The organism is Staphylococcus sp. 231237_7MaSpsaltlick, assembly GCF_043107035.1.
The window spans coordinates 517,480-632,822 of sequence record NZ_JBICNX010000001.1; the positions used below are offsets into that span (position 1 = coordinate 517,480).

Here is a 115,343-nt window from a genome sequence, read left to right on the forward strand (position 1 = left end):
TTATCTACAGCTATTGCTTTTATCACCACTGATACTCCTTTCTCTTTTTGAGGATATAATAATAGTCATACTCTTACTCTAACTACATTACAATAATATTAAAAAGGTGACCATCGATATCTTTGAATAAACCACCATAATAACCCTCATGTTTAGTTCCGCTTTGTAGAACTTGACCACCTGATGCTTCAACTTGTTCTAACAAGCGATTTACCTCTTCTGGCTCAGATACAGAAATAGAAACCAACGTACCATTACTCTCGATATTTGAAACTTGTGCAACTTTCTCAAATTGATTACGTTCAATAAGCATGATAATTTTATTGTCTAATGTTTCAATTCCTCTCATTTTATCTAAAACTGCTTCGTTTCTTTTGATGGTAAAACCTATTTCACTATAAAATGTTTCACTTGCCACTAAATCTTCTACCGGTAAATTAAGCCAAGATGATTTTATATTCATTTTAGTCCCCCTATTTTTAATCACCATAACACATTCCACTTTTAAACTGCTATAAAGAACCTATACCGCGTCTCCTCATTCGCTTTTAAACGGTTATTTTTGAATGAAATGATGATATTGAATCATTATTTATTTGACACATTATCTCTATATGAGTTAAAGTTTTCAACATCTTATTTGCTTATTTTCAACATTTTAAAGCATCTAAAGATAGTTATAACCAAATTATGATGAAATTAAGCTATATCATTAATCATCAATATTTTGTGGCACTTGAATAATCAAATTTCATATATATATGATTATTCGTTTTATTGTGGCCATATTGTTTTAACTAAAAGGAGTAAAATAAATGACTAGTACAATCAATGTGCACGTCTTACACACTGGTTCAGTGATTGTAGACGAAGCATTACCATTCAACTATAAATATAATCCACCTTTAGCATGGACCGGATTGTTTAGATCTAAAAAGAAACAATTGCGTCTGCCTGTATCTGTTTACCTTATAGAACATCCACAAGGACTTGTTCTAATTGATACGGGTTGGCATGATATCAATCGCACAAACCCAATTAAAAATTTAGCTTTTCAATATCCAATAAATAAGGCAGTTTTACCTAAAGGTTCTGCCGTACATGAACAAATAGAAGCATTAGGTTATCAACCTTCAGATATAGATTATGTGATGTTGAGTCATTTACACTGTGATCATGCTGATGGTTTAGCACATGTAGCTGACGCTAAAAACATCTTAGTTAGTGAAGTGGAATGGAATGCTGCAAATAATGATAAAATGCGTTATCTTCCACACCAATGGAGCAATATTGATATTAAAACTTATCCCTTAAAAAATAATGGTATCGGGCCTACAGGTAAATCTTTTGATTTATTTGGAGACGGCACACTCGAATTCATTCATACACCAGGGCATAGTGCTGGGCTATGTACTACACGTGTTAAAGCACATAAAGATGATGCATCATACTTATTGTTGGCCTCAGATGTGGGTTATGCTGAAAAATCATGGAAAAACGGTATTTTACCTGGTCTCGTAGTTGATAAAGATGATGCTATCAAATCATTAAATTGGGTAAAAGCCCAAGCTATAGACAAAGATTGTGTCAAAACGATTGCTAATCATGATCCAGCAGTTCAACCACAAGTCATCTCTTTATAGTGAAATACTAGTTAAGTAGTATCGCGCTAGATATCTAGTAAAGTTTAGTAATTGTTATACTACTATTTTGATTTAAAAAATTATAAATATAAATTTAATATCAATAGATAAGCTTGTATGGGTGAGCGTATGTAAGTATAACTGAACTATGACTTATATCTCGTCCTTTTTATATACTTCTGAAAATGAATAGCTTACAAAAACCGCCATCACCTATAGAGTAAAACAACTACTTAAAATAACTAATAATACTAAAACAAACTATAATACGTTACTCGCTATATAAGTTTTATAAATTTTCACAAAATTTTCTGAATATTTAGAGATATTTATGCTATGATATAAATTATCATAATTTAGTTATAAAGTTTTACGATATAGTATTCATTAGGAGAGGTTTATTATGAAAGATTTTTTTAACAAAATTTTTAAAAAGGCCGAACCATCCGTTTATCAAGTGAAGGATGCTCATTTAAATAGAACATTACGAGTTAAAGACTTTTTAGCTTTAGGTGTCGGTACCATTGTTTCTACTTCCATCTTCACGTTGCCCGGAGTCGTTGCAGCGCAACACACAGGACCTGCAGTTGCACTTTCATTCTTACTAGCAGCAGTAGTGGCTGGGCTTGTTTCTTTTGCATATGCTGAAATGTCGTCTGCAATGCCTTTTGCTGGCTCAGCTTATTCCTGGATTAATGTAGTATTTGGTGAAGTATTTGGATGGGTGGCAGGCTGGGCTTTACTTGCAGAATATTTTATTGCCGTCGCTTTTGTGGCATCAGGCTTTTCAGCAAACTTACGGGGACTGGTATCACCATTAGGTCTCGAATTACCAAAAGCACTTTCTAACACACTAGGCAATGATGGCGGCGTTATTGATATTGTTGCAGCTATCGTGATTATCCTTACAACTTGTTTATTAGCATACGGGGTATCAGCAGCTGCACGTATCGAAAATATCCTTGTCGTCATTAAAGTATTAGCCGTATTATTATTTATTGTCGTAGGTTTAACAGCTATTGATTTCAGTAATTATGTGCCATTTATTCCTGAACATAAAGTTACTGAAACTGGGTCTTTCGGAGGTTGGCAAGGTATCTATGCAGGTGTATCTATGATTTTTCTAGCATATATCGGCTTTGACTCAATTGCTGCCAATTCAGCCGAAGCAATAAATCCACAAAAAACAATGCCTAGAGGGATATTAGGATCACTACTAATCGCAGTAGTGCTATTTGTTGCAGTTTCACTTGTCCTTGTTGGTATGTTTACATATTCAGCATACGCTGGTAATGCAGAACCTGTCGGTTGGGCTTTACGACAAAGTGGATTTGGTTTAGTAGCAGCAGTAGTTCAAGCAATTTCTGTAATTGGTATGTTCACAGCACTTATTGGCATGATGTTAGCAGGTTCGCGCTTATTATATTCTTTTGGTCGAGATGGCCTCTTACCTTCATGGTTAGGAAAATTAAATAATAAAAACTTACCTAACCGCGCTTTGATAATACTTACTATCATTGCTGTTATTATAGGATCAATGTTCCCATTTGCGTTCTTAGCTCAATTAATTTCTGCAGGAACACTCGTCGCATTTATGTTTGTCTCTATAGGAATATTTGGTTTACGTCCAAGAGAAGGTAAAGATATTCCAGTACCAGCATTCAAAATGCCTTTTTATCCTATAATGCCAGTTATAACATTTGTAAGTGTAGTCATCGTATTCTGGGGCTTAGGTTCAGAAGCAAAATTATATACACTTGCTTGGTTTATCATAGGGATACTTATTTATCTCTTTTATGGTGTGAGACATTCTAAAAAAGATAAAACTTCTTAATTAAAAGAAAAGCAGGGTTCGATACATATACTAATGTTCCGAATCCTGCTTTTTTAAATTGGAAGAAAATATTAATCTTCTTGCTCATCTATTTGGGATAACTTACGAATATTAGAAAAATCTACTTTTTTAATTAATTTTTCATAGGTATTTAGTGCCGCTTCCGTAATTTTAAGCCCTTCTTCTGTCAGATAAATATACATAGCACGTTGATCTTCAACACATTCTTGTCTTACAACTAATGCTTTTTCTGGCTTTTCTATTCGTACAATCAACCTAGACATTGCGCTTTGGCTTAAATCAACAATTTTTATCAAATCATTAATTTTGTATTTTTTTCCTTTAGCTTTATAAATTTCATATAATACATAAAATTCTTTCAAGCTTAAATTGTATGATTGCTTCATTTTTTTCTCAATTAACATTTCTATATAATGAACGTATTTGGTTAATTGTACCCAATTATCGATTTTTTGTTGTTTTTCCATAATATCCTCCCAAAGATATATGTGTATGATTAACTACCATAGCTTATCTTTTACTCATAAATACTCTTTATATTCTAGTGAGCCACTATATTATATATCTTCTATATATAATCTCTACGACTCAATTTATTAATTGTTATTAATATCTTACATCATCATAACGGATAATGAAATATTTGCTTGCAACCTTTGTCTATTACCATTTAAAGTCAATGCATTTTATTAAAACGTCTAAAATCCCTCAATGTCATAAAGTATTATAATTTCGTTTAATTAGCAATAGCGCTTTGTTACCCCGAAAATTTCAAATGCCTTTTCAGAGCCTCTTCAAGTTAATGTGATATTTCTAAATGCTATGATTAAATGGTAAAATCAATTACTTCCAACATGCTCGTATAATCACTTTATGTCGAATAATAATTCCCTTAAAAATTGTTCAATAAAAAACATCAATCTATTAAATAAAATAGATTGATGCTTTATTTGAGCATAGTGACATAATTAGGTTAATGTTGTAATAATTTTTCTTTTAAATCTTTACGTTCATAATCTAATGAATAAGGATCATTCAACCAGTAAATGCCTTCATCTACTTTAAATGTTTGGCCGTTTTTAACTGCGTCTGTATTCTTCCAAACATCTTTATTTTCGAATGATAGATCACTGCCTTTAGCAACTGGTGTAACCACATAGTCGCCTGACATTTCAGGGATTTGTTCTTCAGAGATATCTGCTAGGTCATTTTTTTCTGTTGCTTTTTCTACTTTTTCAGGCATTTTCAATCCAAAGGAATCATATAGAATTTCACTCCCATGACCGTATGTTTTTCCTAAAGCATAGATTTTTTTATCAAAATCTTTAATGATAGATACTGTCGTATCTGCACCAATAGCATCTTTAATTTCTTTTCCATCGTCTTTTGTTTTTTCGTCCCATTGCTTAACCCATGCGTCTGCTTTATCTTCTTTACCTACAATTTTACCTAATTCTTTATGTTGCTCTTTATAATCATGTTTCATATAGTCAAAAGCTATTGTGGGCGCAACTTTATTTAATTTCTTGATATTTTTATCTGTATTATAAGTAATTATTAAATCTGGTTTAAGTTTCGCAACACTTTCAACATTTTCAGCATCTACTTTATCTACATCTTTAAATTTATCTTTTAAAACTTTACTATCATTTACAATATTAGCTACGCCAACAATATTAGCGTCAAGTTGTTTTAACCCTCCAGCATATGTAGCGCCTAAGACTACAATACGTTTAGGGTTTTTTGGTATTTCAACTTTTTCTCCTGAATCTTGTTTATAAGTTGTCTTTTCACTATTTTCCTTTGACGACTTATCATTTGAACTATTGCCACATGCTGCTAGCACAAGTATTAAAGCTAACAATGGTAATAATAATTTTTTCATGCGTAAAATATCCCCTTTTCTCATATTGTATTTAATTATACATGAACTTATATGATTCTCAATAATATGATGTACATTATTTTTAAAATTAAAACGTATATTTTTTCTATCATTAAAACGAAAAACAGCTACTTAGTAAATTGCTAGTAGCTGTTTTGTGTATTCATGACGTTGTTTGTCGAATAAAAATTTAATATTAAAATCATCTACGATTTCGCCATTTTTCATAACAATTAATCGTTCAACGATTTGATTTAAAAAAGCTAAATCATGAGATATTAATAGCATGCCTTTATGTGTATCTGTGTAGTACCTTTTTAACACATCTATCATACTTTGCTCAGCAATGACATCTAAACTAGCTGTAATCTCATCACAAATTAACATATCAGGTGCTAACATCAATGTACGTATCGTATTAAAACGTTGCAATTGACCACCGCTTAATTGGTCAGGGAAACTATCTAACAGCTTTTCATCAAGATGCATTTGTTGCATTAATGTATGCATTCGCTGATGAACTTCATTTGAGTTTGTCTCTTGATGATACTTTATCGGTTCTTCTAGAGATGTACTCATTTTGAATTTTGGATTAAAGCTATCATACGCATGTTGAAATATAGGTAATAATTTTAAATTACAATTTGTATATTGCGTTTGAGATACTGGCAACAGACCTAACATAATTTGTGCTAATGTCGTTTTACCTGAGCCACTCTCACCTACAATCCCTACGATTTCATCTGGTTGTATCGTAAGATTTATATTTTTCAAAACAGGAGTTTCTCTATATTTAAAGTTTAAGTTATTTAAGTTAATCATTATTTCTCCCCTCCTTTAGTTGGCTACGGGAGTTAAATAATTTTAAACTATATGGTGCTATATCATGATTTTTAAATGCTTGTACATGATTTGAATCAACCAGTTTACCTTTTTGAATAACATGAATCCAATCACTAAAGTTTAAAACATGTGATAAATTATGCGTGATTAATAAAAGCGTAACTTTATGAACTTCTGCCAAATGTTTGATTAGGTTCATAATATTAGCCCCGGTTATTACATCTAATGATGCAGTGGGTTCATCGGCAATAATGAGCTTTGGGTTAAGCATCAATACACTTGCTATTTGAACTCTAGCAAGTTGTCCACCTGACAAGCTAAAACGATAACTATTCATAGTTTGATTCGGTGCTAAGTCAACCCACTCAAGCGCTTGTATTACAATTTTTTTGGCTTTTGCTTTATCTGTCTTATAATGTTGCCTATAAATTGCGATCAATTGTTTACCTAATTTCATATGCTCATTGAAACTATGCGTATAATCTTGAGAAATAAAACCAATCTCTTTCCCCAAAAGGCTGTGGATATTTGACAGTTTTTTATTTTCATAATTCAACTCATCATAAGTCATTACTAAATTATTAGGTAATTGTTGCACTAACGCTTTTGCAGTTAAACTTTTACCAGAACCGCTTTCTCCTACTAAAACATTAACTTTACTAGCTTTCAAACTGAAATTTATGTGATCTATTAGTTTAGTACCTGTTTCATCTTTAATTGTTAAGTTATTAATCTCAAGTAAATTAGTCATTCATATCACGCTTTCCTTTTAATAATTTATCTCTTAAAGCATCTCCAGCTAAATTAAACAAAAGAATAGTTACTGTGATTAAACATGCTGGAATAATCAAAAGTAATGGATACGAACTAATATAATCTCTACCTGTATTCAACATTGCTCCCCATTCAGGTGAAGGCGGTTGTGCACCGAGTCCAAGAAATGAAAGCGATGATATATATAATATAATTTTCCCAAAATCTACTGTCATCAATACAATAATAGATGGTAAGACTTGTGGAAAAAAATGTTTGAAAATAATAACATGTGTTGGGACGTTAAATAATTTAGCCATTTGTATATAAGGTTTCGTAATTTCACTACTTACGACAGATCGCGTTAATCTCGTGTAAGTCATCCATTTAATAATCGTAATTGCTATGACCAAATTCCAAATACTAGGTTTGAAGAAACTAGCAAATGCAATCATAAGGACAAATTCAGGAATACTTAATCCTATATCAATAATACGCATAATAATTGTATCCACAATGCCTTTTTTATAACCCGCAATTAACCCTAATGGTACACCAACAATGACCGTAATCAACAATGTAATCAAACTAATAATCAATGTATACCTTGCGCCAATAACAACTCTTGAAAGTAAATCTCTACCATAATCATCAGTACCTAGCCAGTGGTTAAAGCTTGGCATTTCAAGACTACTCCCTAGGTTTACCTCATAAGCATTTGTTGTCGACACAAAAAATTGTGCGATGATAAGAGCCAATAAATACAATGCAAACACATAAAATATAAGATGCTGTTTATTTAATTGTTTCATTATATTTCACCATCCTGTCGTTGCGGCTTCTTGGGAGGACGTGAGCTATTATATCGGCGTTTTGGTTCTAACCATAGTAATAATAAATCACTTACTGTATTAGCCAAAACAACAAAGAAACCAATCATAATTACCGCACCTTGTACTACAGGATAATCTCTAGCACGTATACTATCTACTAGGAAGTGGCCAATACCCGGTATGCCAAATAAATTTTCAATGACGACAGTTCCTCCGATAAGACTTCCTACAGACATACCTAATACCGTTATGACTGGTATAATCGCTGGTTTAAATAAATCACACCATAAAATATACCGTTCAGATACGCCTCTAAGACGTGAAGCCTCAACTTCTTTGGATTGGTATAATTCTAGTAAATTTGATCGCATTAATCTTACATAGTATGCACTCATACCTACACTTAATGCTATCACCGGCAATATATAACCAGCCATCGTATCCAAACCTGAAGATGGCAGAATATTAAATTTCTGTGCAAAAACATAAATTAAAATTGTACCTAAAAAGAATGAAGGCACACTAACTGTAAAGGATGTTACAGTTCTGATAAATGTATCAACCCACGTGTGATAATATTTCGCTGCTAAAATTCCCATTGGAAGTGCTGTTAGCAAGACAATTATTATAGTTAAAAATGCAATATTTAAAGTCGGCGGCGTGTAGTAGATTAATTCTTTTATTACTGGTTCACCTGTTTGGTAACTTGTACCAAAATTAAGTTGAACAATTTGGCCTAACCATTGAAAGTATTGCACGACCACTGGTTGATTTAACCCTAATTTTTCTTTTGTTGCTTCAACTTGGTCTGATGATACATTCGCTATATCTAAATGTAGAATCTTATCAACAGGATCTCCAGGCGTAAGTTTCATCAATATAAATGTGATACTAGAAAGGACAAACAATACAATGATCATTTGTCCGATTCTAGAGAGTATATTTTTAATTATCATTGTTTCTTATCTACCCTATAGTCAATTAGATAGATACCCTCGGGTGTTGCTTTTAAGTTCTTTACGTCTTTATTCATACCGACGATATTATCCATATATGAGATATAGCTATTTGCAAAGTCATTTTGTGTAATATCAATAATTTCATTTGTTAATCGATTACGTTCAGATTTATCTACTGTTCTATTAAACTGATCGATTAATGTTGTGACTTTCTTATTGTTATAGTTTCCAGAATTAATAGCACCTTCAGGTTTGTAAGCTTGATTAAAGAAGTAACCCGTATCTCCTCTAGGTATTGTACCAAAGCTATATAAAGAGGCATCCCATTGTTTTTTATCACTTAAATACCCTTCAATGTCATCTACATTTCGAATAGTGATATCAATATTGGCTTTTTTAGCATCTGATTGAATAACTTGTGCCATTTTAGGTAGTTCTGGTCTTCCATTATACGTAGATACGGTTAATTTTAATGGATTTGATTTAGAATACCCTTCTTCTTTCATAATTTGTTTGACTTCTTCTAAATCTTGTTTTTGTATAGGTTGTTTATCTATAAAATCTAATTTTGTATTAAATGGTCCGGTAGCTGGTTGAGCATGATTCTTAGAGATATTACGTGCGATACTTTCACGATTAATAACTTTATCCAAAGCTTTACGTACAGGTTTAGTCATTTTATCACTTGTATGATTGTACATAACCAATGACGTTCTAAATCCTGATACTGCAGATGTAGTTGTCTTATCTCCATTTTTCAACTCTTTTTCCTTTTCAACAGGAACATCTGTAATTACATCTGCTTTACCCGATGCTAAATCGCTTGTACGAGCATTACCATCTTCTTGATATGTAACATTAACGTGATCTAGTTTAGGTTTACCTTGCCAATAATCATCAAAACGATCTAACTTGATATTTTGAGATTGCTTATAGTTTTTTATTTGGTATGGTCCTGTACCAACAGGCGTTTTATTAATGTCATCTGCCTCTGTATCATAAATTGCAGAGAATGGACTCGCTAATTCTGACACTAATTCAGGATAAGCTTCTTTTGTAGTAATCGTAATGTTTTGACCATCTACGTTAATATCTTTTATTGGAAGTGAACCTTTAACGAGGTCACTTTTCTTAATACTTTTTTCCAAACTAGATTTTACCGCTTCGCCTGTCACTTTTTTACCATTTTGGAATTTAATGTCATCTTTTAATTTAATGTCTAATTGTGTTGGTGATTTTTGGTCGTATGAATCAACCAATAACTTTTCAACTTTACCATCTGCACCAGCTTTAAATAGGGCTTCGGCAGCACCTATCTTCACTGGTACATCTGTTTCATAAGGTGCAATAGAAGTTGTTTTTAATGGTAGTTCAACGTCTAAAGTTTTCCCTTTCGATTCATTTCCTGAACCACTACACCCCGCTAAGACTACAGCTGATATTGCAAGTAATGAAACAATTCTTTTCATTCTTATTCCTTCTTCCTAATAAATTTATAATCAATTAGAAAATCGTGCTACTCTCAAATGATGTTTATATTATAAAATATAATTTAGGGTATTTATCCAATAAAGTCATGCTATTCAATTTGTTGTACCTTCATTCGGTTACCTGCAAACAACATAATCCATGTTGCTATGATGAAAGGCAGCGTAAATACCGGTAAACCGAACGGCGTTAATAAAGTCGTCATGCCTGCGTGTAATACAACTGTCAAAAGGATTCCTAAAACAATGCTAATATATCGTTGAATCCTAGTACGGAAAGCAACACCTAAAGCGAGCACTGTTAGTATGACATTATAGCCAAACAATCCATCATTAATTTGGTCATGATTTGCACCAAGCACTAGTACAGCAGTAAAACCAATGAGATTGACTACTATAGCAAATACACCTGCTTTTCTTGAAGCAATAAAAATCCCTATAAGAATCAATAAGCCTGCCATAATGCTTTTCAATAAGAAGATTTCACTGAACCCTGATAAAAAAGCATTTATAAAATGGATACTATGTCCTGAAAATTGTATCTCTTGTACTGTGTCAGGCAGTATATTGACATCTGCATTCACAAACTTAAATTGAAATGACATTAATAAGATCACCCAGCTAACAAACACATATGGCATTGTTAACATAGGCACGCCAAAAGGCTTAAAAAATTCTCTAAATGCTGAGCCTATTGGCATTGTAATCACAATTGCTATAAAAGCAATTAATATACTATACCATTCTGGCACTAAAAATAGTGTCAATGCAATTGCCGTTAGCACTGGATTGAAACCTGCTAATCCCGTGTTAATCTCTTCATTCGAGTAATTTGTTCGTTTCGCTAATAATAATGCAATAACACTCGCAGCTAAGGCCATAATACCTACCTTCCAATTTCCTACGAATAAACCTAACAAAATAAATAAGCCTGTCCATGCATTATTTAATAGTAGTACTTGTGCGATGTTCTTTAATATAATTCGAACAGCATTCACATTGTCACCTAGTTTCTCTGCTTATTCCAACATACAACATAATATATTATAACGGATAAAATTTAAAGTAATACATATTTAATTTCAACGCGTTTTTTTTCGTCATTAATTTATTTCAGAGGGTTATTCTTGTAGTATACGTCTAATCGTCTTATTATTAGATTAGTCACATACTATATTTTTAATTTATAAAAACGTCGAAAGGTAGTGAGCATGTGCATTTTACACAACGTGAACAAGACAAACTAATGTTAGTTATTGCAGCAGATTTGGCTCGTAGACGTCAGCAAAGAGGTCTTAAGTTAAATTATCCCGAAGCAGTTGCCATTATAAGTTTTGAATTACTCGAAGGTGCAAGAGATGGGAAATCTGTTGCAGAACTTATGAGTTACGGCAAACAAATACTAGGTGAGGATGATGTAATGGAGGGTGTTGCAGATATGTTAACTGAAATGGAAATTGAAGCAACTTTCCCTGATGGTACTAAATTAATTACCGTTCATCACCCAATCGTGTAGAGGAGGAATTTAATTATGAAACCTGGTGAAATTATAGTTAAACGTACAGAAATTGAAGTCAATCAAGGGCATAACGCTACAATACTTGATATCAAAAACACAGGAGACCGCCCTATTCAAGTCGGTTCTCATTATCATTTTTTTGAAGCGAATCCTGCCCTTCAATTCGAACGAGAAAAAGCTTACGGCAAACGGTTAGATATCCCTGCTGGGGCAGCAGTCCGTTTTGAACCTGGTGACGAAAAAGAAGTTCAACTCGTTGAATTTAGCGGTAAAAGAAGAATTTTTGGTTTCCATGGTAATGTGAATGGGCCTATTGACGAGGCGCGTGTTTATAAGGCTGAAGATGACGACAGCGCTACAGAAATTATCGCTGAAGAAAATAAAGTCAGCGAAAATGCTAATAAAGAAAGTGGGTATAACAGATGAGTTTTAAAATGACGCAATCACAATATACAAGTCTATATGGCCCTACTGTCGGAGACTCTGTAAGATTAGGAGATACCAATTTATTTGCGCGTGTCGAAAAAGATTACGCGACGTATGGTGATGAAGCTGCATTTGGCGGTGGTAAATCAATCCGTGATGGTATGGCTCAAAACCCTAATGTGACACGTGATGATAAGCAAGTAGCAGATTTAGTAATTACAAACGCACTAATTCTTGATTACGATAAAATTGTTAAGGCAGATATCGGTGTTAAAAATGGCTATATTATGAAAATAGGCAAAGCCGGTAATCCAGATATTATGGATAACGTAGATATTATAATTGGTGCAACTACAGATATTATTTCTGCAGAAGGGAAAATAATAACAGCTGGTGGTATTGATACCCACGTCCATTTCATTAATCCTGAACAATCGCAAGTTGCCCTTGAAAGTGGTATTACAACACACATCGGTGGCGGAACAGGCGCATCTGAAGGCGCTAAAGCGACTACTGTTACACCAGGCCCTTGGCATTTACATCGTATGTTACTAGCGGCAGAATCGTTGCCTTTAAATATTGGTTTTACTGGTAAAGGACAAGCAGTTAATCATACAGCTTTAGTAGAACAGGTACACGCCGGCGCTATCGGTTTAAAAGTACACGAAGACTGGGGTGCAACACCTTCAGCATTAGACCATGCCCTTCAAGTTGCTGACGATTATGATGTTCAAATTGCATTACACGCTGATACATTAAATGAAGCCGGCTTTATGGAAGAAACAATGGCCGCCGTTAAAGACCGTGTGCTACATATGTATCATACAGAAGGCGCAGGTGGCGGACATGCACCTGATTTAATTAAATCTGCAGCTTATTCTAATATCCTACCATCTTCCACAAACCCTACCTTACCATACACAGTAAATACAATTGATGAGCACCTAGATATGGTTATGATTACTCACCATTTAAACGCTTCTATACCAGAAGATATTGCTTTTGCAGATTCACGTATCCGTAAAGAAACGATTGCTGCCGAGGACGTATTACAAGATATCGGTGTATTTAGTATGGTCAGCTCTGATTCGCAAGCCATGGGACGTGTCGGGGAAGTAATTACAAGAACTTGGCAAGTTGCACACCGTATGAAAGAGCAACGCGGTCCATTAGATGGTGATAGCGAATATAATGACAATAATAGAATCAAACGCTATATAGCGAAATATACAATTAACCCTGCTATTACGCATGGTATTTCAGATTACGTTGGTTCAATCGATGAAGGTAAACTCGCTGATATAATTATGTGGGAGCCCGCGTTCTTCGGCGTTAAACCTGATGTCATTGTTAAAGGCGGATTAATAAACACTGCAATTAACGGCGATGCTAACGGTTCTATCCCTACTTCAGAACCTTTAAAATACCGTAAGATGTATGGCCAACTTGGAGGCAATATGCAAGGTACTTCAATGACGTTCGTATCTACTACTGCTTATGAAAATGATATTGGTAAATTATTAGGTTTAAAACGTAAATTAAGACCTGTTCATAATATTCGCAAACTATCTAAAGCAGATATGAAAAATAATAACGCAACGCCAAAAATAGACGTTGATCCGCAGACATATGAAGTATTTGTAGATGGCGAAAAAATCACGAGTGAACCAGCTACGGAATTACCATTAACACAACGTTATTTCTTATTCTAGGAGGTTAAAAATGATCATCGAAGAAATCGTAGGCAATATTGCTAACATTTCAGATAGCGATAAAGGAAAACATATAGAAAAAGTATATTTAGAAAACTCTGATTTAGTTAAACGCATTCAACGTGTTAAAACAGATCACGGTAATGAACTTGGTATCCGTTTAAAACAACCAATCGACTTACAATATGGAGATATTTTGTATAAAGATGATACTAATATGATCATCGTAGATGTAAATTCTGAAGATTTGCTTGTAATTAAACCGCGCTCTTTACAAGAAATGGGAGATATCGCTCATCAACTTGGTAATAGACACTTACCTGCACAGTTCACAGAAACTGAAATGCTCGTTCAATATGATTATCTAGTAGAATCACTACTAAAAGATTTAGGGATACCGTATGAACACGAAGATCGTAAAGTTAATCAAGCATTTAGACATATAGGTCATTCACATGATTGATCACGCACATTTACGCCTGTTTCAATTTTGTGATTCACAATTTCCAACAGGTGCATTCAGTCATTCATTTGGACTTGAAACTTATATCCAACGCGATATCGTTCATGACGAAGAAAGTTTCCAACAATGGCTCATACTTTTTCTAAATGAACAATTAACATATGCTGATGGCTTAACAATGCGTCTTGTTTACGATGCGCTTGAACAAAATGATAAGCAAACTATTTTACGATTAGATCGTATCCTTTTTGTACAAAATTTACCAAAAGAAACACGACAAGGTTCTAAACAAATGGGTAATCGTATGGTAAAACTCGCTTCTGAGCTATATGACTGTGATTGGATAGACTGGTATCATGATCAAATGCGCAATAAAAAAGCGATATTACACCCTGCTATTTGTTTTACTATGCTTGGCCATCACCTTGGGGTCGATATAGAAACGATTATTGATTATTATTTATACCAAAACGTATCTAGCCTTACTCAAAATGCAGTACGTGCAATCCCCTTAGGTCAAACTGCTGGTCAACGTATCGTTCATCAAATGATACCTATCATGAAAGAGACTAGAGATTACATTATGACTTTAGAGGAATCGCAGCTTGGTATTACCGCACCAGGTTTAGAAATCAACCAGATGGAACATGAAAACGTAAACGTAAGAATTTTTATATCTTAGGAGGTCAATTTTTATGACAGATACAATCAAAATAGGTGTGGGCGGCCCTGTAGGTGCAGGGAAGACACAACTTATTGAAAAAATTGTAAAACGCTTAGCAAAAGATATGAGTATTGGTGTCATCACGAATGATATTTATACAAAAGAGGACGAAAAAATATTAGTTAATTCTGGCGTCTTACCTGAAGACAGAATTATTGGTGTAGAAACAGGTGGCTGCCCTCACACAGCTATACGTGAAGATGCCTCAATGAACTTTGCTGCAATTGATGAATTAAAAGAACGCAATGATGATATTGAACTTATTTTCATCGAATCTGGCGGCGACAATTTGGCTGCAACTTTTAGCCCAGAGTTAGTTGATTTTTCTATCTATATCATCGATGTTGCCCAAGGGGAAAAAATCCCTCGAAAAGGCGGACAAGGCATGATTAAATCCGATTTCTTTGTTATAAACAAAACCGATTTAGCACCTTATGTTGGTGCATCATTAGAACGCATGGCCGAAGATACAAAAGTATTCCGTGGTAACCGTCCTTTCACTTTTACAAACCTTAAAACAGATGAAGGTTTAGATGAAGTTATTGAGTGGATTGAACAAGACGTATTTCTTAAAGGGTTAGCTTAATGTCTAATGGACATAACGAATGGACTGGCCAATTAGATTTAACTGTTTTCAATAATGGTAAGAAATCGGTGGCGCGTGACGTTTTTTTCGAAAAAGCCTTAAAAGTCATGCGACCAGTTTATTTAAACAATTCTGATATCCCTACTTTTTATATTGTAAACGTAGGTGGCGGTTACTTAGATGGGGACCGTTACAAAATGGATTTTAATATAGAACCTAACGCAAAAGTGATTTTAACTTCACAAGGAGCCACAAAAATTTATAAAACACCAAATAACCATGTGGAACAGTACCAAAACTTTAGTATTCAAGATGATGGGTATGCTGAGTATGTAGGTGATCCAATTATCGCTTTTGAAAATGCAAAATTCTATCAACATAATACATTTCATTTGAAACCTACAGCTGCATTATTTTATACAGATATATTAACTCCAGGTTATTCTAAAGAAGATAAAAACTTTAGCTATACGTATATGCACTTGTTAAATGAAATTTATGTCGATGATGAATTGGTTGTATTTGACAATACTTTGCTTGACCCATCCAAAAATAAAGTTGATGGACTTGGTTACATGGAAGATTATACCCACTTAGGATCGTGTTATTTTATACATCCTACTGTAAATCAAAAATTAATCGATAATGTCTATGAACAAATCAAACACTATCAACAAAAATACGATTGTCGCTTCGGAATCACTAAACTACCAACACACGGCTTTAGTATTCGAATTTTATCCAACAAAACACAAATTATCGAAAAAATATTGGCTACTTTACAAGAATATGTAGTAAAAACAACATTTAATCGTGATATAGATTTTTTAAGAAAATATTAAAATATAAAGGAGGGCCCGAAACTTTACTTACGGGCTCTCCTTTTCGTATTAATTAAAATTAGACAACCTGACTGAAAATTAATCTTAATTAACACTTACTATGAATCTCACTCTATTATGCGAACTAAAAAGTTAAATTATATTCAAAAACCACACAAGACTAGATATCAATAATACAATCGTTGTAATGTAAATTGCTAGTTTGTGACTTTTTTTTAATTCATTTTCCTTTTCAGTAAACAAACTAAATAACGTTCCGTCTTTCCCCATTAATAAAGTAATAGAATAAATAAGTAAAACTAAAGATAAAATAAATAATATTAATGCAACGAACACCATAAAAATCTCCCTCCCATTTGAGTGACGTTTACTAAATTAATACATTGTCATACTATCTTACCTTAGTTTATTAATAAAGAATAATAAATGCTTTTTATAATAATTTAAACAAATTGTTAACTCTGTACTTCTATTATTGCTACAATGGTAAAGGTTAATAAATAATTTTTAATAGGAGTGATCTTGTGATAGATGAATATATTTATAAAAACAATGTACAACCATCTTGGATAGACAATAATAACCATATGCATGATGCACAATATTATTCTGTGTTCAGTGACGCAGTCGCTGGCTTTTTGGAACATGTTGACTTTTCAACTGATTATCGTCATAGCCAAGACGTTACGATTTTTAACGTTGAAGCGCACATTTCTTATTTAAAAGAATTATTACTTCACGATACGTTTTACATCAAAATACATATTTACAATTATGATTCTAAACGCATACATTTATTCTTAACTATGTACAATGCTAATAATGAACGTACCGCTACATATGAAGCGATGATGATGGGGGTTAGCAATCATACAAGAAGTAGTAAAGATTTCCCACTGCCTATTCAAGAAAAACTTAAGGATTATTTTGATAAACAACAATATTTTGACACGCCTAAACAATTAGGTCATGTTATCCGTATACCACAAAATAAATAGTACACTACGCCATACTTCAATTTTGACGTCATACAATTTCATTGATATCATGAGATAGAATGACCATTCTACTTTTGGAAGTGTGAGCTATTATGTCGCAAAAAAAACAAGATATACTAAGTGTTGCTGAGCGTTTATTTTATGAATATGGCTTTCGTGGCGTTGGTTTAAAGCAGATTATTCAAGAAGCAAATGTCGCGACCATGACATTATATAACCATTTTGAATCTAAAGATAATTTAGTAGCACAAGTATTGAAACAAAGAGAAGCACGCTATTGGCGTTATCTTGATAGTTACGTCGACAAACATCCAGACAAACCTTTTATTTCAGCCGTTAAAGCACATTGCCAATGGCTTAATGATTACTCTTACAAAGGTGATATGTTTATGCGCGCCATCGAAGATTATGCTGATACTGATAACGAAATTGAAAGCACTGCAAGAGGACACAAAGCGCGCCTATTGCACTATTTAGAAAAACTCGCTAACGATGCGGGCATTGATAACGGCTATGATCTCGCTGTACAATACACCTTATTATTAGAAGGCACAACCTCAATGACTGCATTATTGGGGTCTAAAGAAGCAACTGCACACGCTATTATTATGGCAAAATTATTACTACACGAAGCGCATAATCAATAATTTATCGACGAGTAGGTATTAATGTTCAAAAAAGAAACCATCCTACTCGTTGTTTAACAATTAAATAGAATGAACATTCTATATATTTTTAATTTTAACTAGAATGAACATTCTATATAGATTTGGAGGTAGTTTATGAAATTTTCAAGACTTGTATTACCAGGTATCGCTATGATTGCTACAACATATGGGCTGGGGAGATTTAGTTTTGGTCTCTTTCTCCCGGAAGTTTCAACAGATTTAAGTTTAACCGCTTCACAAGCAGGTATGATTTCGTCACTATTTTATTTGGCTTATTGTTTTACAATTATATATTCGACGTTAAAAACTGACAAAATTGGACCTAAAAGAATGATTATTTTTGCAGGTCTTTCTGTTTTAATTGGCTTGATTCTAATTGGGATTTCATCAAATGCCATAATATTATCCATAGGGGTAATATTCGCAGGGGCCAGTACAGGTTTAGTATCACCTCCTTATGGTTATACGATTTCCTTATGGATTAAACTGCAAGACCAAGGTAAAGCAAACACATGGATTAATTCAGGTACAAGTTTAGGTCTAATGTTCACCGGTATAACCGCCATGTTTGTGTTTCTTGATTGGCGTGATACCTATTTAATCTATGCGTTTATAGCATTATTGGTATTGACTTGGAATTATCTTATTATTCCAAGCCTGCAACGAGACATTAAAATCGATACTGGTAGTTTGAACATCAGAGATATTTCCGCCAGTAAACGTATTGTTATAGCCTCTACTTTACTCGGTGTTTCAACTGCACCGTTTTGGACTTTTTCAAAATCATTTGTTCAACTTACTGGCCATTACTCAGATATAGCACTATCTATATTTTGGATTTTAATCGGTCTTTTTGGAGTATTTGGCGGTATTTCTGGAGCGATTATCGATAAGAAAAGTCTTCACTTCGCATTTAATATCGGCGTAATTGCATTAGCATGTGCATCAATTTTACTAGCATTTACTCCAAATATCTGGCTACTTCCATTTATTTCTTCTTCAATATTTGGTTTAAGCTATATTTTCTTAACAGGTGTTTTACTTGTTTGGGGTATAAAATTATTTGTAAAAAACGCTTCTTTAGGCATAGGTATTCCCTTTTTACTACTAGCAGTAGGACAAGTCATTGGTTCTTCTTTCGCAGGTATATTCATAGATATACTAAACTACAAATACACCTTTTTAATTTATGGCATAATCGGTTTAATACCTTTATTAATTTATCCTAAGGTTGAAATTACTAAAAGTAAGATGCCTGAAGGAGACTACAGTAAATTGCAGCAAACCAATGCTGACATATTAAATTCAGAGCATTCTATTGAAATTGAGTCGCCTACTCAAACAGAATATAATAATTAATCCATTTCATTTTATATAAGATGAAAAATAACCCAGGTATCTTCTATAGTGATACGACTCTTAAAAGTTAGATTTTTAAATCTACTTCAGGGGCATATCAAATGAAGTATTTCCTGGGTTATTTTCATACTTTATTTAATTTAAAGTATTTAATGCTGCTTTCAAATCTTCTACTAAGTCTTCTGTACCTTCTATACCAACAGATAAACGAATCAAGCCATCTGCAATCCCTTCTTTCTCGCGAATGTCTTTTGGAATAGAAGCATGTGTCATTAAAGCAGGCACGGAAATTAAACTTTCTACCGCGCCTAAACTTTCAGCTAAAGTAAAATATTTAGATACTTTAATTACTTGTTTAGCACTTTCTATATCTGCAACTTCAAATGCAACCACACCTGTATGCCCTTCTGTTTGTCTTTGATGAATATCGTGATTTAAATGAGTGGCAATACTTGGATGGAACACTTGTCTAACAGCATTATGTTCTTGCAACATTGCTATAATTTCGAGCGTATTGCGTTGTACTTGTTCCATACGTATACCTAAGGTTTTAATACCTCGAATCAATAAATAACTATCTTGTGGTCCAAGTACGCCACCTGTTGAATTTTGAATAAATCCAATGCGTTCTGCTAACGTTTCGTCGTTTGTAGCAACTAAACCAGAAACAACATCACTATGGCCACCAAGATATTTTGTTGCAGAATGTAATACAATATCGATACCAAATTTTAATGGATTTTGGAAATAAGGTGTCATAAACGTATTATCTACGACAGAAATCAAATTATGACTCTTAGCTAACTCGGCAGATTTTTTGATATCTGTTACACGTAATAACGGATTAGACGGTGTCTCAATGTATAACATTTTCGTTTCAGGCTTAATATATTGTTCAATTTCTTCAATTTGTGTTGTATCAATAAAATCAGCTTCTATACCAAAACGGGTAAACACTTTAGATAATGCTCTATATGTGCCACCATAAACATCTGAATTAATCAATAAATGATCGCCTTTATCTAACAACATAATAACTGCTGAGATGGCTGCCATACCAGAACCAAATGCATAACCGAATTGTCCTTCTTCTAAATCTGCAATTAGTCCTTCCAATGCAGTTCTTGTAGGGTTTGCAGAACGTGAATATTCGTAACCTTGTCTCATATCTCCAATATCATCTTGAATATAAGTGCTCGTTTGATAAATTGGTGTCGTTACTGCCCCTGTATATGGGTCTGTTGTCACTCCGCCATGTATTAATTGTGTTTTTTTATTCATAATCTTTCTCCTTATAATTTAAGATTTGTTTTGACATATATCGGTCACTTCCGTCAGGAAAAACTGTAACAATAACACCTTTATTAATATGTTTTTTTATGTCTAACGCTCCCTGTAGTGCTGCTCCCGATGAACTGCCAACTAAGAGTCCTTCTTGTTGAGCAATTAATTTCACATTTTTAAACGCTTCTTCATCACTGACTTTTATAATATCTGCTACTAATGCTTCAGGTAAGAATGATGGCCATTGTTCAGATCCAATACCTTCTATATCATGTGCATGTGCTTGACCACCGCTTAATATTGATCCTTCTGGTTCTACTATGACACTTTCAATGTTAAATTGGGCTAAATATGCAGCAATACCAGTAAAGGTTCCACCAGATCCTACACCACCAACAAAATAATCAATGTCATCTAGTTTATTAGTAATTTCCTGTGCTATAGTATCTTTATATGCTTCAGGATTATGTTTAGATTCAAATTGGTTTAAATAAAAAGCGCCAGTCTGTGCTTCAAAATCTCGAGCTGCTACCTTTGCCCCTTCCATACCAAGGCTTCGTTCTGTTCTTATTACCTTCGCTCCTAAAGCTTTTATAATAGCAACTTTTTCTTCAGCGAACCCTAAAGGCGCAAAAATCACACTGTTGAGACCGTAATGATTAGCTGCAAGAGCAACACCGATACCCGTGTTACCAGCTGATGCTTCAACAACTGTATCCCCTTCATGAATTATGTTATCTTTCAATGCTATCTCAATTAGATATTTCCCTAATCTATCTTTAATGCTGCCACCAGGATTAAACTGTTCTAATTTTGCATAAATTTGAACGTCTTTGTTACTAAATGACTTTAAAAGTACAAGTGGTGTGTTTCCTATTAAGTCAAAACCAATCATTTCATTCCTCCGTGTATTCACCTTCTCCACTCCTCATTCCCTACTATAACGATAAGAATTATAAACAATACATATTCTCTTTGCAAGCACTTTAACTAAATACATTGCAAAAAACACAAATTAATTCTTACTTTTTTAGTCAGTATAGTTGAAAAGGTCAAAAAGCTCTTGTATAGTGAAAAATATCAGAAAATTCTAATTTTAGGAGGATTTATATTATGGCTCAACACCCTTGGCATTTAGACACGCTTTCCATACATGGTGGTCAAGTAACAGATGACTTTTCAAAATCGCGCGCAGTTCCCATTTATCAGACTTCTAGCTATGTATTTGATAATACAGAACATGCAAGAAAACTTTTCGCTTTAGAAGAACCAGGCAATATTTATACTCGAATAATGAATCCAACGCAAAATGTTTTTGAAGAACGTATTGCAGCACTTGAAGGTGGTGTTGGTGCTTTAGCAACTTCTTCCGGTCAAGCTGCAATTCATTTAGCACTTTTAAATATTGTAGAATCTGGGGATGAAATTGTGGCTTCTTCTAACTTATATGGAGGAACTTACAATTTATTAAACATTACTTTTAGGAAATTAGGCATCAAAGTTCACTTTGTTGACCCAAGTGACCCTGAAAATTTTGCACACGCTATTACCAATAACACAAAAGCAGTTTACGCTGAAACTATAGGTAATCCAAAAATTGATGTATTAGATATCGAAGCAGTAGCTGATATTGCTCATAAAAATAATATTCCATTAATCGTGGATAATACTTTCCCTACTCCATATTTACTGCGTCCTTTTGAATTTGGCGCAGATATCATTGTACATTCAGCAACTAAATTTATAGGTGGTCATGGTACTTCTATTGGTGGCGTTATCGTAGATAGTGGTAATTTCAATTGGGATAATGGTAAGTTCCCTGGCCTTGTGGAACCTGACTCAAGTTATCATGGTATTTCATATGCTAAAGATGTAGGAGAAGCAGCCTATATAACAAAGGCACGAGTACAATTGTTACGTGATTTAGGTTCAGCAGTATCTCCGTTTAATGTGCATGAATTTTTATTAGGATTAGAAACTTTACATTTACGCTTAGAAAGACATTCTGAAAACGCCTTGCGTGTGGCACAATATTTAGAACAACATCCCAATGTAACTTGGGTGAATTACCCTGGGTTAGAAAGTAATAGCTATCATCAACTAGCCCAAAAATATTTACCAAACGGCCAAGGTGCAGTACTCACATTTGGCGTAGATGGTTCTGTTGAAGATATCGCAAAATTTGTTGACGCTTTAAATTTATTCTCTCATTTAGCAAATGTTGGAGATTCTAAATCATTAATTATCCATCCTGCTAGTACCACACATTTACAATTATCCCCTGAAGAGCAACAAGCTTCAGGCGTTGTGCCAGAACTTGTAAGATTATCAGTTGGTACTGAAAATATTGATGACATAATTAATGACCTTGAAAAAGGTTTTAAAGCATCACTTGAAAATTAACGAAGGAATTTTCTTAGTGATGCTTATGCAAAAGTTTACTTTTGTATTCTTCTGTTCACTTGAAAATTAACGAAGGAATTTTCTTAGTGTTGCTTATGCAAAAGTTTACTTTTGTATTCTTCTGTTCACTTGAAAATTAACGAAGGAATTTTCTTAGTGATGCTAATAATAAAACATAATTAAAAACTAGGTTAATGCTAAAGAGGCTGGGGCAATTAATTGTCTCAGCCTTAACCATATAAAGAATATCAATATTAATGATTAAATGAGACACATAGATTCTCCCTCTTCAAAAAATGTATCCTTTTAGACCGTCCGAGTCTATGACCTCACACAAACCTAAGCCTCCCTTCCGTGTTTCATGTATGATTGTTCCAACTTTATATTCCATATTGAATTCATAAATTTATATAGGAATATAACCATATTAATCTCATAATTTGGGGTGTTGATTTGGCTGAGTTGTAAAGCCTTTAAACCATATTTTTTCAACTCTAGTCATCCTAGCCGGGACGAGAAAACGAAATCTTTTCATAAAAATTAGGTTTCATTCCCTTCCCAATAGACACTGGAAAGCTTTCATTTATTTTTATTCACATAATAAAGGCCTGTTAATACATTCGCCTCTAAATCACTTATTCTGACTACTATCTCTCTATTTTGAATCAAGTGATGTTTTTGTGCATATGCCTCAATTCGTGTTTTATAAGGTAATGTACTTTGTGTTACGCCACCTCCAAGTACGATATTATATACATTGAAGATACTATATAGGTTCGTACATAACTTTTGTGTTAAATATATTACTTCTTCAATCATCTGTATGATTTGTTTATTTTTTCCTGCATTATACATTTCTATTGCCTCTCTCGTACTAACTTCTTTGTTAAGCAATAAACCCGCTTTCCTACTTATGGCTAGTCCAGAAATTTCATTTTCAACGCAACCATATTGTTTGCACACAGGGCATTGGTAGTCACTATTATCTTTAATAATTGTATGACCAATCTCACCGAAATTACCATCGCTACCAGAAACTAGCGTACCATTTCTCATGTATGCCATACCAACTCCTGTGCTTATAGTTAAATATATAAAATCCTCTGTCATCGATGAAACATAACGTTGTTCTGCTAATATAGCAGCATCCGTATCATTTACAAAATATGGTTTAAATGAACTATGTTCAGTGATAAATTCACCTGCATTAAAGCCATTGTATTTTTGCAGATTTGGAGGGTTTAAAAATACACCTTGAGTATAATCACATGGCCCAGGCATAGCAATATTTAGTATTGTATCATTTACGTGTTCAACACTTTCTAAATAATTCTTAGCTATATTAATTATTTCAGTAAACTGTTGTTCGGGATTATTTATATACGTTTCAAATTTATGGCTCTCTATAATTTCTAACTCTTCGTTAATCAAACCTACAATTGTCTTTGTTCCACCTATATCTGCACAAATTTTTAACATTGTAATTACCTCCTATAATTGTATAAAAAGGCAGAGATAACTAAAGTTATCTCGCCTTTAATTTTTTATACATAACTAACGATAAATGTCATATCACCTCTAAATGTTATTTCTTCATCCTCAGTAGTTAGTATAAAATGTGTCCCTTTTTCTAAAGTAATAGCTTCGTTATTTACCGTAACTTCGCCATTGCCCTCTACAACAGATACTAAACAATATGATTTTGGTTTTGTATAAGCTAAATGACCATTGATTATCCATCTTTCCACTGTAAAGAACTTATTAGATACAAATTGCGTATAATCCTGACCTTGAACCACTTCATGTTTAGCTGATGTATTTGGTGAGCTAGCCGAAAGGTCAATTACATCTTTACTTTCTTCTAAATGAAGTGTTCTTTTATTTCCTTCTTTATCAGTTCGATCATAGTCATAAATACGGTAAGTAGTATCAGAAGATTGTTGTGTCTCTAAGATTAAGATCCCTTCTCCTATTGCGTGCACGGTACCTGCAGGAACATAGAAAAAATCTCCTGCTTGAACTTTGACTGATTTGAATAATGTATCGAATTGTTTATTATCAATCATTTGATTTAACTCATTTTGATCCTGTGCATTTACACCATAAATAATTTCTGCGCCTTCTTTTGCATCTAAGATATACCAACATTCGGTCTTACCATATTCACCTTCATATTTTTGCGCATACGTATTATCTGGGTGTACTTGTACTGACAAATTATCATTTGCATCTAATATTTTAGTTAGTAACGGAAACTTATCTTCTTTAGGATTTCCAAATAACACTTTGTCTTCTGCCCAAACTTCATCTAATGTTTTACCCTTATGACGTCCATTTTCAATGACGTTTGGACCGTTCGGATGTGCTGATATCGCCCAACATTCTCCAGTATGAGCATTAGGTATATCGTAGTTAAATGCTTTAAGTGCACTACCTCCCCAAATTCTTTCTTGAAAAACGGGTTTTAATAATAATGGCATTTATTCCTACCTCCCACTTATATTTCTTTAAGTAAATCGTAAATTTGTTGTGTGTGTGTTGCCTCAATTAACTGTTGGCGAATATCGTCGTCCATTAATGTTCGTGATAATCTTTGTAACAGTTTTAAATGTGTATCATTGCTGTCATTAGGTACTGCAATTAGAAATACAATATTAGGCAATGTGCCATCTAAGCTTTCCCAGTCGATACCACGTTTATTATTCATTACAGCGACAACAGGTTGTTTCACTGCCGATGATTTTGCGTGAGGTATTGCGACATTCATTCCAATTGCTGTCGTTGCTTCTGCTTCACGTTTCAGTACAGCATCTTTCAATTCATTTTTATCTATAATGTAATCACCCTTATCTAGTTGATCTATGAGATCGTCTATCGCTTCGTCTCTTGTATTTTTCTTATCGACTATTTTAATAACATCTTTATCAAATACATCAACTGTATTATTTGTCTGTTCAGTTGTTTTCTCTTTATTTATATCCGTTGTAGTATTTGTTGTAGGACTGGCTTCTGATTCGTCATCTTGCTGTTCCGCTGTCATTCCCGTTGCAATACTATTAGTATCAACAGCTAATGCTGGTGTGTTTTTTCTTAAAAATAACACTGCACTCATCGTGACAAGACTACCAACTATCACAGCAATAAAGAACCATAAAATCTGATCTATACCACCTAAAATAGCTACAATCGGACCTCCATGAGCCACTCTATCTCCTACACCACCTATTGCTGCAATAGCTGCTGCTACCATCGCCCCTACCATATTGGACGGAATAATTCTTAACGGATCTTGTGCAGCAAACGGAATAGCACCTTCTGTAATACCAAATAATCCCATAGTAAATGAAGCTTTTCCCATTTCTACTTCACCTTTATTAAATTTACGTTTATTAATAAAGGTAGCTAAACCTAAACCAATAGGCGGCGTACAAACCGCTACTGCAACCATCCCCATTACAGCATAGTTACCTTCAGCAATTAGCGCTGAACCAAATAAGAAAGCAACTTTATTTACTGGTCCGCCCATATCAAATGCAATCATCGCACCTACAATTAATGCTAAGATTACAATGTTAGTACCTTGCATACCTTTCAACCAAGTTGTCAATGCTTCAAAGATACTCGCTATCGGTGCACCAATTAAGAATATAAATATTAATCCCACAATGAGTGATGAGATAATAGGAATTATGATAATCGGCATAATGGGTGCCATCACTTTTGGTGTTTTTACATTTTTAATCCATTTCGCAATGTAACCTGCTATAAAACCTGCTACAATACCTCCTAGAAAACCAGCTCCAGCATCACTACCGTAGAAGCTACCGTCAGCAGCTATAGCTCCACCAATCATACCGGGTACAAGTCCAGGTTTGTCAGCAATACTAACTGCGATGTAACCAGCCAATATTGGCACCATAAAACTGAAAGCTAAATTGCCTATATTTTCAACTGATTTCCAAAATGAATCATCTGGAATCTCCAAACCTTTTGAAGTTGCTTCTCCACCAATTGTCAGTGCAATCGCCATTAACAATCCACCTACAACGATAAAAGGCACCATAAACGATACACCGTTCATTAAATGTTGATAAACCATCTGAATACCAGTTTTAGGTTTATCTTCTTGGCTAGGCTGACTAGTTCCATTAGTTTCATGATGGATATGAGCATCTTTATCAATAATTCGTTGAATCAATACTTCCGGTTTATGAATGCCTTCTCTAACACTTTCGTTAATTAATAACTTCCCATCAAATCTTGATAAATCTACTTGGCGATCTGCTGCAATAATAATGCCGTCTGCTTCTCTAATTTCTTTTGGTGTTAAAACATTTTCTGCACCTACACCACCTTGTGTTTCTACCTTGATATGTACGCCCATATCTTTAGCAGCTTGCTCTAATTTTTCTTGGGCCATATACGTGTGTGCAATCCCATTTGGACACGACGTAATCGCTAAAATTTTCATATCATTCATCCTCCTTAACTCAATTGTAAACGCATTCATAAGATTATAAAAAAGAATAATTGCCGTTACTAGTGGCAATTATTCTTTAATTAAGTGAATGATTTTTTCTTTTAAACTTTGATCTTCAAGCACTAATAATTGGTCTACAGCATTCTCATCCAATTTGGCGATAGTATGAATAATTTTCTTCATTACAGGAATATCTTGTTCCGTAATCGCTAAGAAAAAAACAAGTTTAGCTTTATTTTGTTTCCAGATATAACCTTGCATGTTTTTAAAAATAATTACATGTGATTTTAATACCTTTTCCGGATCACCATGTGGCATACTCATACCATTACCAATATACGTAGAAGAAAACTTCTCTCTTTCCAATGCACTTTTCATGTAATCGTTGGTGACAGCATAATTGTTGTCTAGAGCAATTTGAGCTTGTTCAAAAACATAACTTGCAACCACTTGTTCCTGTTTATCTGAGTAAACACTAAACTGAATTGAAGCTAATTCATTTTGATGTAATACAGGGTTTTGCTTATGGTGTAACGCTGAAGCAATTTTATTTTCATCCTCCTCTGAAAATAGAGGAGATACTTCTAAGCAAATTAAGTCATTAGGCAGTTGTGTAGTTTCAATAGTATGTGTAGAAATAAGAGCATCAATATCGCTAAAGTTATAATCATCAATATCTTCTATTTTCAATGTATCTACTATATGAATACTATCATCTATATTTTTAATTTTTGCTTCTAATAAACTAGAAATTCCTAAACCATAATAACAAGTGATAACAATATTAAACGAATCTTTTTTATTGCGATCTATCGAAGATTGAAAATGTAACGCCAAAAATGCAATTTCATCTTCAACTAAATTTATATTCGCATCCTTTGCAAGATGACTCACTGTCTCATATAATGCATTAAACACAAAGGGATAATACTTTTTAATATCTTCAGTTAAAGGATTATTAATATAAACATTCTTTGCTATACGTAAGTAAGTTCTACTGAAATGTGCATATAAATTGTCGCGTAGTTCTTGATCTTCTGTAAAATCAACTCCTACATTTTTCTCCATCTGATGAATCATACGATCGATATAACTTTTAACAAAAACCTGTTCAAAGCCTAAATCGTATTTATTAAAATAATAGCTAATAAAGAAAGATAACAGTTGCGCAGTTTCATCTGAAAGTTGATAACCTAATTCCGAATTGATGTCTGTAATACATTGTTGCGCGATTTTATAAGAGGATTTATCAACTACCCATGAATGACCGTCCTCGTTATTGCGTTTAAATATAATAATTAAATGTATGAGTAATTGTTTTATACGCATTTTAGAGGTTTGTATATGATGTGCATTTAAATTATGTTCAATAATTTGACTAATAATATTGATATGCGCTTTAGGTATTTCATTTAATATCACATCATCAACCGTTTTATTTTCCGAAGATAGTTGATTTAAATGTAAAATCGCATTCCTAATATTCATTTCGTTTCCGTTTACAGTGACGCCTTTTTTCTTAGTTAGATTAACAGTAATATCAAATGAATTGCACCACGACTGAACACGCGTTAAATAATCACTGATTTCTGATTTAGATAACTTAAAGTGATGTGCTAATGAATCTAAAGTTGTGGGTTGTTGATACATTAAAATATGATAACCCAATTTTAGCAGTAGTTCGTTTTCTTTATTTGTAAAATCAGAAACAACTTCTTCTATATACTCTATACTATATAGGTCTTGGTTCATCTTGAAACCACGACCTTTGACACTGACAATTAACGCCGATAATACTTCAACATTTATATATTTAATATCATTCCTCACTGTTCTATTAGAGACGTTTAAGTAATTTGCTATTTCATCTGCGCTTAAAAAATGATTACTGTTGTTGAGTAACAATCTAATGAGTTTAGCATGTCTTTCTAACATCACTGCACCGCGCTTTCTCGTAAATTTACTTTTGTTCAAAGGTTGATTTAATGTTTAAATTCATTGTAGCTATTACCTATTATTTAAGCAAGAAGTGGCTTATTAAAGTTCACATAATAAAAAACACCAATTCAAAAGACATCATCTAATGAATTGGTGTGTAAATGTATTTTATTTTTCTGATGTACGGATAGTTTCTCTAATATATTCGTAAGCTTCTTTAAGCTGTTGCATTTCTTGATCATCCAATTTAATCGCAAACCTCTGTACAATACCAGAACGATCAACTAACGTTGGTAAACTAAATGCACCATCTACTAAGTCATATTCTTGACTGATTGAAGTCAGTGGCATAATAGTACGTTGGTTCAACGCAATAGTTTGTATCAATAATGTCGTAACTTTGGAGATAGCTGCATTGGTCCAACCTTTTTGATAAAAAACATCCATAGATACCTCATTAATAATAGATGTGATATGTGCTTTATCAATTTTCGGGCTATCACTTAGCGCTTCATATTCTGCTAGTGGCATACCATGAATACGTACTTTACTCCACACAGGTATTGCATGTTCCCCATGTTCGCCAATAACAAAAACTTCAACATTTTTAGGATCGATTTGGTAATGATGAGCGATAATCGTCTTAAATCTTGAGCTTTCTAAAGCAGTTCCCGTTCCAATGATTTTATTAGACGGATAATCTATTTGATTAGCAAAATAAGTCATCGAATCTACTGGATTTGAAACCAAGATAATTATTGCGTCTTGTGTCACTTTAGCTATTTGTTTCGTAACTTTTTTTATAATGTCATGATTGCCTTGTGCTAATAGTGTACGATCACCGTCATTTGTATCTGTTGGCACACTCGCAGCAATCACAATGAAATCAGCGTCTGCTAAATCTTGGTAATCTCCAGCTTTGACCTTGATGTGCGCAGTATTAAATAATCCTTGTGAATGGTTATGATCTAGAGCTTCACCACTTGCAATTTCTTCTTTGTCATCTATCAATATAATTTCCGAAAATAAATTCAAATATTGCACATCCGTTAAAACTTGGCTACCAACTCTTCCTAAGCCAATAATACCTAATTTAGACATACATTACACCCCTTTTTCATTACTGATATATGTTCATAATAATTTATTTTTCATATGGAATAACGTCTTTACCATATTCTTTTTTAATGAATTCTTTCATGTTTTTAGATTGTAAGACTTTTATAAGTGCTTGATACTTTTCATCATCTTTATGTCCTTTTTGCACAGCAACAATATTCGCAAATGGTGATGACTCTGTTTCACTAATAATAGCATCTTTATGCGGCGTTAATCCATTATCTAACGCATAGTTTGAATTCATAATAACTGCAGCACCTTCTTTACTTTCATATGTCTTAGGTAAGAATTCGGCTCCTTGTTTATTATTAAACTTCAAGTCTTTTTTATTTTCTACAATATCTTCAAATTTGGCGTCTTCGATACTAACTCCCTTTTTGATCTTTATTAATCCTTGATCTACAAAGAATGATAAGAATCTGCCTTCTTCAGCTGGATTGTTAGAAACGTATATCGTTGAACCCTTAGGGATATCTTTAATATCTTTATATTTTTTACTATAAACACCCATAGGCGTAGTAAATACTTTTCCAACTTCTTCTATATCGTAATTATGGTCTTTCTTTTCTGCTTTTAAATATGGTGTATGTTGGAAGAAATTGGCATCTACATCGCCTTTATCTAATAGTTTATTAGGTACTTTATAATCATTTACAGTTTTAACTTCTAAATCATACCCTTGTTTTTTCATTTCTTCTTTCGCATGTTTCAGTACTTCACCGTGTGGTGCTGGTGAAGCCGCAATTGTGATTTTTTTATCCTCATCTTTCCCATTTGTGTTGCCACATGCTGTAAGAACTACAGTTAATATTAATGACAAACTTAAAATAATTAATTTCCTCATAATTTATTTCGCTCCTTATGAATTTTAAAGTTCAAACTAAATAAAAAAATACTTTCTCTTAATTTAACAAGAGAAAGTATTCACCTTCTCTTATCTCTAAAAGTTTAATAACTTTTTGTGAATTAGCACCATTTCGTATAACGACGGTTGCTGGGTTTCATAGGGCACGTCCCTCCACCTCTCTTGATAAGAGTAAATTAATATGTAGTTGTAGTGTTTTTATCCTAGCATTACACTCATGTTTAGTCAATAAAATTTTAGAAAATTCTAAATAATACGTTTATTAACTCTTCCAACCCTGTTCCATGTGAAACAAAAGTCTCTTAAACGATTTATGTTTACATAAGGATCATTGCTACATATGCAACAAGGTTATTTAATGCATGAAGTGCAATAGCAGTAGCTAAACTACGTCGTGTTTTTAAATAGACATATACGATACCTATGGCGATAACAAGATACATAACGATTTCTAATGGTGATTGCGCTTCTGTTACATGTAAAGATGCAAAAATAATTACAGATATCACTGACATTACTATGAAATTCAGTTTTTTTCCTAATTCACCAATTACCAAGTGGCGGAAGAGAAACTCTTCAGTAACCGGTGCAATGATTACAATAGAAAAGAACGCAAGCACTGTTGATAATGGGGTACTAAACATTTGTTGAACTATTAAATCGTTTTGTGTTTCTTCAAACTTCCATTGTTCAGGTGCAAACGCATCGACTAACATAGGAAAAATTAATTTAAATATAAATATGACTATAAATGTAATAACAATGAGTTTCCAGTATTTCTTAATATTAAGGAATCCACTTTTCCACTCAATTTTGTAACTATTTTTATGTAATAACATCCATATAAGCATGATAAAAATAAATACACCAATTTCCATTAATAAAGCAGTTGGACTTGACGTATTAATATCACCATTGAAGTGACTATTACCAGAGCCTATATTAACTGCCAATAATATACTCAAAATTATAATTGATAATATAAAATTACTAGCTAAATAAATGATTGGTAGAAAAAAATCTTTACCTCTAATATCCTTCCATCGATATTTCCTTTCATTTTTAAACGGCATCGTAATCCCTCCTAAAAGTTTATACACAATATACTTTTATATTGCACAATTTCTATTTCCATCAAACATTTTACAGTAATTTAAATATATAGTATAGCTGGTCGTTAAAGTTAAATAATTTAATTTTCAATGCGTAGAAGGAATTGAAAAGTGGTATATAGAGATTAAATATACTATACATATTTGAAGGAGTTGTTATCGATGCGTATATTGGTACTAGGCGCCGGCGGTATTGGTGGCTATTTTGGTGGCCGTTTAGCTGAAGCTGGCAAGCATGTTACATTTTTAGTAAGACCTAAACGCAAATCCTATTTAGAACGAAATGGTTTAGCAATTCATAGTGAAAAAGGTGATTATCATTTTAATCCACAGCTCATCACAAAAGACGACCGTGTCGAACCTTTTGATATCGTACTCTTGTCTTCAAAATCTTATCATTTAGATCATGCTATTGAAGATTTAAAACCGTTTATAGATCATCACACCTTAATTATCCCATTACTTAACGGCGTTGCACATGTTCCAAAATTACAAAATGCTTTTGGGAAAAATAAAATCATGGGCGGTTACTGCATTATAGAAACAACGCTTGATAGCACTGGGGAAATCGTTCAAACTAGTCAATTTGATAAACTCTTTTTCGGAGAATTAGATGGTACTGAAAGTAATCGCGCTAAATATGTTGAACAGGCGCTTTCAGGAACAAAAGCTGAATTCATCCTAAACTCAAGTGTTGAACAAGGTATGTGGAATAAATATTTAATGATTACCGTATTATCAGGTGTGACAACACTCATGCATGCGCCTATTGGACCTATTCGTGATAGCGAAGGTGGTATAGAGTTTATTAAGTCCTTATATAACGAGGCTGCTAGTATTATGCGTAAGCATAATGCACCTATCTCAGATCAAATTGTTTCTAAATATATGAAAGCACTAAATCAACTATCTTATCATTTCAAAACTTCAATGCAACGCGATATGGAAAAGGGACTTAATATCGAAACCGATCATTTGCAGGGGTATTTGTTAGAATTAGCCGCACATTACAATTTAGATGCCCCACTACTTACTTGTGTGTATCAAAACCATAGCGTATATAAAGAAATGTTACATTAAGCAATTAAATATATATAGGACTGTGATAGAAATAGTTTTTTAGCTAAACTTTCTGGGCACTTCCTAAATTTTTTATTATAATGACCAACAACATATTTGTAAGCGACTTATTTTAAATATTTGAACTATTTATTAAGAAAACGGAGGCATTCGTCATGCAATCTAATCAACCTCAACATCCATTTGATTTAGCAACTCAACTCACACAACAGCAATCAGGCGTGTATTCAGGTCATACTTCTAATGACTATGCTAATATGGTCGGCCCCTTCGGTGGTGTCATCGCATCCACATTATTACGTGCAGTTTTAGAACATGATGAAATTCTCGGAGAACCCATCTCTCTGACAATCAACTATGCAGCTCCTATTCAGGAAGAAAAATTTAATATAATAGCCTATCCATCGCGAACGAATCGATCAACACAACATTGGTATATAGAACTCAAACAAAATGATAAAACCGCTATTACTGGAACAGCAATTACTGCTAAACGCCGAGATACATGGTCATCAACCGAACTAGCCTTTCCTGATGTTCCACTTGCAAACGAAGTAACGCTTACATCATTAGAAAACGCACCCCCATGGGCACAAAACTATGACATCAGAACAATTAAAGGTGTGCCACTAGCAATGGATCCTACTGAACAACCAGATTCTGTCACATTGCAATGGATAAAAGACAAGCCTAATAGAGATTTAGATTTCTTATCTCTTGCGTCTATGTGCGATGCTTTCTTTCCACGTATCTATGTTCGTCGTAAATCATTCGTTCCTATTGGAACAGTATCACTCACAATATATTTTCACGCTGATTCTAAGTCTTTAGAGAACAATGGAAGCCAATCAGTACTTGGACATACACGTGCCCTTAAATTTTTTAATGGATACTTTGATCAAACAGGAGAAATATGGAGCCACGATGGCAATTTACTTGCAATTACAAGTCAGTTTGTATATTACAAAGAATAAATTTTATACTTATTTGATATTACTATAATTAATAATTTTTGATATAGCGAGGTGTTTAAACTTGAACAAATCAGAAGAAATTACTATTAATACATTAAATTTTGAAGATGATGGGCAAATACCTAATAATCCTTATTTACCTGTTTTAGCTTATCAAAACTTATTTTCAGCGACTGATGATTTGAGACATATATTATCCGCAAATCAATGGGGTAATACTTGGGAAGGCGGTGTTTTCTCTTATCATCATTACCACAGTAATTCACATGAAGTATTATTAGTAATCAATGGAAATGCTCAATTAATACTAGGAGGCAAAAATGGCGCCACTATTAATATTAATGAAGGTGACGCTTTAATATTACCAGCTGGCACTGGTCACAAACTATTAAGTCAAAGTAATGACTTTACAGTTATGGGCGCCTATCCCAATAGTCAGTCTTATGATATTTGTGTTGGTAAAGCAAGCGAACGACCTCAAAATTTATATAATATTGAAAATGTTCCCGTACCTAATACAGACCCAATCTTTGGTAGTCAGGGGCTATTGAAAAAATATTGGACTTAAATATCGTGTTTTTTAATAATAATCAAATAACATTAAAAATGGTCCGTTTCATATCTAAGCTATGGAACGGACCATTAAATTGTTTTAATTATTTAGTTGTCTGCTTGAATGGGTGCAGTTCAAAATTGTCTCAGCCTTTATCATTATATGAGCATAGCTGACCTGGACTACGAACTCTTTATAAATAAATTAGATTTTTGTCCCACTCACCCTAAAATCTATATCATTTTATTATGATATCTATTATTCTTTTACTTCTTTTTCATTTGTACGTTTTTGTAAAATAATAGCTAAAGTTGCAACTACTAAAATTAAAATTACGATGCCGATTATTCCTAGGAATTTGGCGACATTGCCAAACACGATCCCTACAACTAAGAAGTCTGTATCTGAGAATGTCGTCGCTGCGCCACCTAAATCTCCTAAGAAAGGTAAAAACAGTAACGGCAAGAATGTGATTAATAAACCATTTAAAGAAGACCCCGCGACTGCTCCTTTTATACCGCCTCTTGCATTACCAAAGACACCCGCCGTCGCACCTAAGAAGAAGTGTGCTACAACGCCTGGGAGTATCACGACACCACCAAATAAGAACAAGATAAACATACCAATTACACCAACTATAAAACTGACAAAGAATCCTATTAACACAGCGTTCTGTGCATAAGGGAAGACAATCGGGCAGTCTAAAGCTGGCTTTGTATTCGGCACCAATTTCTCTGAAATACCTTTAAATGCCGGTACTATTTCAGCTAAAATCAAGCGTACACCTGTTAATATAATAAAGACACCCGCCGCAAAAGTCACACCTTGTATTAGTGAAAATACAATAAAGTTTTGCCCATCACTAATCTCACTATGTACATAAGTCGGTCCTGCAAATAATGCCGCAACAAAATACAATAATGTCATTGTTAAAGAAATACTAATCGTACTTTCTCTCAAAAAGCTTAAACCTTTCGGAAAATTAATTTCCTCTGTAGATTTTGATTTACCTTTAAATAGTTTTCCAACTTCTCCAGCTGCCCAATAACTTATCGTGCCAAAATGACCTAGAGCAACTTGGTTATTACCAGTGATTTTTTTCATTGTAGGATGTGCCAATGCCGGTAATATAGCCATTATTAACCCCAAAATAATAGCTCCAACAATCACTGTCAAAGTACCTGTAATATTACCGACAGATAATAATATTGCTAAAAATGCTGCCATGTAAAAAGTATGATGACCAGTTAAAAAGATATACTTTAAGTTAGTAATACGTGCAATAATAATATTTACAATCATACCAAATACCATTATTAGTGCTGCAGTTGTGCCATATTGTTCTAACGCAATTGATATAATTGCCTCATTATTTGGTACTACGCCTTGTACACCAAACGCATGTTGAAATATTTTTCCAAATGGCTCAAGAGATTGTGTTACCACATTTGCACCTGCGCTTAACACTAAAAACCCGAGAATTGTTTTAATCGTTCCAGATGTAATATCTGTCGCCGATTTCTTCTGCATAATCAACCCGATAAAAGCAATTAGCGCAACTAATATCGCTGGTTGACTCAAAACATCAACAATAAAATCAAGTATTGGTTTCATTTTACTGCCCCCTTACGTTTTATTTATAAGATATTCAGTTCGCTTAATTTATCATTTAATTTTTGTTGTAATTCTTCTTTGTCCAAAATATTATCTAATACAATAACGTCCCCTAAATTCTTAGTGTTTTCCTCTAAATCTCTACCACAAACAAATAAATCTGCCATATCAGGACTAGCACTCATCACGTCACTGTGTTCCACTTTAATATCTGCTGGCGCGTTTAAATTTTTCAGCGCTTCTTGCGCATTCATTTCCACCATAAAACTACTACCTAAACCGTGACCACATACTACTAAAATTTTCATTTTCCTCATTCTCCTTTAAATATATTTACTATTTCCTTAATTTCTTGGGCTGCTAATAATTGGTTTACTGTATCTTGATTACCTAATTTAGTTGCTAAATCTCTTAAAATGGCCAAATGACCATCATTATCTACAGCACTAAGTACAAATATAAGCGATGCAAAGTGGCCTTCTTCAGAAAAATTAATATGTTTATTTAATTTTAATAAACTTAAACCAATATGTTTCACATCATCATTAGGCCTTGCATGAGCGATTGCAATTTCAGGTGCAATCACAATATAAGGCCCTAATTCTTTCACACTGTCAATCATCGCTGTAACATAACTTGGTTCAAAATAGTCTTGTGTAAGTAAGGGATTTGCAGCTATTGTTATTGCTTGTTCCCACGTTTCTACTTGATCTAATATTTGTACCTTGTCTGCAGACAATATTTCTAAACTCATCTATATCCTCTCCTTACAGTTGGCTTACATGTTTAACGTATTGCATAATAGCTGTTATATCTCCTGAAAATATAGTCTCTCTTGCTGCTTCATCCATAATTAGTGTACTCAGTTGCCTTAACGCATTTAGATGTATTTGAGGTTGTGCTGTAGCTAAAGTAATAACGATGTACACCGGATCATATTGATCATGTGAAAAATGAATACCATTTTCATATTGGATCAAACTAAAGCCCACTGATTGTTTTACATGATCATGCTTTGCATGAATCAATGCAATATGAGGACTAATCACCATATAAGGCCCAAAAGTATCTAATTGACGGATGATATCAGTCGCATATGCTTTGTCTACTATACCGTCTTTTTCCAGCATGGATACAGCTTGTTTAATAGCATCATCACGTGAAAGTACTGGCTGCTGCGTCAATATCCTCGATTGTGGTAACACCTGTTCTAAAGTAGGGCCAATACCACGTAAATCATCAATGTATTGTTCTCTAGAGTGATTAATAATTTCATTTAATTGAAGACGATCATTTCTATCTAAAAACGGCGAAACCCTAATCACAGGTACTGTTACTTGATCGAAAGGGACAGTAGAAATAATATAATCTACTCCTTCATGCTTTAACACACTTTCATCTATCTCATATATAGAATACGCATCCACGACCTCAAGCTCTGGGTAAATGTGAGTAATTCTGCTTTTTAATAATTGTGAAGTTCCTATCCCAGAACCACATAGCAGTACAACTTTGATTCTATTTGTTGTCACAGTCGAAATACGCTCAATTGCTGAGGCAAAATGTAAAGTAATATACGTTAGTTCATTATCATCAAACTCAATATTATAAGTTTCTTCAATGCCCCATATATGTTTTTTTATACCTTCAACCAACTGTTGATATTGCAGAATAACTTCCTTTTTCAAAGGGTTTTCATGTGTCATATCAAATTTCAACCTGTGAATTGCAGGTCTCAAATGAACAATCAAACCGTTTAGTAACTTATTATCTGACATTAAGTCCAAACCTAAATTTCCGCTCATTCGTTCAATGAGTTGTTCCGTTAGAATATCCAAATCATCTATTTCACGAGGATGGTATTTTACTCCTGAAGTCTTTGCCCCTAGTAAATGTAAAGTAATAAAAGCAGCTTCACTTTTTGGAAAATTAAGCTTAAAAATCTGTTCTAATTTCCCCTTAATTTGCAAGGCGATTTTAAATTGTTCAGTCTTTTGCAATTTTTTATATTCTTTATCCGGAATCTCAAAGATAAAATCTTCATTCGCTCGATGAATCGCTATCAAAATATGATAAATCAATCCATCAATTGCACTCTGTACAAGTTGATAATTTGCATCAAGCAATATCGAAGCGACACTCAATCGAATTTGTTCTAACTCATGAGTTGAAAACAAATCATGACCCATTTGATGTGTATGCGTTTGAAAATATTCATGAACCATTTCTGCATATGCTTTACGATATGCATTTTCATCGCCCTTAATTAAGAAACCTTTATTCTTCTCATATTTAAGTTGTAAATTGTGTTGCTCTAACCATTGCTGTACGCGTTTTAAATCTTCCACTATCGTACGTCTAGTCACTGAAACCATGGTCGCCAGTACATGAGAAGCAGTAGGTGTTGTAGATTCAAAGAGTTTCAAGGTAATATACAATAACCTTTCGTCTTTGGAATAATGTATAGACGTTGATAAATATTGAGGTTCTACAGCCTTTAGTTTCTCTGATGAGGCCGTGATTCTAATACCATCATATTTATTTCGTTGAATCGTTAAAGCTAATTTACTCGCCATATCTTCAATGTATTCAAGATCATATTGGATCGTCCTCTCTGAAACATTGAAATGTGTTGCTAAATTATGAATTTGCACAAAAGTTTCACGTTCAATAATGAACATCAAAATGTGATATTGCCTCTTGCTTAACATATTAGCAACCTCCTTACACTTATATTGTAACCGCTTTCCTATAGTTATAGATGTGTAATCTACTTCGCCTACTAATACGAAAAATTGCACATCAAAAAATTACATTCCATTTATAAATTATATAATGTCATTTGAATGATCGATAGATTTTTATAATAATTATTTTTAAAAATAAAAAAATGAGACTTCAGCTATCTAGCTTCCATCTCATTCAAACATTATATATTTTATACTTCTCTAATCATATTTAAAAAGCGTTGCAACTCTGTCGTTTGTGGGTGATTAAAAATTTGTTCTGGTGCTCCTGACTCACCAATAACACCATCATGAATAAAGACAATTTTATTAGAAACTTCCTTAGCAAAACGCATCTCATGTGTCACTATAATCATGGTCATTCCTTCGTTTGCTAGGTCTTTTATTACACGTAATACGTCGTTCACCAGTTCTGGATCTAATGCAGAGGTAGGTTCATCAAAAAGCATAACTTTTGGATTCATTGCCAAAGCTCTCGCAATCGCGACACGTTGCTGTTGCCCGCCAGACAATGCATTAGGTCTTTGGTCTTTTACAGCTGTTAAGTCTACCTTCTCTAAAAGTGCTAATGCTTGGTGTTGTGCCTCAACTTTTTTCATTTTCTTAACAGTAATTAGTCCTTCCATAACATTTTCTAATGCCGTTTTATGAGGAAAGAGATTATAACTTTGAAAAACCATACCCGACTGCTTGCGCACTTTAATTTGGGATTTTTTATCTTTATTGTCATAAGTTTCACTATTGACGTAAACGGCGCCTTCTGTAGGTAATTCTAGCGCATTAATCATTCGTAATAAAGTCGTTTTACCAGAACCTGAACGTCCAATAAAGGTAACTACCTCTCCTTGATTAACTTTTAAATCAATGCCTTTAATCACTTCTTTATCATTAAATGTTTTCTTTATATTTTGTAATTCAATCATGAATGATACCCTCTTTCAAGATAAGATTCATAAAAGTTTTGGACGAGTGAAATAATAAAACACACAACCCAGTACATAAGCGCAACGAGTAGATAGATTGTTAAATATTCATAAGTCGTCGACGCAACTTCTTGTGCTTTTCTAAACATTTCAGCAACAAGTATAAAACCGAGTAACGATGTATCTTTAATTAAACTTAAGAACGTATTACCTAGCGCAGGCACAGAAACTCTTATTGCTTGTGGCAGTATAATACGTTGAATCGTTTGACGATAATTCATACCTATTGAATACGCTGCTTCTGTCTGGCCTTTTGGAATAGACATAATACCTCCACGAATAATTTCAGAAGCATACGCGCCTACATTTAAAGATAGACCAATAATTGCAGCTATTACTGGTGCTAACGTCCATTGGTTTTCTGAGTTGTTAGTTAATAGTCTGCCGAGTTCAGGGATACCATAAAAGATAATGAATAATTGTACAATCATCGGTGTTCCTCTAATGATTGAAATATAAAAACGTGCAATCCCTCTGAGTATACGGCTTGTTGATATACGCATTAATGCAGTTACTAGTGCTATAATCAATCCTAAAACAAAAGTCACTAAAGTGATTGGGATTGAAAATTTCACCAATCCTTCAAGCATTGGCATAAATGCTTGTCCAGCTGCATCTAATGCATGTTGTTGCTCTGAATTAAGGTTTAGAAACATCTTCACCAAACCATTTTTCACTTATTTTTGCTAATTCACCATTATCTTTTAACTTTTTCATTGCTTTATTAACTTCTTTGATTGTTTTATCGTCTTCTTTTTTACTGAAAGTCAAAGCAGATTGACTCTTTTCAGCATCGCCTTCAATTGCTTTCACCTTAGCGTTAGGTTTTTGTTTTTTATAGTCTAAGTACGAGATATTATCGTTAAACGTGCCTTCTACTCTGTTTGATTGTAATAAATCCATCGCTTGGTTGAATCCATCAACTTTCGTAAGTTCTGCACCTTTAGATTTTGCTAATTTACCATAGTTTGATGTAAATGTTTGTGCTAATTTCTTACCTTTAACATCGTCAAATGATTTGATATCTGTATTATTTTTATTTACCACTAGCACACCCTGAGAATAAGTGTAAGGTTCAGAGAATTTATATTTTTCTTTACGTTCTTCGTTTATACCAACTTGGTTCGCAACAACATTAAATCTACCCGAATCTAAGCCTGCAAACATTGAATCCCACTGTGTTTCTTTAAATTTAACTTTATAGTCCATTTCTTTAGCTACTGCCTTCACTACATCTATATCATAACCAGTTAATTTATCATTCTTATCATGAAATGAGAAAGGTGCATATGTCCCTTCTGTTCCCACAACAAATGTTTTATTTTCACTAGCGGTTTTATTTTTACTATCGCTATCTTTTTTACTTGAAGAGTTATTACCGCATGCTGCCAGCCCCACTGTTAAAATTAAAGTAATTAACATCATTAACAATTTTTTCATTTCTTGCCCTCTATTCTTATTATTCTTATCGGATTAAAATTAGTTTATTCCTATCCTACTATTTAGTCAATAGATTTTTATCGATATGATAATATTTTTTTAAATTTCATATGATTTTAATTTTTTGCAATTTTACGTTACCTCTTATTTATAAAGGGTCTCCGAATTTAAAATAAAAAAGCATATTTCCATTATGTTCATGGAGATATGCTTTAAGATTTATTTATAGACTTTTCTTTAACACTTTATATAAGTCAATCATTTCTTGCGCAAGATCTTTAAAAGTAATAGCAGTCATTAAATGATCCTGACTATGCACTGTCAGCAATGTCATTGTTATATTTTCACCCTGCGCTTCTTTAGATAACATATTAGTTTGTATATGATGAGCTTCAAGTATTGATGATTCAGCTTGCTCTAACTTTTGTTGTGCTTCCTTAAATTTGCCTTTCTTAGAAGCAAAAATCGCTTCCATTGCATGACTTTTCGCATCACCACTATAAGCTATAAGAGCCATGGCAAATTCTAATTCTTGTTCTTGTTCAGCCATATATTCACCTCTCATTAACCATTAACTGTTCTGCTATTTTTAACACATTGCCACCATTCATCGTTCCATAATCTCTCATTTCAATAACATCGACTGGTATATTTTTATCACGACACTTTTTATTATATTCTTCTTTTTTAAAGCGTACTTGAGGGCCAAGTAACAGCACATCAACAATGCCATCATCAATTTTTTGATCGGCCTCCGAAGTAGAAACAGCGAAAATATCTCTATCTAAGTTTTGACTCTCTGCTTCTTTTTGCATTTTTTGAACAAGCATACTCGTACTCATTCCTGCTGCACAAACAAGCATAATTGTTTTTTCAGCCATATAAATCCCTCCTCCATTTTTATTTTTAACGTTGAATTGATCTTGCTATCATTGATACTGTATGTCTTTCTCCTCTAATAGCTTTACTTAACTCAAATATATTATTTACTGGAGCCAATCCTCCAAATCCTGCATCACCAATATGCTGTATATCCACACCACAAACTTTATTACGAATTGCAAAATCTCTAATTGTGCTTGGATCAGAACTTTCTTGGCTTGTGCCAATTGCCGACATAACTAACCCACCATGTTGATGAACTGCCTTAACTATTTCTTTTAATTGAATTTCATCAAAACCTGGTACAGTACCAATTGATGGAGCTAAAATAATATCTGCACCAGCATCTATAAATTTATTTACAAATGTTTTCGTAATTACGGGTTCATCGACACCTGCACTATGCATCTTACCAGCTATAATTAATCCACTAAAATTTGCTCTTGTATCTGCAATAGCATTGACAATTCTTTCATTAGATACCCCAGTACCTGGATTCCCTGTCATACAAATAAAATTTATGCCTAATTGCTCTAATGCTTTTACTGTTTTCGGACTTGCCTGTCTACCTTCACTTATATTTAACTTCTCTTCTGTCATTGTTGCTTGAACATCTACTGGTTCTAAATTCACACCAATCGGTCTGGCTACAAGCTTTCTTAGTTCTTTAATGACATGCTTATTTTCATCTATATTTACAATCTTGGGGTCAAATGCATCTAGCCCATTTAATAAAATCAAGTCTGCTCCAAATGCTCTTGATAGCTCTGAATTCGTAATATCAGGAATAACTGGTGTGCGAGTTACGACATTTTCCGCTAGCACTACACGACCATCACTTGCCTTTATACTTTGTTTTAATTCTGTAGATGTCATTTCTACTATTTCTGTAGCATTTGCACTTAATAATCTTTTCACCATATTATCTCCCCTTTATTTTTCAGTTTCCTTCATATTCTCTGCTTCTTTTTGTTCTAACTGTAAATTATATTTTTCCATTGTCCGATAAAAAGGATAATAAAGTAGAATGTCTACAATGATACATACCATTTGAACCACAGACCCACTATAATGACCTGTTGCTAAAAATCCGCTTATTATTGGTGGAATAGTCCAAGGCATCGCAGTACCGTTTGTAAGATGTACTAATCCACTTGCCATAGCAAAATAAGTTATCGTTGCATTAATCATTGGCGCTAAAATAAATGGCACGATAAGTCTCACATTTAATACGACTGGCAAACCAAACAATGTAGGCTCATTAATATTAAATATACCCGGCATTAGCGTCAGAGGTGCCATTGTCTTCGTGATCTTACTAGAGCGTTTCTTAAATGCTAAAATGGCAATCACAATTACCAGCCCAATAGTTGAACCACCACCACCCATAAACACAAAATTATCTATAAATGGCTGTGTAATAATATGCGGTAATTCATCATGTGGATCCGCTTGATATGCTAGACGGTTTTCATCTATATTTTTCAACCATATCGGTTGCATAACAGCATTAACTACATTAGCGCCATGAATACCTACAAACCAAAATGCGCTATTGAGACCAACTAGAATAATTGTTCCAATCAATGTGCCACCCATAAGACTTAATGGAACACCCAATGTATTGACAATAAGTTCATGAATATTACCAAAAGGTAAATTATCTAGTAATGTATAGATAATCAACCACATAATAATGATTACAGCTCCTGGTATTAATGCGCTGAAACTTTTAGAGACAGCTGGTGGTACTTGATCAGGCATTTTTATTCTTATATTTCTATTAATAAACCATTGAAAGATTAAACCTGAAATAATACCGACGATTAAAGCAACGAATAGACCCTGGCTCCCCATATACATCTGCGGAATCGCTTCTTCTGGTGCCTTTCCCCCAGTCATTACTTTTGGTGTCACAACTAAAAATGCAGACATAGAAATTATCCCAGCCGAAACGCCATCTGTATTGTATTGGCGTGCAATACTATGTGCTACCCCAAAACTTGCTACTAATCCCATTAATCCAAACGTACCATTAACTGCTTTCATTAAATATGGTTGAATACCTTTTGATTCTAGCCATTCAATCCATCCCGGTATTGCAATACCACTGATGACTAAAAATAATGAGCCAATGATAATTAAAGGCATTGCAACTATAATTCCATCCCTTAATGAAATTAAAATTTTATTAGACCCCAGTTTTGAAGCAACAGGTAACAAATACTTTTCTAATGTGTTATTTAGCTTACTCACATTAACACCCCTTATAAACCCAAACTGAAAACATATTTAAAATTACGATAAAAGTATAGTTAAATTATCTTTAAGTGATTTTCACAACTAAGCGTGCCGCTTCTCCTCGGGCTAAACGGTCAAAACCTTCGTTTATTTCTTCTAACGATAAAGTATCTGTTAACAGTTGATCTACGGGCAGACGCGATTGTTTGTATAAATTTACAAATCTTGGTATATCGCGTTCAGGGACACAACTCCCTACATAAGAACCTTTAACTGTGCGTTCTTCTGCTGCAAGCGTAACTTGTGGAAACGAAAAATTATGCTTTGGGTCAGGCAGACCAGTTGTAGTAGTCGTGCCGCCACGTTTTGTTATTTGATATGCAACTTCCATTGCTGGCACAACTCCAGCAGTTTCAAAAGCATAGTTAACACCCCCACTTGCATAGGCTTTAACATTTTCAACTACATTATCATCTCCCGAATTAAATACTGCTGTTGCACCTAATGATTTTGCTAACTCAAATTTATCTTCATTTATATCTAATGCTATAATCTCACTCGCACCCGCAAGACGAGCACCTAAAATAGCATTAAGCCCAATACCACCTAATCCAACAACTGCTACTGTACTACCTGCACTAATGTCAGCTGTATTTATAACTGCACCAATGCCTGTTATCACTGCGCAACCAAATATGGCTACTTTTTCAAAGGGTATATCCTTATCTACCTTGACAATTGAATTGGTTGAAACAACTGCGTATTCCGCAAAACCTGAGATACCTAAATGATGATACATCGTTTGATTATGTTCTGATTGTAAACGAAAACCACCTGCTAACATTTCTCCCTTTTCATTAGAAGCTGCCCCATTTTCACATAATGCTGGTCGTCCTTCTCTGCATGGAATGCAGTGACCACAACTAGGAATAAACGTGCATACGACATGATCACCCTTTTCAAAATCTGTAACGTCAGGCCCTAATTGTATAACTTCACCTGCCGCTTCATGACCTAACACCATTGGCATAGGTCTCGGACGACTGCCGTTAATCACCGACAAATCTGAGTGGCATAACCCTGCAGCACCAATTTTTATCAACACTTCATTAGTTTTAGGCTCAGATAGTTCTAATGTTTCTATTGTTATAGGCTTACTTTCAGCATATGGCTCTGTGCTTTCCATTTGATGTAATACTGCAGCTCTCGTCTTCATTTAAAACCCTCCTTAGTTAACGTACGTAAATAATTACAATAAATTTCAGTCTTAAAATTATATTATTCGTAGTAGCCATCAGTAGATTTTCTTAATCCTTCAAATTGCTCTCCATCATGGCCAAACCAAATTTGCGCATCTTTTTCTTCAGCTAAACGTTTAATTTTTTCTACTGATTTAGTCCAACCGATTGAATCGTATAAAATACCGGGGGGTTTTAATGTTTCTCCCATACTCTCTTTCGTATAAATTGCATCAGAAGCCAATATAATAGTACCAAGCTCAGCGCTTTCTATCTCTAGACCAATCATGCCCCAAGCATGGCCACTACCATAGTTTAAAATGCGCACCCCTTCTACAAGTTTCAAATTATCTTCTTCTTTTTTAATCGTTCTCCATTTTAGGTTATTCTTAATCCATGCATCGATGTCAGCCCAAATATAAGCACCTTCTTGTTGGTTACGAGCATATGTCTGCATCGTCCCATTCAATTCATCATTGTGAACAATAATTGTTGCATTGGTAAAATATTCTAAGCAACCTGCATGATCTAAATGTAAGTGTGATGCCACAACAAAGTCCACTTCTTTTGGATCTACATTGATTTGTTCTAAACGATTTGGTAAATGACAAGCTTCATCAGCAAAATAAGGAAATGCTTTTTGAGTAGCACTAATCCACCTACCATTCTCACCCATTGCATTAGGATTACATGCAGTATCAAACAATATTTTGGCTTCAGGATGGTCTATAAACACTGTGTAAATAGGAAATTCGTGCATTTCATTTTTGGCTTCGGGATTGTCTAAAGTAGCTTGATTTGAATTAGCAATCATCAAATTCTTATCCATCTTCATACGTCCATTATCTAAAACATACATTTTCATGCGTTCTTTATTCACATTCACCATCACGATACACCCCTTTTTAAAATTGTATAATTACATTATAATTGTAAACGATTACAAAAATCAATTTTTTAATTATTTAAAACACATGTTTATTTTAAAATTTTATAATGCTTATTTTTAAAATAAATACGCCTAAATAGATAAAAGCGCAGTACAAAAATCTAAAATAGTCTTTTAGACTTCTGCACTGCGCTTTTAATATTATTGTAACCACTATAATGTTTACTATTCATAAGATGCAGCGTAATATTATGGTATTAATTTAGTGCTTTTTATCGTTTGGAATATTTCATCATCCACGATAACTTCAACATTAGCATGTTGTCGTAATATACTTGCAGGTAGTGATTCAGATATATCATCTTTCAAGAGCTGCTTGATTACATCTCGCTTATGTCTACCTAATGCTAGCAAAATTATTCGCTTCGCTCGCATAATAGATGTAAGCCCAAGCGATATTGCTTGTTTAGGTACATCTTCAATCGTTTCAAAGTGTTTACTATTCGCCTTAATTGTCGAAGGTGTCAAATCCACTACACTCGTTACGCTGTCAAAAGATGTATATGGTTCATTAAAACCAATATGCCCATTCTCACCAATACCTAAAATTTGAATATCTGCTGGCCCTATATCACATAAAAGCTGTTCATAAACTTTAGATTCATGTACAACGTCTTTTGCATTTCCCATTGGTAAATGTATATTATCCTTCTGCCATGAGTCATTATGCTTAAATAAATGTTCATTCATATATACATGATAACTCTGTTTATGATTTGGCGCTAAGCCAACGTACTCATCTAGGTTAAATGTGGCCACCCGTGATAAATCAATTTGGTTAATGTTCAATAACTCTGATAAACATTTATACACATCTATCATTGTATTTCCTGTGGCCAAGCCTAAAACTGTATTAGGTTTAGATTTGACTTGTTTTAATAACTCAGTTGCTACGTATTGGCTAGCAATAGTTTGATTTTTCAAATTTATAAGATTCATCGTTTCACCATATCTTTCTTCAATCATTGACATATCCCCATATATTTCCTCATGTTATACTAAGATGTTTCATTTTCTAAAAGCGCCTCAACCTCATTTTTTATCGTAGTGACATGAGGACCGTATATAACTTGAACGCCATTCCCTTTTTGAATAACACCTCTAGCTTGCGTAGCTGATAGCATGGATTTGTCCACTTCTTTATCAGTGTTTAATGTCACTCTTAAACGTGTAGCACAACAATCAACTACGTCTATATTTTCTTTACCACCAAGTGCTTTGATTATTGTTTGTGCACGGTCTGTTACTTCTACAGCTTCTGTTGTCACTTCATCTTCACGGCCAGGTGTTTTAAAATTAAACTTCGTAATCAAGAATCTAAAAATAAAGTAATACATTATAAACCAGATGATACCAATAGGGATAACCCACAAGAAATTTGTTTTAGAATTTCCTTGAAGTACACCAAATAGTAAAAAGTCTATAAAACCTCCACTAAAAGTTTGTCCTACTGTTATATTAAAAACGTCCGCCATCATAAATGCTAGGCCATCTAAAAATGCATGAATCACATATAATAATGGTGCAACAAATAAGAAGCTAAACTCTAAAGGCTCTGTAATGCCTGTTAAAAATGATGTTAATGCTGCAGATAACATTAATCCCCCTACAACTTTTTTACGTTCTGGTTTAGCCGTATGATAAATCGCTAATGCTGCTCCACAAAGTCCAAACATCATAGTAATAAATCTACCCGACATATATCTTGAAACACCTGAAAAGTATTTTGTAACGTCAGAATCCCCTAATTGCGCAAAGAAAATATTCTGCGTCCCTTGTATCATATGCCCTTTAACTTCTAACGATCCTCCTAAAGCTGTTTGCCAAAATGGTAAGTAGAAAATATGATGCAATCCAAAGGGACCTAATAATCTCAAGATAAAACCAAAGAAAAATGTACCAATTATTCCTGTTTTATCTACTATTCCACCAACACCAAAAATCCACCCTTGTACTGTAGGCCAAACAAAAAACATAATGACACCCAATACAATTGAAGCAATTGCTGTAATAATCGGTACAAAACGCGAACCACCAAAGAAACCAAGATAATCAGGTAGTGATATCTTATGAAACTTATTGTGTAAAAGCGCTGTCATTATACCAGTGATAATACCACCAAATACACCTGTTTCCACAGTTTGAATACCCAGTACCATACTTTGTCCTGCCTCAGCTAAATTATCTTTTGCTAATGTCCCAGTTATCGTTAACAAGCCATTCATTGATGCATTCATGATTAAAAACCCAAGCATTGCCGCTAATCCAGCAGTCCCTTTATCACTCTTTGCCAAACCTATGGCTACACCTATCGCAAATATAACTGGTAAGTTTTGAAAGACGATGTTTCCTGCAGACGACATTAAAATAAATATATTCTGTAATAAACCAATATCTAATACTGGATAAGCTTTGACCGTGTTTGGATTACTCAATGCGCCCCCAATGCCTAGTAATAACCCTGCTGCCGGCAAAATTGCTATGGGTAGCATAAATGATTTCCCAAATTGTTGCGCTCTTTCAAACAATTTACTCATAATAGATAACCTCCTAATTACCATAAATATACAACTAACGAAAATTTTAATCAACGCCTATCATTATAATGAAAATTATTTTCACATAAGTATTGATTTTTAATACGATAAGTATATATATTTATAAAAAATCGAGGCTAAGACATTTATAAATGTCTTAGCCTCGAATATTATATTGGCAGTTACTAACAATATTGAAAATCAACTTGTCATAAGTCTTGCCGTAAAAGGTATTACGATTAGTCAACGGTAGAGGAAAAAATAATTTTGAAAAACGTTTTCTGCCTTAATCCGTCTAAGATAATTATTTAAAATATGTCACCTAATGTGACAGCCATAATTGCTTTAATCGAATGTAATCTATTTTCAGATTGATCAAAAATAACAGCATGTTTTCCTCTGAATACATCATCTGCAATTTCCATTTCAGTCAAACCATATTTTTCATATATTTGTTGACCTACTTCTGTGTTTACATCATGAAACGCTGGCAAACAATGTAACACGATAACATCTGGATTCATCGTATTCATTAACATTGATTCATTTACTTGATAAGGCAACAATTGATTGATACGGGATTCTAACAATCCTTCATCTTCACCCATAGAGAACCAAACATCTGTATAAATTGCATCAGTTTGATATATCGCTTGTTGAATATCATCAGTAATCAAAATATCACTTTGTGAATCAGCAGCGTATTTTTGAGCCAATATTTGAATATCTTTATTCGGTTGTAAAGATTCTGGTGCAGCAATATGAACATTAACGCCTAATATTGCGCCAGTAATTAATAAATCATGTGCCACATTATTTCTAGCATCGCCGACATAAGTTAATGTCTTTCCTTTTAAAGTGCCCCAGTTTTCTTTTAATGTGAAGAAATCCGCAATCATTTGTGTTGGATGCCATTCGTTAGTTAAGCCATTCCACACTGGTACGCCAGCGCTTGTTGCAAGTGCTTCTACGTCCTTTTGGTGATGTCCTCTAAATTCAATACCATCATACATTCTACCTAATACTTTTGCAGTGTCTTCTGCAGACTCTTTAACTCCTAAGTGAATATCGCCTTGTCCAAAATATTCAGGGTATGCACCTAAATCATAGGCAGCAACACTGAAAGCTGAACGAGTTCTTGTAGACGGTTTTTCAAATAGGAATGCTAAGTTTTTACCTTTTAAATAAGGATGTGGGATATTACGCTTTTTCTTTTCTTTTAATTCACCAGTAAAATCAATTAAAGTGTTCAATTCATCAGCAGAAAAATCGCATGTTTTCAAAAAATGTTTGCCTTTAAATGTTTGTAACTTATTTAGTGCTGTTGTGTACGCCCCAATTCCATCACTCCAATATTTTTATAAGATTTATATACATAATAACTGGAATTTCAAATAAAATCAAGTATAAATATACTATATACTGTATAATATTAAATTATTTCGTAATTATTCGCTATTAAAATTCTCTATTTTTACACATAAGCGTAATTTTATATCACTTAAGCAATTAAAATATCAGATAATAAACAATTATGAAGTTAAAGATTTCATTTATGCGTTATACAACATTTAACACTTTCTATATAGTACCTTTGTGTTGTAACAAATTAATCAATGGAGGTGAATTGTGATGTTTAAAGACATTTTAGCTCTTCTAAAACAAATCGCTGCTCATTTCGTTTCCGGCGGTTTTCAGGAAAAATAACGGCGTACATTTTTGTTCTACCTAAAAAACCTCATAATCACATTAAACTTTAAAAATGAATAAAGTTAACAGTCGTTAAACGTCGATGTATCAAAAGCCTTTGAGCTATCCCACCATAGCTCAATAGGCTTTTTATTGTATGCTTATTTTCAAATTTTTTGCTATGTACTTTTGAATAGAGATTTCATATTCATTCAAAACTTTGGTGAGATATTCTATTTCAATTTATAACAAACAAAGCAGGAAGTAGAACAGTTCAATCATTTTAGTAAAAATTGATTTCTGTCCTACTCCCTGCTTTAGTTAGTATTAGTTATTCATTTGAGTATATTGTTTTAAACAACTTCCTTATTTTCACTTATACCTCTCTCTTCTGGTGTTTTTAGGAACCGCGTCATAACCGCACTAGCTACATATAAAGCAAATATTAAGTACATCATACCTTGCACACCAATACTATCGTAGAATAATGCAACTAAACCGGGACCAGCAAAAACACATAAACCAGCACCTAAATTCAATATTGCCATTGCTGGTCCTTTATCACCATCATGCACAAGGGATGGTACTAGTGCTGATATTGGCACGAAACCAGCTAAACACATCCCCCATAAAAACCCTATAGTTCCCACGATAAATACGTTTCCAGTAAAAATTTCAGGAATAAAATATAATCCTAAAGTGAAGACAGCACAACCAACACCGCCGATATATGAAATGGTGTTTTTCCATCCAATCTTGTCGCTCAAAGCCCCAAATATGATATTAAAAATAATGTTAGCTATAAAAATAGTGCCCCAAATATTTAACCACGTTGTTGTAGCGATACCTTTGGTGGATAAATATATTGGAAGAAACAATGGAAATGCGTATTGCGCTGCCTGGTTTATAATTCTTACAATACAGGCTACTGCTACACGAGGCTCTCTTTTTAATATTGTAATACCAGCACCCATTTCTTTCAGATGCGCTTTAAAACCATCTTCTTTATGTTCAAGTTCAAATTTATCACGATTTACAAATACTGCTAAAAATGTTCCGATAAGTACCCAAATAATCGCTGTCCATAATGTAAAGAAATGCCCAAATAATTGAATTGTAATTGAAGAATAAAATGATCCAAGGACGCTTAAACCTCCTGTAAATACAAACCAAAACCATCCGACAGCTGCGCCTAAACGTTTTTGTGGAGAACGATATGCAACCCATACTAAAAATGAGTAAGCAAATAGAGGATAACCGAAACCTCTAATTGCATATGATGGTATCATCATTTCATAACTCATTGTTGGAATTGCTAAACCTACAAAAATAATATGTCCAATAATATATAGCAATGTACCTAATAACATTACTTTTCGCGGCCCGATCACTTCCACTAAAACGCCAGAGAACCAAGAGCCAATAGCAATAGTTACGCCATAACAAGTTGTTAATAATGCCGTTTGTTGTACGGATAAACCTTGTTCATGTAGATATGGGCTAATCCATGCTAATTCTAGACCGTCTCCCATCATAAATATAAGTACACCAATGTATCCCCATATTAATGTTGGTGGCATTCCCATTTTAGCTAATTTCTCATTCATCTATAACACCCCTGTTTATAAAATATCATTCCTAATTATCCTTAATTTCGAGAATATTTTTACCCAATGCTAAAGTTACTTTATCCATCATGCGCTATTCACTAAAATTAGAAAGCGCTTTCAGATATTGTAGTTATTTTATTTCATTTTTTTATTTTTTGCAAATTTATTTTCGTTTATTTTCGTTATTTTAGGTTATCGGTAATAAAACACTAAAAGTTTTAATTTTAAAATAATACGTTGCCTCGTTTTTTCTTATCTAAAAAGTGTCTTTTTTCAAAAATCTAATAGATTTTTAATGTAATATTTTATTTAACAATGATTGAAATTTTTTATGAATGCGATTACAATTAAGGATATTTAGTCATCATATGACTTGATGATATCTATTTTATGGGAGATGTGATTATTATGATGCTTCTTGTTGCTTTTAGTGCAGTTATTGTTCCGTTTATTTTCTTAGTATTATTACGTATGTCTGCATTAAAAGGAATGACGATAAGTGCAATTATTATAACGTTATTAGGGGTTTTTGTTTGGGGGATGAATGGTGATGTTATCATTGCATCGCTATTACAAGGTACACACAAAACATTTACTATTCTTTATATTTTATTTGGCGCCCTTTTATTACTCAATACATTGCGTCAAACTGGTGCAGTAATTCGCATTAATGAAGGATTCAAACAAATATCAGGAGATATGCGTGTCCAAGTTATCTTAGTTGCTTTTTTATTTGGCTCATTAATTGAAGGTGCCTCCGGATTTGGGACGCCTGCAATGGTAACTGCTCCACTAATGGTTGCCTTAGGATTCCGACCAATTATCGCAGTTGTAACTGCATTAGTTGCAGATAGTGTAGCCGTTTCATTTGGTGCAGTTGGTACACCAGTCCTTGTAGGACTCAGTACATTAAATGACGCAGATAGTTCTTTCTTTCAATCAACGGCAATACGTATTACAACTTTAGATTTATTGAGTGGTATTTTCATTCCTATTATTTTAATTACTGCAATGGTGTTATTCTTTGGCAAAAATAATAAACTTAAATCTATCGTTGAAATGTTACCTTGGCTTGCACTAATTGGTATTGTTTATGCTGGTTCTGCATTTATATATGCCTTTTTATTTGGCGCAGAATTTGTTGCTATTTTAGGCTCTCTTACTGGATTAATCGTTGCTGTTATTTCAGCTAGAAAGGGTTGGTTATTACCTAAAGAAGAATGGACAGATGGCTTAAATCCTGATTATGAAGTCACTACAAAAGAGCAATCAATGCCATTATTAACTGCTTGGGCGCCATATTTAATGGTTGTTGTCTTATTATTACTTACAAGAACTGTTCCAAGTATAAAACATTTTACAACGCAAGTATTGGATCTTACATGGAATAACATTTTAAATTTTGAAACAATCACATCTGAATGGGAGATTTTATATTCGCCAGGAACGATTCTTATACTTTCAGCAATTTTTGCTGTTTTTATACAGCGAAAACCATTAAAAGATATAGGACATGCTAGCCTTGATTCATTAAATACCATCAAGACAACTGGAATTACGCTCATCGCTACACTTGCGATGGTACACGTATTTATTAACTCTGGTATTAACACACATGATTTAATCAGTATGCCAGAATATATAGCTAAAGATATGGCACATTACTTAGGACCAATTTGGTTATTTGTCGCTCCATTTTTAGGTGCGTTAGGCTCATTTATAACTGGAAGTGCAACTGTTTCTACATTGACATTTTCACCTATCCAATTAAATATTGCTGAAACAATTGGCGCCGAGCCATTCACTGTATTAGCGGCTCAAATTATCGGAGCAGCTGCTGGAAATATGATTTGTGTACACAATGTTGTAGCTGTTTGTGCTGTTGTTGATATGCCGGGTAAAGAAGGCAGTGTTATTAGAAAAACACTCGGACCTGCCTTAATATATTGCTTACTTGCAGGTATCAGCGCTTTCATATTTACTTGGTTGTTCTTTTAGCTAATATTAATTTTAAAGGAATATTTTATAACCTGCTTTAGATTTCTAAAAATTAAATAGTATTTGAAACTAACATAATAGTTTCAAATCGGCGCATTAGGAAAGCATACTTGCAAAAGCCCTACTACTTATTTCTATGAGATAGTGGGGCTTTAATTATATTCATCATTATTTAATTATTTTACTTGAATATCTAATACCAATAAAACTTAATAAGGCTATTATTACTCCCCCTGAGGTAAAGACTCCACCTAGAGTAATCAAAGGAATAACCAAACTGATAACTCCTAAAGATAGAGTGTCTGCAGCGTAATTGGAGGTTGATGACAGGCTGAAAACTTTACCCATTAAATGGTTGGGTGTCTTAGTTTGTATTGCTATAAATCTTGTTAAGCCCTCTACAGACTGACCAACCCCGACTAGTATAGCGGCTACATATAATACTAATGTATGAGGGAACATACCAATGATTAGTAACCCTACTCCCCAAATAAAAACGCCTAAACTAAATTTGAAAATAATATATTTTTCAGATAAAAGCCCTACTATTAATGAAGTAAGTAAAGATGCTACTCCAAGGAAAAAAGTGGCGAGGCCGTATACTCCAACACCTTCTTCCAATGATTTAGCAATAAATAAAGGTAAAGCAACTCTCCACACGCCTGTATTTATAAAGATACATAAGAACTGTATGATTATAATATATGGTATTTCTTTAGACCTTTTAATGAACTGCCAAGATTCGGAAAAATCTTCTTTTGCATTTGTTTTCTCAGAAGTTTGGCTAGGCTTATATTTTATTAAAGCATTTGCTATGAATCCTAAAAATAACAAAAGGCTACAGGTATAAAATATTCCAACATTTCCTACAAGTATAACTAACACACCTATTAAAGCAGGTAGTATAATATTAGAACCTCGTTGCAAGCTATCTATTAATGCGTTACTCGTTGATAGGCTTTCTTTTGAAACGATTTCTGGTAACAGCGCTCTAAAAGCAGGGTCTGTAAAACAATTTAGTATCGTGATTACTGTCGAAATAATTAATAAAGTTATGTAATTTAGTTGTCCTATTAAGGATAGCAAAGGTATCGATAAAATTATGAATGCTAAAATTAAATCAGATAAACAGAGTATTTTCTTCTTATTATGTTTATCAGAAAATGCTCCCCCAAATATGCCAAACAAAATAAAAGGAAGCGTTTGGCTCATTACCATTATTGATAATTTCCAAGACGAGTTATTAGTTAAATCAATAGTAAACCAAATTAATTGTAAAGAAAACAGAACAAAACAACTACGTCTAAAAAAATTACCCGTTAATAAGTAAGTAAAATCTTTAATTTTCAAAATATCTACATACGTCACTTTTATCACCTATTTTTAATAATTGAATAGACTTACTTATTCATTTCGAAAACAAATTATACTTACATCGCGAAGGCTTAATAATAACTCTGTCGCTTTTAAATTTTATTATTACTATACTCTTTTTAAAATCATATTTATACCTTTAATTAATTTTAAAAAAATATTTAAAAATTAATTCACTACTGAAAATAAAAGTAGGTTGTTTTTTATAGAGTTAATATCAACTACACCAAATAACATTTCAAAAAATTTAGGTTTTATAAATTCTTAATATTATCATCAACGTAATTATTTTGATAAAGTACAGTTAAATCATTATATATATATGGGTACTACGTGGGGATGGGATATGCATATGAAATTTGAAAGTATAACGTTATTAACGTCAGAATTGGAAGAAACAAGACAGTTCTACGAGGAAACATTAGAGTGTCCAGTTGAAATCATTGACGAAGAGGCTTTTATGGTTCAAATAGGTGAAACAGAATTACATTTTAGAGATACACATAATAACAACCAACCTTATTATCATTTTGCGATTGATATTCCTTATAATCATTTTTATGATATGAAAGACCATTATCAAAATATTTTATTTTTGTTGATGGAGAACAAACAACATACAACTTATTTTGAATCTTTTGTAGCACATTCTGTTTACTTTAATGATCCTTCTGGAAATATTGTCGAATTAATTGCTAGAGTCTCTAACATGACAGAAGAACCTGAATTTTCAAGAATTAGCGAGATTGGTTTTGTATGCAATGATACAGAGTCTATCTATCAAGCTTTAGCACAATATCATTTGGAAACACATGAACAGAAACAGTTTGTACCTGACGCCTTGAATTTCCTAGGAGACACACGTGATGAAAGTTTTATTTTATTAACACCTGAAGATAGACGGTGGTTCTTTTCTGAAAAGACATCAACCGCCTTCCCAATAGAAATTAAAACGCAACAATTTTATTTAACTTATGATCACTTTCAACAATGGCATTTAACGCCATCATAATTATGACATAATAAAAACGACATGCATAAGTGGGAAATCAGTATCTTTGATTTCCCACTTATGCACGTCGCTTTTTATACAATTTAAGATTTTTCTAGACTTGTCTAATTAAAATTAACGATTATCTCAACATATATGTCCCGTATATTAAATACTAAGCATATGAGACATCAATTTATTCCGTCACTTGAGCTTTATCACTGACAAACTTTTTTAACGTTTTGTTCAGTCCATCTTTCGCTTCTTGATCATAGCCATATGTCCCATCTTCATTTGCAGTAATATGCTTATCTAAAATAAATCTACCTTTATGAATCGTATCTGCACCTAGCTCTTTAATCACTGGGTCTAAGCTATACTGAATTGCCAGTACATGTGCGAATGTGCCACCTAATGCTAAAGGTAATACAGTTTTCCCAGTAAATGCACCTCGTGGTAATAAATCGAGATAAGTCTTAACTATACCTGAATATGCTGCTTTAAACACTGGGGATACGATGATAATGCCATCTGCATTTTCAATTTTTTTGTGCGTTTCATTAATTGAGTCGTTCGAAAAATCTGCTGTAATTAATGCTTCAGCATCAAGCTGATGGACATGAATGACTTCAGTATCAATTCCTACACCATTCAAATATTGTTCGGCATAATCCACAACTCCGGTTAAACGTGATTGTATTTTATTGCCACCTGCAATAATAGCTACACTTGTCATATTAATGAACCCCTTCCCATAACTTGCTATAACCTCACTATAATAAACTACATATAAATATGCTGGATTTGTTATGATAATTATTCTATGAGCCTAGCGTATCATCAATGATTAATGCTGTCATAATATTCGTCTTAAAAACTTATCTCTTTCCTTATATCCCATAAAAATCATTATTCTGGAATCTGCTCGATAATAACAATTTCATTATTTAAATTTATGTAAGCACATGTCCCAGCGTCAATACTTATATGCCACTTATAAACTCCTGATTGCGCCATTGCATCACAAAAGGTTGGGAAGTCTGTTTCACCTGCTTGATGTTGTACCAATGCTTCTTTCACTTGCTCTTTATCTGTATGTTTTGCTATAGGTACAGTACTTTTCACACCTGTATCTATAATTTGTTCTCCATTTTGATGCGTATATACTGTTGTTCCAATTTGAATATCAACTGTATTAATCGTTATTCCCATTACTTTAAACGCTTTAAATAATTTTGGAAAATCTACACCAGTATATTGTTGATGTGCTTGATGAATTGCAGACAATGAAAAAGTCATAATGTTTCTCCTTAGTATCTTGTTTTTTATTATCATATCTTTAAAAGTTTAGTAAAACAAGATTTTTTACAACTAAATACTACGTAATAACTTTACACAAAATAAATAAAATTATTATAAGATTTTAAATAAAAGTCCTTTTGCTTATCAAATTAAATTGCCAGATGTATAATTGTGATAGTTTTTAAAAGGAGTGGTATGTTATGAGTACATTTTCCAACGAAGAAAAAGTACAAATTTTATCTGATATTGTGGCAATGAACACAGTAAATGATAATGAAATTGAAGTGTGTGAATATTTTCAAAAACTATTTGCACAACACGGTATTGATTCTACGATTGATAAAATTGACGACCGTAGAGCTAACTTAATTGCTGAAATTGGTGAAGGACAACCTGTTATCGGTATTTCCGGTCACATGGATGTTGTTTCTGAAGGTGATCATAGTCAATGGACTTACGAGCCATTCACATTAACTGAAGACGATGGTTTCTTATATGGACGTGGCGCTGCAGATATGAAATCTGGTCTTGCCGCTTTAGCCATTGCACTAATTGAAATCAACAATACACAATCATTAAAACAAGGACGTATTAAATTCTTAGCAACAACTGGCGAAGAAATGGAGCAACTTGGTTCACAAAGTTTATACGAAAAAGGTTATATGGACGATGTTGAGGCACTTGTAATAGCTGAACCATGCCAAGATATGATGGTTTATGCACACAAAGGCTCAATGGACTATCGCATAAAATCTCACGGTACATCCGCACATAGCTCAATGCCAATCCTCGGCTTTAACGCAATTAAGCCCTTAATCGAATTTATTCAAGATATAGATGCTTCTTACAATAAAATTTCTAAAGAAGTACAAGGCAACGCTTTAGATTTCACTCACTTTATAGATAGAATGAAACAATCCCTACCTGCAACATATGCTGCAGAAGAAATTGAAAATGCCCTACAAGGCCTTGTAATCACAAATACTTTAATTAAAGGCGGCGTTCAAGTCAATTCTGTACCAGAAGATGCAGATGCAGACTTCAATATTCGTACAATCCCAGAGTATAATAACGATCAAGTTAAAGCATTGTTTGACGATACAATTGACAAACATAATGCTAAAGGTGCTAAATTAGAAAGTGATTTATACCTTGATTTAGACCCTGTTTTGACTACAGGTGAAAATAGCTTAATCGATACTGCTCAAGCAATTGCTAAATCAGCATTTGATAAAGATTTCATTGCGGCTCCAATCGGTGGCGTTACAGATGCTTCTAATTTATTACGTGGCAAAGATGAAAACTTCCCATTCCTAGTATTTGGTCCTGGTGAAAAACCACATCAAATTGACGAACGAGTTGAAAAATCAATGTACTTCAAATTTATTGATTTCTATACAGACTTATTAACTACTTACACAAACAACCATAAATAGAATAAATCATTAAATATGAAAAAGGGCTTAACTCTTATGTATTATAAGACTTAAGCCCTTTTTCATATTCTTTATGCTATTACATATATTAATAATCTACTTACATTTATTTATTGGAAATGTGTATCTATTGTTGTATTGTTGTGCCTACATTTTCACCATCTTGTAATTTTTTAATAATATGTGCTTCACTTCCTGCTGCAATCACAACTTTTTGACAGCCAAGTTCAATTGCTTGGATTGCGTCTTGTACTTTAGGAATCATCCCTCCATATATCAATTCTTGATCGATAAAGCACTGAATACGTTCTGCGTTCAACGTAGACTGTACTTCTTTATTAATTAAAACACCTGGAATATCACTTAAAAGATAGAGAGGCGCATTAAGTGCTTGTGCTATTTTATAAGCTAATGTATCCGCGTTAATATTATATAATTGTGACGTTGCTTGGTTCATACCAATTGAAGCAATGACTGGAATAAATTGGTCCGTTATTTTATCAAATACAGATGTATTTATATCTTTGGGTTCACCTACATATCCATATTTCTCGTCTAGTGGCGCTACATCAAAAAGTTTAGCATCTATACCATTCATACCAATACTTTGTATATTAGATTGATTAATTTTACTTACTAGACCTGGGTTTACATTACCTACTAATGTCTGGCTTGTTATTGACAATACTTCATCTGTCGTAACTCTCAAACCATCTTCAAATAAAGGCGCTACACCTTGTTGCTCTAATGCTTTATTTATAAATGGACCACCACCATGCACAATGATTGGTTGGTAGCCTTGTTCCTTTAATTTAGAAATATCCTCAATCGTCGAAGCATGTAGATTAGTTAACGTGCTACCGCCTATTTTTATAACAATATAACTCATACGATACACTCCTTACGTTCTATACGATGCGTTAATGCGCACATATTCATATGATAAATCACAACCATATGCTGCCGCTTCACCATCACCGTTTCCAACTGAAGCTTCTATTACAATGTTATCTTCTGTTAAACGTTCTTTTAATAATTCCTCATCAAACTCTAAATGAATACCTTGTTCTAATACTGGTAACTGACAAAAAGAAACATTTGTCTCATTTGGTTCTACAAATTGTGATGCGTAACCTATTGCGTTTACAATTCTGCCAAAGTTTGCGTCTTCACCATGTATAGCCGTTTTGACTAAATTAGAAGATACAATGCTTTTAGCAATCTTTTTTGCTTCTTTAACATTAGGCGCACCTGTTACTTTTGCAGTAACTAATTTCGTAGCACCTTCGCCATCTTTGGCAATTGATTTCGCAAGGTATTGACTTACAAAGTTGAAGGCATATACAAATTTATGCCACTCTGGATGTAAAGCATCAATTTTACTATTGTTCGCTTGTCCATTAGCCATACATAGTACCATGTCGTTTGTACTTGTATCACCATCAACCGTAATCATATTAAACGATTGATCCGTTGCTTGTTTTAGACAATAATCCAAAGTATCTTCATCAATATTAGCATCAGTTGTTATAAATCCAAGCATTGTTGCCATGTTTGGATGTATCATACCAGAACCTTTAGCACTACCGCCAACGGTAACCGTCTTACCATCAATTTCAACTTGTACTGATAAATGTTTAGTCGCTGTATCTGTTGTCAAAATAGCTTGATTGAAAAATTTACTATTATTATATTCTTCTTTCAAAACATGCTGTGTACCATAATGAATTTTATCCATAGGTAGAAACGCACCTACAACCCCTGTTGATGCAACACCAACGTTTTGTTGATCAATATTCAAATGTTCTGCTACCCAAGCTTGTGTATCTAGCGCATCTTGCATTCCTTTTTCACCTGTACATGAGTTTGCATTCGCTGAATTAACCACAATTGCTTGTAATGTTTTATTAACGTTAATACTATCTTCAGTTATTTTTAAAGGCGCTGCCTTAAAACGATTTAGTGTATATACACCTGTAGCTGTTGCTTCTGTAGTCGAGTAAATCCAACCGAAATCTTTTTTCTTTCTTCTTAATCCTGCATGAAATCCGCCGGCGATATATCCTAAAGGTGAACTTACATCACCTTGTAAATCTATATTTAATTGGTTTAACGTATCAATTGTTTCAATATCTATCATCTTCTCTCCCCTTTCAAATTAGTTTATGGATATACTGGTGTTTGAGTTAATCCTGTATTTTCGTTCCATCCATACATTAAATTTAAATTTTGTATTGCTTGGCCGCTTGCCCCTTTAACTAAATTGTCAATTACCGATACTATAATTGCACTTTGGCTTTCTTCATCGACATAAATCCCTATATCACAAAAATTACTGCCATATACTTCTTTTGTTTTAGGGTAATTGCCAAGATCTCTAATTCGAACAAATGGTTTATCATCATAATATCCTGTGAAAATTGCATGTAAACCTTCATTAGTTACATGTTGATTAAGTTTTACATAAATTGTTGATAAGATGCCTCTTGTCATCGGTACAAGATGTGGGGTAAATACTACTTTTATATTTTCATTTGCTAGCTTTGAAATATACTGTTCTATTTCAGGTTTATGTTTATGCTTACCTATCGCATAAGCGCTAAAGTTTTCATTCATCTCTGAATAATGGACATGCTGTGCTAATGATCTTCCAGCGCCTGAAACACCAGTCTTGGCATCAATAATAATAGAATCATTGTTAATTATTTGTTCGTCAACAAGTGGGTGTATCGCTAACAATGTAGCAGTAGGGAAACACCCCGGATTTGCAACTAATTGCGTATGGTTTTGTTCAATATTTGACCATTCTGCAATACTGTAATTGGCTTTTTCTAATTGTTCTTGTGGTGCTGCTGATTCACCATAGAATTGTTTATATACAGATCTATCACCCAATCTGAAATCACCAGATAAATCAATAACTTTTATATTTCTTTCAATTAATGATGGTGCTAAACCTTTACTTATATTAGAAGGTGTTGCGAAGAATACAACATCACAATCAATCTGCTCACTATTCAGTGCTTCATATTGATGTGTTAAGTGATTCAAGTGAGGAAATGTTTCTTTGATTGGTTCATCAATTTTTGAATGTGAGAATATATATTTAATATTTACATATGGATGATGTGTTAATAACCTAATTAATTCAATCGCTCCATAACCACTGCCTCCAACAATGCCAACATCTATCATGACGTTCATTCCTTTCTGAATATTCGGTCTTTTATAATACTATTTTCCGCTTTTTTCTAATACTTCAGTGATGACACTGATCACTTTATCAATTTCTTGTTCATTAATAACTAGTGGTGGCGCAATACGAATAATATTACCTTGGGTTTCTTTACATAACACACCTTTTTCAATCATCTCTAAACAATATGGTTGCGCTGCTTCTGTTAGTTCTATTCCGATAAATAATCCCCTACCTCTCACGTCAGAGATGATGTTACTATCTATAAGTTGCAATTGATTTAATAACTTTTGTCCAAGTTTTGCAGAATTCTCTATTAGCTTTTCTTCAATTAGCACATCTAATGCAGCCATTGAAACCGCACAAGCAAGTGGATTTCCTCCAAATGTGGAACCATGTGTACCTGGTGTTAATACATCCATGACATCATGATTAGCTAATACTGCCGATATTGGGTATAGTCCTCCGCCAAGTGACTTACCTAGTAAATAGATGTCAGGTTCTACACCTTCCCATTCCGTTGCAAACATTTTACCTGTACGTCCAAGGCCGACTTGTATTTCATCTGCAATAAATAACACATTATGTTCATCGCATAATTTGCGGACTTCTTTGATAAAATTATCAGGAGGAATATTGACGCCACCTTCACCTTGAATAGGTTCTAATATAATAGCTGTTGTATTCTTATTAATTAAATCTTTCAAATGACTTAAATCACCAAAGTCAGTGTAGTGAACGTTATTTAATAAGGGACCAAAACCTTGTTTATAACTTTCTTGAGAAGACAGCGATAAAGCGCCTAACGTACGACCATGAAAGTTTCCCTTCATCGCAATAATTTCACCTTCACCATCATTAACACCTTTTATGTCTGTGCCCCATTTACGAGCAATTTTAATTGCTGTTTCAATAGCTTCGGTGCCTGTATTCATTGGAAGAACCTTTTCTTTATTAGCAAGTGAGCATATCTTTTCTTCCCATTTTCCTAGATTATCACTATATAGAGCACGAGAAACCATTGTTATTTTTTCACTCTGTTCTTGAAATGCTTTTATAATTTTAGGATGACAATGCCCTTGATTGACGACTGAGAAACCCGAAACACAATCTATATAACTATTGTCTTCTACATCCCATACTTTAGCGCCACGACCTTTAGCCAATGCTAATTTTAGCGGGCTATAATTGTTCGAACTATACTGATCTGTTAGTGCAAATAAATCGTTCATCAAAAATCCTCATTCCTTTTATATTTATTCTTAAAACTGAATTAATATTCATATATGATACGCTTATTTTTTCTATTAGTCAAAGGTTTTTTTGAATTTTTACACTAAAAAAATATTTAAAACCTTGATTTATCGCAATAAAAATATAAGTTATCTAAATTTTCAAAATAATTAGCGTGGGGTGATTTAATAATTTATATGCATTTATTCTGCATAATATATAGCATACCGTTAAATTGTACTCAAATGAAATTGCGTTAGTTTGTTGCGCAAAACGTTTCAGACTACCGTAACACATAAAAATAATAAAAAAGGCGAGCACACGAATTAAAAAATAATTTATTTTCGTATGCTTGCCCCCACAAAGTTGACTTGTTTCTCTATAGTTTCAGACAAATTTAAAGTTAAATGATCATTAATAGTAATGTGCCATTAAGTCATCGTTAAAACTCTTTTGTTATATTATTTCTAATTAGTTGAATCAATCTTCTGTTGTTTGTGCTATTTTATGTTTCTCTCGTAAATCCTCACGCATATCTTCATTTATTTTCTTAGCACGTTTAAAATAAATACTTTCAAAATAACTAGACGTAGCAATTTTATAAAATATTAGTGCGATGACGATAATGACTATAAAATCATACGGATAATGAATCCAGTTCATACCTTTAAACTCCTTACTTCCTATAAATGATAAGAAAGCAAGTACAATAAGGTATAAAATAATCCACAAACTACCTCCGATTTGTTTCTTAGTATTTTTCCAATTCATTTTATATTCATAAAAGAAGTAAATTGGTAAACCTAGAATAATAATAAAGATTACTTGTGCAGTTGTCGGCCACATCGCCCAATAAATCGCTAGCGATGCCATAACAAAGGAGAATGGTGCCATAAATTTCAGTAAGTTTGCACGAAACGGCCTATGCATATTAGGAGCCATTTTCCGTAATGAAATAACTGTGGTCGGACCAGTTAAATAGGCCACTAGTGTTGCTGTTGATATAACACTTGCTAATGTCACCCAATCTCGGAACAATGACACCATTACCATGCTAATAATGGCATTAAAAATAATAGCCACACGTGGGATTTTATATTTTTCATTCATTTTTCCTAAAAATTTAGGGATGTGACCATTTTTTTCCATTGCGCGTAGTACACGACCAGTCACCGCAACAAATGATACGCCTGTACCAAAAGGTGAAACAACAGCTTCTATATATAACAAAATAGCTAACCAATTTAAGCCTAAAAGAATGGCCATATCAGCAAATGGAGAGTTAAAGTTAATGCCACTCCAACCATTTTCATGAAGCATGTCACTAGGCATTGATGTAATAAATGTACTTTGAAGCACTATGTATAGCACCGCACTTAATGTTAGTGAAATAGCTATGCCTCGCGCGATATTCTTTTCGGGTTTTTGTATTTCTGACCCCATATTAATAATCGTTTGGAACGCATTAAAAGAAAAGATGATTCCAGAAGCAGTGGTCGCTGCAAATATCGGTGCTGAACCATAAGGCATAAATTGACCTACGGTATGCCCGTAATTACCTGAATCGAATCCAGAAATCATTAACATAATAATCGTCAATAAGGGCACACCTAATTTAAATATTGAAATTAAACTTGTAAATGAGGTTAACAGTTTAACTGACCAATAGTTCAATAACGAAAAGATAATAATAATCACAAACACTGCCATTAAACCAGCGTTGCTTATAGAACCATCTTTCATTAAGCCTGTGGTGAATTTTGCCCATGACCATGGCCAAGAGCTCATATATTGTACTGCTGACACTGCTTCGATGGGGATAATTGTTACTAACGACACCCAGTTAGCCCAAGAGGCAATAAACCCTAACAACGAACCATGTGTATATTGCGCATAATTACTCATTCCACCAGATTGTGGAAACATCGTACCTATCTCTATGTAGTTATAAGCAATTGATCCAATGACTACAAAACCTATAATCCACGAGATAATTGCAGCTGGGCCTGCTATAGATGAGGCTTCCCAAGCACCGAACAACCAACCAGAACCAATGAGTGACCCTAAACCTAGCAATACCAACTGCGGTAAATTAATCTTATTACTTTCATCCTTTTGTTCCATAATTACTCCTATTTAAACGTCTTTTATATCATACCAAGGAAATGTAAAGTTTATACACGGTCTTGTATATTTCGTTATTATACTCTGATTAAAATTCAAGTCAAATCAACATTTCAACTGCCAAACTATGTATGTTTTGGTATTTTTATACAAAATAGAGATAACTACTGTATGATAGTTTTGTACAATTAATACGCTTTGACCTCACGATACAAACAACGTGAAGGCTTATTTTTTAATGTTACTCATTTATTCATTTAAAGTATAAATACAAATAAATTCTAAAAAGTAGCAAATGTTACTTGAAGCCTATAACCTCAGTGTTTAAAGCATTTTATATTACTTTAAAAAACAAATTTAATATCACATTTACTTTTAATGTGTATAAATACAAAATAAAAGCAGTATTTACAATTTATTCTCAAAATACCTTGTAAATACTGCTTTTTTTATAATGTCACACAAATATAAAAATTAAATAAATCACATTACAATCAAGCATAATCTTTCAGCTATATTACATTCCTCTATAAAAAGAGCTGCTATTTGTGTAAAATAACAACTCTTAGCTATACTTAGTTTTTATGCTTTTCTTCTTCTTCCCACCAAAGTGCGTCCTTAGGATTTTTCACAACATCTTCAAAGTCCGCCTGTGTCTCAACGTTTGGATAAGAACCTCTAAGTGATTTATTAGATGTAGATTTGAACATCGTTATAAAAATAATAAGTCCAACCACATTGATAAACATTAGATAATATGAAGGTGCAATTTGTTGTCCTGTAGTTTCTACTAATGTAGAAAGGATAAATGGTGTTAAACCACCAAATACCGCAGCACCAATATTATATACAAGTGATAAAGTACGTAATCTGACTTTCGTATGGAACATACTTGGTAAAACTGAAGGCATTACACCTTCAAATGTAGACATGAATAATGCAATAATAAACAAGCCTAATAATACGAATGGAATCATTGGTATACTCATTAACCAAAAAGCAAGTACGGAAAATAAACTAAACCCTGCTAATCCAAATATTATTGTGCGTTTATTACCGACCTTATCACTATACCAACCGAAGAAAAACACTGCAGGTATCATCATTAACATTGTTATAGTACTTAATATAGAACCCATCGTTCCACCTAAGTTAATAGTTGAGTTAAGGAAAGATGGCATATAAGATAACACCATGTAGTTTGCGACATTTAAGAATGCAACACCAGTGAAGCAAACGACAACGTCTCTCCAGTAATATTTGAATATATCTAAATAAGAATATTCTAATTCTTCTTTTTCCTCTAATGTAGATTCATAAGCCGGACTTTCATCCAATCTTGAACGTAAAATAATTCCCACAATACCTAATGGTGCAGCAAGAATAAATGGAATTCTCCAACCCCAATCTGCCATTTGTTGATCACTTAGTAATGAATACATCAAGCCTGCTAAAATCGCCGCCATTATATTACCAGCAAGTGTACCAATTTCTAAACCGCTTCCCAATTTACCACGAGTCTTATCAGGCGCTGTTTCAGCAATATAAGTCATTGCGCCTGCATATTCCCCACCTGTCGAAAACGATTGAATCATACGAACTACTAGCAATAGAATCGGTGCCCATATACCAATTTGTTCTTGTGTTGGTAATAAGCCCAGCATCAGTGTGGATGCTGCCATAAGTAGTATTGTTGTCGACAGTACAATTTTCCGTCCATATTTATCCCCTAAATGACTGAAAAATATACCACCGATAGGCCTAACAATAAATGCAAAAGCAAATACAGCAAACGTAGATACTATTTGCATTTCTTGCGGTAAATTGCCAAAGAAATTTGCGCTTAGAATGACTGCTAATTGTGCATATAAACCAAAGTCAAACCATTCAATGGCATTACCAATACTTGTAGCGACCACGCCTTTTTTAGCTTGATCCGAATCTACTCTGTTAACTTTTTCCTTTTTAAACTTCACAAATAAAAACACCCCTTAATTTGTTTCCATCTAATATAACATAACCTCTATATCATTTTATAAACAATTAAAATTCGAATAATAGTCGTTTTAAATCCTCAAAAAATATCCAAAATTTAAATGTATAGAGCATTTTATAACAGTTATATTTAATGTGAGTGACTAAGTTAAATTAGCATTTCAAGTTATACAATAACTTATATTTGTGATAAGAACTCACTTCCTAGCTTATAACTAGGCCTGTTAAATTTTGTTATAATAAGAGCATCAACAACATATGGAGGCGTATTTAAAATGAAACAAATTTACTTTAACCATGATGGTGGCGTAGATGACTTAATTTCCTTATTTCTTCTATTACATATGGACGATATCAAACTTGTTGGTGTCAGTGCCATTGGTGCAGATAGTTATATTGAGCCCGCAGTAAGTGCCTCTCAAAAAATTATAAATCGTTTTTCTGAACATCCTATTCACATAGCCGCTTCAAAAGAACGTGGAAAGAATCCATTTCCAAAAGATTGGCGTATGCACGCTTTCTTTATGGATGCGTTGCCTATATTAAACGAGCCTACAAACGGTCAATCTAATATACTTGAATCTGAAGCTTATCAAGATATAATTGAAAAAATTCAAGGTAGTCCCGAAAAAGTCACTTTACTCTTTACTGGACCACTGACTGATTTAGCTAAAGCAATTGCTGTAGATGCTACTATTGTTCAAAATATCGAACGATTAGTATGGATGGGCGGGACATTTTTAGAAAAAGGTAATGTAGAAGAACCTGAGCACGATGGCACTGCAGAATGGAATGCATTTTGGGATCCAGAGGCTGTAAAAACAGTTTTTGATACAGATATTATAATAGATATGGTTGCTTTAGAGAGTACCAATCAAGTACCTATGACATGGGATGTTAGACAGGGATGGGCAAATGAACGTCATTATCCAGGGGTAGATTTCTTAGGTGTAAGTTATGCTGCCGTTCCACCATTAACTCATTTTCAAACAAATTCAACTTATTTCCTTTGGGATGTCCTAACTACATCTTATGTTGGCATGCCTAATCTGGTTCATAAGCATAACTTAAATGTATCTGTGTATACAGAAGGTCCTAGCCAAGGTAAAACTTATGTCGATGATTTACATGGTAGACCAATTTCAGTAATCGATCATGTTGAGCATGATAATTTCTTTAAATATATTACGGATTTAGCTAAAAAAGTTACTAAGTAATAGACGAAAAACCCTGAACCATAATTTAATGGCTCAGGGTTTTATATGTTTAATAACTACTGTCATCTAGATACCGATCACCTATGACTTTTTTCGTAATAGCTTCCAATTTGTCTTTGGTCATTTCATTCTTTGGTTTTGAATTCAGGGCATGCTTTTTAGCTTTATTATTACTATAATCATCCAGTGCATACATTTTGAAATTTTGTCTAGTATTACTATCAAGCGGATTCGCAATGTCATAATGTGTTACTAATGACTTCCATTTTACATCTTTGATTGTTATACCTTTAGGTTGTTTTTCAATATTAAACTGAAGATTGCCCCCTAGCGCATTACTTTCATTACCAGTAGATTGGCCATTCAAGAAATTTCCCAGGGAATAAGCAACCAATGTTTGATGATTATTGTCGCCCTTCACCCATTGGATTGGCTGAATCACGTGAGGATGTGTGCCGATTACTACATCGACACCTGCATCAGCAAAAACCTTGGCATATTTTTTCTGTTGTGCATTAGGCTCGTGTTTGCCTTCATTACCCCAATGTGCCGATACCATAACCATATCACTTTGTTCTTTAGCTTTTGCTACATCTTTTTTGATTTGTTCCTCATTAAAGTAGTTAATTTGATATTTATTTTCCGGTTTAATATCATTCGTTCCATATGTATAACTTAGCATTGCGATTTTAATACCATTTTTGTTAAATGTGGGAATCGTATCTCTGTCCTTTTGAGATTTAAATGTGCCTGTATAAAAAACATGCTTAAAATGTTCCCACAACTCAATCTCATTTAATAATCCATCAGTACCTTGATCTAGAGCATGATTATTAGCACCATTAACTACATTGAAGCCTGTGTTCATAACATCTTCTGCAATATCACTAGGTGTATTGAACTGCTTAAAACCAGAAAGCCCTTTTTCATCTCCACCAATTGGTGATTCTTGATTTATATAGGCAATATCCGCAGCTTGTATTTCTTTCTGTAACGATTCATACATAGGTTCAAAATTAAAATCACCATTGCTTTGTAAAGCATCACGATATACAACTGGATGTATTAAATTATCACCCACTGCATAAAAAGATGCTTTTTGAGTTAAATTCCTTTGATCTGACAAACAAAATATACATAACGTTAAAAAAAGTGAAATCAATAAAATTAATAGTATACGATACTTCATCTTGTTTGACTCCCTCTCATCAAAAATTTTGTTATACATACGCTTACATTAATTATTAGTATAGTTTTTCTTGTAATACAGTTCAATAATAAACAAAAATTTTACATTTTATTATATAAAAAAGGTGAGTATATGAAATCATCTTTAACATAATGATGTCATACACTCACCCATAGCATGATATAAGGTTGACGAATAGCCAAAAATCTTAAAACAAGTACTTTTAAATATTAGCCAACTTATAAAATTGCACACGTCTTTAGTATCTAATATTTTTTGATGATGCTATTTTCAAATATAACTAAATAAATGATTTAAATGCCAGTAATATAGCCGAACTATTGGCTAAACATATTGCGTTACAGTTTCAGTAGGTAATCTATATGAATCATGAGCTGGGTTCTTTGCTTTCCCAACAGCAACAATCAATACCGGTACATAACGTTCTGCATCAATATCGAACGCATCAGCTATTTGATCACTTTCAAATCCACCAATTGGATTTGTATCATAACCATGCGCTTTCGCAACTAACATAAATTGCATTGCAGCTAAACTACTATCGATTTTAACGATATCATTCATTTGCGCTTTAGGAGCACTATCATAAAGTGCTACCACTTTATCTAACATTTCATCTTTCACTTCTTCAGGCATAAAACCGTGTTTTACAGCATTACCATAAATTTCTTCGCCGTAAGTTTGGCTTTGCATATCACCAAAAATAACTACCATTGCTGAGGATGTGTCATTTTGACGTGTGTTGAAACGAATTAGTGGACGTAATTTGTCTTTACCTTCCTCACTTTCTACTATTAGAAAACGCCAAGGTTGCATATTAACAGAGGATGGGGCTTTCGTTGCTTTTTGAATCATTTCGTCCATTTCTTCTCTAGGGATTTTAAATTGCTCGTCAAACACTTTCACTGATTTTCTATTGTTTAAAATATCTTCAAAATTATTATTTGTCATTCTTTTCTACTCCTTAATTATTTTTAACAAAATCAAATTATACTCAATTTGACCACTTTTACAAATCTTTTGTTTATTAATATTTTTCATAATACAACAAAACATTTTAAAACCTTATTACAATCAGTGTTTATATGTATAAATTTTTTCATAAAGAGATGACGTGCTTCTAAATAATCATTTATTTTCCCAACTCAATTTAAAACTATTTTTATTTAAAAAATACACAAATTTTTGAATAATTATATCTAGATATCAATAGACATTGTAATAGTTTTTTCTCGAAATCCTATTTTTTCATATAATTGTTTCGCCACGTTTTCTGCATATACGTTAAGCCTTACTTCATTGACGCTATGTTTTTTAAAGTAATCATTAACAAAATGAATTAATTTCTCAGCTATACCTTGTTTTCTATAATCTTCGAATACATATAATTCATAAATAAAACCGTATTCCTTCTGTTCAAAAGTATCTATTTTTTTATCAATAAGGACAAAACCTTGTACAACTTCACCTTCACCATAAACAAAATACGATGCGCCTTCTTCTTGTAATTGCTTAGACATCGTACGCATTAAAGCATCACTCAAATTAAAATCCACAGTTACTGATTCTTTAAATACTTCTGGTATCACTTGATTAATCACTTCTAATTCTTGAGCATTCGCTTTTCTAATAGATATAATATCTCACTCCTCAATTATTTATAATATTTCTTTCTCATATTCTAGCTTTAATTAATACCTCTTCACACTAAAAATATTTATTTTTTCATAAAAAATGAGAATTCTCTCTAATGTATGCGTTTGATATATTTTAAATTTTAATTACACACTATATTATTTGTAAATTTATAGTAAAATATATTAGTAGCATCCTTTAAAAAATAAATAATCGAAAAAAGCACTGAAATTATTCATAATTTTTTTGTATAAGTATCAAACCTCGTTTGTTTTTATTTATGCTTTTAAGTCATGCTACAATATGTACTTTAGGTTCAATTGCCAAAAAATACCTATACTTTAATTCTTAGAGCATTATTTTACAAAATCAGTCTTTCTACCAATATATTAATAGTTGATATTTACGATTGAAATTTGTTAATATTTTACCTTGTATAAAAATATAGAGAAAATTTAAAAAAAGAGGGAACATAATGAAGTCCATTTCAGTCATAGTGACTTATTACAACTCAGAAGATTATATCGAAAGATGTTTGAGTAGTCTTAAAAAACAAAGATTCCAAGATTTTGAACTCATTTTAGTTAATGATGGTTCAACTGATAATTCTAAAGAAATTGCGACAGCAACTACTAAAGAATGGGATATCCCCATTAAAGTAATAGATTTACCACATAATACTGGCCATGCACATGCTAGAAACATTGGCCTTAAAGAAGTTGAATCACCTTACTTCATTTTTATTGATTCGGATGATTACCTAGCTTCTTATGCTTTATCATTTTATATGAAGAAATTGAATAGTTTTGATGCTTTAATTGCGCCTATTCATTCTTTTACTTTAGATATTCCTCAATACGTCGATCAAAATTTAGTACGTACAGAATATTTAAATACAAAAACAAAATCAAACCAATTTTTACGTAAACAAACGGTTTGTAATATTGTTTTCAAAACGGCAATCGCACGTGGACACAATCTACAATTTAACGAAGATTTAAATATCTTTGTTGATTGGTCATTTATATTAGAATTCATTAAATATGCTAATGATTTTGTTCGTATCAGCCAATTTCCTTTCTATATTAAAGGAGAAATCTACGATCCATTTTTAAAACCAGCATTATCCCAACAAGACTTTGGCATTATATTTAACGATTATGTCTATAGTTTTTCAGATTCTGTTAAACGTGCGCCACTAAAAGCAAACAAAGTGTTTATTAAAAATAAAATGAAAAATTTATTCAAACGTTCTTTTGAACCATCATTAAGAAAATTACCTGAACGTTACGAAAACAATAGTGAATTACTTCCAAAAGTTACGCGTGAATTACTACCTACAATATTTAAAAATGAAAAACCATTATTTATGATTGAATCATTAATGCTGATGTTGAATAAACGTAATTCTGCTTTTAAAGTGAACCAGTTCAGAAAGCAAGCACGTTTAGTTAAAAATATTGTTTTACGTAGAAAAAATAAACATCGTGCGCTGTATCAATTAACAGATAGCGAAGATAAAGTAAAAAGCAATAGAATTGTATTCGAAGCCTTCGCCGGTAAAAATTATAGTGATAGCCCTAAATATATTTATGAATATATGATGAAACATCACCCAAATTATGAATTTATATGGGTCTTCAAAAGCCCTTCTAAAGTTCACTTACCTGGTCCAGCTAAAAAAGTAAAAAAAGGTTCTAAAGAGTATTATGATGCTTATTCAACAGCTAAGTATTGGGTAACTAACGCAAGATTACCTTTATACTTAAATAAAAAACCTAACCAAGTCTATATTCAAAATTGGCATGGAACACCTTTGAAACGTCTAGCAAATGATATGAAAGTAATTCGTATGCCTGGTACGACCACTGATAATTACAAACGTAATTTCAGAGAAGAAACAAGTCGCTGGGATTATCTTGTTTCACCTAATGCTTATTCGTCCAAAATATTCGAAACTGCTTTTTGGATGAATCCAGAACAAATTCTTGAAATTGGCTATCCAAGAAATGACGTATTGGTGAATCACGCAAATGATAAAGGATACATTCAACAAATTAAAGAAAATCTAAACTTACCTGCAGATAAGAAAGTTATTATGTATGCACCAACGTGGAGAGATGATGAGTTCGTCAAAAAAGGTAAGTATCTATTCAACTTACAAATTGATCTAGATAACCTACAAGCACAATTAGGTGATGAATATGTTGTATTACTAAGAATGCATTACCTCATTTCTAATGCATTAGATTTACGTGGTTATGAAGATTTTGCAATTGATGTATCAAACTATAGTGATATCTCTGAATTGTATTTAATTTCAGATTGCCTAATCACTGATTACTCTTCTGTAATGTTTGATTATGGTGTACTTAAAAGACCACAATTCTTCTTTGCTTATGACTTAGATAAGTACGGTAAAGATTTACGCGGATTCTATCTTGATTATCACAAAGACCTACCTGGTCCTATCCATCAAGATGCTTACCAGTTAACAGAAGATCTAAAAAACTTAGATCAAGTCGCTATAGATTATAAGGATAAAATCGATAAATTCTATAATGAGTTCTGCTCATTAGAAAAAGGTGAAGGCTCTAAAGCAATTGCAGATTTAATTACAGGTAAAAAGCATAATTAATTTACCTTAGTGTATTATAGCAATCTAACTTTAATTACAGCTCATTTCATTAGGGCTTAATTAAGCTATGCTAGTGCCATGCATAAGTCACACCTTAAACAAAGAAAGAGCCCGGACAGTCCGGGCTCTTTCTTGTATATAAATTACTTGATTATAGTTTTTATAGTTAACAGCAAACCTTTACTACGTGTAACCAAATCATCTATCATTCAATAAATGATATCTTAGGAATGGGACAGAAATCTGTTTAAGCAAATTAGATTTCGTCATCGCTACCCGCCAAAGATGACTAGCATTGATAGGTATAAAAGGTTAGCTGAGTTGAAGTTATTGCATAAAACCGTTAACTTAATAAATTTAGAAATGACTTTTTAGAGAAGCGGGTTTAATGATTAAGGCTGAGACAATTAAAATTTGTCCCAGCCACAAAATCATCTATATTAAACTAAGTATCTGGTATTTATTTAACTGTACCAGCGTTTTTATCATGTACACCGTGACGATAGAAATCAATGTATTCTGGTTCTAATGGTTTTTTACCACGAATAATATCAGAAGCTTTTTCTGCCATCATTAGTACCGGTGAATGGATATTACCGTTTGTCGTACGTGGCATTACTGAAGCATCTACCACACGTAAATTTTCCATGCCATGAACTTTGAATGTTTCTGGATCTACAACTGACATTTCATCAGAAGCAGGCCCCATTCTACAACTACATGATGGATGTAAAGCAGTCTCGCCATCACGTTTAACCCATTCTATAATCTCTTCATCTGTTTGTACTTCAGGCCCCGGTGAAATCTCTCCACCATTAAAAGGATCTAATGCTTTTTGTTTCAAGATATTTCTTGCCACTTTAATCGCTTCAACCCATTCGCGTTTATCTTCTTCTGTAGATAAATAGTTGAATACAAATTCTGGTTTTTCAAATGGATCTTTTGATTTAATCTTCAAGTGACCACGAGAATTTGAGTACATAGGGCCGACGTGTACTTGATAACCATGCGCAGCTGGTGCTTTTGTACCATCGTATCTTACTGCGATTGGCAAGAAGTGGAACATTAAGTTTGGATAATCTACTTCATCGTTAGAACGAACGAAGCCACCACCTTCAAAATGGTTTGATGCAGCTGCACCTTTACGTCCTAAAATCCATTGTAAACCAATAAATGGCATCTTCAATTTATTTAAACTTGGTTGCATTGATACTGGCTGCTTACATGCATGTTGCACATAAACTTCTAGATGGTCTTCAAAGTTTTCACCAACACCCGGTAAGTGAATACGAGGTTCAATACCTAATGAACGTAAGTGTTCAGAATCACCTATACCTGACAATTGTAATAATTGTGGTGAGTTAATTGCACCACCAGATAAGATAACTTCTTTCGCGTTAACTGTATGCTTTTTACCATTCTTCTTAAATGTTACTCCTGTAACTTTATTACCTTCGAAGTTTAATTTCGTAACAAAAGCACGTGTTTGTACTTCTAAGTTTTTACGTTTCATCGCTGGATGTAAATATGCTCTTGAAGCTGATACACGACGACCATTATGTACTTGACTGTCAAATGGACCAAAGCCTTCTTGACGGAAACCATTTACATCTGGTGTTTTATTGTAACCTGCTTCAACGCCAGCATTGAAAAATGCTTGGAATAATGGATTATCAGCTGGACCACGTCTTAACTTGATTGGACCGTGATGCCCTCGATAAGGGTCGTCTTTCGTAGAACCAAATGTTGTTTCTAGTCGTTTGAAATATGGTAAACAATGCGCATAATCCCATGAATCCATACCTTCAGGTTTGGCCCATTTTTCATAATCCATTGGGTTCCCTCTTTGATAAATCATACCATTAATTGAACTTGAACCGCCTAAAACTTTACCACGTGCATGGCCAACTTTACGGCCTCCCATATGTGGTTCTGGCGTTGTTTCATAAATCCAATCATATAATTTATTACCAGCTGGATACATTAAAGCTGCTGGCATTTGTATTAATAAGTCCCATGGATAATCACTACGCCCCGCTTCTAATACAAGTACATTATTTGATACGTCCTCACTTAAACGGCCGCCTAGTACTGAACCAGCGCTACCGCCACCTATGATGATATAATCATATGATTCTTTCATAGTTATACTGCCTCCTGAATCTATTAAATGTTATTTAGCCTTCTTTATTTATATATTTATAATTTAGTTATGCTTTACCGAACCAATTGACTGGTTCTGGATTGGTATTACGTAAAATATGCTTTTCTTCTTGATATTCAGCTAATCCTGCTTTACCAAGCTCTCTACCAATACCTGATTGTTTATATCCGCCCCATGGTGCTTGTGCGAAATATGGATGGAAATCGTTAATCCAAACGGTACCCATTTTTAATTTATTTGCTACGCGTTCTGCTTTTCCAACATCATTTGTAAACACGCCACCTGCTAATCCGTAAATTGAATCGTTAGCAAGCTCGATTGCTTCTACTTCAGTTGTGAAACTTTCAACCGTTACAACAGGTCCAAACACTTCTTCTTGTACAATACGCATTGACGTATCACAATCCGTAATAACTGTTGGTTCAAAGAAGAAACCAGATTGTAAATCTTCACGTTCAGGGCGTTTCCCACCAATTGCAATCGTTGCATTCTCAGATTTAGCAACTTCCATATAGTTTTCAATTTTTTCACGGTGCTCGGCTGAGATGACTGGTCCCATTTCTGTATCTTCGTCAAAACCGTTACCTAATTTAATATTTTTTATTCTTTCTATAAGTGCTGCTTCAAATTTTTCTTTAATATCGTTTTGCACGATAATTCTTGCTCCTGCAGAACAAACTTGACCTGCATGGAAAAATCCACCATTCAATGCTTGATCTACTGCTAAATCAAAATCAGCATCATCAAATATAATATTTGGATTTTTACCGCCTAATTCTAAAGCAATATTTGTTACATGATCTGCCGCATTTTTCATAATGTGTTTACCTGTTTGAATACCACCAGTAAATGATACTAGGTCCACTTCTTTATGTGATGATAAGGGCTCGCCTACTTCTGAACCTTTACCTAGTACAAGGTTAATAACACCTTGTGGGAAGCCAACTTCTTCCATCAATTCAAATACACGAATAGTAGTTAATGGAGTAATTTCACTCGGCTTCATAACTAATGAACATCCTGAAGCTAATGCAGGTGCTATTTTCCAAGATGCTTGAAGTAAAGGGTAATTCCATGGCGTGATTTGCGTAACAACACCAACTGGTTCTTTTATGACTTTACTTTCTGTATTTGGGATCGGTGAATCTATGATTTCACCACCATCTTTGTCTGCTAGTCCAGCAAAGAAATTAAATACATTAGCAATATCGTCCATATCAGCATAAGATTCTTCTAACGTTTTACCAGTGTCTAACGTTTCAAGTTTAGCTAATTCTTCACGATGTTTAACGATTAAGTCAGAGATTGCTCTCACTTTCTTACCACGATTTTCACTTGTTTCGTTAGCCCATTCGCCATCTTCAAATGCGCGTCTAGCTGCCAATATTGCACGCTCGCTATCATCGGCTGTTCCTTCTGCAACTTCAAAAATCACTTCTTGATTATATGGATTAATAATTTTTCTTGTTTCTTTATTTGAGCTTTCAACCCACTCACCATCAATAAATTGACGGCGAGATAAATTTTTTACAAGTTCCATTAAAATTACCTCCGTTAAGTTTGTTAAATTTTTATTTAACGAATTTTATAGAGTTTATGTTAGCATAGTAGTTGAAAGGGTGTCAAACGAGTTCAAATATTACACACTCATTTTCAATTATGATCTGGTATCTATAATTCTTAGATCAATTGACCTTTTTAACTTGAACTTAAAAAATTTAATCGGAGGTGTACACATTGGTACATTCTAATAACCCTGAAAATCAATTAGACGAAGCCAAAGACATTGTTATCAATGCAATTGGTGAGACAATGGATTTATATGGCATCAATAGAAGTGTCGGAAATTTATTCGGAACTATGCTTTTCGAAGATAGTATGACGTTGGACGCAATGCGCGAACAATTACAAATGAGTAAGCCGAGTATGAGTGCTGGCGTTAAAAGACTCCAAGAATTTGATATCGTAAAACAACAATTTACACGTGGAAGTAGAAAACAGCATTTCATAGCTGAAAAAGATTTCTTTAATTTCTTCAGAAATTTTTTCACTCGAAAATGGAGGAGAGAAATTGTCATTAACGCTGAAGCAGTTCATGATTCAGTTGCAATGTTAGATAAAATCATTAATGATAAAAACGTTGATGAAGCTACTAAGAGTGAAGCAGTTGAAACTAAACAGCAACTCGTTGATACATTGCCCTATTATGAATGGTTAGATCAATTAAGTGATGCGCTTGAAAGTGGCGAAATCTTTAAATACTTCCCCATACCAGAGGAAACGCACAGAGAAGACTAAGTTTTCGGATTTATAATAATAAAGATCACATTACTTATTCTGTTAATGATTCACCTTCATTCTTGCTCAATATATTTATTTTAAGCTCGTTCAATATTACAGGTATTCCCTTTTTATTTAATTAGTAAAGCTTATAAAAAATAGCTGCCGACATGCTGTCGGCAGCTATTTTTCCTTTTATAAATTGTCGTCTTCTTTTTTCTCTCTCACTTGTGTAATTCTTAATGAACGACGTTCTACTTCCCTATATTTATCAGCGCGATGTTCCAATTTGAGTCGGTCTTCAGACAATGTCCGTAAGAAGGATATCATCATCATTACAAAAACAACTAATACTGGCACACTGGCTAATAAAGAAGCTGTTTTCAATACATCTAATGCACGTTCGCCACCCACTAACATTAAAGCAAATGGTAACAAGCACAATGCAAATGCCCAATATAATCTATTGGCTTTTAATGGTTCGCCAATCACTTTTTTCTGTGATGCTGCAGCTAAAATATAAGAACCAGAGTCAAATGTTGTTGCTAAGAATAAAATAGCTGAAATTAAGAATAAAATAATAACTAAATTTGGAAACGGCAAATGATGTAAAACTTCAATTATTGTAGCTTCAGTAGTATGTGAATTTAAGAATTCAATAACATTAAATTGACCACTTATTTGTAAATACACTGCATAATTTCCAAAAATACCAAAGAATAACATACAGCCTAATGTACCATATATTAATGTACCTAAAACAAGTTCTTTTAGTGTACGACCTCTTGATATACGTGCAATAAATAATCCAATAAATGGTGCATAAACTATCCACCAAGACCAATAGAATATCGTCCATTTTTGAGGGAACATTGTTTCTTCACGTCCCCCTATACCACCAAAAGGTTCAATCCATGTTGCCATCTGGAAAAAGTTTTTAAACATGTTACCCATACCAGTGATTGTTGTTTCCATTATAAATATAGTCGGACCAACAACTAACACAAATCCAAGTAATATAAATGATAAGATCACATTTCCATCACTTAAAACTTTAATACCTTTTTTCAAACCTGAATAAGAACTATAAGCAAATATAGCTGTAATAATTAATAAAATAGCACTCTTCATGAGCATATTATCTCCATCTATTCCTGTAAGACGCTCTATTCCTGCTGTAATCATCGGCACGCCTAAAGCTAATGATGTAGCTGCTCCGCCTAACAAACCAAAAATAAAGACAATATCAACTATTTTTCCGACAATACCATCTGTTTGACCTTTTAATATAGGACGTAAAGTTTGACTGATTTTATAAACTGGTTTGTTCTTCACAAATACAAGATAACCAATGCAAAGTGCCGGTAACACAAATGTCGCCCATGCAATTGGCCCCCAGTGGAACATGCCGTACATCGTAGCATAATTAAGTGCGCTATCTGTCATACCATTAACTCCGTGTGGAGGATCTTGATAATAAAACGCCCATTCAATGATACCCCAGTATAAAATATCAGAAGCAATCCCTGCACAAAACAGCATTGCTGCCCAACTAAAATTATTAAACTCAGGTTTATCTGTTGCTTTACCTAGAGTTACATTGCCATATTTACCAAAAGCTATGTATAATACGAAAATCAACGTTACTAAGCCAATCAGTAAATATATAGAACCTATTGTACTAGAAACAGCATCATTCATTTTAGTAATAATGTCTTGACTGGCTTTTGGAAAGACCATCATAGGAATTACTGCAATAAGTAAAATTATCGATGATCCTATAAAGGTCGTCCAATCCATGACTTTATTCTTTTCCATTTTTGAACACCCCTGAACTTAATTTTCTTATTATGTATAAGTTGCTAAAATAAATAAACGTTAGCAAAACAAAATATTAATTCACAAACATGAGCCTAACGAACTTTAAATAATAATGCAAATTACATTCAAAAATACTTTTACCAAAATATGAATAATTATATAATATGAACATCTTTCCATCATAAGAAAATTGGCACAATCACAGTGTTAAGTTTAAATTTAACGTAATTAATGAATCTTACAATTTTTATAATTGGATATTTATACTTAAATAATGCATAAATATTTGTTTTTATTTTTTTCTATGAATTCAAAAAATTAGAATTAATTATTATTAAAATCCAAAATTCTTAATACCAAAAAAATATAAAATCAGAAATTTTTAATTAGGTAAAATGAATGTCGTTATTGGTAATAATATGCAAAATTTAAATGTTTTAATTGTCTTAACTCACTTTTTCGTACAAATATTCTATAATAAGGTAAGACATTTTATAATTGAATTGAATAAAGGAGTACTACAAATGGAGAAATCACAAATTGTTAATTACTGGGATAAACGTGCTGGCTCTTTTGGCGAAAATAAACAAGCAGAATTAGAGAGTAAACATGCATTAACTTGGATTAATGAAATCAATCAAATCGCCCCTATATATAAAGACATGAAAATTTTAGATATCGGTACTGGCGCTGGTTTTTTAGCAATCTTATGTACTCAGCATGGAGGGGCAGTCACTGGTATAGATCTTTCACCAGAGATGATAGAACATGCTAAAGCAAATGCACAACACTTCAAACAAAATATAGACTTTAAAATTATGGATGCTGAAAATCTAAACTTTGAAGATGAAACGTTTGATATAGTTATTTCAAGAAATGTAACTTGGCTCCTACCAGATACAAAAGGTGCTTATAAAGAGTGGTTACGCGTTTTAAAACCACAGGGTAAATTGATAAATATTGATGCTGATTATGGCAAAGATTCATTTGAGTCTTATGAATCTATTGGATCAAACCATGCGCATGACACGCTTGGTAAAGACATGCTAGCAGAAAGTGAAGCTATTAAGCAGAGCATCTCAATTAATCACCAACCCCGGCCTCAATATGATATTCAAATACTTAAAGAATTAGGTTTTAATCATATACACTTTGATGAAGGAGTATATCATCGTATTTATAATGAAAAGGACGCTTTCTATAACCCAACGCCTATATTTTTAATATCCGTTACAAAATAGTTACAGTTATTATTACGCATTTTTTATAATAGATAGAAAATTTATTATATTTAGTTATATAAGGTGCCTACAACTTGCGTTTCAGACAGTTTTTTATCATACTATTAATTGAATAAAGTAAAAGGAGTGGTAAGAATGAATAAAGAACAATTTGACAAAGTAAAAAATGGTAAAGGATTCATTGCAGCATTAGACCAAAGTGGTGGTAGTACACCTAAAGCGTTAAGTGACTATGGTGTTACTGAAGATCAATACAATAGTGAAGACGAAATGTTCAAACTCGTTCATGACATGCGTACACGTATTGTTTCATCGCCTTCATTTAGCTCTGATAAAATTGTTGGTGCAATCCTTTTCGAACAAACGATGGATCGTGAAGTAGAAGGTAAACATACTGGTGACTACCTTGCAGATAAAGGTATCGTACCATTCTTAAAAATAGATAAAGGTTTAGATGAACAAAAAGATGGCGTTCAATTAATGAAACCAATGCCTGAGTTAGACGACTTATTAAACCGTGCAAACAAACATAAAATTTTTGGTACTAAAATGCGTTCTAATATCTTAGAACTTAATAAAGATGGTATTGATTTAGTAGTTAAACAACAATTTGAAGTAGCTAAACAAATCATTGCTGCAGGTTTAGTTCCTATTATTGAACCTGAAGTTAATATTAATGCTGAAAACAAAGAAGAAATCGAAGCTTACTTAACTGATTCTATCTTAGAAGAATTAAATAAATTAAATGATGACCAATTAGTAATGCTTAAAGTAACTATCCCTACTAAGGCAGACCAATATCAACCGCTAATTAATCATCCAAACGTTGTTCGTGTCGTTGCATTATCTGGTGGTTATAGCAGAGAACATGCAAATGAAGTACTTAAACAGAACAAAGACTTAATAGCAAGCTTCTCTCGTGCACTTATCAATGATTTAAATGTAAATCAATCAGATGAAGAGTTCGATAGAATTTTAGGCGAAACAGTTGAATCTATCTATGATGCTTCTGTTAACAAAAACTAAGTATCCATTCTTATAGTTTCATAACACGTATCGCTATATAAATTAAATAATTAAGCTTTCTGAGGCTGGGACGTTATATTTGTGTCCCAGCCTCAATTTTCATTGCAATAATACTTTCAATTTACTAAGTGAGCTTTAGTTACATATAATCACTTTTGTAATGACAGATTCCATAAAGCTTTCTTAGAAGCATTTGTAATTCTTATATCAACTCTAAAGTCATTTATATATACTCCCCTATTCACTTATTATAGTGCGATTTATTATTTCTTTGTACATACTAATATCTGTATAAATTTCTAAATAAACTAGCCAACACTGAAAACTATCTATATACTAATATTAATTTATAAAATAACTTTATTTAAAAAATAGGGAGCATACTTAATGAAAAATCATTTACATAGATGGGTTATTGAAGCTTTAAGCTTTATGGCACTTGGGTTATTTGGTTCATTAATAATTGGACTTATTTTAGAAACATTAGGCAGTCAAACATTAATACCACAACTTAATTTATCTTTCTTATCTGAAATAGGCAAGGTAGCTATGTCCGTAACAGGCGCAGCAATCGGTGTTGCTATAGCTTATGGACTCGGCGCCAAACCATTAGTTATTTTTTCTTGTGTTATCGTTGGGACGCTTGGTTATGACACATTTGGCGGTGGTGCTGTAGGTGCATATATCGCAACACTTATTGTCGTTGAATTAAGTAGAATTTACGCTGGTAAGACAAAAATTGATATCATCATTACCCCTTTGCTTACCATTGTAGTTGGTGGCGCAATAGCAAAACTATGTGGTCCAGCTTTAAATCAGTTCATGACTGGTTTAGGTAAAGTGATTATTGTGGGAACAGAACAACAACCATTGATTATGGGGATAGTCGTATCCGTTATATTTGGCCTAGCCTTAACAGCTCCTATTTCTAGCGCAGCGCTTGCTTTGATGCTTGATTTAAGCGGCTTAGCTGCTGGTGCAGCCACTATCGGTTGCGCTTCCCAAATGGTAGGATTTGCAGTCAATAGTTATAAAGATAATGGTTGGAGCGGCTTACTGTCTATTGGTATTGGAACGAGCATGTTACAAGTTCCAAATATTATTAAAAATCCAATGATTCTCTTACCTCCAACACTTACAAGCGCAATTGCTGCACCAATTATGACGACGCTATTCCCGATGACGAATAATCCTGCAGGCGCAGGGATGGGCACAAGTGGTTTTATAGGTCAAATTATGACGATTAATACGATGGGTGGTTCGCTTCAAACATGGTTACTGATAGCTGTATTCCATATTTTACTACCTTCATGCCTCAGCTTTATATTATATAAATTCTTCTTAAATAAACAATGGATTAAACCCGGAGATCAACGTATCAATATAGCTAGTTAAAGATTATAATTTTATATTATTCATTAAGCGCTAAGTAACAATCTATTTATTATCAATGCTTCATCTGTGAAAAGAAAAAAGGTGACTAAATTTCTATCGCTACTTAAACCTAGCTTATAGAAATCTAGTCACCTATTTTTATTCAATGCTAATTAGATTGATTTTCACCTTGTATTGGCACTTGTCGGTTTGTTGTCACCTTTCTCTTTTGAGTAAAATAAAGAACAAAAGCAACAAAGTACCATGCTAATACGATTAACCACTCTGCCGGCCAAGCAAGTGATGAAGGCATGCCAGGAAGATAAATAATTATAAACAAAATACTAAGTACAACTGCAATAATACCTACAACTCTACCATTTCTAATACGGTATGGCCTTTCTAAATCAGGCTGTGTCTTACGCAATTTTAAAAATGAAATTGCTACTAATAAATAGCCTAATACGACCCCAATACCTCCAGCATTAACAATCCATGAAAGTGCTGGTCTTCCTAATAACGGGGCTACAAATGCAAGTACGCCTAAAAATAAAATACCGTGTGTTGGTGTTTTGAATTTAGGATGAATATAAGCAAACCATTGCGGAATCATTTTGTTTTTAGCCATAGCATACAAAATTCTACTACCACCTATAATAAATGCATTCCAACTGGTAATAATGCCGGCGACGCCACCCAGCACGAGTAAAACGCCAAATCCACTATGCCCAAAAAGATTTACCATTGCATCAGCTGTAGCTAGACTGCTTGCGCCAAGTGCTTTTGGAGATAATCCTGTTGCGACACCAAAAACAATAAGTAAATAAAAAATCACAGATGCAATAATAGATAAGATTAAAATACCACCAATTTTTTTAGAAGGTGCTTTCACCTCTTCAGCAATCTGTGGTATAACATCAAACCCAACAAATAGGAAAGGAATCATCATCAACACGGACATTGTGCCACCTACACCATGTTCAAATGGCTTTAAATTACTGAAATTACCATTAAATCCAGCACCAAAAACGAGTAGCAAACCGACTGAAACAATAAATATTGTAAAGACCGTCTGCATTATCGCTGCAGGTTTAACACCAAAGTAATTTAATGATGTTAAGACAATACTTCCCACAGAACCAATTAGCACCCACGTTAAGTACACGTCCCATCCAGCAATATTCCACATGAATCCTTGATGTTGAAAAGGAATAACATAATCAATTACTGTGGGTAAAGCTACTGCTTCAAACGTAATCACTGATACATAGCCAAATAATACTGACCAACCAGAAATAAAAGCAATACCTGGTGAAAATGCTTTTTTAACAAAGACAAACCCTCCACCAGTTTCTGGAATTGCAGAAGCAAGTTCTGCGTATGTAAGACCAATTACAATTACTAAAAAGCCTCCTATTAAAAAGGCAACAATACTTCCTACAAAACCTGCTGTTGATACCCATTCACCTGATAACACGACCCATCCCCATCCAAGCATGGCACCGATTGCAAGAAATAAGACATCAACAATATTCATTGATTTATCAAACTGTGATTTTTGTGATTTCATTGAACATACCCCATTACATTCTTCAAATTAAAATAATAATATAGGCAAGGTTGTCACAGTAATATAATTTCATCACTGTGCTTACAACCTTGTCCTTGATCATTATTTCTTAAACCTTCAACCCTTGTTTATATTTCAATTGAAATTACTTTAAGCATTAATTCATAAAATTATTCTTGAATAGAAAGGTATTTTGTTTCTAAGTATGGTTCAATACCTTCTATGCCGCCTTCTCTACCATAACCACTTTCTTTCAAACCACCAAATGGTGCATGGGCAGCAGAAGGGCCTCCGTCGTTCCAACCAATAACGCCATATTCTAATTCATTGAAGAATTTCAGTCCAGTACGATAGTCATTAGTAAAGAAGTATGATGCTAAACCGAATTCTGTATCATTTGCTATACGGATAACCTCATCTAAATCTTCATATGTCATAACGGGCGCGACTGGTCCAAATGTTTCTTCATGCATAGCTTTCATATCCAAATTTGCGTTAGAGATAACTACTGGTTTCAAGAAATTGCCACCTAACGATTGAATCTCTTCAATACTACGAGACAATTCCCCACCTTTCTCCTGTGCATCAGTAATATGCGTTAATACTTTCTTAACAGCTTGTTCATCGATAAGAGGACCTACTTTCACGTCACTTTCTAAACCATTACCTACAGTCAGTGCGTGCACTTTTTCAATTAATTTCTCAGTATATGCTTCTGCAATATCTTGATGTACATAAATCCTATTAGCGCATATGCACGTTTGACCTGCATTTCTAAATTTAGAAGCAATCGTTCCATCAACAGCTGCATCAATATCTGCATCTTTATGCACAATTAACGGCGCAAGTCCACCTAATTCCATAGTTACATTTTTAACCTGTTGTGCAGATTGTTCTATCAATGTTTTCCCAACTGCAGTCGATCCAGTAAAGGTCACTTTACTGATGAGTTCGTGTTCGGTAAATAAATCGCCCGCATCTTTACCAGATGCAATAATATAAGAAATAGCATCTTTAGGGAATCCAGCTTCATGTGCAAGTTCTACTAATTTAATCGTTGTTAATGGCGTTTTTACTGCTGGTTTACAAATAATTGTACAACCAGCTGCTAAAGCTGGTGCCATTTTACGTGTAATCATAGCTGCTGGGAAATTCCATGGCGTAATTGCACCAACAACACCTACCGGAAATTTATCTATAATGATTTTTTTAGATGGAGCATTGGCTGGAATTGTGCGACCATATACACGTTTTGCTTCTTCTGCATACCACTTTACATAGGAATTAGCATAAGTCACTTCACCTTTTGCTTCAGCAAGCGGTTTCCCTCCTTCTAATGTGATGAGACGCGCAAGTTCATCTTGATGTTCATCTATAAGCTCTGCCCATTTCATTAATTTAGCAGAACGTTCGTGAGCGTCTATTTTTTTCCATTGTTGAAATGCTTTATGTGCGCGTTCTATTTGGGCTTGAATATCTTCATTACTTGTATAATCTAAACGTTCGATGACTTCATTTGTCGCTGGGTTAAATACTTCTAATTTTGTCATATTAAGGTCTCCTTTTTATTGATTAATTATAAGATACTTATAATTACCCATACCCTATATCAAAAAGTATAAAGTTTAGTCGTTTATACGATACCTTCTTTAGAAATCACAGTCTCAAACACATCAGTTAAAATACGTAATCCTTCATTTAATTCATCATCTGTAATAACTAATGGTGGTAAGAATCTAACGACATTCCCTTTAATACCTGCAGATAGCAACAATAAACCTTTTTCGTTTGCTACTTGTACAAGCTTGCCTGTTAATGCTTTGTCAGGTTCACCAGTTTCAGGATTAACCACTTCAAAAGCAACCATTGCACCTAAACGTCGTATTCTTGAGACTTGATTATACGTTTCACTCAACGATGTTAAATATGTTTCTAAGTTATAACCTAATCGTTCAGCTTTACCGTTTAAATCTTCTGTTTCTATAATTTCAATAACTTTAAGCGCAGCCTCACAAGCTAATGGATTACCAGCATAAGTTCCACCTAATTCTCCTGGCGCAGCGCTATCAATAATTTCTGATTTACCCACTACACCACTTAATGGAAATCCTGCAGCCAATGATTTAGAAACTGTGATTAAATCTGGTTCAACATCAAAATGTTCTATAGCAAATGTTTTACCCGTTCTCGCAAAGCCACTTTGTATTTCATCAGCGACGAAGACAATACCATTATCATCACAAATCTGCTTGACTGCTTTTACAAATTTAGAATCTGGGATAATAAATCCACCTTCACCTTGAACAGGTTCCATAACAATACAAGCTACATCAGTTGGATCTACCGTTTCTATAAAGAAATCATGTAATTTATTGATAATTTGGTCTGTATAAGCTTCATTTGATAATTCTTCAGATTTTTCAGAAATATTAGGGTAAGGTGCTTGGTAAACTTCTGGCGCAAATGGCCCAAAACCGAATTTGTAAGGCTTCACTTTACTTGTCATAGACATAGTTAAATTTGTTCTACCATGAAACCCTCTTACAAATGAAACGACAGCTTGTCTGCCGGTGTATTTTCTTGCAATCTTCACTGCATTTTCTACGGCTTCTGCGCCCGAATTAAGCAATATTGATTTTTTTTCAAAGCTACCTGGTGTAATCTCTGTTAACTTTTGTGCTAAGTTTAGATAACTTTCATACATAATCACATTAAACCCTGGATGTATAAATTTATCTAATTGTGTTTTTAAGTGCTTCGTAATTTCAGGATGTGTATGTCCCACATTCAATGTTCCAATTGCGCCGGCAAAATCAATAAATACATTACCTTCAACATCTTTAATGGTTGCACTTTGCGCTTCATTAGCAACATGCAAATTTCCGTTTCCTACACCGCGTGCTACATATTTTTCACGTTGCTTTTTATAATAATTAAATTTATCTGACATCATGAAACCTCCTATAACTTAATTACAAATGTTATTTCATTTATTGTCTAAAAATTTAAAATATTATTGGTGTTCTGTAAAGTACCAGTTTAACTCATTATATGGTACCAGATGGATCAATGATTACTTTTTTTAAACGTTGAACCGCTTCAGGTATTTGCTGTTGTTCGATTTTAGAGAAACCAATAATCAATGTCTTTCGCTCACTATTATTTTGAAGCGCTTTCACATTAAAACGATTTATTGTATAAAGCTCTAATTTAAATTCCTTAGCTCGGGCTTCAATTTCTTCATAAGTATACGGTGAAACAACTTCAATAATAAAATGTAAACCTGCTTGCGTATCTTTGATATCAATATTATTACCAAATGTCATTTGCAATTCCTCAATAAGACATGCCCTCTTTTTACCGTATAACTGATGCATCCTTTTTAGATATTTTTCATAGTGTCCTTCTTTAATCAATAAATTTAATGTTAAAGCATTTAATATTGAAAAATCAGGAATTGTACTTTGATTTTGTACTTCAAATTTTCGAACTAATTTCGCTGGTAATATCATATAACTGATACGCAACGCTGGCATTAACGTTTTTGAAAAAGTACCTAAATATATTACGCGTTCATTTTTATCAAAACTAAATAATGAAGGAATATTATCCGTTTCATATTTGAATTCGCTATCATAATCATCTTCAATAATGTAACTGTGCGTCTTACTCGCCCAGTTTAATAAGCTTATACGTCTAGATACAGGCATAATTGTGCCCATAGGAAATTGATGCGAAGGTGTCACAATAATAGCATCTGGTTGTACCTTTTTAATTTCTTCTATAGAAATACCTTTATTATCTAATGAAACAGGAACCATTTGTGTTTGTGTTTGCTGCAATATAGTCCTGAACCTAGAATAACCTGGATTTTCAACTGTAATCTTCACATTTTCAGACATGAGTTGTATCAATTTCATTAATAATGTATTGGTGCCTGAACCAATAATTATTTGTTCTGGATGACATTGAATACCTCTTTGATAAGAGACGAGTTTAGCAATAGATTGTCTTAGTTCTATTGGTCCTTTTACATTTGGAATTGATGAGAGGTAATGATCATAGTCTTGAAAGACACGTTTGGTTAATTTTGTCCATATATCTATTGGAAATTCAGATATGTCAGTGCTCATATGAGAAAATGAATAGTCATAATCTATTTCTGCAGCACTTTTATACGAAGCAATTGTATTATGGGCTTCTGGGTTAATGATTAATTTATCTAATGGCTCCACAAAATAGCCTTTCCGCTCTTCTGTATAAATATATCCTTCAGCTAATAATTGTTCATATGCTGCTTTGACGCTATTCACACTTACATTCATATGCTTCGCCATATTTCTTTTGGAAGGTAACTTTTCATGGCTTTCGTATTTAGAAGCTAGCATATCAGACTTCAAACGTTTATATAATTGTCTATAGATATATTGATTTGTATCACGCTGCATAGGCACACCTCTCTATTATTCAATAAATAAATTATTATTAATATTAGCTATAGTAATTCATGATTTTATAAATTATATCATATAAATGCGACGTATTTTGGCGAGACTATTGAGGGAACAGGACAAGCTGAAGACTACATGCTGAAGCTGTCCCCTAAGAAAGCGAGCCAACAATACAAAGTATTGAATAAAAAGAAGCATTCAGATGAAGTAATTCAATTCATCTGAATGCTATTTTTCTAGGATTTATGTCCCAATTCTTATCTATGTTCTGAAGCAACAGTTACCTTTCTGATAACTACTACTTTAAATTCTAATTATTATCTCTTTTCGGGATACATTAATTCTTATTTATAATATAGGCGAAGCTAATTTTGCAATAGCTTGTTTAAATTTAATCCAATTAGAACGTTGATTATAACGCTCTTCTGTCAATTCTTGTGATACTTTCAAATCTTCAAAGAAAGCATCTTTAAGTTTTTTAGTAATATGTTCATCATACATAAATGCATTTATTTCAAAGTTTAATTCAAAACTACGAATATCCATGTTTGCAGAACCTACGCTTGCAACTTCGTCATCAATAATCATCATTTTTGAATGGATGAAACCATTTTCGTATGTGTATACTTTAACACCATCACGTATAAGCTGAGCCACGCTTGAAATCGTCGCCCAATATACAAAGATATGATCAGGTTTGCAAGGTATGATTAAACGTACATCTACTCCTGACTTAGCAGCAATACGCAAAGCATTAATATAACCTTTATCTGGAATAAAATATGGACTATGCATATAAATAGATTTTTTAGCATTCATAATCATCTTCATATAACCAAATTCAATTTGATGCCAATTATCACTTGGTGCACTAAGTGCCAATTGCATTGATACATCGCCACCCTGATTTGCATTTTCTGGGAAATATTTTTCATTATATTCTAACTGCTCACGTTTTGCTTGAGAGTTCCAATCATGGATGAAGCTTAACTGTAATGCATCTACACCATCGCCTCTAACTCTTAGATGTGTATCTCTCCAATAACCAAATTTTTCATTTAACCCTAAATATTCATCTCCAATATTAAAACCACCAACATAACCTGTCATACCATCGATGACCACAATTTTACGGTGGTTTCTATTATTCACTCTGAAATTGATTAAAGGGATTTTAGCTTGAAAGAATGCTTCAACCTGACCACCTGCTTCTTGGAATGCTTTGAATTTTGATTTATGGACAGATTTTGAACCTACTGCATCATATAATAATTTTACTTCTAAGCCTTCGTTTGCTTTTTCTTCTAAAATATTAACGATTTCAGTACCTAAGCCATCTAATTCTAAAACATAATATTCCATATGAATGTAGGACTTAGCATTTCGTAAATCTTCTTTCATTTGAGCAAATAAATCATGACCATCAATATAAATATCAATATTATTATCATTACTTAAGAATGATGGTTCTTTTGTTAATAATGTTGTCGCAATATCTTTGTGCTTTCTGACGATTGGATTATCAGAATCACTAATTTTATTTGTCGATGCACTCAATTGAGATTTTACACGTTTCATATCATCCTCTATTTGATTATGTGTAAAGCCTCGTTCACGTTTCTTACGTACGCCTCTACCAAAGAAAATATAGATAAAGAAACCTAGTATAGGCATGACGAAAAGTAAGAACAACCATGCCCAAGTTGCCGTAGCATCTCTTCTGTCTCTATCTAAAAATACAATTAAAAATGCTAATATGATATTCACTACAAAGAAAAATGCTAAAACACCTCGATAGATTGTACTTACACTTGGATCAAAAATTAATTGCATAAATTCACCTCGTTGTACTTTCGCTTGTAGAAAGATTTATAAAACCATTCAAAATATTTACTAATTTAATTAAATGTTAAACATCCATATTACTAAAAGTGCAATGATTATCAAACTCAATTATATTGTAAAATCTTTAATTTTACCATCTTCTTCAGTCTATTATTTATAAAATGATTTGCGTTATTTCTGTAGAGTTTGTTCAATAGTGTGATTACGACCAGCTTGAGAACCAAATAGCGTGATAATACATGCTGTTATTAATAAAATGGATAATGAAGCCAACCATTCACCAGTAATGTCATGTAAAATACCAAATAGTAATGGACCAATTGCAGCAAATAAATAACCAATAGATTGTGCCATACCTGACAATTTAGCAGCTGTTTCACTATGCTCTGTTCTCAGACTAAAGAACGTGTTAACTAAACCGAATGCAATACCACCCGCCATACCAATAAGAATTGTTGATACAATTGCTAATTGTGGAATAAATATCATAATTACAACACCTACTATAAAACATAGCCCAGTAATAAAAGTTAATAAAAACTGAGATTTCATTTTTGTAGCAAAAATAGGCGTAATAAATGTAAATGGAATAATTGATATTTGAAGCACCGATAGATAAGCACCCGCTTCACTGATGGACATGCCACTTTGTGCAAGGTATGCTGGCATCCAGTTTATAAGTGAGTAAAAGATAAGCGACTGTCCCCCCATTAGTATAGTAATCTGCCACGATAACGGTGATTTCCATACATTAATACTTTCTCCAGATATGGCGGTCGTCATCTCTTGTTCACCTTTTAATTGAAATGACCATAAAATAATTGTTAAAAGCGTTACTATGCCAATAACACTTATCGCAATATTATAGTTAAAGGCTTTTACTAATGGCGCTGTTCCATATGAGGATAAGCCCCCAAAAACATTCATAACAACAGTATAATAACCAGTCATAATACCAATATGCAGTGAAAACTTCGCTTTAATAACTGCTGGTGCGAGCACGTTACCAAAACCAATACCTATACCAATCAATACAGTGCCAATATACAACCACGACACGCCTGTAACTGATCTAACAATAATTCCTATTAATATTAACCATAAAGCTAGAAAAACCGTTTTTTCGAGCCCTAACCTATTACTCGTTCTAGCAGCAAATAACGAAATTACAGCAAATGCTAATAAAGGTACTACTGTTATTACACTAACGGCACTATTAGATAATGCTAAATCTGTTTTTATATCAGGTAATGCTACACCTATAGAAGTTATAGGCGCTCGTAAATTTGCTCCAACTAATAAAATGCCTATAAACAATAACCAATTAAATGGTTTTGTTTTTCTATAATTTTCCATACTGTACCACCTTGAGAGAATTATTTTAAAATCAACACAATATATGGTACGATATGTACGTTATATTGTAAATAGGAGCGATGCAATTGTATAATATTCAGAATATAGTAGCGAAAAACATCGCTGACCATCGAAAGAAACATCAACTCAGCTTAGAGAAAGTTGCAAAGGCAACTGGAGTCAGCAAAAATATGTTAAGTCAAATTGAAAAAGGAAATTCAAATCCTACCATTACAACTCTGTGGAAAATTGCCAATGGACTTCATCTATCTTTATCACAATTAACATCATTAAATAATGATACAGTAGATTTTATTGATGAATCTGACATTGTGCCAATCATTGATGATAAAGTTACCATTTATCCATATTTTCCATACGATGATCATAAGAAATTTGAAATGTTTAAAATGGCAATAGAACCCGATGGGAAAATGGACTCAGCGCCTCACCATATGGGTTCCGAAGAATATATCATTGTAAACGAAGGTAGCCTTGAAATAGAAGTTGATTCAACAATTTACACAATCAATCATCATCAGGCTTTTCGTTTTAACAGTGATGTGGCACATAGTTATCGTAATCGTAGCAATGTCACTGCTGTTTTCACCTCTACCATGTATTATCAATAAGCTGTTTACAAAGTCACTATTCTAAAGAACTGCTTTATAAAATCCACGTCTAAAAGTCCCACTGTTAATCCATTGATCAAGTGGGACTTTTACTATGTTCATTAATTTATGTAATCCTCATATTTAACTGCCAGCGCTTACATCTTTTCTACAAATTAGCTATTCCGCTTAATAAAACACAACATAATGTTATTTTGATTATTTAAATTTAAAATATGTAACATTGACACTCTTAGAAATGTCGTATATATTGTACATGTAACATATATTTGACACACAAGGTGGCGATATATTCATCATGAATAAAGTTAAGCATTATCGAAACGCCAAGCATATGTCTCAACTTACACTTGCAAGAACAGTTGAAGTATCAAGGCAAACAATCAATATGATTGAAAATAATAAATATAATCCATCATTGAATTTATGTATTAATATAGCGAAAGCTTTAGATGTTACACTCAATGATTTATTTTGGGAGGATGATCCATATGAATAGAAAAGATAAGTGGTTATATCAAAATTTCATCGGTTCAATGAGCAATCCAGATGAATATCAACAGTATGAAATTGATAAAACTCTAGCCAAACATAATATTATCGGATTATATGCACTTATCGCACTCGTTTATTTATCTATTTTCTTCGATATTGAACGAGAATTTTTATCTCCATTCACTATTGGTGGGGTATTATTGCTTATTGTTTTAGGTTGTAGAATGTCTATGAGTAGATTTAGTGCAGATCCGTTGGAAATAGAGGTAAAAGATCAAGAAGTTTATCATAAGTTGTTACGAGAAACTCGTAATAAGAGGATCATTTTTTTAATTATTGCAATAAGCTATATGCTGTTGACTACAATAGTAATTGCGCCAATCCTTGCAGTTAATAGTTTAAATTTTGCTATATTAACAAAGTTCAGCACCTATCTACCTTTAATTGTCATCATAATATTTACGATTACAAAGGATTCGCGGATAAAACTAATCGACGAAAGGGGTAAACATGATGAATAATGACAAAATTCTACGTTTAATTCCTAATTTTAGATTTACAGACGAATATGAACGTCAACAACTATTACATGATTATGCTAGGTTCTCTCCATGGATTTTTTATGGTGGACTCATCATCAGTGCGTCAGATTTTTTTATAACTAGCTATCTAAATCGCCTACCTATATTAGGTACATTAACTTTCATATTAATCTTAATCTATTCAATCATATTAATCGCTTCACTTCGTAAGAAAAAAGTAGATACTTTAGAAGTATATACTGAGGCACAATATAAGATGCAATTAAAAAAATTACATAAAAGTAGCATATTATTCGCAACTATAATGTTTGTAGTATTCAACCTAAATAATTATTGGATACCACTCATTTCAGGTTCTGATTTACCACAAAGTTCAGATATCTTGAAAAATCTATTTGTTAATTTAATCATTGCTATTATAACGGGTTTTGTCATTTATGGTTTTGCTAGAATTAAACTCATTAAAGCATACAAAGATAATGATTAATAATATGAATTGTCTTATGATTTATTTAAAATAAAACATAAGACAAATAAATCACACCAGTAACTGTTAACATACTAAATAATGTAGAAAAAAGGACGATTTGCGCGTGAAGTTCTGGTTCCACTTGATATTCCATGGCAATTGTCGATGCATTTCTAGAAGTTGGAAATGAACTCGCAATTAATAGTGATTGTGCAATAATGCCATCAATATTAAGTATATAGATAACAGCTAGAGAAACCATTGGGCCTACTAGTAATCTGCCTATTAACGAAATCGTAATAACACGATGGAAAAATTTAAATTTAATTTTTGATAATTGAGCACCCAGTAAAAGTAACGCTATGGAACCAAAGCCATCTGAAAGCTGCTCAATTGGTATTAGCGCAAATTGTGGTAATTTAATTTCAAATACTTGGAAAAAAACACCTAGTAAAAGTGCGTGAAACACAGGTAGTTTTAGAAAAAAAGTAACGATATCTTTGATAGAACTTGTGGCTGATAACAAATTATACATACCATATGAATAAGTTAATAAATTTTGAAATACTAAAATCAAAATTTGTACAGAAACACCCAATGGGTTTTGGCTGAATATAAATTGGCTGACAGGTAATCCATAGTTTCCAGAGTTCATTAAAGATATACTATTTTTTAAAGCTGCTCCTTCGCCATCCTCTAATTTTAATAATTTTGCAATAATGTGACTTATGCATATTAAACTAATACTGTAAATCACTACATAATATATAATTTGCGAAAATACTTGAAATTCAATCTTAATATGATAAATGTTTATAAAGACAGCAGCAGGCATTAGGCAATATGTAATTAACGTAGAAAAATTTTGTAATTTAAAGTCAAATTTTCTTTGCAAAAATGCCCCAATAACTATTAATAGTAAAATGGGTAATATAACTTCTAAGATAATAAATATAAACATAAACAACCCTCACTATAGCGTATTTAACAGTGCTCTTCCTCCCACCTAACTATAGCTTAAATTACCATAATTATAACTATAAGTATAAATTTAATTTATTATTTATATACATAAGATTAGCTTATAGTTCAAAACAAAATTAATCTTTAATGTATCTATTCCTCTTAAAAAATTTAATTATAATTAGTAAAAATAATGTAATTCATTCAAATAATTATACTGTTACAAAGTATTTAGACAATTATTTAGTGTAACAATCTCTTCTCTATTAAAGCCGTAACGAAGTGTTTGAATTTTTTCTAAGCAACCGGTAGAAATTGTTTTGGCAACACCCTTTAAATATAAAAATGACTAATCCAATATCATGTGGATTAGTCATTTTTTGATAATGAAGTTTATACCTCAGTCGTATTTTTAGTTTTAGATTTAATATTTTATTTTACTATTCTCTAAATAGTAATAACATCAAATCATAAAAATTTTTCTATATAAAACGCTGATTCTTCAATTGATTTGTATTCTGTATTAATGACTGTTGCATTTAATTTTTCAAAAATCTTTTCAGCATATATTAATTCTTCTCTGATTCTTTCAATACTGTTATAGTTTGTTGGACCGTGTAGCCCCAACACTTTCACACGTTCATTACGTATGTTTAAAATATAATTAGGGCTTGCAGTTAAACCAAATACTTTTAAATCCTTATGCCTAAAAACTTCATCAGGTATATCTACTTCTGGCACCAACGGTATATTTGCAATTTTGTAACCTTTATTCGCTAAATACATACTAAGTGGTGTCTTAGATGTTCTTGAAACACCAACAATAAGCGCATCGGCTTCTCCAATGTTGGTAAAATGTTTACCATCATCATATTTAACAGAATATTCCATAGCTTCTATTCTTCTAAAATAATTTTCATCTAATTTACGTAAGGCTCCGCTTTCTAAAATAGGCGAACAATTTGTGCGTTGCTGAATAATACCAATTAAGTCAGACATGTAATCAACATATGGGATACCCGCTTCTTTTGCAAATTGCTGACCAACAATATTAAACTCAGGGTTCACTAATGTTGTTATCACAACTGCTGCGCGTGCTTTAGCACTTTTTAATATATTAATGAGCTCTTCGTCATTTTTTATAAAAGGAAATTTTTTTATTTCAATTTGTGATACATCAGGAAATTGAGTTAACGTTGCATGTACCATCCGTTGCGCTGTTTCTCCTATGGAATCTGAAATAACATATAATCTGAGTTGTGGTTCTATCGAATCATTAAACACGTAATCGACCACCTTTAACCTCACTTTGCGCAGTCGATAACAAGGCTCCAGGAACTCTAAATGGTGAACATGAAACATAGTCAATATCTATTTGATTAAAGTAATGGATAGATTTATCGTCGCCACCTAATTCGCCACAGACACCTATTTTAATAGTCGGGTTAACAGATTTAGCTTGTTGTGTAGCTATTTTGACAAGTTGACCAACACCATCCTGATCTAATGTTTGGAATGGGTCATTTGCTAAAACACCTTGTTCTGAATATGAACCAATAAATTTACCAGCATCATCTCTAGAGAACCCAAAAGTTAATTGCGTTAAATCATTAGTACCAAAGCTAAAGAAATCGCATACCATCGCTAATTCACCGGCGATCAGGCAAGCCCTTGGTGTTTCAATCATTGTTCCAATTAAGTATTGAATTGTTTCTCCAGCCTCTTGTTGCAATTGTTCTATCTTTTCAACAATTTTAGCTCTTAAAATTGTAAACTCAGCCACTGTAGAAACTAAAGGAATCATGATTTCTGGTTGACACTCAATACCTTGTTCTTTCAGACGTAACGCACTTTTCACTATAGCTTCAACTTGCATAACATACAGTTCTGGATACGTAATAGCAAGGCGACAACCTCTATGCCCCAACATTGGATTTACTTCGTCTAAACTCTCAATGTATTGTTCCAATTCTCTTACAGACACATTCAACTGTTGAGCTACATTGTTTTTTTCTTCCATCGAACTTGGTAAAAATTCGTGAAGTGGTGGATCTAACAACCTAATAATCGTTGGTCTTTGACCAGATAACTTTAATATTTCTTCAAAATCAGTCATTTGATATTGCTGAATTTTATTTAAAGCAGCAATACGTTTATCTTGAGTATCTGATAAGATAAAGCGACGCATTTCAACCAAACGTTCAGGGCCGAAGAACATGTGCTCTGTGCGAACGAGACCTATTCCCTTAGCATTAAACTGATAACCAGTTTGAATATCTTGAGGCGTTTCCGCATTCATTCTAACCTGTAATCTCGCTACATCTTCTGACCATGACATAAACTGTTCAAACGCTTTACTGCGCTCTGCTTTCATCGTCGACACTTTACCATAATAAATATCGCCTTTAGCGCCATCTACGGAAATAACATCTCCTTCGTACAACGTACCTCCTGAATAATTAATTACTTTATCTATGACATTAATTTCGATATCAGAACATCCTGTAACGCAACATTTACCCATACCACGTGCTACAACGGCTGCATGGGAAGTCATACCACCATGCGTTGTAACGATTGCTTCACTTGCAACCATCCCTTCAATATCTTCTGGAGAAGTTTCTGGTCTCATTAAAATAACTTTATTGCCCTTTTCTGCTTGTTCTTTCGCACTTTCTGCCGAAAATACAATCTTACCACTTGCTGCTCCCGGACTTGCTGGCAATCCAATTTTAGAAATTGTAGTTGCTTGTTTAAGTGATTGCTCATCAAAATTAGGATGCAATAACTGATCAATAGATTTTACTTCAACATTCATCACTGCTTCTTCTTTAGTTATAATGCCCTCCTCAACTAAATCAACTGCTATGTGTATGGCCGCATTAGCAGTACGCTTACCATTTCTCGTTTGCAGTAAATATAATTGTCCATTTTCAATTGTAAATTCAATATCTTGCATGTCTTTATAATGCGTTTCAAGACGTTTGGAAACATCCACAAATTGTTGATGTACATGTGGCATTTGCTCTCTCAATGAATCAATATCTTTAGGAGTACGGATACCTGCCACTACGTCTTCACCTTGCGCATTTAATAAATACTCTCCAAATAGTTTAGACTCTCCTGTAACTGGATTGCGTGTAAAAGCAACTCCCGTACCACTGCGTTCCCCGCTGTTACCAAATACCATTTCTTGAATATTTACAGCAGTACCGATATCATGTGGTATTTCATTTAATTCACGATATACACGGGCACGGTCGTTGTCCCATGATTTAAACACTGCTTCAATAGCTTCAGTTAATTGGTCAATGGGTACTTGTGGAAATGGCTTATAAACTTCTTCAACATATACTTCTTTAAAATGTTCGCAAATTTCTTGTAGTCCTTCAGCTGGAATGTCTGCATCATTTTGATAACCATGCTTTTCTTTATATTGATTGAAATATGTATCAAATGATGCCATAGGGATACCGTATACGACTTCGCCAAACATTTGTAATAGACGGCGATAACAATCATAGGCAAAACGAGCGTCTTCAGTCTTTTCAGCTAACTTTTTAACATTGTCATCGTTTAAACCTAAATTTAAAATTGTGTCCATCATCCCTGGCATAGATATTTTGGCTCCGCTTCGTACTGAAACTAACAATAAAGATGAGTCCGAAGAAAATGATTTTTGTGTACGTTCATAAAAAGCAGTTAATTGTGTATTTAATTGCTCCATGAGCGCATCAGAAAGCTTAGATCCATGCTCTAAATATTTTATACAAGCTTCTGTTGTTAACGTAAAACCATCAGGTACCGGTAAACCTAAGCGCTTCATCTCTGCCAAATTAGCACCCTTGCCTCCCAGTAAATCTTTCATAGACTTTTGTCCTTCATCAAATGCATAAATATATTTTGTCATACTGAATCACCTCAAATAGTTAATATGATATACTAATTGCTATTGAGTATGTCATATTAAACGAAAAATAACAACTAAAATATAAAAATTCATTATTTTTTTCGTTATTTGACATAATTTTTATCTTTTAAATAGTATAAATTAAGCATGACTTAGTATAATTTTCTACTTTTTTAGTTTAAGGTATCTCTTAGCTTAAACTTTAAATAAAACACTTGATTACAATTCCCATTTTCATAATGCCTTTACTATTATAATTATCGTATTTATATAGTTTCTTAAATACATTTTAAATACGGTAACTAGAGTGGTAGCGTAATGTAATCATTCTATAATTTTTATGCATAAGAAATATTGCAAATTTAATTCAATGGTGCTGATTAAATTACTATGAAAACATTTTATTTTTTTACACAAAAATACAAACTTTATATATATTGATTTCATTGAAATAGTCGTAATGCAAACTCACAGTCCCAATACATACAAAAATTATTCGTCTTCAAAATCATAATGTTTTAAATATAAAAAGGACCAATCCACCTTTATATGGATTCGTCCTTAACTTTGAAAATGAAATTTGTATTCTAGTGCTTTCCTCACAATTTTCTATACCTATGAATAATAATAAATAACCTAATTTTATTAGCACTTTGTCCATTTCCCCCTTAATCTCAAACTTTTGGGATAAATATAATGGAAATTAAAGAGAAAAATCCAAATACAGCAAAGGCCAACTCATAAGAAGAAATTTGAATCACATTTCCTGAAACCATGGCGCCTATGATTTGCCCAAAAGCTAGTGTGAAAAATGGAACTCCTATACCTAAAGAGGGTGCTTTTTCAAAAATTTTAATACCCCATATCATTAAAATTCCTGTTAAAAACACATAAGAACTGCCGAAAAATAGCGCGGATAAAAATATAATAAATAAATTAGCGTTATCAATATTTAAAGATAAAATAGAGGTTGCCATCATTAATACTACAATAATATATAAAGTTTTAATTGAAAATTTAGAAATCAAACCACCTGAAAATCCTCCGATGATGCCTGATACTCCAACCAATATCCAAAAAGAAGATGTAATGAAGTCTGAATTAGAAGGTACTGTTGCAATATAATCTTTAGAAAAAGTCCAATAAATAGCAGATGCACAACCTAAGATCAAAGAAGCGATGTTTATAGACATGCTTTTTTGTAGTAATGGTTTCAAAATGTATGGCTGTGTTTGGGTTTTGATTTTTTTTATAGCAGAAGTATGTTTAGGTATATAAAGATAATTTATTAATAAAACGATAATTGCTATAATGCCAAACATTAAATAAACAATTCTCCAATTATTAGACAATATATACGCGATAGGTCCAGAGATTACGATACCAAAACCAGTACCAGCATTTATCCATGTATTAGCTTTGTTTTGCGTGCTTTTATTCAAATTATTTTGAACAACCTCACCGTAAGCTGGTGAACCAAATCCTGTACTCATACCAGCAATAAAAACACCTAAGAATAATAAAACTGCTTCATGAGACACCGAGATGATAAAAATACCTAAAATAGAAGTTAAACCAGCTAAACTAACAAACAACTTTGGGTCTTTTTGGTTTGAATAGTAAGTAGAAATCGCAATAGCTAGACAGTAAGCAATATAAGTTGCGGAACTTATCATACCCATAGTACCACTGCCTAATTTGAGGTCACTTGAAATATTAGGTAATAATAAGCCGAAAGCGAACCTTGCTAAACCGTAAGTAACGGCAATCATTAAAGTCCCAGAAATAATTATTTTATTATTCATTGTTTAGCACCCCTTTTGAAAGACTTATCGTAATAGATTTAACATCCGAAAAATCCATATGTTCTATCATTGATGTACTACCTTCCAATATAAAGAGTAACTTTTTAGCTAAATCTTTTATGTTATGATAATTTTCACTTTCTAATTTTTCTTCTATTAATTTTGCCACCTTTATTTTATGATTACTGACTATTTCTACAATCTCTTGATTTGAATGTCTAAATTCTTCCATAGCTTTTAAAAATAAACACCCATTTGTATTTTTACTCTTTAACCATTCTAAGTGCTGCTCGATCATATGCTCTAAGGTTTTATTATTGTTGCTTTCTAAGAAGTTCATATACACGTCTTCTCTATATTTTAAAACGGCGACAATTAAGTCATCTTTAGACTTATAGTTTCTATATAGAGTCATCGTTGCAACATTTGATGCTTGGATTATCTGATCAATGCCTGTTGCACTAAAACCTTGTTTATCAAAAAGTTGATTTGCACTGCAGATTAATTGTTCTTGTTTTCTAGTTAATTTTGTCATTATATCCCACCTTAAAAAGAGAACGTTCACTCTCATTTTAATATAGTCTCTAATTTTTTCAACAGTATTTTACAATTAAAAATATAAATAACTTTATCTATAATATTAGGATATATATACAATATAGCTATTTAATGTTTTTTCACTGTTATTAGCAGATGTAGTAAACAGTTAAAATTTTTGCTTGTATTAATAATATATAAAAACAACTATGGTTCAGATAAAAATGCTCAAAAAAAGTGTTTTTAAAATATGAACTTCATTTATAGTACCTCTCATTAATAAAAAACCTTATAAATAAGGGAATACAAGATAATTATAATTTTAAACATCATAATTTTATTATTATTATAAAGTTCATAAATAACGTTAAATTTGATTAAAATATTCTTAAAACAATGTTGAGCCTGTTGTTTTATTTTATAAACTTTGTTATTCTTCTTTATGTTCAATCATAGGGAGGTACATAGTTTGGAAAATAAAAATCAAAAATTTAATGGAAAAAAACTTTCTTCAGTTTTTACCTTTAGTATTATTATAACAGCAGCTGTAGTACTTTTAGGTGCCCTGTTTCCTACTCAGTTCAACAATATAGGTAATAACATTACAGGTTGGATAACTGAATACTTCGGTTGGTACTATATGGTAATTGTCGCTATAATGATATTTTTCTGTACTTTCTTGATATTTAGTCCCATTGGAAAACTAAAATTGGGAAAACCAGGAGATAAACCAGAGTTCAATACAATTTCATGGTTTGCCATGTTATTTAGTGCTGGGATGGGAATTGGTTTAGTTTTCTGGGGAGCAGCTGAACCGATTAGCCATTTTGCATCTCCACCTACAGGAGATCCTAAAACGGCACATGCTTATACAGAAGCTTTAAGAGGTGCATTCATGCAATGGGGATTTCATGCTTGGGGTGTATACGGCGTTGTTGCCTTAGCATTAGCTTACTTCCAATTTAGAAAGAATGAACCAGCATTGATTTCAAGAACTTTACGTCCAATATTTGGAGATAAAGTAGAAGGACCACTTGGTATAATTATAGATGTTATTTCAGTCTTTGCTACTATTGGAGGCGTTGCGGTTTCATTAGGTCTTGGTGCTATGCAAATTGCAGGTGGACTTAATTATTTATTTAACATACCAAACAATATTGTGACACAAGGTATTATTATTGTCATCGTAACAATTTTATTCTTAGCCAGTGCTTGGTCAGGTTTAAGCAGAGGCATCCAATATTTAAGTAATGCTAATATAGGGTTAGCAGGTATTATTTTGTTATTTATCTTTATCGTTGGCCCAACAGTTTTAATATTAAATATGCTCACAAGTGCCACAGGCGACTATTTAAATACATTTTTATTTAATATGTTTGATACAGCGCCTTTAGACTCACAAAAAAATGATTGGATGACACAATGGACCTTCTTCCAATTGGCTTGGTGGATTAGTTGGAGCCCGTTCGTTGGTATATTTATTGCGCGTGTTTCAAAAGGTCGTTCTATAAGAGAATTTGTTTCTGGGGTTATGTTAGCTCCAGTACTTGTAAGTTTAGTATGGTTTGCAGCATTTGGCGTTTTAGGTATTGAAACGGCTAAAGACCATCCACAAATCTTTAATATGCCGCCCGAAACTGCTTTATTTGGAGTCTTTAATGAAGTTCCACTAGGATTTATATTATCTATTGTTACTTTATTATTGATAGCAACATTCTTTATTACCTCAGCCGACTCAGCAACTTTTGTTTTAGGAATGCAAACCACATTTGGTTCATTAAATCCTTCAGCTATAGTTAAAGTCATTTGGGGTGTTGCACAAGCACTTATCGCGTTTATTTTACTATTCTCTGGTGGAGATAACGGATTAAACGCATTACAAAATATGGCTATAATGACAGCTTTACCATTCTCGGTAATTATTCTTTGCATGATGGTTAGTTTTTATAAGGACGCTAATAGGGAACGTAAATTCCTAGGGTTAACACTAACTCCTAATAAACATAGAATGAAAGAATATATCGATTCACAAAAAGATAAATTTGAAGATGATATTATTGCCAAAAGAGCAGAAAATAGAGACTCAGAAAAATAGTTGCCCTATCATATTTTTGTATGTTAGGCTGAATTAAGAAGAATTCATAATGTATTATTTCCTAAAAGGCACACACGTGAGTGTGTGCCTTTTTTTTATTAAATATTGTGTAAGAAGAAAATAAAAAGTATTTGTTACGAGGAAGGAGTTTTATGTCATACTTATATTTATTTATCGCGATCATAACTGAAATAACTGGAACTGTTTCTTTAAAAGCTTCTAATGGGTTTAGCAAATTCTATCCGAGTCTTTCGGCTATAGTTTCTTTTATTATTTGTTTTTACTTTTTTAGTTTAGCTATGAAATATTTACCTTTAAGTATAAGCTATGCTACTTGGGCAGGCTTAGGATTAGTTTTAAGCACAATTCTTTCAGTGATAATATTTAAAGAAAATTTAAATACTATAGGCGTAATTTCGATTATATTTATTACACTTGGAATCATACTATTAAATACTATGGGTACTTCAAAATAAAATACTAATTCACCTATAATTTATTTACAAATATAATTATCAAGAGGAATTTTGATTGTGTCTTTACTTGCTAGGTAAGGAGGACTTTCACCTAACATGTAGAGTTATGATTTTGAGAGCGTTATATTATAGTAATACTATAGTTTGTAGCCTTTCAATTTCACTATCTCAAAAAGGATTATATATACTAATCTTAAACACCTTTTTAGTGTTATAAAATGTGCTAGCCTGGTAATTTTTAAATTCGCTCTCAGGTATTATTGCGACATATTTTATTTTTTATAGAAAGCCCCTAATTAGAATTTAGTTGTGTTTATTAAATTTTAATTAGGGGCCTTCTTTATTGTACAAAAGTATATAATTTGTATTACATAAAAAAGCCCAAGCTACATTGATTTGTTGCTTGGGACTTTTAACATCACCAGTTCATTGCCATTTTTGGATAAGATGATTTAACTACTTAATACCTTATTAAGCTTGTTTTTTAATGAGAACATATAAGTCACATATTATATTTTTGTATAACTAAGTTAAAAATAAAAGCATTTACGCTATCTTCTTTCTATTTCAAATTGCTATTTGATTTAAACTGGCTCTTATTATTTTGCGGGATTTAAAAGTAGGTGAAATAGAGAAATTACATTTTACAATTAAGATATATTAAACAAATTGAAGTATGAAAATTACTTAAAATGGCATGTTCAAACACAATAATTGTGCTAAAGTAGGTGACTATTTAAAATATAAACGTTTGGCAAATTGACATACAAAGAGATTATCATACTAGTTTTTCAGTCAATACAGTGTAACAATTCACAATAATGTTTGTACATTATCAAAGTTAATTCGTTTTGGCTATTTTCATGTAGTGTAATATAATTTTGTAAAACTATTACAATAAGTCATTCAAAAACTTATAAATACTTTTTATACATCATGTCCACTTCCTTTCATTCCATGGTACATCAATAACACATTGATGTGAGTTATCACTTAATAACTCAATAATGGCACCATTATTATTTAATAATTGCTGATTGAAAACAAAACGTTTTGTATCTACAAAGAATTTTATTATAAATTTTATAGAATTATTTAGTAATAACTTAAAGTTATTATATTGTCGGTTGTGTAATTTGTAAAGTCTTTTTTGATACTTTACTAAAAAATGAGTCTACTATATTTTATGATATTCACAATTTAAAACTTTCACATTACAACCTTGCTACTTATTACAATTTACTAATCAAATGAAATATACATCAACTAAACTATAAATAGTTAACACCATAAAGCTATTTGTAATTTAATAGCGTCCGAATATTTTTTTGGATTCAAACCTGTACGCATTTTGCATTTTTCTAATCGGTAAAGTAACGTATTGCGGTGTATATAGAGATATTTTGCAGTTTTAGCAATGTTCAAATCATTTTTGAAGAAACTTTTTAGAGTTTCTATGCTTTGTGAATCTAAATCACTTAAAATTCTATGTTTATATCTTTCTCTTATTTCACTTTCTATTTGATAAAGCAACGTTTTCTCTTCTACATCTTCAAATGACATCAATGATTGAGTTTGATCGTTCAACATAAAAACAAGTTCACATTCTTCATAAGCTTTTTTAAAATCATTCAAGCTTGAAAAAAGTAAACTTGAAGCCATTCTTATTGCTAACTTTAATGATTTAAAAGCATGATAGATTCTAACTATCTTTTCATCCAAAGCTTTTTGCGATTCATCAGAAGCCAGTATAACGATACGATTATGATTAGTAAAAGCTAAAGCGAAAGTACTCTGATCGATTTTGCTAGTTAATGTACGAACAATACTATTTCTTGAAAATATTTGTTTTTCTAAATTAATAATAATACATTTTCTATGAGCTAATAAATTTGAGTTAAGTTGCTTAGTTAGATATTGCACAAACGAATTAGAGGGATTACTTTTCAACAGTTCTTCAATAAATAACTCTTGGCTCCTTATTTGCCCTTCTAGTTCATATGTAAAATAGTTTTGATATAACAATAATTCAGTCGACATTTTCACTAAATCTGCTACATATAACAGTGCTTTAGGATCTCCTGTAATACCAATAACACCTACAATTTCGTCTTGAAATATAATAGGTAAATTAATACCTGGCTGTGTCCCCTGAAGTTTCTCACAATCTTCTTGAGTCAATATAACCGTTTTCCCGCGCTCTAATACTTGACGCGCACCTTCGTGTATACTACCGATTCTACTTTTATCAAACGATGCTATAATCTTGCCGTTAAAATTCATTATATTAATATTGCTTTTCGTTCTTTTTGCCGTTTCTTCAACAATAAGCGTTGCTACTTCTTCTGTTAATATCTCCATTATCCCACCACTTTATCACTTTTATACAAATTTAAAGGTATATTCTTGTATAGTTTAACCCTATTTTCAATAAAATAAAAACTATATAATAGAATAATATATAGCAGAAAGCGTTTACAAGGAGGTAGTTTAAATTGAAAATTGTCTTAGCGCCTGATTCATTCAAGGGTAGTATGACCGCTACTGAGGTCACCTCTTATATGTCTTATAGTATTTCCGAAGCCTACCCTCATGCTGAGATTCACGCTTTACCGGTTGGTGATGGCGGAGAGGGAACTATGGAAGCACTGGTAAATGCAACAAATGGTACATTTATAACGGTTACTGTTACTGGGCCATTAGGTAACCAAGTTACTGCTCAATACGGTGTATTAGATGATAATAAAACTTGTGTTATTGAAATGGCAGAAGCATCAGGATTAAAACACGTACCAGAAGAAAAATTAAATCCAATGATCACCACAACATACGGCACCGGAGAACTAATACGAGACGCATTAGATAAAGGTTATAAAAAATTCATTCTAGCGATTGGTGGATCAGCAACAAATGATGCCGGCGCTGGTATGTTACAGGCATTAGGTGCAAGATTGGTCAATAAAGATCTTAATGATATACCTTTTGGTGGTGCTGCGCTAAAACATGTCCATCACATTGATTTAAAACACTTCGATGATAGAATTCAACATTGTAGCTTTGTGATTGCAACAGACGTTAAAAACCCATTAATTGGTCAAGATGGTGCAACCCATGTCTTTGGAAAACAAAAAGGTGCCTCAACTTCAGAAATAGTATTACTAGAACAAAATCTTACACATTGGGCGGATGTTGTTAATTCAACACAACATATACGTCTACATGAATTAGCTGGTGCTGGTGCTGCTGGTGGACTAGGGGGGGCTTTCAAGGCATTTTTCCCTAGTGAATTTGAAGATGGCATTAAAGTCGTTATAAATCATATTCATCTCGAAGATTATTTACAAGATGCAGACTTAGTAATTACAGGCGAAGGTAAAATTGATTTCCAAACCTTTTACGGTAAAACGCCAATAGGTATTGCCAAATGCGCTCAAAAGTTCAACGTGCCTGTAATCTTTATTGGAGGAACTGTCGATGTAGATATTGATACGTTTAAAGATGTTGGCGTAGTAAGTGCCTTTAGTTTAACCGATGGACCTATGTCACTTGCACATACGATTGCTAATTCGGAAAAATTAATAAAGAAAGCAACTAAGAATATCGTAAAAACATTTTTCCATAATTAATAACATATTCAAGGGGATGTTAGTTATGAGAATCAAAGATACGATTGAAAAGATACCAGGAGGATTGATGGTTGTACCCTTACTTTTAGGCGCTACAATCAATACGATTGATCAACTACACTTAAGTTTTATAATGAATATATTAAAGCAACTCGGCGCACCGAAGACTGAGCAAGGCTATTATGAAATGTTGCAAATTGGCGGATTTTCACAGGAATTATTTAAAGATAGCGCGTTAGTATTAATTGCACTTTTCATATTTTGCGTGGGAAGTCAAATGAACTTGAAAATTGGGGGAAAGGCATTAAAAAAAGGTTTTTTATTAACATCTACTAAGTATTTTTCCGGGTTAGCAATTGGATTACTGCTCGGCGCTATTTTTGACCCGTGGACAGGATTATTTGGATTATCTACAATTGCAATTATTGCTGCAATGACAAATAGCAATAGCGGTATGTATGCCGCATTAACAAGTGCCTATGGAAACCGTTCAGATATTGGCGGATTGTCTATATTAGCAATTAATGATGGACCTCTACTCACACTAATTTCATTAGGGTTTATTGGCACTACTTTTCCAGTCATATCATTCATATCAGTACTGCTTCCATTAGGTATAGGTATGCTATTAGGCAACTTAGATCCTAAAATTTCAGATTTTCTACGCCCAGGAGAAACAATACTAATTCCGTTCTTCGCTTTCTCATTAGGCGCCGGTATGAATTTAGCTGAATTCTTTAATTTCTCTGTATTATCTGGTGGGCTAACTTTAGCTCTATTAACATTTATATGTACGGCTGTTACTGGTGTAGCTGCATTTAAATTATTTAAAGAAAAGAGTGTTATCGCTCCCGTTTCTGAAGCTTCCACTGCTGGAAATGCTGTATCTACTCCAGCTGCAGTAGTTGCGGCTGCTTCTACCGCTCTAGCAAACGGTAATTTAAGTCAAAGTGAGTTTGCAATGATAGAAAAAATTGCCCCTGTGGCGACGGCTCAAATATCGATATCTGCTATTACTACCGCTATTTTATGTCCAATAGCAGTTATAATGATTGATAAACATCAGAAAAATAAGGGTATATATGGAAGAAAAGAATATTTTAAGCATTCAAGCGCACCATTTTTCAAACTAAAACAAGTAAATAAACTACACTTCTATGAAAGCGTTTTAAATAAAAAGGAGGAGTAATTTTTGAAAACCACTATTCTATATGGTAAATCCAATGTTGAAATTGAGTTACCGGATCACAGTATCTTAATCGAACCGCAAGACTTAACTGCACTTGAAGATGATATCGGTGCAATACAAAACGCTTTATGTCACCCTATCGGTACTAGACCTTTGAGCGAAATGGTTCAGGCTCATCAATCTGTAGCTATTGTGATTAGTGATATTACAAGACCAACGCCTAATCATATCCTTGTTCCCTTACTTATAAAAACATTGTCTCATGTACCATTGGAGAATTTTGTAATTATTAATGGTACTGGTACACATCGTGATCAAACTCGTGAAGAGCTTGTCCAAATGTTAGGTGAAGACATCGTTAAAAATATCAAAATAGTTCATAATCATTGTAATGATAAAACAACCTTAAGCAAAGTTGGGCATAGTAAATATGGATGTGATGTATATCTAAACAAATCATATGTTGAGGCGGATTTCAAAATTGTTACCGGCTTTATTGAACCACATTTCTTTGCTGGTTTTTCAGGTGGTCCTAAAGGTATCATGCCAGGAATTGCCGGTATTGAAACAATTATGACCTTCCATAATGCTAAAATGATTGGTGATATTCGCTCCACTTGGGGTAATATGACAGATAATCCTGTTCAAGATATGACCCGGGAAATTAATGCCATGTGTAAGCCCGACTTCATGCTCAATGTAACATTAAATAAAGAGAAAGCTATTACTGAAGTTTTTGCCGGAGAATTATATGAAGCCCACGACAAAGGATGTGCTTACGCTAAGAAACATGCCATGTTCAAATGTGATGAACCCTTTGATGTTGTAATAGCTTCTAACTCCGGATACCCTTTAGACCAAAACTTATATCAAACTGTTAAAGGTATGAGCGCTGCACACAAAGTTGTCAAAGAGGGTGGCAGTATTATTATGTTATCAGAATGTAGCGATGGATATCCTAATCACGGAAACTATGCTGAAATTCTTAAAATGGCTAATAGCCCCCAAGCACTCGTCGACATGATTAACGATCCTAACTTCGCTATGTTGGACCAATGGCAAGTTCAAAAACAAGCTGTTATTCAAACATTTGCAGATGTTTATTTATATTCCAAACTCACTGATGAACAGACTAAAGACGCTATGCTATATCCAGTTACTGAAATTAATGACACACTAAAAATGCTTGAAAGCAAATATGGGAAAGATATGACAATTGGCGTTATGCCGTTAGGACCACTAACGATTCCATACGTTGAATCATAAATTAGGAGGAATAATAATGTTAACTGATACTTTAAATAAAGAACAAAATTTAGAAAATATTCTTAAAGATATGAACAAAGTGATTATAGCTTTTTCTGGAGGCGTAGATAGTAGTCTAGTTTTAAAAAAGGCTATTGATGTATTAGGTCATGCAAATGTTAAAGCAGTTATAGTCAAATCTGAGTTATTTAGACATGAAGAATTCGACCAAGCTATTCAACTAGCAAATCAACTTAACGCGCCAATAATAGAGGCTGAAATTGAAGAATTGAAAGATCCACACATTATTGAAAATACACCTGATAGTTGGTATTACAGCAAGTGCTTATTATACTCAAAATTAGAAGCGTTAAGAAAGAAATACAACTTTAACTATGTGCTTGACGGCATGATCATGGACGACTTAGATGATTTCAGACCAGGATTAAAAGCAAGAACAGAATTTAATGTGAGAAGTATATTACAAGAAGCGGATTTATATAAATCCGAAGTAAGAGAAATCAGTAAGGCCAATGGATTACCAGTTTGGGATAAACCGGCATTATGTAGTCTTGCTTCTCGTATTCCTTATGGGGAAACATTGAATTTTGACAAGGTAAATAAAGTCAATGAAGCAGAAAAATATATTCTAAGCCTAGATATTAGCAATGTTAGAGTACGTTACCACCATAATATCGCTAGAGTAGAAGTTAATGATATCGACATTCCAACCGTAGTACAGTATCGAAAACAAATAACACTACGCCTTAAAGAACTTGGCTTTGACTACGTAACGATAGATTTAGAAGGCTATCGTACAGGAAGTATGAACGAAGTCATCGATTCATTAGATGCATATTAAATTCATAAAGGTGGCATAACTATGACTGACAAGCAAGATTCTCTAGATTCATTGCTTCAAGCTGTCCAATCAAATCAACTTTCTATTTCAGAAGCCAAGACTAAATTAAGTCATTATGACGAATTAGGTTTTGCCAAAATTGATTTGCATAGGAGGCAACGCCAAGGCTTTCCAGAAGTTATTTTTGGTGAAGGAAAAACAACTTCACAAATCATAGATATCATCAGCACTTTACTCGTACATGAAGAGGTTGTTCTAGTTACAAGAGTTGACCATGATAAAGCGCAAGATATTATAGCTAAGTATAGTCATCTTGAATATCATGAAACAGCTCGTATTATTTGTACCCCTATAAACAATATCTCAAAATCTAAATATTACACGTCTATAATTTGCGCCGGAACTTCTGATTTACCAGTTGCAGAAGAAGCAGCTGTTACTGCTGAAGTAATGGGCATACATGTAAAACGTTTTTATGATGTAGGTGTGTCAGGTATCCATCGTTTATTTTCACATATAGAAGCAATTAGACAAGGTAAAGTTTCAATCGTCGTTGCAGGTATGGAAGGCGCCCTTTCAAGTGTAGTATCAGGATTAGTAGATCACCCAGTTTACTCTGTTCCTACTAGTATAGGTTATGGTGCGAATTTAGAAGGCGTTACAACGCTATTATCAATGGTTAATTCCTGTGCGCCAGGAACAAGTGTCCTCAATATAGATAATGGTTTTGGTGGCGGTTATAATGCTGCGATGATTATAAAAATGATTGAAGCTTATTAGAAAGGAGTGAAACAATATGCCTAATGCAATTTATTTAGATTGTCACGCAGGTATTGCAGGTGATATGTTACTATCTGCACTTGTCGATTTAGGTGCAGATGTAAACTATATTGAAAAGTACTTAAATGAGTTGCCTTTAAACAAATTTAAGTTAAACTTTTCTTCTCAAAATAAACAAGGTATTCAAGCCACATCATTATCAATCGATTATGAACCAGCACATCACCATAGAAAAGCTACAGATATTTTTAAAATGATAACAGAAAGCGCCTTGCCTGTTAGAGTAAAAGAACGAAGTATCCAAGTATTTGATGTTATTGCACATGCAGAAGCAAAAATTCATGGCATGTCAGTTGAAAACGTACATTTTCATGAAGTAGGTGCGATGGATTCAATCATTGATATTATCGGCAGTTGTTTAGCATTAGAATACTTAAACATTGATTCTTTACTCGCTTCCCCGGTTCCTACCGGACACGGAAAAATCAATATTGCACATGGTATTTATCCTGTACCCGCGCCCGCAACTGCTGAAATACTCAAAGGTATCCCGCTTGCCGCATTTGATGTAGCAAGCGAATTAACGACCCCGACAGGCGCTGGTTTTATTAAAGCATTAGTATCAGAAGTCGGGCCACTACCAAGTGTCACAATATCGAATATTGGTTATGGTTGTGGTACCAAAGATTTTGATTTTCCAAATATATTACGTGCAGTTCAATTTTCTAAAAAAGAAGCAACTCCTGCTCAAGTTCAAGTATTAGAATGCCAACTTGATGACATGACACCAGAAATGCTTGGATTTTTTATGGAACAAGTGATAGACGATGGTGCTTTGGACGTTTATTACACGCCTATTACAATGAAAAAGAGTCGTCCAGCTACACAACTAACAGTTATTTGTAGTCTTACGCAAGCACAATATTTCGAAAACTATATACTCAAAT

General features: G+C 33.2%; 101 protein-coding genes and 1 riboswitch (2 of these 102 only partly in view). Of the genes, 37 read left to right on the plus strand and 64 right to left on the minus strand.

Annotated features, from left to right (window positions below):
- Positions 1 to 26 carry the 5' portion of a Cof-type HAD-IIB family hydrolase gene (locus ACF91D_RS02555; RefSeq protein ID WP_327620987.1) on the minus strand. Its footprint begins 784 nt before the window's first position, so only the first 26 of its 810 coding nucleotides appear in the window; the start codon lies at positions 24 to 26; its stop codon lies beyond the left edge, outside the window.
- A gap of 56 nt (positions 27 to 82) precedes the next feature.
- Positions 83 to 463 (minus strand): VOC family protein, encoded by a 381-nt coding sequence (locus tag ACF91D_RS02560; RefSeq protein WP_107548521.1) that lies wholly within the window; start codon positions 461 to 463, stop codon positions 83 to 85.
- Positions 464 to 815: 352 nt separating this feature from the next.
- Here ACF91D_RS02560 and ACF91D_RS02565 point away from each other — a divergent pair, with 352 nt between their 5' ends.
- Positions 816 to 1,643 (plus strand): N-acyl homoserine lactonase family protein, encoded by an 828-nt coding sequence (locus ACF91D_RS02565; protein WP_069793164.1) that lies wholly within the window; start codon positions 816 to 818, stop codon positions 1,641 to 1,643.
- 403 nt (positions 1,644 to 2,046) lie between these two features.
- Complete coding sequence (locus tag ACF91D_RS02570) at positions 2,047 to 3,477, plus strand: APC family permease (RefSeq protein ID WP_327620988.1); 1,431 nt, start codon at positions 2,047 to 2,049, stop codon at positions 3,475 to 3,477.
- Positions 3,478 to 3,548: 71 nt separating this feature from the next.
- On the opposite strand, the gene ACF91D_RS02575 is transcribed toward ACF91D_RS02570, so the two are convergent.
- The 8 genes from ACF91D_RS02575 to yut all read right to left on the minus strand — a co-directional run bounded on the left by ACF91D_RS02575 (position 3,549) and on the right by yut (position 11,256).
- Positions 3,549 to 3,965 carry a MarR family winged helix-turn-helix transcriptional regulator gene (locus tag ACF91D_RS02575; protein ID WP_327620989.1) on the minus strand — a complete coding sequence of 139 codons (417 nt, stop codon included), beginning with the start codon at positions 3,963 to 3,965 and terminating at the stop codon, positions 3,549 to 3,551.
- Positions 3,966 to 4,471: 506 nt separating this feature from the next.
- Positions 4,472 to 5,383 (minus strand): ABC transporter substrate-binding protein, encoded by a 912-nt coding sequence (locus tag ACF91D_RS02580; protein ID WP_039069152.1) that lies wholly within the window; start codon positions 5,381 to 5,383, stop codon positions 4,472 to 4,474.
- A 132-nt stretch (positions 5,384 to 5,515) separates the two neighbouring features.
- Positions 5,516 to 6,205, minus strand: a complete 690-nt coding sequence (locus tag ACF91D_RS02585) for an ABC transporter ATP-binding protein (protein WP_039069150.1) — start codon at positions 6,203 to 6,205, stop codon at positions 5,516 to 5,518.
- Complete coding sequence (locus ACF91D_RS02590; protein ID WP_039069149.1) at positions 6,198 to 6,977, minus strand: ATP-binding cassette domain-containing protein; 780 nt, start codon at positions 6,975 to 6,977, stop codon at positions 6,198 to 6,200. Before ACF91D_RS02590 ends, ACF91D_RS02585 begins: the two co-directional genes overlap by 8 nt.
- Complete coding sequence (gene nikC / locus ACF91D_RS02595) at positions 6,970 to 7,791, minus strand: nickel transporter permease (RefSeq protein WP_039069148.1); 822 nt, start codon at positions 7,789 to 7,791, stop codon at positions 6,970 to 6,972. The genes ACF91D_RS02590 and nikC overlap by 8 nt, the downstream gene beginning before the upstream one ends.
- Positions 7,791 to 8,768 (minus strand): nickel ABC transporter permease, encoded by a 978-nt coding sequence (nikB, locus tag ACF91D_RS02600; protein ID WP_039069146.1) that lies wholly within the window; start codon positions 8,766 to 8,768, stop codon positions 7,791 to 7,793. The genes nikC and nikB overlap by 1 nt, the downstream gene beginning before the upstream one ends.
- Positions 8,765 to 10,246, minus strand: a complete 1,482-nt coding sequence (gene nikA, locus ACF91D_RS02605) for a nickel ABC transporter substrate-binding protein (RefSeq protein WP_172643901.1) — start codon at positions 10,244 to 10,246, stop codon at positions 8,765 to 8,767. The genes nikB and nikA overlap by 4 nt, the downstream gene beginning before the upstream one ends.
- A 104-nt stretch (positions 10,247 to 10,350) precedes the next feature.
- Positions 10,351 to 11,256, minus strand: coding sequence for an urea transporter (gene yut, locus ACF91D_RS02610; RefSeq protein ID WP_392436426.1), 906 nt, complete (start codon positions 11,254 to 11,256; stop codon positions 10,351 to 10,353).
- A 215-nt stretch (positions 11,257 to 11,471) separates the two neighbouring features.
- Between yut and ACF91D_RS02615 the strand changes: the two genes are divergently transcribed.
- Genes ACF91D_RS02615 through ACF91D_RS02645 form a run of 7 tightly spaced genes read left to right on the plus strand, consistent with a single transcriptional unit; the run spans position 11,472 to position 16,530 of the window.
- Positions 11,472 to 11,774 carry an urease subunit gamma gene (locus ACF91D_RS02615; RefSeq protein WP_039069142.1) on the plus strand — a complete coding sequence of 101 codons (303 nt, stop codon included), beginning with the start codon at positions 11,472 to 11,474 and terminating at the stop codon, positions 11,772 to 11,774.
- 15 nt (positions 11,775 to 11,789) lie between these two features.
- Positions 11,790 to 12,203, plus strand: coding sequence for an urease subunit beta (locus ACF91D_RS02620; RefSeq protein WP_039069141.1), 414 nt, complete (start codon positions 11,790 to 11,792; stop codon positions 12,201 to 12,203).
- Positions 12,200 to 13,915: an urease subunit alpha gene (ureC, locus tag ACF91D_RS02625; protein WP_039069139.1), complete on the plus strand. Its 1,716-nt coding sequence runs from the start codon at positions 12,200 to 12,202 to the stop codon at positions 13,913 to 13,915. The genes ACF91D_RS02620 and ureC overlap by 4 nt, the downstream gene beginning before the upstream one ends.
- Before the next feature lie 10 nt (positions 13,916 to 13,925).
- Positions 13,926 to 14,378, plus strand: coding sequence for an urease accessory protein UreE (gene ureE, locus ACF91D_RS02630; protein ID WP_069793169.1), 453 nt, complete (start codon positions 13,926 to 13,928; stop codon positions 14,376 to 14,378).
- Positions 14,371 to 15,060 carry an urease accessory protein UreF gene (locus ACF91D_RS02635; protein ID WP_039069137.1) on the plus strand — a complete coding sequence of 230 codons (690 nt, stop codon included), beginning with the start codon at positions 14,371 to 14,373 and terminating at the stop codon, positions 15,058 to 15,060. The genes ureE and ACF91D_RS02635 overlap by 8 nt, the downstream gene beginning before the upstream one ends.
- Positions 15,061 to 15,073: 13 nt before the next feature.
- Positions 15,074 to 15,688, plus strand: a complete 615-nt coding sequence (gene ureG, locus ACF91D_RS02640; RefSeq protein WP_017723828.1) for an urease accessory protein UreG — start codon at positions 15,074 to 15,076, stop codon at positions 15,686 to 15,688.
- Positions 15,688 to 16,530 carry an urease accessory protein UreD gene (locus ACF91D_RS02645; RefSeq protein ID WP_039069136.1) on the plus strand — a complete coding sequence of 281 codons (843 nt, stop codon included), beginning with the start codon at positions 15,688 to 15,690 and terminating at the stop codon, positions 16,528 to 16,530. Before ureG ends, ACF91D_RS02645 begins: the two co-directional genes overlap by 1 nt.
- A 132-nt stretch (positions 16,531 to 16,662) precedes the next feature.
- Here ACF91D_RS02645 and ACF91D_RS02650 read toward each other — a convergent pair whose 3' ends face one another.
- Entirely contained in the window at positions 16,663 to 16,869 is a 207-nt protein-coding gene (locus tag ACF91D_RS02650) for a hypothetical protein (protein ID WP_039069135.1), read from the minus strand.
- Positions 16,870 to 17,054: 185 nt separating this feature from the next.
- On the opposite strand from ACF91D_RS02650, the gene ACF91D_RS02655 reads away from it, so the two are divergent.
- From ACF91D_RS02655 to ACF91D_RS02665, 3 genes are all read left to right on the plus strand, one after another.
- A complete protein-coding gene (locus tag ACF91D_RS02655) occupies positions 17,055 to 17,528 on the plus strand; it encodes a thioesterase family protein (protein WP_327620990.1) in 474 nt (157 codons plus the stop codon).
- Positions 17,529 to 17,620: 92 nt separating this feature from the next.
- Positions 17,621 to 18,175, plus strand: a complete 555-nt coding sequence (locus tag ACF91D_RS02660; protein WP_039069132.1) for a TetR/AcrR family transcriptional regulator — start codon at positions 17,621 to 17,623, stop codon at positions 18,173 to 18,175.
- A 135-nt stretch (positions 18,176 to 18,310) separates the two neighbouring features.
- Positions 18,311 to 19,555: an MFS transporter gene (locus ACF91D_RS02665; protein ID WP_069793170.1), complete on the plus strand. Its 1,245-nt coding sequence runs from the start codon at positions 18,311 to 18,313 to the stop codon at positions 19,553 to 19,555.
- 135 nt (positions 19,556 to 19,690) lie between these two features.
- Here the strand turns inward: ACF91D_RS02665 and ACF91D_RS02670 are convergent, their stop codons facing one another.
- The gene (locus ACF91D_RS02670; protein WP_069793171.1) at positions 19,691 to 20,836 is read right to left on the minus strand and encodes a bifunctional cystathionine gamma-lyase/homocysteine desulfhydrase; all 1,146 of its coding nucleotides are present in this window, start codon (positions 20,834 to 20,836) and stop codon (positions 19,691 to 19,693) included.
- The gene (locus tag ACF91D_RS02675) at positions 20,829 to 21,734 is read right to left on the minus strand and encodes a PLP-dependent cysteine synthase family protein (protein ID WP_069793172.1); all 906 of its coding nucleotides are present in this window, start codon (positions 21,732 to 21,734) and stop codon (positions 20,829 to 20,831) included. Before ACF91D_RS02675 ends, ACF91D_RS02670 begins: the two co-directional genes overlap by 8 nt.
- 218 nt (positions 21,735 to 21,952) lie before the next feature.
- Between ACF91D_RS02675 and ACF91D_RS02680 the strand changes: the two genes are divergently transcribed.
- Positions 21,953 to 23,242 carry a homocysteine synthase gene (locus ACF91D_RS02680; protein ID WP_327620991.1) on the plus strand — a complete coding sequence of 430 codons (1,290 nt, stop codon included), beginning with the start codon at positions 21,953 to 21,955 and terminating at the stop codon, positions 23,240 to 23,242.
- 579 nt (positions 23,243 to 23,821) lie between these two features.
- Here ACF91D_RS02680 and ACF91D_RS02685 read toward each other — a convergent pair.
- The 7 genes from ACF91D_RS02685 to ACF91D_RS02715 form a co-directional block, all read right to left on the minus strand.
- Positions 23,822 to 24,721, minus strand: coding sequence for an ROK family protein (locus tag ACF91D_RS02685; RefSeq protein WP_039067431.1), 900 nt, complete (start codon positions 24,719 to 24,721; stop codon positions 23,822 to 23,824).
- Between the two features lie 65 nt (positions 24,722 to 24,786).
- Entirely contained in the window at positions 24,787 to 25,722 is a 936-nt protein-coding gene (gene manA, locus ACF91D_RS02690) for a mannose-6-phosphate isomerase, class I (protein ID WP_039067433.1), read from the minus strand.
- Positions 25,723 to 25,739: 17 nt separating this feature from the next.
- On the minus strand, positions 25,740 to 27,713 hold the full coding sequence (locus ACF91D_RS02695) for a fructose-specific PTS transporter subunit EIIC (protein WP_069793174.1): 1,974 nt from the start codon (positions 27,711 to 27,713) through the stop codon (positions 25,740 to 25,742).
- 78 nt (positions 27,714 to 27,791) lie between these two features.
- Positions 27,792 to 29,657, minus strand: coding sequence for a BglG family transcription antiterminator (locus ACF91D_RS02700; protein WP_039067437.1), 1,866 nt, complete (start codon positions 29,655 to 29,657; stop codon positions 27,792 to 27,794).
- 171 nt (positions 29,658 to 29,828) lie between these two features.
- Positions 29,829 to 30,761, minus strand: a complete 933-nt coding sequence (locus ACF91D_RS02705; protein WP_327620992.1) for a lactate/malate family dehydrogenase — start codon at positions 30,759 to 30,761, stop codon at positions 29,829 to 29,831.
- 43 nt (positions 30,762 to 30,804) lie between these two features.
- Positions 30,805 to 31,623, minus strand: coding sequence for a MetQ/NlpA family ABC transporter substrate-binding protein (locus ACF91D_RS02710; protein ID WP_069793176.1), 819 nt, complete (start codon positions 31,621 to 31,623; stop codon positions 30,805 to 30,807).
- 87 nt (positions 31,624 to 31,710) lie between these two features.
- Positions 31,711 to 31,816, minus strand: a riboswitch (SAM riboswitch).
- A gap of 145 nt (positions 31,817 to 31,961) precedes the next feature.
- Complete coding sequence (locus ACF91D_RS02715; RefSeq protein WP_069793177.1) at positions 31,962 to 32,717, minus strand: CPBP family intramembrane glutamic endopeptidase; 756 nt, start codon at positions 32,715 to 32,717, stop codon at positions 31,962 to 31,964.
- Between the two features lie 201 nt (positions 32,718 to 32,918).
- Here ACF91D_RS02715 and panE point away from each other — a divergent pair, with 201 nt between their 5' ends.
- From panE to ACF91D_RS02730, 3 genes are all read left to right on the plus strand, one after another.
- Positions 32,919 to 33,836, plus strand: a complete 918-nt coding sequence (panE, locus tag ACF91D_RS02720) for a 2-dehydropantoate 2-reductase (protein WP_039067442.1) — start codon at positions 32,919 to 32,921, stop codon at positions 33,834 to 33,836.
- Positions 33,837 to 33,991: 155 nt separating this feature from the next.
- Positions 33,992 to 34,810, plus strand: a complete 819-nt coding sequence (locus tag ACF91D_RS02725; protein WP_327620993.1) for an acyl-CoA thioesterase — start codon at positions 33,992 to 33,994, stop codon at positions 34,808 to 34,810.
- Positions 34,811 to 34,871: 61 nt separating this feature from the next.
- Entirely contained in the window at positions 34,872 to 35,378 is a 507-nt protein-coding gene (locus tag ACF91D_RS02730) for a cupin domain-containing protein (protein ID WP_069793178.1), read from the plus strand.
- Positions 35,379 to 35,621: 243 nt separating this feature from the next.
- Here the strand turns inward: ACF91D_RS02730 and ACF91D_RS02735 are convergent, their stop codons facing one another.
- The 17 genes from ACF91D_RS02735 to ACF91D_RS02815 form a co-directional block, all read right to left on the minus strand.
- Positions 35,622 to 36,977, minus strand: a complete 1,356-nt coding sequence (locus ACF91D_RS02735; RefSeq protein WP_069793179.1) for a PTS ascorbate transporter subunit IIC — start codon at positions 36,975 to 36,977, stop codon at positions 35,622 to 35,624.
- 23 nt (positions 36,978 to 37,000) lie between these two features.
- Complete coding sequence (locus ACF91D_RS02740; RefSeq protein WP_069793180.1) at positions 37,001 to 37,285, minus strand: PTS sugar transporter subunit IIB; 285 nt, start codon at positions 37,283 to 37,285, stop codon at positions 37,001 to 37,003.
- 5 nt (positions 37,286 to 37,290) lie between these two features.
- Positions 37,291 to 37,731 (minus strand): PTS sugar transporter subunit IIA, encoded by a 441-nt coding sequence (locus ACF91D_RS02745; RefSeq protein WP_069793181.1) that lies wholly within the window; start codon positions 37,729 to 37,731, stop codon positions 37,291 to 37,293.
- A 13-nt stretch (positions 37,732 to 37,744) separates the two neighbouring features.
- Positions 37,745 to 39,688, minus strand: a complete 1,944-nt coding sequence (locus tag ACF91D_RS02750) for a BglG family transcription antiterminator (RefSeq protein ID WP_069793182.1) — start codon at positions 39,686 to 39,688, stop codon at positions 37,745 to 37,747.
- Between the two features lie 227 nt (positions 39,689 to 39,915).
- Entirely contained in the window at positions 39,916 to 40,647 is a 732-nt protein-coding gene (locus ACF91D_RS02755; RefSeq protein WP_039067449.1) for an amino acid ABC transporter ATP-binding protein, read from the minus strand.
- Complete coding sequence (locus ACF91D_RS02760; protein WP_069793183.1) at positions 40,644 to 41,363, minus strand: amino acid ABC transporter permease; 720 nt, start codon at positions 41,361 to 41,363, stop codon at positions 40,644 to 40,646. Before ACF91D_RS02760 ends, ACF91D_RS02755 begins: the two co-directional genes overlap by 4 nt.
- The gene (locus ACF91D_RS02765) at positions 41,347 to 42,147 is read right to left on the minus strand and encodes an amino acid ABC transporter substrate-binding protein (protein ID WP_069793184.1); all 801 of its coding nucleotides are present in this window, start codon (positions 42,145 to 42,147) and stop codon (positions 41,347 to 41,349) included. The genes ACF91D_RS02760 and ACF91D_RS02765 overlap by 17 nt, the downstream gene beginning before the upstream one ends.
- Before the next feature lie 223 nt (positions 42,148 to 42,370).
- Positions 42,371 to 42,697, minus strand: coding sequence for a PTS sugar transporter subunit IIA (locus tag ACF91D_RS02770; protein ID WP_039067454.1), 327 nt, complete (start codon positions 42,695 to 42,697; stop codon positions 42,371 to 42,373).
- A 4-nt stretch (positions 42,698 to 42,701) separates the two neighbouring features.
- The gene (locus ACF91D_RS02775) at positions 42,702 to 43,028 is read right to left on the minus strand and encodes a PTS sugar transporter subunit IIB (RefSeq protein WP_327620994.1); all 327 of its coding nucleotides are present in this window, start codon (positions 43,026 to 43,028) and stop codon (positions 42,702 to 42,704) included.
- A 25-nt stretch (positions 43,029 to 43,053) separates the two neighbouring features.
- Positions 43,054 to 43,950, minus strand: coding sequence for a DUF7916 family protein (locus ACF91D_RS02780; RefSeq protein ID WP_069793185.1), 897 nt, complete (start codon positions 43,948 to 43,950; stop codon positions 43,054 to 43,056).
- 12 nt (positions 43,951 to 43,962) lie between these two features.
- The gene (locus ACF91D_RS02785; RefSeq protein WP_069793186.1) at positions 43,963 to 45,285 is read right to left on the minus strand and encodes a PTS sugar transporter subunit IIC; all 1,323 of its coding nucleotides are present in this window, start codon (positions 45,283 to 45,285) and stop codon (positions 43,963 to 43,965) included.
- A 70-nt stretch (positions 45,286 to 45,355) separates the two neighbouring features.
- Entirely contained in the window at positions 45,356 to 46,486 is a 1,131-nt protein-coding gene (locus ACF91D_RS02790; protein WP_327620995.1) for a zinc-dependent alcohol dehydrogenase family protein, read from the minus strand.
- A 62-nt stretch (positions 46,487 to 46,548) separates the two neighbouring features.
- Positions 46,549 to 47,397 (minus strand): AhlS family quorum-quenching N-acyl homoserine lactonase, encoded by an 849-nt coding sequence (ahlS, locus tag ACF91D_RS02795; protein WP_039067461.1) that lies wholly within the window; start codon positions 47,395 to 47,397, stop codon positions 46,549 to 46,551.
- Between the two features lie 249 nt (positions 47,398 to 47,646).
- A complete protein-coding gene (gene nagB, locus ACF91D_RS02800) occupies positions 47,647 to 48,396 on the minus strand; it encodes a glucosamine-6-phosphate deaminase (RefSeq protein ID WP_039067565.1) in 750 nt (249 codons plus the stop codon).
- Between the two features lie 59 nt (positions 48,397 to 48,455).
- On the minus strand, positions 48,456 to 49,994 hold the full coding sequence (gene ptsG / locus ACF91D_RS02805) for a glucose-specific PTS transporter subunit IIBC (RefSeq protein ID WP_069793188.1): 1,539 nt from the start codon (positions 49,992 to 49,994) through the stop codon (positions 48,456 to 48,458).
- Between the two features lie 308 nt (positions 49,995 to 50,302).
- Entirely contained in the window at positions 50,303 to 51,334 is a 1,032-nt protein-coding gene (argF, locus tag ACF91D_RS02810; RefSeq protein ID WP_107550225.1) for an ornithine carbamoyltransferase, read from the minus strand.
- Positions 51,335 to 52,036: 702 nt separating this feature from the next.
- Positions 52,037 to 53,290, minus strand: a complete 1,254-nt coding sequence (locus ACF91D_RS02815; RefSeq protein ID WP_069793189.1) for an MFS transporter — start codon at positions 53,288 to 53,290, stop codon at positions 52,037 to 52,039.
- Positions 53,291 to 53,701: 411 nt separating this feature from the next.
- Between ACF91D_RS02815 and ACF91D_RS02820 the strand changes: the two genes are divergently transcribed.
- Entirely contained in the window at positions 53,702 to 55,291 is a 1,590-nt protein-coding gene (locus tag ACF91D_RS02820; protein ID WP_039067467.1) for an L-lactate permease, read from the plus strand.
- Positions 55,292 to 55,459: 168 nt separating this feature from the next.
- On the opposite strand, the gene ACF91D_RS02825 is transcribed toward ACF91D_RS02820, so the two are convergent.
- Positions 55,460 to 56,659, minus strand: coding sequence for an MFS transporter (locus ACF91D_RS02825; protein ID WP_069793190.1), 1,200 nt, complete (start codon positions 56,657 to 56,659; stop codon positions 55,460 to 55,462).
- Between the two features lie 358 nt (positions 56,660 to 57,017).
- Between ACF91D_RS02825 and ACF91D_RS02830 the strand changes: the two genes are divergently transcribed.
- On the plus strand, positions 57,018 to 57,677 hold the full coding sequence (locus ACF91D_RS02830; RefSeq protein ID WP_101050245.1) for a hypothetical protein: 660 nt from the start codon (positions 57,018 to 57,020) through the stop codon (positions 57,675 to 57,677).
- A gap of 175 nt (positions 57,678 to 57,852) precedes the next feature.
- On the opposite strand, the gene ssuE is transcribed toward ACF91D_RS02830, so the two are convergent.
- Both ssuE and ACF91D_RS02840 read right to left on the minus strand, forming a co-directional pair.
- The gene (ssuE, locus tag ACF91D_RS02835) at positions 57,853 to 58,392 is read right to left on the minus strand and encodes an NADPH-dependent FMN reductase (protein ID WP_039067470.1); all 540 of its coding nucleotides are present in this window, start codon (positions 58,390 to 58,392) and stop codon (positions 57,853 to 57,855) included.
- 173 nt (positions 58,393 to 58,565) lie between these two features.
- A complete protein-coding gene (locus ACF91D_RS02840; protein WP_039067471.1) occupies positions 58,566 to 58,955 on the minus strand; it encodes a DUF1398 domain-containing protein in 390 nt (129 codons plus the stop codon).
- Between the two features lie 203 nt (positions 58,956 to 59,158).
- On the opposite strand from ACF91D_RS02840, the gene ACF91D_RS02845 reads away from it, so the two are divergent.
- Positions 59,159 to 60,394: an ArgE/DapE family deacylase gene (locus tag ACF91D_RS02845; protein ID WP_039067472.1), complete on the plus strand. Its 1,236-nt coding sequence runs from the start codon at positions 59,159 to 59,161 to the stop codon at positions 60,392 to 60,394.
- 127 nt (positions 60,395 to 60,521) lie between these two features.
- On the opposite strand, the gene argB is transcribed toward ACF91D_RS02845, so the two are convergent.
- The 6 genes from argB to ACF91D_RS02875 form a co-directional block, all read right to left on the minus strand.
- Positions 60,522 to 61,283: an acetylglutamate kinase gene (gene argB, locus ACF91D_RS02850; RefSeq protein WP_039067474.1), complete on the minus strand. Its 762-nt coding sequence runs from the start codon at positions 61,281 to 61,283 to the stop codon at positions 60,522 to 60,524.
- A 12-nt stretch (positions 61,284 to 61,295) separates the two neighbouring features.
- Complete coding sequence (gene argJ / locus ACF91D_RS02855) at positions 61,296 to 62,534, minus strand: bifunctional glutamate N-acetyltransferase/amino-acid acetyltransferase ArgJ (protein ID WP_327620996.1); 1,239 nt, start codon at positions 62,532 to 62,534, stop codon at positions 61,296 to 61,298.
- A 23-nt stretch (positions 62,535 to 62,557) separates the two neighbouring features.
- Complete coding sequence (gene argC, locus ACF91D_RS02860) at positions 62,558 to 63,589, minus strand: N-acetyl-gamma-glutamyl-phosphate reductase (protein WP_039067477.1); 1,032 nt, start codon at positions 63,587 to 63,589, stop codon at positions 62,558 to 62,560.
- Between the two features lie 39 nt (positions 63,590 to 63,628).
- Positions 63,629 to 64,822: an ornithine--oxo-acid transaminase gene (gene rocD / locus ACF91D_RS02865; protein ID WP_039067478.1), complete on the minus strand. Its 1,194-nt coding sequence runs from the start codon at positions 64,820 to 64,822 to the stop codon at positions 63,629 to 63,631.
- 481 nt (positions 64,823 to 65,303) lie between these two features.
- Positions 65,304 to 66,947 carry an APC family permease gene (locus ACF91D_RS02870; RefSeq protein ID WP_327620997.1) on the minus strand — a complete coding sequence of 548 codons (1,644 nt, stop codon included), beginning with the start codon at positions 66,945 to 66,947 and terminating at the stop codon, positions 65,304 to 65,306.
- Between the two features lie 575 nt (positions 66,948 to 67,522).
- Positions 67,523 to 68,923 (minus strand): MFS transporter, encoded by a 1,401-nt coding sequence (locus tag ACF91D_RS02875; RefSeq protein ID WP_039067481.1) that lies wholly within the window; start codon positions 68,921 to 68,923, stop codon positions 67,523 to 67,525.
- 294 nt (positions 68,924 to 69,217) lie between these two features.
- On the opposite strand from ACF91D_RS02875, the gene ACF91D_RS02880 reads away from it, so the two are divergent.
- The gene (locus tag ACF91D_RS02880; RefSeq protein WP_107548864.1) at positions 69,218 to 70,159 is read left to right on the plus strand and encodes a nucleoside hydrolase; all 942 of its coding nucleotides are present in this window, start codon (positions 69,218 to 69,220) and stop codon (positions 70,157 to 70,159) included.
- Positions 70,160 to 70,208: 49 nt separating this feature from the next.
- On the opposite strand, the gene ACF91D_RS02885 is transcribed toward ACF91D_RS02880, so the two are convergent.
- From ACF91D_RS02885 to ACF91D_RS02895, 3 genes are all read right to left on the minus strand, one after another.
- A complete protein-coding gene (locus ACF91D_RS02885) occupies positions 70,209 to 71,348 on the minus strand; it encodes a CapA family protein (RefSeq protein ID WP_069793194.1) in 1,140 nt (379 codons plus the stop codon).
- A 345-nt stretch (positions 71,349 to 71,693) separates the two neighbouring features.
- Complete coding sequence (locus ACF91D_RS02890; protein WP_039067484.1) at positions 71,694 to 72,320, minus strand: nitroreductase family protein; 627 nt, start codon at positions 72,318 to 72,320, stop codon at positions 71,694 to 71,696.
- A gap of 248 nt (positions 72,321 to 72,568) precedes the next feature.
- Complete coding sequence (locus ACF91D_RS02895; protein ID WP_259338808.1) at positions 72,569 to 72,958, minus strand: GNAT family N-acetyltransferase; 390 nt, start codon at positions 72,956 to 72,958, stop codon at positions 72,569 to 72,571.
- Positions 72,959 to 73,479: 521 nt separating this feature from the next.
- Between ACF91D_RS02895 and ACF91D_RS02900 the strand changes: the two genes are divergently transcribed.
- Positions 73,480 to 75,642 (plus strand): bifunctional glycosyltransferase/CDP-glycerol:glycerophosphate glycerophosphotransferase, encoded by a 2,163-nt coding sequence (locus ACF91D_RS02900; protein ID WP_101094069.1) that lies wholly within the window; start codon positions 73,480 to 73,482, stop codon positions 75,640 to 75,642.
- Positions 75,643 to 76,102: 460 nt separating this feature from the next.
- Here ACF91D_RS02900 and betA read toward each other — a convergent pair whose 3' ends face one another.
- A complete protein-coding gene (betA, locus tag ACF91D_RS02905; protein ID WP_327620998.1) occupies positions 76,103 to 77,785 on the minus strand; it encodes a choline dehydrogenase in 1,683 nt (560 codons plus the stop codon).
- A gap of 67 nt (positions 77,786 to 77,852) precedes the next feature.
- Positions 77,853 to 79,346, minus strand: coding sequence for a betaine-aldehyde dehydrogenase (betB, locus tag ACF91D_RS02910; protein WP_327620999.1), 1,494 nt, complete (start codon positions 79,344 to 79,346; stop codon positions 77,853 to 77,855).
- Positions 79,347 to 79,543: 197 nt separating this feature from the next.
- On the opposite strand from betB, the gene cudC reads away from it, so the two are divergent.
- A complete protein-coding gene (gene cudC / locus ACF91D_RS02915) occupies positions 79,544 to 80,104 on the plus strand; it encodes a choline uptake/conversion transcriptional regulator CudC (protein WP_039067491.1) in 561 nt (186 codons plus the stop codon).
- 177 nt (positions 80,105 to 80,281) lie between these two features.
- Here cudC and ACF91D_RS02920 read toward each other — a convergent pair whose 3' ends face one another.
- The gene (locus ACF91D_RS02920) at positions 80,282 to 81,904 is read right to left on the minus strand and encodes a BCCT family transporter (RefSeq protein ID WP_069793199.1); all 1,623 of its coding nucleotides are present in this window, start codon (positions 81,902 to 81,904) and stop codon (positions 80,282 to 80,284) included.
- 527 nt (positions 81,905 to 82,431) lie between these two features.
- On the opposite strand from ACF91D_RS02920, the gene ACF91D_RS02925 reads away from it, so the two are divergent.
- The 3 genes from ACF91D_RS02925 to ACF91D_RS02935 all read left to right on the plus strand — a co-directional run bounded on the left by ACF91D_RS02925 (position 82,432) and on the right by ACF91D_RS02935 (position 85,569).
- Positions 82,432 to 83,148, plus strand: coding sequence for a class I SAM-dependent methyltransferase (locus ACF91D_RS02925; RefSeq protein ID WP_039067493.1), 717 nt, complete (start codon positions 82,432 to 82,434; stop codon positions 83,146 to 83,148).
- A gap of 135 nt (positions 83,149 to 83,283) precedes the next feature.
- On the plus strand, positions 83,284 to 84,174 hold the full coding sequence (locus tag ACF91D_RS02930; protein WP_039067495.1) for a fructose bisphosphate aldolase: 891 nt from the start codon (positions 83,284 to 83,286) through the stop codon (positions 84,172 to 84,174).
- A gap of 387 nt (positions 84,175 to 84,561) precedes the next feature.
- Positions 84,562 to 85,569: a PTS sugar transporter subunit IIC gene (locus ACF91D_RS02935; protein WP_039067496.1), complete on the plus strand. Its 1,008-nt coding sequence runs from the start codon at positions 84,562 to 84,564 to the stop codon at positions 85,567 to 85,569.
- Between the two features lie 148 nt (positions 85,570 to 85,717).
- On the opposite strand, the gene ACF91D_RS02940 is transcribed toward ACF91D_RS02935, so the two are convergent.
- The 6 genes from ACF91D_RS02940 to ACF91D_RS02965 form a co-directional block, all read right to left on the minus strand.
- The gene (locus ACF91D_RS02940) at positions 85,718 to 87,118 is read right to left on the minus strand and encodes an APC family permease (RefSeq protein ID WP_107549775.1); all 1,401 of its coding nucleotides are present in this window, start codon (positions 87,116 to 87,118) and stop codon (positions 85,718 to 85,720) included.
- Positions 87,119 to 87,288: 170 nt separating this feature from the next.
- A complete protein-coding gene (locus ACF91D_RS02945; RefSeq protein WP_039067498.1) occupies positions 87,289 to 88,668 on the minus strand; it encodes an NAD-dependent succinate-semialdehyde dehydrogenase in 1,380 nt (459 codons plus the stop codon).
- Positions 88,669 to 88,751: 83 nt separating this feature from the next.
- A complete protein-coding gene (gene gabT, locus ACF91D_RS02950; RefSeq protein ID WP_107549774.1) occupies positions 88,752 to 90,068 on the minus strand; it encodes a 4-aminobutyrate--2-oxoglutarate transaminase in 1,317 nt (438 codons plus the stop codon).
- Positions 90,069 to 90,165: 97 nt separating this feature from the next.
- Positions 90,166 to 91,566 carry a MocR-like transcriptional regulator GabR gene (gene gabR / locus ACF91D_RS02955; RefSeq protein ID WP_327621001.1) on the minus strand — a complete coding sequence of 467 codons (1,401 nt, stop codon included), beginning with the start codon at positions 91,564 to 91,566 and terminating at the stop codon, positions 90,166 to 90,168.
- Between the two features lie 351 nt (positions 91,567 to 91,917).
- On the minus strand, positions 91,918 to 93,402 hold the full coding sequence (cls, locus tag ACF91D_RS02960; protein WP_039067503.1) for a cardiolipin synthase: 1,485 nt from the start codon (positions 93,400 to 93,402) through the stop codon (positions 91,918 to 91,920).
- 183 nt (positions 93,403 to 93,585) lie between these two features.
- Entirely contained in the window at positions 93,586 to 94,770 is a 1,185-nt protein-coding gene (locus ACF91D_RS02965; protein ID WP_107549773.1) for a CynX/NimT family MFS transporter, read from the minus strand.
- Positions 94,771 to 94,856: 86 nt separating this feature from the next.
- Here ACF91D_RS02965 and ACF91D_RS02970 point away from each other — a divergent pair, with 86 nt between their 5' ends.
- From ACF91D_RS02970 to ACF91D_RS02985, 4 genes are all read left to right on the plus strand, one after another.
- Entirely contained in the window at positions 94,857 to 95,402 is a 546-nt protein-coding gene (locus ACF91D_RS02970) for a helix-turn-helix domain-containing protein (RefSeq protein WP_039067506.1), read from the plus strand.
- 298 nt (positions 95,403 to 95,700) lie between these two features.
- On the plus strand, positions 95,701 to 95,901 hold the full coding sequence (locus ACF91D_RS02975) for a helix-turn-helix transcriptional regulator (protein WP_069793206.1): 201 nt from the start codon (positions 95,701 to 95,703) through the stop codon (positions 95,899 to 95,901).
- Positions 95,894 to 96,418, plus strand: coding sequence for a hypothetical protein (locus ACF91D_RS02980; protein WP_069793207.1), 525 nt, complete (start codon positions 95,894 to 95,896; stop codon positions 96,416 to 96,418). Before ACF91D_RS02975 ends, ACF91D_RS02980 begins: the two co-directional genes overlap by 8 nt.
- Entirely contained in the window at positions 96,411 to 96,926 is a 516-nt protein-coding gene (locus ACF91D_RS02985) for a hypothetical protein (RefSeq protein ID WP_069793208.1), read from the plus strand. The genes ACF91D_RS02980 and ACF91D_RS02985 overlap by 8 nt, the downstream gene beginning before the upstream one ends.
- Positions 96,927 to 96,951: 25 nt before the next feature.
- Here the strand turns inward: ACF91D_RS02985 and ACF91D_RS02990 are convergent, their stop codons facing one another.
- The 5 genes from ACF91D_RS02990 to ACF91D_RS03010 form a co-directional block, all read right to left on the minus strand.
- Positions 96,952 to 97,869 (minus strand): AEC family transporter, encoded by a 918-nt coding sequence (locus ACF91D_RS02990; RefSeq protein ID WP_039067509.1) that lies wholly within the window; start codon positions 97,867 to 97,869, stop codon positions 96,952 to 96,954.
- 470 nt (positions 97,870 to 98,339) lie between these two features.
- The gene (locus ACF91D_RS02995) at positions 98,340 to 99,155 is read right to left on the minus strand and encodes a pyruvate, water dikinase regulatory protein (RefSeq protein WP_327621002.1); all 816 of its coding nucleotides are present in this window, start codon (positions 99,153 to 99,155) and stop codon (positions 98,340 to 98,342) included.
- Positions 99,148 to 101,781, minus strand: coding sequence for a pyruvate, phosphate dikinase (ppdK, locus tag ACF91D_RS03000; RefSeq protein WP_327621003.1), 2,634 nt, complete (start codon positions 101,779 to 101,781; stop codon positions 99,148 to 99,150). The genes ACF91D_RS02995 and ppdK overlap by 8 nt, the downstream gene beginning before the upstream one ends.
- A 674-nt stretch (positions 101,782 to 102,455) precedes the next feature.
- Positions 102,456 to 103,586, minus strand: coding sequence for an MFS transporter (locus ACF91D_RS03005; RefSeq protein ID WP_327621004.1), 1,131 nt, complete (start codon positions 103,584 to 103,586; stop codon positions 102,456 to 102,458).
- Positions 103,579 to 104,121, minus strand: coding sequence for a TetR/AcrR family transcriptional regulator (locus ACF91D_RS03010; protein WP_158256225.1), 543 nt, complete (start codon positions 104,119 to 104,121; stop codon positions 103,579 to 103,581). Before ACF91D_RS03010 ends, ACF91D_RS03005 begins: the two co-directional genes overlap by 8 nt.
- A gap of 471 nt (positions 104,122 to 104,592) precedes the next feature.
- On the opposite strand from ACF91D_RS03010, the gene ACF91D_RS03015 reads away from it, so the two are divergent.
- The gene (locus tag ACF91D_RS03015; RefSeq protein WP_039067516.1) at positions 104,593 to 106,218 is read left to right on the plus strand and encodes a BCCT family transporter; all 1,626 of its coding nucleotides are present in this window, start codon (positions 104,593 to 104,595) and stop codon (positions 106,216 to 106,218) included.
- 152 nt (positions 106,219 to 106,370) lie between these two features.
- Complete coding sequence (locus tag ACF91D_RS03020; protein ID WP_069793214.1) at positions 106,371 to 106,694, plus strand: DMT family transporter; 324 nt, start codon at positions 106,371 to 106,373, stop codon at positions 106,692 to 106,694.
- Positions 106,695 to 107,975: 1,281 nt separating this feature from the next.
- On the opposite strand, the gene ACF91D_RS03025 is transcribed toward ACF91D_RS03020, so the two are convergent.
- Positions 107,976 to 109,055 (minus strand): CdaR family transcriptional regulator, encoded by a 1,080-nt coding sequence (locus tag ACF91D_RS03025; protein ID WP_327621005.1) that lies wholly within the window; start codon positions 109,053 to 109,055, stop codon positions 107,976 to 107,978.
- Positions 109,056 to 109,189: 134 nt separating this feature from the next.
- Between ACF91D_RS03025 and ACF91D_RS03030 the strand changes: the two genes are divergently transcribed.
- The 6 genes in view from ACF91D_RS03030 to larC are tightly spaced (at most 25 nt apart) and all read left to right on the plus strand, a layout consistent with a single transcriptional unit that may run on beyond the window.
- Complete coding sequence (locus ACF91D_RS03030) at positions 109,190 to 110,320, plus strand: glycerate kinase (protein WP_069793216.1); 1,131 nt, start codon at positions 109,190 to 109,192, stop codon at positions 110,318 to 110,320.
- A gap of 25 nt (positions 110,321 to 110,345) precedes the next feature.
- On the plus strand, positions 110,346 to 111,509 hold the full coding sequence (locus ACF91D_RS03035) for a 2-keto-3-deoxygluconate permease (protein ID WP_039067521.1): 1,164 nt from the start codon (positions 110,346 to 110,348) through the stop codon (positions 111,507 to 111,509).
- Positions 111,510 to 111,512: 3 nt separating this feature from the next.
- Positions 111,513 to 112,775: a nickel-dependent lactate racemase gene (larA, locus tag ACF91D_RS03040; protein WP_069793217.1), complete on the plus strand. Its 1,263-nt coding sequence runs from the start codon at positions 111,513 to 111,515 to the stop codon at positions 112,773 to 112,775.
- 16 nt (positions 112,776 to 112,791) lie between these two features.
- On the plus strand, positions 112,792 to 113,616 hold the full coding sequence (larE, locus tag ACF91D_RS03045; protein WP_039067524.1) for an ATP-dependent sacrificial sulfur transferase LarE: 825 nt from the start codon (positions 112,792 to 112,794) through the stop codon (positions 113,614 to 113,616).
- 21 nt (positions 113,617 to 113,637) lie between these two features.
- Complete coding sequence (larB, locus tag ACF91D_RS03050) at positions 113,638 to 114,396, plus strand: nickel pincer cofactor biosynthesis protein LarB (RefSeq protein WP_327621006.1); 759 nt, start codon at positions 113,638 to 113,640, stop codon at positions 114,394 to 114,396.
- Positions 114,397 to 114,412: 16 nt separating this feature from the next.
- Positions 114,413 to 115,343 carry the 5' portion of a nickel pincer cofactor biosynthesis protein LarC gene (gene larC, locus ACF91D_RS03055; protein WP_327621007.1) on the plus strand. 251 nt of this gene lie beyond the right edge of the window, so the window shows 931 of its 1,182 coding nt (coding positions 1-931); the start codon lies at positions 114,413 to 114,415; its stop codon lies beyond the right edge, outside the window.

Excerpts from the sequence above, each read along its gene's own strand:
- ACF91D_RS02680 (WP_327620991.1), top strand. The coding sequence starts at position 21,953 with ATGGCTCAACACCCTTGGCATTTAGACACGCTTTCCATACATGGTGGT.
- ACF91D_RS02790 (WP_327620995.1), bottom strand. The coding sequence starts at position 46,486 with ATGAAGACGAGAGCTGCAGTATTACATCAAATGGAAAGCACAGAGCCA.
- gabT (WP_107549774.1), bottom strand. The coding sequence starts at position 90,068 with ATGTCAGATAAATTTAATTATTATAAAAAGCAACGTGAAAAATATGTA.
- ACF91D_RS02650 (WP_039069135.1), bottom strand. The coding sequence starts at position 16,869 with ATGGTGTTCGTTGCATTAATATTATTTATTTTATCTTTAGTTTTACTT.
- ACF91D_RS02745 (WP_069793181.1), bottom strand. The coding sequence starts at position 37,731 with ATGAGTTTAGAAATATTGTCTGCAGACAAGGTACAAATATTAGATCAA.
- ACF91D_RS02635 (WP_039069137.1), top strand. The coding sequence starts at position 14,371 with ATGATTGATCACGCACATTTACGCCTGTTTCAATTTTGTGATTCACAA.
- gabR (WP_327621001.1), bottom strand. The coding sequence starts at position 91,566 with ATGCAGCGTGATACAAATCAATATATCTATAGACAATTATATAAACGT.
- ACF91D_RS02755 (WP_039067449.1), bottom strand. The coding sequence starts at position 40,647 with ATGATTGAATTACAAAATATAAAGAAAACATTTAATGATAAAGAAGTG.
- ACF91D_RS02815 (WP_069793189.1), bottom strand. The coding sequence starts at position 53,290 with ATGAATGAGAAATTAGCTAAAATGGGAATGCCACCAACATTAATATGG.
- ureC (WP_039069139.1), top strand. The coding sequence starts at position 12,200 with ATGAGTTTTAAAATGACGCAATCACAATATACAAGTCTATATGGCCCT.
- ACF91D_RS02885 (WP_069793194.1), bottom strand. The coding sequence starts at position 71,348 with ATGAAGTATCGTATACTATTAATTTTATTGATTTCACTTTTTTTAACG.
- nikB (WP_039069146.1), bottom strand. The coding sequence starts at position 8,768 with ATGATAATTAAAAATATACTCTCTAGAATCGGACAAATGATCATTGTA.
- ACF91D_RS02770 (WP_039067454.1), bottom strand. The coding sequence starts at position 42,697 with ATGGCTGAACAAGAACAAGAATTAGAATTTGCCATGGCTCTTATAGCT.
- ACF91D_RS02580 (WP_039069152.1), bottom strand. The coding sequence starts at position 5,383 with ATGAAAAAATTATTATTACCATTGTTAGCTTTAATACTTGTGCTAGCA.
- ACF91D_RS03010 (WP_158256225.1), bottom strand. The coding sequence starts at position 104,121 with ATGACAAAATTAACTAGAAAACAAGAACAATTAATCTGCAGTGCAAAT.
- ACF91D_RS02670 (WP_069793171.1), bottom strand. The coding sequence starts at position 20,836 with ATGAATAAAAAAACACAATTAATACATGGCGGAGTGACAACAGACCCA.
- ACF91D_RS02975 (WP_069793206.1), top strand. The coding sequence starts at position 95,701 with ATGAATAAAGTTAAGCATTATCGAAACGCCAAGCATATGTCTCAACTT.
- ACF91D_RS02645 (WP_039069136.1), top strand. The coding sequence starts at position 15,688 with ATGTCTAATGGACATAACGAATGGACTGGCCAATTAGATTTAACTGTT.
- ureG (WP_017723828.1), top strand. The coding sequence starts at position 15,074 with ATGACAGATACAATCAAAATAGGTGTGGGCGGCCCTGTAGGTGCAGGG.
- cls (WP_039067503.1), bottom strand. The coding sequence starts at position 93,402 with ATGCAATTAATTTTTGATCCAAGTGTAAGTACAATCTATCGAGGTGTT.
- ACF91D_RS02820 (WP_039067467.1), top strand. The coding sequence starts at position 53,702 with ATGATGCTTCTTGTTGCTTTTAGTGCAGTTATTGTTCCGTTTATTTTC.
- ACF91D_RS02920 (WP_069793199.1), bottom strand. The coding sequence starts at position 81,904 with ATGGAAAAGAATAAAGTCATGGATTGGACGACCTTTATAGGATCATCG.
- ACF91D_RS02980 (WP_069793207.1), top strand. The coding sequence starts at position 95,894 with ATGAATAGAAAAGATAAGTGGTTATATCAAAATTTCATCGGTTCAATG.
- ACF91D_RS02985 (WP_069793208.1), top strand. The coding sequence starts at position 96,411 with ATGAATAATGACAAAATTCTACGTTTAATTCCTAATTTTAGATTTACA.
- panE (WP_039067442.1), top strand. The coding sequence starts at position 32,919 with ATGCGTATATTGGTACTAGGCGCCGGCGGTATTGGTGGCTATTTTGGT.
- ACF91D_RS02870 (WP_327620997.1), bottom strand. The coding sequence starts at position 66,947 with ATGGAACAAAAGGATGAAAGTAATAAGATTAATTTACCGCAGTTGGTA.
- ACF91D_RS02775 (WP_327620994.1), bottom strand. The coding sequence starts at position 43,028 with ATGGCTGAAAAAACAATTATGCTTGTTTGTGCAGCAGGAATGAGTACG.
- ACF91D_RS02890 (WP_039067484.1), bottom strand. The coding sequence starts at position 72,320 with ATGACAAATAATAATTTTGAAGATATTTTAAACAATAGAAAATCAGTG.
- ACF91D_RS02585 (WP_039069150.1), bottom strand. The coding sequence starts at position 6,205 with ATGATTAACTTAAATAACTTAAACTTTAAATATAGAGAAACTCCTGTT.
- ACF91D_RS02845 (WP_039067472.1), top strand. The coding sequence starts at position 59,159 with ATGAGTACATTTTCCAACGAAGAAAAAGTACAAATTTTATCTGATATT.
- ACF91D_RS02900 (WP_101094069.1), top strand. The coding sequence starts at position 73,480 with ATGAAGTCCATTTCAGTCATAGTGACTTATTACAACTCAGAAGATTAT.
- argB (WP_039067474.1), bottom strand. The coding sequence starts at position 61,283 with ATGAGTTATATTGTTATAAAAATAGGCGGTAGCACGTTAACTAATCTA.
- ACF91D_RS02750 (WP_069793182.1), bottom strand. The coding sequence starts at position 39,688 with ATGTTAAGCAAGAGGCAATATCACATTTTGATGTTCATTATTGAACGT.
- ACF91D_RS02695 (WP_069793174.1), bottom strand. The coding sequence starts at position 27,713 with ATGAAAATTTTAGCGATTACGTCGTGTCCAAATGGGATTGCACACACG.
- ACF91D_RS03025 (WP_327621005.1), bottom strand. The coding sequence starts at position 109,055 with ATGGAGATATTAACAGAAGAAGTAGCAACGCTTATTGTTGAAGAAACG.
- ACF91D_RS02700 (WP_039067437.1), bottom strand. The coding sequence starts at position 29,657 with ATGTTAGAAAGACATGCTAAACTCATTAGATTGTTACTCAACAACAGT.
- ACF91D_RS02765 (WP_069793184.1), bottom strand. The coding sequence starts at position 42,147 with ATGAAAAAATTGTTAATGATGTTAATTACTTTAATTTTAACAGTGGGG.
- ACF91D_RS02620 (WP_039069141.1), top strand. The coding sequence starts at position 11,790 with ATGAAACCTGGTGAAATTATAGTTAAACGTACAGAAATTGAAGTCAAT.
- nagB (WP_039067565.1), bottom strand. The coding sequence starts at position 48,396 with ATGAATCTTATAAATTTGAAAAATCAAACTATTGCTAGCCAATACGTA.
- ppdK (WP_327621003.1), bottom strand. The coding sequence starts at position 101,781 with ATGACAAAATATATTTATGCATTTGATGAAGGACAAAAGTCTATGAAA.
- ACF91D_RS03035 (WP_039067521.1), top strand. The coding sequence starts at position 110,346 with ATGAGAATCAAAGATACGATTGAAAAGATACCAGGAGGATTGATGGTT.
- ACF91D_RS02570 (WP_327620988.1), top strand. The coding sequence starts at position 2,047 with ATGAAAGATTTTTTTAACAAAATTTTTAAAAAGGCCGAACCATCCGTT.
- ACF91D_RS02685 (WP_039067431.1), bottom strand. The coding sequence starts at position 24,721 with ATGTTAAAAATTTGTGCAGATATAGGTGGAACAAAGACAATTGTAGGT.
- argC (WP_039067477.1), bottom strand. The coding sequence starts at position 63,589 with ATGATAGATGTTGGCATTGTTGGAGGCAGTGGTTATGGAGCGATTGAA.
- ACF91D_RS02965 (WP_107549773.1), bottom strand. The coding sequence starts at position 94,770 with ATGGAAAATTATAGAAAAACAAAACCATTTAATTGGTTATTGTTTATA.
- nikC (WP_039069148.1), bottom strand. The coding sequence starts at position 7,791 with ATGAAACAATTAAATAAACAGCATCTTATATTTTATGTGTTTGCATTG.
- rocD (WP_039067478.1), bottom strand. The coding sequence starts at position 64,822 with ATGAACGATTTATTTGCACTAACAGATCAGTATAGTTCGAACAATTAT.
- ahlS (WP_039067461.1), bottom strand. The coding sequence starts at position 47,397 with ATGGTGAATGTGAATAAAGAACGCATGAAAATGTATGTTTTAGATAAT.
- ACF91D_RS02760 (WP_069793183.1), bottom strand. The coding sequence starts at position 41,363 with ATGTTTCTAAACCTTAATTCAGAGCAACAACATGCATTAGATGCAGCT.
- larE (WP_039067524.1), top strand. The coding sequence starts at position 112,792 with ATGTTAACTGATACTTTAAATAAAGAACAAAATTTAGAAAATATTCTT.
- ACF91D_RS02990 (WP_039067509.1), bottom strand. The coding sequence starts at position 97,869 with ATGTTTATATTTATTATCTTAGAAGTTATATTACCCATTTTACTATTA.
- ACF91D_RS02575 (WP_327620989.1), bottom strand. The coding sequence starts at position 3,965 with ATGGAAAAACAACAAAAAATCGATAATTGGGTACAATTAACCAAATAC.
- ACF91D_RS02945 (WP_039067498.1), bottom strand. The coding sequence starts at position 88,668 with ATGACAAAATTAGAAGTATTTAACCCAGCGACAAATGAAGTCATCGAA.
- ACF91D_RS02935 (WP_039067496.1), top strand. The coding sequence starts at position 84,562 with ATGAAAAATCATTTACATAGATGGGTTATTGAAGCTTTAAGCTTTATG.
- ACF91D_RS02925 (WP_039067493.1), top strand. The coding sequence starts at position 82,432 with ATGGAGAAATCACAAATTGTTAATTACTGGGATAAACGTGCTGGCTCT.
- ACF91D_RS03020 (WP_069793214.1), top strand. The coding sequence starts at position 106,371 with ATGTCATACTTATATTTATTTATCGCGATCATAACTGAAATAACTGGA.
- ACF91D_RS02840 (WP_039067471.1), bottom strand. The coding sequence starts at position 58,955 with ATGACTTTTTCATTGTCTGCAATTCATCAAGCACATCAACAATATACT.
- ACF91D_RS02660 (WP_039069132.1), top strand. The coding sequence starts at position 17,621 with ATGTCGCAAAAAAAACAAGATATACTAAGTGTTGCTGAGCGTTTATTT.
- betB (WP_327620999.1), bottom strand. The coding sequence starts at position 79,346 with ATGGAACTTGTAAAAAATTTATCTCGCCGTCAATTTATTGATGGTGAG.
- ACF91D_RS02780 (WP_069793185.1), bottom strand. The coding sequence starts at position 43,950 with ATGGTGAAAAGATTATTAAGTGCAAATGCTACAGAAATAGTAGAAATG.
- ACF91D_RS02740 (WP_069793180.1), bottom strand. The coding sequence starts at position 37,285 with ATGAAAATTTTAGTAGTATGTGGTCACGGTTTAGGTAGTAGTTTTATG.
- ACF91D_RS02715 (WP_069793177.1), bottom strand. The coding sequence starts at position 32,717 with ATGCCGTTTAAAAATGAAAGGAAATATCGATGGAAGGATATTAGAGGT.
- argJ (WP_327620996.1), bottom strand. The coding sequence starts at position 62,534 with ATGATAGATATTGAAACAATTGATACGTTAAACCAATTAAATATAGAT.
- ACF91D_RS02665 (WP_069793170.1), top strand. The coding sequence starts at position 18,311 with ATGAAATTTTCAAGACTTGTATTACCAGGTATCGCTATGATTGCTACA.
- ACF91D_RS02705 (WP_327620992.1), bottom strand. The coding sequence starts at position 30,761 with ATGTCTAAATTAGGTATTATTGGCTTAGGAAGAGTTGGTAGCCAAGTT.
- ACF91D_RS02560 (WP_107548521.1), bottom strand. The coding sequence starts at position 463 with ATGAATATAAAATCATCTTGGCTTAATTTACCGGTAGAAGATTTAGTG.
- ACF91D_RS02675 (WP_069793172.1), bottom strand. The coding sequence starts at position 21,734 with ATGATTGGTTTTGACTTAATAGGAAACACACCACTTGTACTTTTAAAG.
- ACF91D_RS02725 (WP_327620993.1), top strand. The coding sequence starts at position 33,992 with ATGCAATCTAATCAACCTCAACATCCATTTGATTTAGCAACTCAACTC.
- ptsG (WP_069793188.1), bottom strand. The coding sequence starts at position 49,994 with ATGAGTAAATTGTTTGAAAGAGCGCAACAATTTGGGAAATCATTTATG.
- betA (WP_327620998.1), bottom strand. The coding sequence starts at position 77,785 with ATGAAAGAATCATATGATTATATCATCATAGGTGGCGGTAGCGCTGGT.
- ACF91D_RS02565 (WP_069793164.1), top strand. The coding sequence starts at position 816 with ATGACTAGTACAATCAATGTGCACGTCTTACACACTGGTTCAGTGATT.
- ACF91D_RS02590 (WP_039069149.1), bottom strand. The coding sequence starts at position 6,977 with ATGACTAATTTACTTGAGATTAATAACTTAACAATTAAAGATGAAACA.
- ACF91D_RS02710 (WP_069793176.1), bottom strand. The coding sequence starts at position 31,623 with ATGAGGAAATTAATTATTTTAAGTTTGTCATTAATATTAACTGTAGTT.
- ACF91D_RS02880 (WP_107548864.1), top strand. The coding sequence starts at position 69,218 with ATGAAACAAATTTACTTTAACCATGATGGTGGCGTAGATGACTTAATT.
- ACF91D_RS03005 (WP_327621004.1), bottom strand. The coding sequence starts at position 103,586 with ATGAATAATAAAATAATTATTTCTGGGACTTTAATGATTGCCGTTACT.
- manA (WP_039067433.1), bottom strand. The coding sequence starts at position 25,722 with ATGCCATTATTATTAAAACCCGTTTTTCAAGAAAGAATTTGGGGAGGT.
- ACF91D_RS02930 (WP_039067495.1), top strand. The coding sequence starts at position 83,284 with ATGAATAAAGAACAATTTGACAAAGTAAAAAATGGTAAAGGATTCATT.
- larB (WP_327621006.1), top strand. The coding sequence starts at position 113,638 with ATGACTGACAAGCAAGATTCTCTAGATTCATTGCTTCAAGCTGTCCAA.
- ACF91D_RS02735 (WP_069793179.1), bottom strand. The coding sequence starts at position 36,977 with ATGAAACCAATACTTGATTTTATTGTTGATGTTTTGAGTCAACCAGCG.
- ACF91D_RS02940 (WP_107549775.1), bottom strand. The coding sequence starts at position 87,118 with ATGAAATCACAAAAATCACAGTTTGATAAATCAATGAATATTGTTGAT.
- ureE (WP_069793169.1), top strand. The coding sequence starts at position 13,926 with ATGATCATCGAAGAAATCGTAGGCAATATTGCTAACATTTCAGATAGC.
- ssuE (WP_039067470.1), bottom strand. The coding sequence starts at position 58,392 with ATGACAAGTGTAGCTATTATTGCAGGTGGCAATAAAATACAATCACGT.
- ACF91D_RS02830 (WP_101050245.1), top strand. The coding sequence starts at position 57,018 with ATGAAATTTGAAAGTATAACGTTATTAACGTCAGAATTGGAAGAAACA.